The organism is Streptomyces sp. C36 (assembly GCF_040932295.1).
Classification (GTDB): domain Bacteria; phylum Actinomycetota; class Actinomycetes; order Streptomycetales; family Streptomycetaceae; genus Streptomyces; species Streptomyces triculaminicus.
Window position 1 is genome coordinate 112,072 of the sequence record NZ_JBFQGI010000004.1, and the last position, 113,089, is coordinate 225,160.

103 protein-coding genes, 4 tRNA genes, 1 other RNA gene and 1 pseudogene (2 of these 109 running past the window's edge) are annotated in these 113,089 nt (G+C 72.3%); 47 read left to right on the forward strand and 62 right to left on the reverse strand.

Annotation, left to right across the window (positions count from 1 at the left end):
• Positions 1–240, reverse strand: partial view of a ParB/RepB/Spo0J family partition protein gene (locus AB4K12_RS13985; RefSeq protein WP_368434537.1) — the 5' end (the start) only. 735 nt of this gene lie to the left of the window's left edge; 240 of the gene's 975 nt are visible here — the first part of the coding sequence; its start codon is at positions 238–240; its stop codon lies beyond the left edge, outside the window.
• Positions 241–530: 290 nt separating this feature from the next.
• Here AB4K12_RS13985 and AB4K12_RS13990 point away from each other — a divergent pair, with 290 nt between their 5' ends.
• From AB4K12_RS13990 to AB4K12_RS14005, 4 genes are all read left to right on the forward strand, one after another.
• Positions 531–1,031, forward strand: coding sequence for a DUF5987 family protein (locus tag AB4K12_RS13990; RefSeq protein WP_307842942.1), 501 nt, complete (start codon positions 531–533; stop codon positions 1,029–1,031).
• Positions 1,028–2,674, forward strand: coding sequence for an FAD-dependent oxidoreductase (locus AB4K12_RS13995; protein ID WP_368434538.1), 1,647 nt, complete (start codon positions 1,028–1,030; stop codon positions 2,672–2,674). The genes AB4K12_RS13990 and AB4K12_RS13995 overlap by 4 nt, the downstream gene beginning before the upstream one ends.
• Positions 2,671–3,681, forward strand: a complete 1,011-nt coding sequence (locus tag AB4K12_RS14000; protein ID WP_368434539.1) for a hypothetical protein — start codon at positions 2,671–2,673, stop codon at positions 3,679–3,681. The genes AB4K12_RS13995 and AB4K12_RS14000 overlap by 4 nt, the downstream gene beginning before the upstream one ends.
• Positions 3,682–3,778: 97 nt before the next feature.
• The gene (locus AB4K12_RS14005; protein ID WP_368434540.1) at positions 3,779–4,588 is read left to right on the forward strand and encodes a TIGR03084 family metal-binding protein; all 810 of its coding nucleotides are present in this window, start codon (positions 3,779–3,781) and stop codon (positions 4,586–4,588) included.
• 108 nt (positions 4,589–4,696) lie between these two features.
• On the opposite strand, the gene AB4K12_RS14010 is transcribed toward AB4K12_RS14005, so the two are convergent.
• Positions 4,697–5,641, reverse strand: a complete 945-nt coding sequence (locus AB4K12_RS14010; protein ID WP_368434541.1) for a ParB/RepB/Spo0J family partition protein — start codon at positions 5,639–5,641, stop codon at positions 4,697–4,699.
• Positions 5,642–5,800: 159 nt separating this feature from the next.
• On the opposite strand from AB4K12_RS14010, the gene AB4K12_RS14015 reads away from it, so the two are divergent.
• The 3 genes from AB4K12_RS14015 to AB4K12_RS14025 all read left to right on the forward strand — a co-directional run bounded on the left by AB4K12_RS14015 (position 5,801) and on the right by AB4K12_RS14025 (position 9,580).
• Positions 5,801–7,108: an MFS transporter gene (locus tag AB4K12_RS14015; protein WP_368434542.1), complete on the forward strand. Its 1,308-nt coding sequence runs from the start codon at positions 5,801–5,803 to the stop codon at positions 7,106–7,108.
• 65 nt (positions 7,109–7,173) lie between these two features.
• Positions 7,174–8,523, forward strand: a complete 1,350-nt coding sequence (locus tag AB4K12_RS14020) for a hypothetical protein (RefSeq protein WP_368434543.1) — start codon at positions 7,174–7,176, stop codon at positions 8,521–8,523.
• A 13-nt stretch (positions 8,524–8,536) separates the two neighbouring features.
• On the forward strand, positions 8,537–9,580 hold the full coding sequence (locus AB4K12_RS14025) for a UDP-N-acetylmuramate dehydrogenase (protein ID WP_368434544.1): 1,044 nt from the start codon (positions 8,537–8,539) through the stop codon (positions 9,578–9,580).
• A gap of 81 nt (positions 9,581–9,661) precedes the next feature.
• Here AB4K12_RS14025 and AB4K12_RS14030 read toward each other — a convergent pair.
• The 10 genes from AB4K12_RS14030 to bldG all read right to left on the reverse strand — a co-directional run bounded on the left by AB4K12_RS14030 (position 9,662) and on the right by bldG (position 26,441).
• A tRNA-Thr gene (locus AB4K12_RS14030) sits at positions 9,662–9,735 on the reverse strand.
• Between the two features lie 99 nt (positions 9,736–9,834).
• Positions 9,835–11,436 carry an alpha/beta hydrolase gene (locus tag AB4K12_RS14035; protein ID WP_368434545.1) on the reverse strand — a complete coding sequence of 534 codons (1,602 nt, stop codon included), beginning with the start codon at positions 11,434–11,436 and terminating at the stop codon, positions 9,835–9,837.
• Positions 11,437–11,656: 220 nt separating this feature from the next.
• Entirely contained in the window at positions 11,657–12,877 is a 1,221-nt protein-coding gene (locus AB4K12_RS14040) for a DNA polymerase III subunit delta' (RefSeq protein ID WP_368434546.1), read from the reverse strand.
• Between the two features lie 111 nt (positions 12,878–12,988).
• Positions 12,989–16,705 (reverse strand): dTMP kinase, encoded by a 3,717-nt coding sequence (tmk, locus tag AB4K12_RS14045; RefSeq protein ID WP_368434547.1) that lies wholly within the window; start codon positions 16,703–16,705, stop codon positions 12,989–12,991.
• A 230-nt stretch (positions 16,706–16,935) separates the two neighbouring features.
• Entirely contained in the window at positions 16,936–19,782 is a 2,847-nt protein-coding gene (gene topA / locus AB4K12_RS14050; protein ID WP_368434548.1) for a type I DNA topoisomerase, read from the reverse strand.
• A gap of 284 nt (positions 19,783–20,066) precedes the next feature.
• The gene (locus AB4K12_RS14055) at positions 20,067–21,605 is read right to left on the reverse strand and encodes a methyltransferase (protein WP_368434549.1); all 1,539 of its coding nucleotides are present in this window, start codon (positions 21,603–21,605) and stop codon (positions 20,067–20,069) included.
• A gap of 221 nt (positions 21,606–21,826) precedes the next feature.
• Positions 21,827–22,402: a small secreted protein gene (locus tag AB4K12_RS14060; RefSeq protein WP_362255212.1), complete on the reverse strand. Its 576-nt coding sequence runs from the start codon at positions 22,400–22,402 to the stop codon at positions 21,827–21,829.
• 195 nt (positions 22,403–22,597) lie between these two features.
• The gene (locus AB4K12_RS14065; RefSeq protein WP_368434550.1) at positions 22,598–24,991 is read right to left on the reverse strand and encodes a sodium-translocating pyrophosphatase; all 2,394 of its coding nucleotides are present in this window, start codon (positions 24,989–24,991) and stop codon (positions 22,598–22,600) included.
• A gap of 457 nt (positions 24,992–25,448) precedes the next feature.
• Entirely contained in the window at positions 25,449–25,898 is a 450-nt protein-coding gene (locus AB4K12_RS14070) for an ATP-binding protein (RefSeq protein ID WP_368434551.1), read from the reverse strand.
• A 201-nt stretch (positions 25,899–26,099) separates the two neighbouring features.
• The gene (gene bldG, locus AB4K12_RS14075; protein ID WP_086565946.1) at positions 26,100–26,441 is read right to left on the reverse strand and encodes an anti-sigma factor antagonist BldG; all 342 of its coding nucleotides are present in this window, start codon (positions 26,439–26,441) and stop codon (positions 26,100–26,102) included.
• A gap of 54 nt (positions 26,442–26,495) precedes the next feature.
• Between bldG and AB4K12_RS14080 the strand changes: the two genes are divergently transcribed.
• Positions 26,496–29,054 (forward strand): DEAD/DEAH box helicase, encoded by a 2,559-nt coding sequence (locus AB4K12_RS14080; RefSeq protein ID WP_368434552.1) that lies wholly within the window; start codon positions 26,496–26,498, stop codon positions 29,052–29,054.
• Between the two features lie 4 nt (positions 29,055–29,058).
• Here AB4K12_RS14080 and AB4K12_RS14085 read toward each other — a convergent pair whose 3' ends face one another.
• The 7 genes from AB4K12_RS14085 to ssd all read right to left on the reverse strand — a co-directional run bounded on the left by AB4K12_RS14085 (position 29,059) and on the right by ssd (position 34,119).
• The gene (locus AB4K12_RS14085; RefSeq protein WP_368434553.1) at positions 29,059–29,370 is read right to left on the reverse strand and encodes an Rv3654c family TadE-like protein; all 312 of its coding nucleotides are present in this window, start codon (positions 29,368–29,370) and stop codon (positions 29,059–29,061) included.
• A 7-nt stretch (positions 29,371–29,377) separates the two neighbouring features.
• Positions 29,378–29,758 (reverse strand): TadE family type IV pilus minor pilin, encoded by a 381-nt coding sequence (locus tag AB4K12_RS14090; RefSeq protein ID WP_368434554.1) that lies wholly within the window; start codon positions 29,756–29,758, stop codon positions 29,378–29,380.
• Positions 29,745–30,011, reverse strand: coding sequence for a DUF4244 domain-containing protein (locus tag AB4K12_RS14095; RefSeq protein ID WP_368434875.1), 267 nt, complete (start codon positions 30,009–30,011; stop codon positions 29,745–29,747). The genes AB4K12_RS14090 and AB4K12_RS14095 overlap by 14 nt, the downstream gene beginning before the upstream one ends.
• A gap of 115 nt (positions 30,012–30,126) precedes the next feature.
• Positions 30,127–30,708 (reverse strand): type II secretion system F family protein, encoded by a 582-nt coding sequence (locus tag AB4K12_RS14100; RefSeq protein WP_368434876.1) that lies wholly within the window; start codon positions 30,706–30,708, stop codon positions 30,127–30,129.
• Between the two features lie 257 nt (positions 30,709–30,965).
• A complete protein-coding gene (locus AB4K12_RS14105; RefSeq protein WP_368434555.1) occupies positions 30,966–31,895 on the reverse strand; it encodes a type II secretion system F family protein in 930 nt (309 codons plus the stop codon).
• Positions 31,892–33,049 carry a TadA family conjugal transfer-associated ATPase gene (locus AB4K12_RS14110; protein WP_368434556.1) on the reverse strand — a complete coding sequence of 386 codons (1,158 nt, stop codon included), beginning with the start codon at positions 33,047–33,049 and terminating at the stop codon, positions 31,892–31,894. Before AB4K12_RS14110 ends, AB4K12_RS14105 begins: the two co-directional genes overlap by 4 nt.
• The gene (gene ssd / locus AB4K12_RS14115) at positions 33,046–34,119 is read right to left on the reverse strand and encodes a septum site-determining protein Ssd (protein ID WP_368434877.1); all 1,074 of its coding nucleotides are present in this window, start codon (positions 34,117–34,119) and stop codon (positions 33,046–33,048) included. Before ssd ends, AB4K12_RS14110 begins: the two co-directional genes overlap by 4 nt.
• A 487-nt stretch (positions 34,120–34,606) precedes the next feature.
• On the opposite strand from ssd, the gene AB4K12_RS14120 reads away from it, so the two are divergent.
• The gene (locus AB4K12_RS14120) at positions 34,607–35,506 is read left to right on the forward strand and encodes an HAD family hydrolase (RefSeq protein ID WP_368434557.1); all 900 of its coding nucleotides are present in this window, start codon (positions 34,607–34,609) and stop codon (positions 35,504–35,506) included.
• Between the two features lie 279 nt (positions 35,507–35,785).
• Here the strand turns inward: AB4K12_RS14120 and AB4K12_RS14125 are convergent, their stop codons facing one another.
• Positions 35,786–36,607, reverse strand: a complete 822-nt coding sequence (locus AB4K12_RS14125) for an oxidoreductase (protein WP_368434558.1) — start codon at positions 36,605–36,607, stop codon at positions 35,786–35,788.
• Positions 36,608–36,708: 101 nt separating this feature from the next.
• Here AB4K12_RS14125 and AB4K12_RS14130 point away from each other — a divergent pair, with 101 nt between their 5' ends.
• The 7 genes from AB4K12_RS14130 (at position 36,709) to AB4K12_RS14160 (ending at position 45,667) form a co-directional block, all read left to right on the forward strand.
• The gene (locus tag AB4K12_RS14130) at positions 36,709–37,701 is read left to right on the forward strand and encodes an ATP-binding protein (RefSeq protein WP_368434560.1); all 993 of its coding nucleotides are present in this window, start codon (positions 36,709–36,711) and stop codon (positions 37,699–37,701) included.
• Positions 37,702–37,886: 185 nt separating this feature from the next.
• Entirely contained in the window at positions 37,887–39,983 is a 2,097-nt protein-coding gene (locus tag AB4K12_RS14135; protein ID WP_368434561.1) for a carbonic anhydrase, read from the forward strand.
• Between the two features lie 197 nt (positions 39,984–40,180).
• Positions 40,181–42,148 carry an acetate--CoA ligase gene (gene acs, locus AB4K12_RS14140; RefSeq protein WP_086565956.1) on the forward strand — a complete coding sequence of 656 codons (1,968 nt, stop codon included), beginning with the start codon at positions 40,181–40,183 and terminating at the stop codon, positions 42,146–42,148.
• A gap of 209 nt (positions 42,149–42,357) precedes the next feature.
• Entirely contained in the window at positions 42,358–43,755 is a 1,398-nt protein-coding gene (nhaA, locus tag AB4K12_RS14145) for a Na+/H+ antiporter NhaA (protein WP_368434562.1), read from the forward strand.
• A 46-nt stretch (positions 43,756–43,801) separates the two neighbouring features.
• Complete coding sequence (locus AB4K12_RS14150; RefSeq protein WP_368434563.1) at positions 43,802–44,260, forward strand: phage holin family protein; 459 nt, start codon at positions 43,802–43,804, stop codon at positions 44,258–44,260.
• Entirely contained in the window at positions 44,257–45,264 is a 1,008-nt protein-coding gene (locus AB4K12_RS14155) for an alpha/beta fold hydrolase (RefSeq protein ID WP_086565959.1), read from the forward strand. The genes AB4K12_RS14150 and AB4K12_RS14155 overlap by 4 nt, the downstream gene beginning before the upstream one ends.
• A gap of 196 nt (positions 45,265–45,460) precedes the next feature.
• Positions 45,461–45,667 carry a hypothetical protein gene (locus tag AB4K12_RS14160; protein WP_086565960.1) on the forward strand — a complete coding sequence of 69 codons (207 nt, stop codon included), beginning with the start codon at positions 45,461–45,463 and terminating at the stop codon, positions 45,665–45,667.
• Positions 45,668–45,727: 60 nt separating this feature from the next.
• On the opposite strand, the gene AB4K12_RS14165 is transcribed toward AB4K12_RS14160, so the two are convergent.
• The 3 genes from AB4K12_RS14165 to nth all read right to left on the reverse strand — a co-directional run bounded on the left by AB4K12_RS14165 (position 45,728) and on the right by nth (position 48,667).
• A complete protein-coding gene (locus AB4K12_RS14165) occupies positions 45,728–46,927 on the reverse strand; it encodes a MarP family serine protease (RefSeq protein WP_368434564.1) in 1,200 nt (399 codons plus the stop codon).
• A 49-nt stretch (positions 46,928–46,976) separates the two neighbouring features.
• Positions 46,977–47,705 carry a CoA pyrophosphatase gene (locus tag AB4K12_RS14170; protein ID WP_368434566.1) on the reverse strand — a complete coding sequence of 243 codons (729 nt, stop codon included), beginning with the start codon at positions 47,703–47,705 and terminating at the stop codon, positions 46,977–46,979.
• 110 nt (positions 47,706–47,815) lie between these two features.
• Positions 47,816–48,667 carry an endonuclease III gene (gene nth / locus AB4K12_RS14175; protein ID WP_368434567.1) on the reverse strand — a complete coding sequence of 284 codons (852 nt, stop codon included), beginning with the start codon at positions 48,665–48,667 and terminating at the stop codon, positions 47,816–47,818.
• 226 nt (positions 48,668–48,893) lie between these two features.
• On the opposite strand from nth, the gene AB4K12_RS14180 reads away from it, so the two are divergent.
• Positions 48,894–49,568 (forward strand): Crp/Fnr family transcriptional regulator, encoded by a 675-nt coding sequence (locus tag AB4K12_RS14180; RefSeq protein ID WP_004939715.1) that lies wholly within the window; start codon positions 48,894–48,896, stop codon positions 49,566–49,568.
• A gap of 139 nt (positions 49,569–49,707) precedes the next feature.
• Here AB4K12_RS14180 and AB4K12_RS14185 read toward each other — a convergent pair whose 3' ends face one another.
• The 4 genes from AB4K12_RS14185 to AB4K12_RS14200 all read right to left on the reverse strand — a co-directional run bounded on the left by AB4K12_RS14185 (position 49,708) and on the right by AB4K12_RS14200 (position 52,260).
• Entirely contained in the window at positions 49,708–50,538 is an 831-nt protein-coding gene (locus tag AB4K12_RS14185) for an MBL fold metallo-hydrolase (RefSeq protein ID WP_368434568.1), read from the reverse strand.
• Positions 50,535–51,533 carry an NUDIX hydrolase gene (locus AB4K12_RS14190; RefSeq protein WP_368434569.1) on the reverse strand — a complete coding sequence of 333 codons (999 nt, stop codon included), beginning with the start codon at positions 51,531–51,533 and terminating at the stop codon, positions 50,535–50,537. The genes AB4K12_RS14185 and AB4K12_RS14190 overlap by 4 nt, the downstream gene beginning before the upstream one ends.
• A gap of 107 nt (positions 51,534–51,640) precedes the next feature.
• Positions 51,641–52,105, reverse strand: a complete 465-nt coding sequence (locus tag AB4K12_RS14195; RefSeq protein ID WP_086565965.1) for a RidA family protein — start codon at positions 52,103–52,105, stop codon at positions 51,641–51,643.
• Positions 52,102–52,260: a DUF4177 domain-containing protein gene (locus AB4K12_RS14200; protein ID WP_019992579.1), complete on the reverse strand. Its 159-nt coding sequence runs from the start codon at positions 52,258–52,260 to the stop codon at positions 52,102–52,104. The genes AB4K12_RS14195 and AB4K12_RS14200 overlap by 4 nt, the downstream gene beginning before the upstream one ends.
• A gap of 71 nt (positions 52,261–52,331) precedes the next feature.
• Here AB4K12_RS14200 and AB4K12_RS14205 point away from each other — a divergent pair, with 71 nt between their 5' ends.
• Positions 52,332–53,345, forward strand: a complete 1,014-nt coding sequence (locus tag AB4K12_RS14205; protein ID WP_368434570.1) for an ArsA family ATPase — start codon at positions 52,332–52,334, stop codon at positions 53,343–53,345.
• On the forward strand, positions 53,342–54,811 hold the full coding sequence (locus tag AB4K12_RS14210; RefSeq protein WP_368434571.1) for an ArsA family ATPase: 1,470 nt from the start codon (positions 53,342–53,344) through the stop codon (positions 54,809–54,811). The genes AB4K12_RS14205 and AB4K12_RS14210 overlap by 4 nt, the downstream gene beginning before the upstream one ends.
• 150 nt (positions 54,812–54,961) lie before the next feature.
• Here the strand turns inward: AB4K12_RS14210 and AB4K12_RS14215 are convergent, their stop codons facing one another.
• Positions 54,962–55,297, reverse strand: a complete 336-nt coding sequence (locus AB4K12_RS14215; RefSeq protein WP_189455966.1) for a WhiB family transcriptional regulator — start codon at positions 55,295–55,297, stop codon at positions 54,962–54,964.
• Between the two features lie 385 nt (positions 55,298–55,682).
• Here AB4K12_RS14215 and AB4K12_RS14220 point away from each other — a divergent pair, with 385 nt between their 5' ends.
• Entirely contained in the window at positions 55,683–57,950 is a 2,268-nt protein-coding gene (locus AB4K12_RS14220) for a transglycosylase domain-containing protein (RefSeq protein WP_368434572.1), read from the forward strand.
• Between the two features lie 214 nt (positions 57,951–58,164).
• On the opposite strand, the gene AB4K12_RS14225 is transcribed toward AB4K12_RS14220, so the two are convergent.
• Positions 58,165–58,629, reverse strand: a complete 465-nt coding sequence (locus AB4K12_RS14225; protein WP_086565970.1) for a GatB/YqeY domain-containing protein — start codon at positions 58,627–58,629, stop codon at positions 58,165–58,167.
• A gap of 142 nt (positions 58,630–58,771) precedes the next feature.
• Between AB4K12_RS14225 and AB4K12_RS14230 the strand changes: the two genes are divergently transcribed.
• The 5 genes from AB4K12_RS14230 (at position 58,772) to AB4K12_RS14250 (ending at position 63,082) form a co-directional block, all read left to right on the forward strand.
• Positions 58,772–59,698 carry a metallophosphoesterase gene (locus tag AB4K12_RS14230; protein ID WP_086565971.1) on the forward strand — a complete coding sequence of 309 codons (927 nt, stop codon included), beginning with the start codon at positions 58,772–58,774 and terminating at the stop codon, positions 59,696–59,698.
• Positions 59,699–59,744: 46 nt separating this feature from the next.
• The gene (locus AB4K12_RS14235; RefSeq protein WP_368434574.1) at positions 59,745–60,539 is read left to right on the forward strand and encodes a Pr6Pr family membrane protein; all 795 of its coding nucleotides are present in this window, start codon (positions 59,745–59,747) and stop codon (positions 60,537–60,539) included.
• 47 nt (positions 60,540–60,586) lie between these two features.
• Positions 60,587–60,660, forward strand: a tRNA-Pro gene (locus tag AB4K12_RS14240).
• 330 nt (positions 60,661–60,990) lie between these two features.
• Positions 60,991–61,959 carry a DMT family transporter gene (locus tag AB4K12_RS14245; protein WP_368434575.1) on the forward strand — a complete coding sequence of 323 codons (969 nt, stop codon included), beginning with the start codon at positions 60,991–60,993 and terminating at the stop codon, positions 61,957–61,959.
• 37 nt (positions 61,960–61,996) lie between these two features.
• Complete coding sequence (locus AB4K12_RS14250) at positions 61,997–63,082, forward strand: aspartate kinase (protein WP_368434576.1); 1,086 nt, start codon at positions 61,997–61,999, stop codon at positions 63,080–63,082.
• 9 nt (positions 63,083–63,091) lie between these two features.
• Here AB4K12_RS14250 and AB4K12_RS14255 read toward each other — a convergent pair whose 3' ends face one another.
• Complete coding sequence (locus AB4K12_RS14255) at positions 63,092–64,000, reverse strand: LysR family transcriptional regulator (protein WP_368434577.1); 909 nt, start codon at positions 63,998–64,000, stop codon at positions 63,092–63,094.
• 294 nt (positions 64,001–64,294) lie between these two features.
• Here AB4K12_RS14255 and AB4K12_RS14260 point away from each other — a divergent pair, with 294 nt between their 5' ends.
• Positions 64,295–66,157, forward strand: a complete 1,863-nt coding sequence (locus AB4K12_RS14260; RefSeq protein ID WP_368434579.1) for a prolyl oligopeptidase family serine peptidase — start codon at positions 64,295–64,297, stop codon at positions 66,155–66,157.
• Here the strand turns inward: AB4K12_RS14260 and AB4K12_RS14265 are convergent.
• The 9 genes from AB4K12_RS14265 to AB4K12_RS14305 form a co-directional block, all read right to left on the reverse strand.
• Positions 66,072–66,923, reverse strand: coding sequence for an SURF1 family protein (locus AB4K12_RS14265; RefSeq protein ID WP_368434580.1), 852 nt, complete (start codon positions 66,921–66,923; stop codon positions 66,072–66,074). The genes AB4K12_RS14260 and AB4K12_RS14265 overlap by 86 nt on opposite strands.
• A 154-nt stretch (positions 66,924–67,077) precedes the next feature.
• Positions 67,078–68,355 (reverse strand): hypothetical protein, encoded by a 1,278-nt coding sequence (locus tag AB4K12_RS14270; protein ID WP_368434581.1) that lies wholly within the window; start codon positions 68,353–68,355, stop codon positions 67,078–67,080.
• The gene (locus AB4K12_RS14275) at positions 68,352–68,951 is read right to left on the reverse strand and encodes a SigE family RNA polymerase sigma factor (protein ID WP_368434582.1); all 600 of its coding nucleotides are present in this window, start codon (positions 68,949–68,951) and stop codon (positions 68,352–68,354) included. Before AB4K12_RS14275 ends, AB4K12_RS14270 begins: the two co-directional genes overlap by 4 nt.
• Before the next feature lie 424 nt (positions 68,952–69,375).
• Positions 69,376–70,515, reverse strand: coding sequence for an aspartate-semialdehyde dehydrogenase (locus AB4K12_RS14280; RefSeq protein WP_368434583.1), 1,140 nt, complete (start codon positions 70,513–70,515; stop codon positions 69,376–69,378).
• Positions 70,512–71,780 (reverse strand): aspartate kinase, encoded by a 1,269-nt coding sequence (locus tag AB4K12_RS14285; RefSeq protein ID WP_368434584.1) that lies wholly within the window; start codon positions 71,778–71,780, stop codon positions 70,512–70,514. Before AB4K12_RS14285 ends, AB4K12_RS14280 begins: the two co-directional genes overlap by 4 nt.
• A 111-nt stretch (positions 71,781–71,891) precedes the next feature.
• Positions 71,892–72,440 (reverse strand): Uma2 family endonuclease, encoded by a 549-nt coding sequence (locus AB4K12_RS14290; protein WP_368434878.1) that lies wholly within the window; start codon positions 72,438–72,440, stop codon positions 71,892–71,894.
• A gap of 14 nt (positions 72,441–72,454) precedes the next feature.
• Positions 72,455–73,429 carry a hypothetical protein gene (locus AB4K12_RS14295; protein WP_368434585.1) on the reverse strand — a complete coding sequence of 325 codons (975 nt, stop codon included), beginning with the start codon at positions 73,427–73,429 and terminating at the stop codon, positions 72,455–72,457.
• 176 nt (positions 73,430–73,605) lie between these two features.
• Positions 73,606–73,890, reverse strand: coding sequence for a DUF397 domain-containing protein (locus tag AB4K12_RS14300; protein WP_368434879.1), 285 nt, complete (start codon positions 73,888–73,890; stop codon positions 73,606–73,608).
• A 14-nt stretch (positions 73,891–73,904) separates the two neighbouring features.
• Positions 73,905–74,726, reverse strand: coding sequence for a helix-turn-helix domain-containing protein (locus AB4K12_RS14305; protein ID WP_368434586.1), 822 nt, complete (start codon positions 74,724–74,726; stop codon positions 73,905–73,907).
• Between the two features lie 181 nt (positions 74,727–74,907).
• Between AB4K12_RS14305 and AB4K12_RS14310 the strand changes: the two genes are divergently transcribed.
• Positions 74,908–75,102, forward strand: a complete 195-nt coding sequence (locus AB4K12_RS14310; protein WP_368434587.1) for a hypothetical protein — start codon at positions 74,908–74,910, stop codon at positions 75,100–75,102.
• Positions 75,103–75,180: 78 nt separating this feature from the next.
• On the opposite strand, the gene AB4K12_RS14315 is transcribed toward AB4K12_RS14310, so the two are convergent.
• From AB4K12_RS14315 to ffs, 5 genes are all read right to left on the reverse strand, one after another.
• Entirely contained in the window at positions 75,181–75,849 is a 669-nt protein-coding gene (locus AB4K12_RS14315; protein ID WP_368434588.1) for a DUF5063 domain-containing protein, read from the reverse strand.
• Positions 75,842–76,441: a recombination mediator RecR gene (gene recR / locus AB4K12_RS14320; protein ID WP_368434589.1), complete on the reverse strand. Its 600-nt coding sequence runs from the start codon at positions 76,439–76,441 to the stop codon at positions 75,842–75,844. The genes AB4K12_RS14315 and recR overlap by 8 nt, the downstream gene beginning before the upstream one ends.
• Before the next feature lie 54 nt (positions 76,442–76,495).
• The gene (locus AB4K12_RS14325) at positions 76,496–76,834 is read right to left on the reverse strand and encodes a YbaB/EbfC family nucleoid-associated protein (protein WP_086572948.1); all 339 of its coding nucleotides are present in this window, start codon (positions 76,832–76,834) and stop codon (positions 76,496–76,498) included.
• A gap of 143 nt (positions 76,835–76,977) precedes the next feature.
• Complete coding sequence (locus AB4K12_RS14330; protein WP_368434590.1) at positions 76,978–79,158, reverse strand: DNA polymerase III subunit gamma and tau; 2,181 nt, start codon at positions 79,156–79,158, stop codon at positions 76,978–76,980.
• 86 nt (positions 79,159–79,244) lie between these two features.
• An RNA gene (gene ffs, locus AB4K12_RS14335) (signal recognition particle sRNA small type) lies at positions 79,245–79,339 on the reverse strand.
• Between the two features lie 110 nt (positions 79,340–79,449).
• On the opposite strand from ffs, the gene AB4K12_RS14340 reads away from it, so the two are divergent.
• Positions 79,450–79,537 (forward strand) — tRNA-Ser (locus tag AB4K12_RS14340).
• Positions 79,538–79,717: 180 nt separating this feature from the next.
• Here AB4K12_RS14340 and AB4K12_RS14345 read toward each other — a convergent pair.
• The gene (locus tag AB4K12_RS14345) at positions 79,718–80,383 is read right to left on the reverse strand and encodes a hypothetical protein (RefSeq protein ID WP_368434591.1); all 666 of its coding nucleotides are present in this window, start codon (positions 80,381–80,383) and stop codon (positions 79,718–79,720) included.
• 107 nt (positions 80,384–80,490) lie between these two features.
• Between AB4K12_RS14345 and AB4K12_RS14350 the strand changes: the two genes are divergently transcribed.
• Complete coding sequence (locus AB4K12_RS14350) at positions 80,491–81,117, forward strand: TetR/AcrR family transcriptional regulator (protein ID WP_368434592.1); 627 nt, start codon at positions 80,491–80,493, stop codon at positions 81,115–81,117.
• Positions 81,118–81,157: 40 nt separating this feature from the next.
• On the opposite strand, the gene AB4K12_RS14355 is transcribed toward AB4K12_RS14350, so the two are convergent.
• Positions 81,158–82,480: an MFS transporter gene (locus AB4K12_RS14355; RefSeq protein WP_368434593.1), complete on the reverse strand. Its 1,323-nt coding sequence runs from the start codon at positions 82,478–82,480 to the stop codon at positions 81,158–81,160.
• A complete protein-coding gene (locus AB4K12_RS14360; RefSeq protein ID WP_368434594.1) occupies positions 82,477–83,715 on the reverse strand; it encodes an aminotransferase class V-fold PLP-dependent enzyme in 1,239 nt (412 codons plus the stop codon). Before AB4K12_RS14360 ends, AB4K12_RS14355 begins: the two co-directional genes overlap by 4 nt.
• On the opposite strand from AB4K12_RS14360, the gene AB4K12_RS14365 reads away from it, so the two are divergent.
• From AB4K12_RS14365 to AB4K12_RS14375, 3 genes are all read left to right on the forward strand, one after another.
• Positions 83,714–85,135, forward strand: a complete 1,422-nt coding sequence (locus AB4K12_RS14365; protein WP_368434595.1) for a PLP-dependent aminotransferase family protein — start codon at positions 83,714–83,716, stop codon at positions 85,133–85,135. The two genes, AB4K12_RS14360 and AB4K12_RS14365, sit on opposite strands and share 2 nt — an antisense overlap.
• Before the next feature lie 271 nt (positions 85,136–85,406).
• Positions 85,407–85,700: a heavy-metal-associated domain-containing protein gene (locus tag AB4K12_RS14370; protein WP_368434596.1), complete on the forward strand. Its 294-nt coding sequence runs from the start codon at positions 85,407–85,409 to the stop codon at positions 85,698–85,700.
• A gap of 115 nt (positions 85,701–85,815) precedes the next feature.
• Positions 85,816–88,095 (forward strand): heavy metal translocating P-type ATPase, encoded by a 2,280-nt coding sequence (locus AB4K12_RS14375; protein WP_368434597.1) that lies wholly within the window; start codon positions 85,816–85,818, stop codon positions 88,093–88,095.
• 170 nt (positions 88,096–88,265) lie between these two features.
• On the opposite strand, the gene AB4K12_RS14380 is transcribed toward AB4K12_RS14375, so the two are convergent.
• The 3 genes from AB4K12_RS14380 to AB4K12_RS14390 all read right to left on the reverse strand — a co-directional run bounded on the left by AB4K12_RS14380 (position 88,266) and on the right by AB4K12_RS14390 (position 91,234).
• A complete protein-coding gene (locus tag AB4K12_RS14380; protein ID WP_368434598.1) occupies positions 88,266–88,943 on the reverse strand; it encodes a response regulator in 678 nt (225 codons plus the stop codon).
• Positions 88,940–90,184 carry a sensor histidine kinase gene (locus tag AB4K12_RS14385; protein WP_368434599.1) on the reverse strand — a complete coding sequence of 415 codons (1,245 nt, stop codon included), beginning with the start codon at positions 90,182–90,184 and terminating at the stop codon, positions 88,940–88,942. The genes AB4K12_RS14380 and AB4K12_RS14385 overlap by 4 nt, the downstream gene beginning before the upstream one ends.
• Positions 90,185–90,271: 87 nt before the next feature.
• Positions 90,272–91,234: a beta-ketoacyl-ACP synthase III gene (locus AB4K12_RS14390; RefSeq protein ID WP_368434600.1), complete on the reverse strand. Its 963-nt coding sequence runs from the start codon at positions 91,232–91,234 to the stop codon at positions 90,272–90,274.
• 129 nt (positions 91,235–91,363) lie between these two features.
• On the opposite strand from AB4K12_RS14390, the gene AB4K12_RS14395 reads away from it, so the two are divergent.
• On the forward strand, positions 91,364–92,029 hold the full coding sequence (locus AB4K12_RS14395) for a TetR/AcrR family transcriptional regulator (protein WP_368434601.1): 666 nt from the start codon (positions 91,364–91,366) through the stop codon (positions 92,027–92,029).
• Here AB4K12_RS14395 and AB4K12_RS14400 read toward each other — a convergent pair.
• The 10 genes from AB4K12_RS14400 to ribA all read right to left on the reverse strand — a co-directional run bounded on the left by AB4K12_RS14400 (position 92,024) and on the right by ribA (position 101,608).
• Positions 92,024–92,512, reverse strand: a complete 489-nt coding sequence (locus AB4K12_RS14400; protein ID WP_368434602.1) for a DUF6083 domain-containing protein — start codon at positions 92,510–92,512, stop codon at positions 92,024–92,026. The genes AB4K12_RS14395 and AB4K12_RS14400 overlap by 6 nt on opposite strands.
• A gap of 206 nt (positions 92,513–92,718) precedes the next feature.
• Complete coding sequence (locus AB4K12_RS14405; protein WP_368434603.1) at positions 92,719–94,002, reverse strand: MFS transporter; 1,284 nt, start codon at positions 94,000–94,002, stop codon at positions 92,719–92,721.
• Positions 94,003–94,062: 60 nt separating this feature from the next.
• Positions 94,063–94,734, reverse strand: coding sequence for a cyclopropane-fatty-acyl-phospholipid synthase family protein (locus AB4K12_RS14410; protein WP_368434604.1), 672 nt, complete (start codon positions 94,732–94,734; stop codon positions 94,063–94,065).
• Positions 94,731–95,363 (reverse strand): serine O-acetyltransferase EpsC, encoded by a 633-nt coding sequence (gene epsC, locus AB4K12_RS14415; protein WP_368434605.1) that lies wholly within the window; start codon positions 95,361–95,363, stop codon positions 94,731–94,733. The genes AB4K12_RS14410 and epsC overlap by 4 nt, the downstream gene beginning before the upstream one ends.
• Positions 95,360–95,950 carry an NADPH-dependent FMN reductase gene (locus tag AB4K12_RS14420; protein ID WP_368434606.1) on the reverse strand — a complete coding sequence of 197 codons (591 nt, stop codon included), beginning with the start codon at positions 95,948–95,950 and terminating at the stop codon, positions 95,360–95,362. The genes epsC and AB4K12_RS14420 overlap by 4 nt, the downstream gene beginning before the upstream one ends.
• On the reverse strand, positions 95,950–97,233 hold the full coding sequence (locus AB4K12_RS14425; RefSeq protein WP_368434607.1) for an ATP-grasp domain-containing protein: 1,284 nt from the start codon (positions 97,231–97,233) through the stop codon (positions 95,950–95,952). The genes AB4K12_RS14420 and AB4K12_RS14425 overlap by 1 nt, the downstream gene beginning before the upstream one ends.
• Before the next feature lies 1 nt (position 97,234).
• Positions 97,235–98,320, reverse strand: a complete 1,086-nt coding sequence (locus AB4K12_RS14430; protein WP_368434608.1) for a pyridoxal-phosphate dependent enzyme — start codon at positions 98,318–98,320, stop codon at positions 97,235–97,237.
• A complete protein-coding gene (locus AB4K12_RS14435; protein WP_368434609.1) occupies positions 98,317–99,318 on the reverse strand; it encodes a formylglycine-generating enzyme family protein in 1,002 nt (333 codons plus the stop codon). Before AB4K12_RS14435 ends, AB4K12_RS14430 begins: the two co-directional genes overlap by 4 nt.
• Entirely contained in the window at positions 99,315–101,000 is a 1,686-nt protein-coding gene (locus AB4K12_RS14440) for a WD40 repeat domain-containing protein (protein WP_368434610.1), read from the reverse strand. The genes AB4K12_RS14435 and AB4K12_RS14440 overlap by 4 nt, the downstream gene beginning before the upstream one ends.
• Entirely contained in the window at positions 100,997–101,608 is a 612-nt protein-coding gene (gene ribA, locus AB4K12_RS14445) for a GTP cyclohydrolase II (protein ID WP_086570875.1), read from the reverse strand. Before ribA ends, AB4K12_RS14440 begins: the two co-directional genes overlap by 4 nt.
• Before the next feature lie 380 nt (positions 101,609–101,988).
• On the opposite strand from ribA, the pseudogene AB4K12_RS14450 reads away from it, so the two are divergent.
• The 5 genes and pseudogenes from AB4K12_RS14450 to AB4K12_RS14470 form a co-directional block, all read left to right on the forward strand.
• Positions 101,989–103,121 (forward strand): annotated as a pseudogene (locus AB4K12_RS14450) (dihydrofolate reductase family protein); the annotation flags it as partial.
• 172 nt (positions 103,122–103,293) lie between these two features.
• Complete coding sequence (locus AB4K12_RS14455; RefSeq protein ID WP_368434611.1) at positions 103,294–103,917, forward strand: HhH-GPD-type base excision DNA repair protein; 624 nt, start codon at positions 103,294–103,296, stop codon at positions 103,915–103,917.
• 52 nt (positions 103,918–103,969) lie between these two features.
• Positions 103,970–104,179 carry a DUF5988 family protein gene (locus AB4K12_RS14460; protein ID WP_086574706.1) on the forward strand — a complete coding sequence of 70 codons (210 nt, stop codon included), beginning with the start codon at positions 103,970–103,972 and terminating at the stop codon, positions 104,177–104,179.
• A gap of 359 nt (positions 104,180–104,538) precedes the next feature.
• Positions 104,539–104,835 carry a type II toxin-antitoxin system VapB family antitoxin gene (locus tag AB4K12_RS14465; RefSeq protein ID WP_004929488.1) on the forward strand — a complete coding sequence of 99 codons (297 nt, stop codon included), beginning with the start codon at positions 104,539–104,541 and terminating at the stop codon, positions 104,833–104,835.
• 138 nt (positions 104,836–104,973) lie between these two features.
• On the forward strand, positions 104,974–105,633 hold the full coding sequence (locus AB4K12_RS14470) for a LytR C-terminal domain-containing protein (protein ID WP_368434612.1): 660 nt from the start codon (positions 104,974–104,976) through the stop codon (positions 105,631–105,633).
• 99 nt (positions 105,634–105,732) lie between these two features.
• Here AB4K12_RS14470 and upp read toward each other — a convergent pair whose 3' ends face one another.
• The gene (gene upp / locus AB4K12_RS14475) at positions 105,733–106,368 is read right to left on the reverse strand and encodes a uracil phosphoribosyltransferase (protein ID WP_086566486.1); all 636 of its coding nucleotides are present in this window, start codon (positions 106,366–106,368) and stop codon (positions 105,733–105,735) included.
• Between the two features lie 158 nt (positions 106,369–106,526).
• Here upp and AB4K12_RS14480 point away from each other — a divergent pair, with 158 nt between their 5' ends.
• The 6 genes from AB4K12_RS14480 (at position 106,527) to gap (ending at position 110,462) form a co-directional block, all read left to right on the forward strand.
• Positions 106,527–106,766 carry a hypothetical protein gene (locus AB4K12_RS14480; RefSeq protein WP_086566489.1) on the forward strand — a complete coding sequence of 80 codons (240 nt, stop codon included), beginning with the start codon at positions 106,527–106,529 and terminating at the stop codon, positions 106,764–106,766.
• A 222-nt stretch (positions 106,767–106,988) separates the two neighbouring features.
• Positions 106,989–107,516, forward strand: a complete 528-nt coding sequence (locus tag AB4K12_RS14485) for a hypothetical protein (RefSeq protein WP_368434613.1) — start codon at positions 106,989–106,991, stop codon at positions 107,514–107,516.
• Positions 107,517–107,549: 33 nt separating this feature from the next.
• A complete protein-coding gene (gene tadA, locus AB4K12_RS14490; protein ID WP_368434614.1) occupies positions 107,550–108,071 on the forward strand; it encodes a tRNA adenosine(34) deaminase TadA in 522 nt (173 codons plus the stop codon).
• Positions 108,072–108,163: 92 nt separating this feature from the next.
• Positions 108,164–108,253, forward strand: a tRNA-Ser gene (locus AB4K12_RS14495).
• 224 nt (positions 108,254–108,477) lie between these two features.
• Positions 108,478–109,218: a BTAD domain-containing putative transcriptional regulator gene (locus tag AB4K12_RS14500; RefSeq protein WP_368434880.1), complete on the forward strand. Its 741-nt coding sequence runs from the start codon at positions 108,478–108,480 to the stop codon at positions 109,216–109,218.
• A 230-nt stretch (positions 109,219–109,448) separates the two neighbouring features.
• Positions 109,449–110,462, forward strand: a complete 1,014-nt coding sequence (gene gap, locus AB4K12_RS14505) for a type I glyceraldehyde-3-phosphate dehydrogenase (protein ID WP_368434615.1) — start codon at positions 109,449–109,451, stop codon at positions 110,460–110,462.
• 85 nt (positions 110,463–110,547) lie between these two features.
• On the opposite strand, the gene AB4K12_RS14510 is transcribed toward gap, so the two are convergent.
• A complete protein-coding gene (locus tag AB4K12_RS14510; protein WP_368434616.1) occupies positions 110,548–111,123 on the reverse strand; it encodes a TetR/AcrR family transcriptional regulator in 576 nt (191 codons plus the stop codon).
• A 273-nt stretch (positions 111,124–111,396) separates the two neighbouring features.
• On the opposite strand from AB4K12_RS14510, the gene AB4K12_RS14515 reads away from it, so the two are divergent.
• From AB4K12_RS14515 to AB4K12_RS14525, 3 genes are all read left to right on the forward strand, one after another.
• Complete coding sequence (locus AB4K12_RS14515; protein WP_368434617.1) at positions 111,397–112,407, forward strand: TauD/TfdA family dioxygenase; 1,011 nt, start codon at positions 111,397–111,399, stop codon at positions 112,405–112,407.
• Between the two features lie 141 nt (positions 112,408–112,548).
• Positions 112,549–112,938, forward strand: a complete 390-nt coding sequence (locus AB4K12_RS14520) for a cupin domain-containing protein (protein WP_362255039.1) — start codon at positions 112,549–112,551, stop codon at positions 112,936–112,938.
• Between the two features lie 145 nt (positions 112,939–113,083).
• A protein-coding gene (locus AB4K12_RS14525) for an MFS transporter (RefSeq protein WP_368434618.1) crosses the window boundary here: on the forward strand, positions 113,084–113,089 show its start. 1,266 nt of this gene lie beyond the right edge of the window; only the first 6 of its 1,272 coding nucleotides appear in the window; the start codon lies at positions 113,084–113,086; the stop codon falls past the right edge of the window.

The window sequence follows — 113,089 nt, forward strand, 5'->3', positions numbered from 1 at the left end:
GAAGAACGTGGCCGCGATCTCGGAGCGGCCGTTCAGTTCGGCGGCCCGTATCCGGTGCATTCCGTCGATGACCCGCAGGTTCGTCCGGTGGACGAGGATCGGCGGTAATTCCGATTCCTTCTCCGCCAGCTGGCGCGCGTGTTCCTCGTCCAGTCCGTCCAGCCGCGGCGAATCCGCGGGAAGGAGGTTGTCGATTCGCACCGCATAGGCGTAGCGCACACCGACGTCGGCTCTTTCCATACTGTCCCCCGTGGTTCGTTCTTGCCTCGCATGATCGGTTCCTCGAGCGGGCCGTACTTCACGGTGGAGCGGACCGGGCAGGCGCACGCGACGGCGACCCGGCCTTGATCGGTCAGAGCCTACCGGCTGGCCGGTTTTTGGCAAGAATTTCAAACGGGTTTGCACCGAGGGAATTCGGAACGATTCCTTCCGAACTCGCCGGTAACCTGGGCGCGCCCGCGCCCCCAGCCTATTACCGGCACACCGAAAGCCATATCCACGCAGTGGAGGCGGAGTTGAGTGACCGGAAGATACCGGACGAGCAGCACACGGCGCGGACGCTCGAGGCGTACGCGGACACCATCCTCGACGGCGCGGCCGCGGCCGGCGCCCTGGAGCTCCTGCGCTGGGACGCCACCGGCATCTCCCAGGACCTGGACGAACTCGCGCGGCTGCTCGACGAGCACGCCCGGTCCCACGCCGACGAGCACGCCCTGCCGCCCGACGGCACGTCACCGGCCTTCGAGGCGCTTCCGCCCGGCCACCGCGCGGCCCTCGTCCGGCGGCTGACCGCGCCCGGCCACCCCGAGCGCGAATTCTGGGTGCTGCTCGCGCTGTTCTGCAACATGGCCTTCGACTCGGCCGCCCACCTGCACACCGCCGAGGCGATCGCCGCCGGCCATCCGGGCCTCGCCGTCATGGGCATGCGCCGGCCCGACCCCGACGGCCTGTGGCGCTACCCCGACCACTCCTACGGACGGCCGCTGGCGCGCCTGCACCCCGACACGACACCCTCAGGGAGCCCGGCATGAGCAGCACCGAACGCACCGACGTCCTCGTCGTCGGCAGCGGCTTCGGCGGCGCGATCGCCGCCTACCACCTCGCCGCGGGCGGCGCCTCGGTCACCGTCCTCGAGCGCGGGCCGTGGCTGGAGGGCGCCGACTTCGAGCAGGACTACAAGCTCGGCTCCTCCTACACCCGCGCCTTCGACTTCGTCGTCGGCGACGGCATGAGCGTGCTCGGCGGCAACTGCGTCGGCGGCGGCAGCGTCGTCTACTTCGCGGCGATGCCCCGCGCCCCCCGGTTCGTCTTCGACCGGCAGGGCAGCATCGGCCGGCGCATGTGGCCGGCGGCGATCAGCCGCGACACCCTGGACCCCTGGTACGACCGGGTCGCCGAGGCCATGCCCGTCACCCGCCAGGACTGGAACGACGTCACCTACGCGGGCGGGCTGTGGGCGGCCGCCTGCCACCACGCCGGCCGCACCGCCAACCCCCTGCCCGTGGCCATCGACGGCGACAAGTGCGTCAACTGCAACTGGATGATGGCCGGCTGCCGCTTCGACGCCAAGCGGTCGCTGCTCTTCAACTACCTGCCCGCCGCCCTCGCCCACGGGGCCGAGATCCGGCCGCTGCACGAGGTGCAGTACCTCTCGAGGACCGACGACGGCGGCTTCCGCGCCCACTACACGCTCATCGACGCGGAGGACTACCGCGTCCACGGCGAGAGCGGCACCATCGACGCCAAGCTCGTCGTACTGGCGGCCGGGGCCGGAGCCACCCCCGTCATCCTCCAGCGCAGCGAGGCCGCCCTCGGCGCCATGCCCCGGGCCGTCGGCCGCTACTTCTCCGGCAACGGCGAACGCCTCAACACCGCCGTCCTCGACGAGGCCAAGGTCGCCGAGGTCCTCGGCCTCACCCGCCCCGACGGCACGGCGTACGAGGCCAACCACATCGGCCGGGGCCCCACCGCCGCCAGCTGGGACCGCCTCGACGGCTCGCTGCCGGAGTTCTCCCGCTACTCGCTCGAACAGCTCTACTTCCCGCCCGGCCTCGGCACCATCCTCGCCCAGACCGCCGGCGCCGACGGGCCCGTATGGTTCGGCCCGGAGAAGCGGAAGATGCTCGAGCGCTGGCGCTCCTGGCTGACGATCTTCACGATGAGCGAGGACGACAACGAGGGCGTCTTCGGCCCGCCCCCGGCCACCGGCAACGCCCACCGCATCTCGCAGCAGATGCTCGGCCGCGGCTCGCTGCGGTACGTACCGACCGAGAACACCCTGCGCGGCTGGGCCAGTTCCGACGCCGAGGTGAAGGAGATCCTGGAGAAGGACGGGCTCGCCACCGTCCTGCCGTGGACCAACGACGTCGTCGGCGCCTACACCGTCCACCCACTCGCCTCCTGCCGCATCGGCGACGACCCCGCCACCTCGGCCCTCGACGACCGCCACGAACTGCGCGGCCACCCCGGGATCTTCGTCACCGACGGCTCGGCCGTGCCCGGCGCCCTGACCGTCAACCCCGCCATGACCATCGCCGCGCTCGCCGAACGCGCCGTGCCGGGCATCGTGCGCGCCGCCCGTGAGCGGGGCGTCGAGGTCGACTACGGAGCCCCGGCGCCCGACGGCTCGACGGCCGGGCGGCGCGGCGTGCTGCCCGTGGTCTCCGCACGATGACCGCGGCCACCACGGCGAGAACGCTCGTCCGCACGGCGCTGCGCGGCTCGCTGGCACAGATCCGGCACGTACGGGCGGTGCCGCCGGGCGCCGCCCGGGGCATGGTCGCCGCCGTGTACGCCGCCTCCGAGCGGGAGTTCGGGCTGCTCGCGCCGCCGCTGGCCCTGCACTCCCCCGCGCCCGAGTCCCTCGCCGCCTGCTGGCTGATGCTCCGCGAGACCCTCCTCGCCGACGGCCGGGTGAGCCGCGCCGCCAAGGAGGCGGTCGCCACCGGCGTCTCGCGGGACAACTCCTGCCCCTACTGCGTCGACGTGCACCGGGCCCAGGTGCGCACGCTGCCACCGGACGACGCCGCCGGGCGCCTGTCGACCTGGGCCCGGCGCGGCGGGCCGCGCCCGTTCCCGGACGAGGACGCGCCGGAGGTCATCGGCGTGGCGGTGACCTTCCACTACCTCAACCGCATGGTCAACCTCTTCCTGCGCGACTCGCCCGTACCGCCGCTCGCCCCCGCCGCCCTGCGCGGCGGAATGCTGCGGGCCGTCAGCCGCGTCACGCGCCCGCCGGCACCCGGCGCCCCCGCGCCCGGCGACTCGCTGGGGCTGCTGCCCGCCGCACCCCTGCCGCCCGACCTGGCCTGGGCGGCGGGACGGCCCGCCGTCGCGGGCGCCTTCGCCCGGGCCGCCGCGGCCGCCGACGCCGCGGGCGACCGCTCGGTGCCGGAGCCCGTACGCCGGCTGGTCCACGACGCCCTGGCCGACGCGGCCGACGGGCCGCCGGACCGCCCCGGCCCCCTCCGGGCCGAGGCCGCGGCGGACGGCCTGCCGCCGACACTGCGCCCGGCGGGCCGGCTGGCCCTGCTGACCGCGCTGGCCTCCTACCGGGCGGGCCCGGAGGCCGTCGCCGCCTTCCGGGCCTGCCGCCCCGGCGACCGGCCGCTGATCGAACTCACCTCGTGGGCCGCGTTCACGGCGGCCCGGCGGGCCGGCGCCCGGCTCGCCCTCCGATGACCGAAGTCGACCGAAGACCGATGAAGTTCGCCGACGTTCGCCGAAGTCCGCTGAAGTCCGCCGAAGTCCGCTGAAGCTCGCTGAAGGGAATCCGCACATGGACAACGTCCAGGACGTACTGAAGGACCTGACCGCCGCCATCGACGACCTCGACCGGCTCGTGGCCGGCCTCGACGACGAGAAGTGGCGCGCGCAGACACCGGCGCCCGGCTGGTCCGTGGCCGACCAGATCGCCCACCTGACCTTCATCTTCGACGCGGCCGGCACGGCGGCGAGCGACCCGGAGGCCTTCAAGGCGATGGCCGCCGGCGCGGCGCGCGACTTCGACGGCGCGGTGAACGCGGCCCTCCAGCCGTACCGCGCCCTGACCCGCGAGCAGGTGCTGGCCCGCTGGCGGAGCTCGGCCGAGGCGTCGGTCGCGGCCCTGGCGGCGGTGCCCGCCGGGCAGGTGGTGCCGTGGCTGGTCAACCCGCTCCCGCCGGCCGTGCTGGCCTGCGCCGGGCACATGGAGGTCTTCGCGCACGGCCAGGACATCGCCGACGCGGTCGGCGTCCGCCCCGAGCCCACCGACCGGCTCCGCCACCTCGCCGGATTCATCGCCCTCACCCGGGACTTCGGCTATCTCTCCCGGGGCCTGACACCCCCGAGCGAGCCCTTCCGCTTCGAGCTGACCGCGCCCTCCGGCACCCGCTGGGAGTTCGGCCCCGCCGACGCCGCACAGAAGATCAGCGGCCCCGCCCTGGACCTCTGCCTGCTGGCGACCCGGCGCCGGCACCCCGACGACCTCGCCCTCGTCGCCACGGGCGACGAGGCGGCCCGCTGGCTGCCCATGGCCCAGTGCTATCGCGGCCCGTCCGGCGAGGGACGCAGGCCCGGGCAGTTCGCCGGTACGGACGCCACGTCCTGAGACACCCCTCGGGGCCCGGACCGGTGGGGGTCGGTCCGGGCCCCGGCTTGGGGAGCGGCTGAGGCCCCGGTTCCCGGAGCGGCTGAGGCCCCGGCTTCGGGAACCGCTTCAGGAACGGCTGAGTTCGCCCCGCGCCGCCGAGCGCCGCTCCGTACCCCGCTGCTCGATGTCGCGGGCGAATTTCAGCCACTGCTCGGCGCAGCGTCGCGCCGCCTGGGCCACGTCGGCCGTGCGGTGCGGCGGCACGCTCTCGGCGAGCCAGCGCAGCTTCTCGCTGTCCAGGGAGCGGAAGCTCAGCAGCCGCAGCAGGGTCCGGCCGGACTCGGAGAAGCGCAGCGAGGGGTCGCGGCGCATGGCGGAGCCGCTGTCGAAGGGCATCGGCACCTCATCGCCCGTACTGCCCTCCGCGGCGCGCAACTTCGCCGGCACCGGGTCCTCGCCGTGGCGCAGCCGCTCGCGCACGTCCCGTGCGGTGGCCACGGCCACCCCCGCCACCTGGGCGATCTCCCGCAGGGACGCCCCGGGCCGGTCGGTGATGTACTGCACGGCGCGCCGGCGCCCGTCCGCCGCGTTGAGCGGGCGGACCCGCCCGTCGCGTCCCGTCCGCGCGTTCAGGCCCTTGTCGCGGCCTATGGAGCGCCGCCGCTGGGCGACGACGCTGGCAGAGACGCCGGTGAGCGCGGCGATGCGCCGGTCCGACCAGTGCGGGTGGCTGACGAGGATGCGCGCGGCGGCGGCCGTACGGTCCTCGTGGGTGAGCGGCATGCCCTGCGTGGTGTTCAGCCGGACGGCGAGGACGAACGCGTCCTCCGGCGTCCCGTCGACGAACCGCACCTCTATCCGCGCGTCGCCGCGGCGCTGGGCGGCGCGATGGCGGTGCACGCCGTCGACGATGCGCATCGTGGGCCGGTGCACCACGATCGGCGGCAGGGCGCCGCCGGACTCGGCCAGCATCCGGGTGTGCCGGACGTTCTCGCCGGCGAGGCGCGGGGAGTCGGCCGGCAGCAGCGTCCCCACGGGCACGAACTCGGTTCTCGCCAATACATCGGACATGGCTTCAACTCCCCCGTGCGCGTCCTGACTGGTGATCCCACTCCAGCGCACCTGAGATCCTTTCTGAAGGCGTGGCGGCGGTCAGTTCGGTCAGCTTGGTCAGGTCGGGGCTGACCGGCGGAGTGCGCGGCGCGTGCGCGGAGGGGAGGAGCGGGGCCGGTGGCTGGATCCGGGGGACGTACGCGCTGGGCGATCGGAGGGCTGATCGCCGGCGGCATCCTGGTCAACTTCGTCGACCGGACCGCCCTGTCCGTCGCGAGCTCCTCCATCGCCGCCGACTTCGGGCTCGACCTCGCCCAGCTGGGCATCGTCCTGTCCGCGTTCACCTGGTCGTACTGCCTGGTGCAGCTGCCCGCCGGCCTCCTCGTCGACATGCTGGGCATCTCCCGGCTCACCCGTATCGCCTCCCTGCTGTGGTCGGTCGCCGGCCTGCTGACCGCGATCGCCGGCGGGCTGGGGGCGGTGATCGCGGCCCGGCTGCTGCTGGGAGTGGCGGAGGGACCCTCGATGGTCGGCGCCTCGAAGGCGACCGCGGCCTGGTTCCCCGTGGGCGAGCGCGGCATGGCGACGGCGCTCTTCGACGGCGCGACCAAGCTGGCCAACATGGTGGCCTTCCCGGTGCTCGCGTTCGTGATGAGCGAATGGGGCTGGCGGGCGGGCTTCCTGTTCACCTCGGTGCTCAGCCTGCTGTTCACGGTGGTGTGGTGGATCGGCTACCGCGATCCGTCCGAGCACCCCCTGCTGGGCGCGGCCGAGCGGGAGTTCATCCTCCGGGGCGGGGCGCGGGACGCCGACCGGCCCCGGGCCGGAGGGCTGCGCCGGGCGCTGGGCTCCCGCCGGGTCTGGGCCCTCTCGCTCGGCTTCGCCTGCTACGGCTACACGATCAACATCGTGCTCACCTGGATGCCGGAGTTCTTCCAACGGCAGTTTCACGTCAAGCTGCTGGCCTCCGGCCTCTACTCGATGGTCCCCTGGGCCGTCGCCACCGTGGCGGAACTGCTGCTCGGCGGCTGGCTGGTCGACCACCTGATACGGAGCGGCCGCGACCCGTGGGCCGTCCGCCGAGGGGTGCTCGTCGCGGGCCTGGCCTGCGGCGCGACGATCGGCGGGGCCGGAACGGCCGGCTCCCCGGGCATGGCCGTCGCCTGGATGTCCCTCTCGCTCGCGGGCCTGGCCGTGGCCGCCCCCGTGGCCTGGAGCCTGCCCGGCCTGCTCGCCCCGGAGGGCGCGGTGGGAGCCGTCAGCGGGCTGATGAACTTCGCCAACACCGCCGCCACCGCGTGCGGCGTGCTCCTCACCGGCTGGCTGGCGCAGACGACCGGCTCGTTCCACGCCCCCTTCCTCTTCGCGGACGGCATGCTGGCGGCAGGGGTGGTCCTCTACTGGCTCGTGCTGCGGCCACGTCCGGTCGCCGGTTCGCACGCTTCGCACGATGAGTCACCATCTGTGGCTGCCGTCACAGATTGACCACACGGGTAAGGGGAATGCCTGGTTACGTTCACAAGCGTCCGCGAAGGGCGGGGGAGCGAGCGATGGAAGCCGACGGCACCTCCGTGCTCGCCTCCTGCCTGCAGCTCCTCGCCTGGGCCCCCGAACAGCTGGCCCGCGAGATCAACAGGAAGTGCGGCCCCGGCACCATCAGCGCCAAGGCGCCCTACAACTGGCTCAAGGGCGCCCTGCCCCGGCGCCGGCTCCCCCACGTCGTCGCCACGATCCTCTCCGAGCGCCTCGGCGAGCACATCACCGTCGACGCGCTGTGGCCCGAGCACTTCCCCCCGTCCGCCCGCCAGACCCGCCCCTCGCTCGTCCCGGACCCGCGCGGGCCCGCCACCCCCGGCACACCGGACCCGGCCCCCGAACCCCCCTTGCCGGACCCGCTTCCCGCCGCCGTCGACTGGCTGCTCGGCGACGAGAACGCACCGCCCGCACGCACGCGCGGAGCCGAGATACCCGTCGAGGCGCTGGACATGCTCACCGCCCGCATACGCCAGCTCCGACTCCTGGACGACAGCTCCCACGGCGGGCTGGTGATGGACTGGGCGCTGCAGGACCTGCGGTGGGCCCGCAAGATGGCCGCCGACTACGCCTACCCCGCCTCCACCGGCATCCGCCTGCACGGCATCATCGCCGAACTCGCCCAGCTCGCCGGCTGGCTCGCCGCCGACCTCGGCCTGGAACGGCGCAGCCGCTCCTGCTTCCTGACCGCCCTGGACGCCGCGCGCACCGCCGGCGACCGCTCCCTGGCCGCCTACGTCATCTCCTGCATGAGCTACCGCGCCGCCTGGTCGGGCCGGGGCGAGGAGGCGCTGCGGCTGATCCGCATCGCCCGCAAGGGCTCGGCCGGCGAGGAACCCGGCATCACCCAGGCCCTGCTCGCCACCCGCCAGGCCAGGGCGCACGCCGGCCTCGGCGACGAGACGGGCTGCCGACGGGCCCTGGAGGAGGCCGCCGAACTCTCCCAGGCCGGCGGCCCGCCCGCCGACGCCCCCTGGGCGTACTGGCTCTCCCCCGCCGTCATGGTGGCCGACGCCGGCCGCGCCTGGCTGGAGATCGGACGCCCCCGGCAGGCCGAGTGGCACCTCCAGCACGGCATCGAACTGCTCGGCGACAGCCAGCCCCGCAACCGGCTGCTGCACTGCGCCTCCCTGGCCGAGGCCCGGCTCGCCCGCGGCGAGGTCGACGGCGCCGCGGAGGCCGCCGGGGACGCCCTGGATCTCACCGACACCGTCACCTCGCTGCGCGCCACCGCCCGGCTGTCCGAACTGCGCGGACGCTTCCTGCGCTTCGACAGCGCGGCGGCCCGGACGATCGTGCAGCGGACCGACGACCTCCTGAGGGCGGACCGGCCCCAGGAGGAGGACAGCCCTCGCGCGGCCAGTTAGGCAGAAGGAATCCATGCACGTCACCCACGCGTTACCGCTCGCCTCGATGACGACCCTGGGCATCGGAGGCCCGGCCTCCGTCGTCGCCGAGCTGCACGACCCGGCGGACTTCCCCGACTTCGCCGCCCTCGCGGCCACCCGCCCCGGCCCGCCGGTCACCCTCGGCGAGGGCAGCAACGTCCTGGCCGCCGACGCCGGTTGCACCCCCACCGTCCTGCGGATGGCCACCAAGGGCGTACGCGTCGCCGGCGCCGCCCCGGACGACGGCCTGCTCCTCGAGGTCCAGGGCGGGCACCCGCTCGGCGACCTGGTCGCCCTCACCATCGCCGAAGGCCTGACCGGCATGGAGATGCTCACCGGCATCCCCGGCACCACGGGCGCCACCCCGGTCCAGAACGTCGGCGCCTACGGCCAGGAGGTCGCCGACACCCTGCGCCACGTCACCGCCTGGGACTGGCAGCAGGGCCGCCGGGTCACCCTCGACGCCGCCGCCTGCCGCCTCGGCCACCGCACCAGCCTCTTCAAACACACCCGCCGCTGGACCCTGCTCACCCTGACCTTCGCCCTGCGCCGGTCCGCCCTGAGCGCCCCCGTCTCCTACGGCGCCGTCGCCGCCGAACTCGGCGTCCCCCGCGGCACCCGCGTCCCCCTCGCCGAAGCCGCCCGCGCCGTCCTGACCGTCCGCCGGGGCAAGGGCATGGTCCTCGACCCCGACGCCCCCGACCGCCGCTCGGTCGGCAGCGTCTTCCTCAGCCCCGAGGTCACCCCCGCCCAGGCCACCGCCCTCCGCGCCCACGGAGCCCCCGTCAACCGCTTCCCCGACGGCTCCACCCGCGTCAGCGCCGGCTGGCTCATCCAGCACTCCGGCTTCACCCTCGGCACCCCCCTCGCCCAGGGCGTCCGCGTCTCCACCCTCCACCCCACCCTCGTCGCCGACGAAGGCGCCACCGCCACCGCCTTCGCCCAGGCCGTCACCCACGTCCGCACCCACGTCCTCCACCACACGGGCGTCCGCCTGACCTCGGAGATCGACTACCTGGGCGACTGGACGGAGTGAACGACTGGACGGAGTGAACGACTGGACGGAGTGAACGACAAAAGAAGCCCTGGATCACGGAGTGATCCAGGGCTTCGTCTGAGCCGCCTTCGGGATTCGAACCCGAGACCTACGCATTACGAGTGCGTTGCTCTGGCCAACTGAGCTAAGGCGGCAAGCTGCCGGAAACCGAGCTCGGCATCAGCAGCGCGGCCAAGTCTACACAGGTTCCGGGGGTGCTCCGTACACGGCGGCCGGGGAGGGGAGATCGCAGGTCAGGAGCATGTGCGGGAGGCGGGGGGCGCGGTGGCGGTGAGGAGGTAGGCGTTGACGGCGGAGTCGACGCAGGAGCTGCCGCGGGTGTAGGCGGTGTGGCCGTCGCCGTCGTACGTCAACAGGCGGCCGGAGGAGAGCTGGGAGGCGAGGGCGCGGGCCCAGGGGTAGGGGGTGGCGGGGTCGCGGGTGGTGCCCACGACGAGGATGGGGGCGGCGCCCGCGGCGGTGATGCGGTGGGGGGTGCCGGTGGCCTGCGTCGGCCAGTACGCGCAGGTCAGAGCGGCCCAGGCGAAGCTGGTGCCGAGGGCGGGGGACGCCTTCTCGAAGTCGGGGAGGGCCCGCAGGACGCCCGCCGGGCCGTTGAAGGCGGGGGGCAGGTCGAGGCAGTTCACGGCGGAGTTGGCGGGCATGAGGTTGCTGTAGGCGCCGTGCTCGTCGCGCTCGTAGTAGGCGTCGGACAGGCGCAGCAGGAGGGCGCCGTCGCCGTGCTGGGCGTCGCGCAGGGCCTTGCGCAGCAGCGGCCAGGACGCCTCGTCGTACATGGCGGAGATCACACCCGTGGTGGCCAGGCTCTCGGTCAGCTCGCGGGGTTTGCCGGTGGGAAGGGGGTGGCGGTCGAGCTGGTCGAAGAAGGACCTGAGCCGGACCGCGGCGACCTCCGTGCGGCCGCCCGAGGCGAGGGGGCAGTCGTCGCGCTGGGCGCAGTCCTGCGAGAAGGAGGCGAAGGCGGTCTGGAAGCCGGCGTTCTGGTCGCGGTTGATCCGTTCCTGGTCGAGCGAGGGGTCCAGCGCGCCGTCGAGGACGAGCCGGCCGACGCGGGAGGGGTAGAGCCCGGCGTAGGTGGCGCCGAGGAACGTGCCGTAGGAGGCGCCGACGTAGTGCAGCTTCTCGTCACCGAGGGCGGCGCGGAAGATGTCCATGTCGCGGGCGGCCTCGACGGTCGAGACGTGCCGCAGGAGCCGGCCGGAGCGGGCCGCGCAGCCGGCCGCGAACTTTTTGTACGCGGCGACCAGTTCGCGGACCTCGGAGGAGTCGTCCGGGGTCTGGTCGACCTGGGCGTAGTCGTCCATCTCCTCGTCGGACAGGCACCGGACCGGCTCGCTCCCCGCCACCCCGCGCGGGTCCATGGCCACCATGTCGTACCGGGCGCGGACGGGCGCGGGGTAGCCGGCGGCCGCGTACCCACGGAGGAAGTCGATCGCGGAGCCGCCCGGTCCGCCGGGGTTGACCATGAGCGAGCCGAGGTGCTTGCCGGGGCCGGTGGCCTTCTTGCGGGAGACCGCGAGCCTGACGTCCCCGGCCTTCGGCTCGGCGTAGTCCAGGGGTGCGCGCAGCGTGGCGCATTCGAAGCCGGAACCTCCCTTGCCGGCGCAGGGGCGCCAGACCGGCTTCTGGGCGTAGTACGGGCGCAGGGCGGCGGGCAGCGCGACGGGCAGGGGTTCCAGCGGGGGCGCCGGCGCGTCGGCCGCCGCGTCCCGCGCTCTGCCGGATCCCGCCGCGCTCGCGCCCGGCACCGCGCTTCCCGCGACGGCTGCCGAGATCAGCAGGGCCGCGGTCGCGACGAGCGTGCCGGAGGTACGGAGCAGGCGGCTGGTGTCCATCGGCTGGTCCCTCACGGGTGGGAGGCAGGCGGCATCTCGCACATGACGCGCATCACGCACCACATGCGGGCTTTACGGAGCGTATCCGGACGGATACCCGCCTTGGCCAGCCTTACCGGCCACTAGTCCTCATACGAGTGAGGAATCACCCAACCTGCGGTCTGCCCCACCCCGCTCGTATTACTCACGCACCCACGCGCCCCCTCGCCCTTCCGGGGCCTCAGCCCGCTCTGAGCGCCACCGCCATCGCCTCGACGGCCAGCAGGGGAGCCACGTTCCGGTCGAGGGCCCGGCGGCAGGCGACGATCGCCTCGATGCGGCGCAGCGTGGCCTCCGGCCGGGAGCCGGCGGCGATCCGCTCCAGGGTGTCGCGGGCGTCGGTGTTGGCGAGCTCGACGCGCGAGCCGAGCTGTATCGCCAGCACGTCGCGGTAGAAGCCGGTCAGGTCGGTCAGGGCCAGGTCGAGGCTGTCGCGCTGGGTACGGGTCGCCCGGCGCTTCTGGCGGTCCTGGAGCTCCTTCATCGCGCCGGCCGTGCCGCGCGGCAGCCGGCCGCCGGTGCCCGCCGCGGCGCCGAGCGCCGCGCGCAGCTCCTCGGTCTCCTTGGTGTCGACCTCCTCCGCGACCTGCTTGGCGTCCTCGGCGGCGGCGTCGATCAGCTCCTGGGCGGCCTTGAGGGCACCGCCCATGTCGGCGACCCGCAGCGGCATCTTGAGCACCGCGGCGCGCCGGGCACGGGCCCGCTCGTCGGTGGCGAGCCGGCGGGCCCGGCCGATGTGGCCCTGGGTGGCCCGGGCAGCCTGGGCCGCCAGCTCCGGCTCGATGCCGTCCCGGCGCACGAGGATGTCCGCCACGGCGCCAGCGGGCGGCGTACGCAGCGTCAGGGAGCGGCAGCGGGAGCGGATCGTCGGCAGCACGTCCTCCAGGGAGGGCGCGCACAGCAGCCACACCGTGCGCGGTGCGGGCTCCTCCACGGCCTTGAGCAGGACGTTGCCGGCGCCTTCGGTGAGCCGGTCCGCGTCCTCCAGGACGATCACCTGCCAGCGGCCGCCGGCGGGCGACAGCTGGGCGCGCCGGACCAGCTCGCGGGTCTCCTTGACGCCGATCGAGAGCACGTCCGTACGGACGACCTCGACGTCCGCGTGCGTGCCCACCAGCGAGGTGTGGCAGCCGTCGCAGAAACCGCAGCCGGGTCCGCCGTACGCGCGGTCCGGGCTGACGCACTGCAGCGCCGCCGCGAAGGCCCGGGCGGCGGTGGCCCGCCCAGAACCGGGCGGGCCGGTGAACAGCCACGCGTGCGTCATCTTCGACGCGCCCTCGGGGCCTGCCCCGGGCCCGCCGGGAGCGGCCTCCGCCGTGACGAGCGCGTCGGCGTCGCGCGCGGCAGCGGCGAGCTGCTCGATCACCCGGTCCTGGCCGACCAGGTCGTCCCACACCGCCATGGCTGTCCTCCGCGCTGTCCGTCCTGCGGTTACCCATTGTGGGACACGCCACTGACACAGCGGACCGTCGGCGAGGGCCGCCCGGTGCACGAGGACGTGGTCCGCGCCGCCCTAGGGGGTGTCGCGCTCGTCGCCCTTCGCCCGCTTCTTCCGGCGTCCGAGGAGGTCGTCCGCCAGGGTGGGGGCCTCGTCGTCCGCCCATTCGGGCCGACGGCGCGCCTTGCGCACCGGCCGGTCCGTACCGTCGTCGTCGGCGACGGGCGGCAGCTCACGGGTGGGCTCGGACCCGTCCCGCGCCCCCGGCCGCGCCTCGGCGCCGGCCTCGCCACCGTCGCCGTCCTCGGGCCGGAACAGCCAGTTCGGCACCCGGTCCGCCGGATTCTCCGGCCGGGCGGCCGGTACGGGCGGGGCGGCCGGCTTCGGCAGGACCGTCGTCTCCTCCGACTCCGAGCCGACGGCGTCCGCCGGGGGCTCGACGCCCCACGTGACGCGCTGGATCACCGGATTGCCGGTGATCACCGGCGGCAGCACGGTCGTCTCGTCCTCGGCGGCGGCCACCGGCGGCAGCACCGCCGTCTCGTCCTCGGTGTCCCGGACGGGCGGCAGGACCGCCGTCTCGTCCTCCGCGCCCTTAGCACCCTTGGCAGGCTTGGCGCCCTGGGCGCCACGCGATCCGCCGGACCGGCGCGGGGCCGGCGTCTCGACGGTGGGGGCGTCCCCCGCGTTCTCCACGTGCCGCGCGTTCTCCGCGCCGCCGACGGCGTCATGCGCACTCGCCGTCTTGCGGAGCGCCGCGGTCCCGACGACCGGCGGGCGCACCGCCGAACGCCCGTCCTCGGACGCCCGCGGAGCGGGCGTCTCACCGGCCGGGGCGGACGGCTTCGCCGTCCACGCCCCCCGGGGGTCGGCCGCACGGGGCGCCGGAGCACCGCCGTCCCGCGCCTCCGGCGCCTCCGGCTTCCGCAGGGACGGCCGCTCGACCGTAGGTGCCTCCGCCGCGTCCCGCGCCCCGGTCGCGCCCGGCACCGGCGTCTCCACGGTCGGCGCGTCCGCACCGCCCTGAGAGCCACCGCCCTGAGAGCCGCCGTCGCCGCGCCCGTCCGGCTTGCGCAGCGAAGGCCGCTCGACCGTCGGCGCCTCGTCCGCACCCGCCACAGCAGCACCAGCACCAGCGCCGGCACCGGCACCAGCCGCGAGAACCTCGGCCGCCGCAGCGGCCTCAGCAGCCTCCGCGGCCGCGGCGGCCTCCGCCGCGATCCGCGCCCGCTCGGCCCTCAGCAGGGCCTCCTCCGCCTTGCGCTGCTTCTCCAGGCGCCGCTCCTCGGCCTCGGCGCGCAGCCGGGCCTCCTCGGCCGCCTGCTTGCGCAGCCGCTCCTGCTCGGCGGCGCGGGCGCGCTCCTCCGCCTCGCGACGCTCGCGCTCCTCCTCGGCCTTCCGGCGGGCCTCCTCGGCGCGCTGCCGGGCCTCCTCCGCCTGGCGTTCCTCCTCGCGGCGCCGGGCCTCCTCGGCCTCGCGCAGCTTGCGGGCCTCCTCCTCGGCGCGCAGCCGGGCCAGCTGCTCCAGGCGCTCGCGCTCCAGGCGTGCCTCCTCGGCCTTGCGCGCGGCCTCTTCCTCGGCCTTGCGCCGGGCCTCCTCCTCGGCGGCCTTGCGGGCCGCCTCGCGGGCCTCGATCTCGGCCTGGGAGAGGGGCAGCGTCTGGTCGAGCCGGTGGCGTACGACCTTGGTGATGGCCTCGGGCTCCTGGCCGGCGTCCACGACCAGGTACCGCGCCGGGTCGGCGGCGGCCAGCGTCAGGAAGCCGGTGCGGACGCGCTGGTGGAACTCCGCCGGCTCGGACTCCAGCCGGTCGGGTGCCTCGGTGAAGCGTTCGCGCGCGGTCTCCGGCGAGACGTCCAGCAGCACGGTCAGGTTCGGTACGAGCCCGTCGGTGGCCCAGCGCGAGATGCGGGCGATCTCGGTCGGCGACAGGTCGCGTCCGGCGCCCTGGTAGGCGACCGAGGAGTCGATGTAGCGGTCCGTGATGACGATCGCGCCGCGCTCGAGGGCGGGGCGTACGACCGAGGCGACGTGCTCGGCGCGGTCGGCCGCGTACAGCAGGGCCTCCGCGCGGTCGGACAGCCCGGCCGACGCGACGTCCAGCAGGATGGCGCGCAGCCGCTTGCCGATGGGCGTGGCGCCCGGCTCGCGGGTGACGACGACCTCGTGGCCCTTGGCGCGGATCCACTCCGCGACCGCCCGTACCTGCGTGGACTTGCCGGCGCCGTCGCCGCCCTCGAAGGCGATGAAGAAGCCCTGGGTGCTGACGCCCTCGGCCGGGTCGCCGCCCCGCAGGGAGTCCAGCAGGTCCTTGTGGAACGGCACCCCGTGCCGGTCGTCCGTCTTGCCCAGCACGAGCGCGCCGACGGGCAGGAGCAGCGCGCCGACGAGCATCAGCGTGAAGGCCGCCCCGCCGTGCGCGAAGACGAAGTTGCCGCTCTCGACCCGGTGCGGGCCGACGAGGGCGGCGAAGACGGGCGCCACGACCGCGCCCAGCGCGATGCTGACGCGGACGACGGCGTGCAGGTGCTCGGTGGTGCGGGCGCGGCGGTTCTCCTCGGTCTCCTGGTCGAGCAGGGCGTGCCCGGTGTTGGCGACGATGCCCGCGCCGACGCCCGCCAGCAGGACGAGCAGCAGCACGGTCGTCGGGTCGGGGACCAGGCCGGCGGCCAGCAGCGCCAGGCCGGTCAGCGCGAGCGACAGCGCCAGCAGGCGGCGCCGGGAGAAGCCGGGGAGGACCTTGCGCGCGCCGCGGATGCCGGCGACCGGCCCGCCGGTGAGCGCGAGGACCAGCAGCCCGAAGCCGACGGGGCCGCCGCCGAGCTCGCCGGCCTGCAGCACCGCGACGCCGACGGCCGCGGCGATCGCGCCCGCGACGGCCGCGCAGGCCAGGACGAGGACGGGGATCGCGCCCGTACGGCCCGTGTCGGGCGTGCCCTGGGCGGTCTTGGGGCGGCGCATCCCCTCGAGCGGGGAGCGCACGCGGGGCGCCTGGGCGCCCTCGCGGACGCCGGGCAGCGGCAGGAGGTAAAGGATCACGCCCGAGACCGCGAAGAGCGCGGCCGCCAGGTACGCGCCGAGGGCGGGCTGGTGGCTGTGGAACCACTCGATGCCGGCGCCGCCCAGCAGGTTGCCGAAGAGCGTGATCGCGACGAGCACGGCCGCGGCGAGGGGCAGCGCGACGAAGGTCGTACGGAGCGTCAGGCGCCGCAGGGCCTCGTAGTGGTCGGGCAGCGGGCGTACGGCGTCGCCCTCCGGCGGCGCGTTGGGCATCAGCGCCGGGACGGCGCCGTCCTTGGCCACGGTCCACACGCGTTCGGCGACGCCGACGACGAAGGCCGTCACGAGCAGCAGGGCGAGCGACTTGTCCTCGGTGAGGTCGATCCAGGTCGGCGCGAGGCCGAGCAGCACCAGGCGCAGCCCGTCCGCCCCGATCATGGTCCAGCGGCGGTCCAGCGGACCGGCGGGCGCGAAGAGCGCGGACAGCGGCCCCAGCAGGACCGCGCCGAAGAGGAGCGTCGCGAACAGCCGCACGGCGATGACCGCGGCGACGGCCAGGGCGGCACCCCGGTACCCGCCGCCGAACGAGCCCGCCACCAGGGCCGCCTGCAGCGACAGCAGCAGCAGGACCAGAACGGCGAGGGCGTCGCCGACGCCTCCGCTGAACTGGGCGCTCCACAGTCGCCTGAGCGGACGGAAGCGCAGCAGGGCCCGTACGGCACGCTCGCGGGAGTCCGCCGCCAGTGCTCCAGATGTGGGGGTTTCCCCTGTTGGCTGCTCGGCTCGCGTCATCCTGCCAGCCTATCCGGAGTGCCCGAATGCTGAACCTTGCGCCGAACGCGTGAACGAACATACGTGCGGGCGCATACGGCCCGTGGACCGGCCGAAAGGCCGCGCGGCGACGGGCCGCACGACGAAGGGCGGAACACCGAAAGGCGGAACGACGAAGGACGGAACGACGAAGGGCGGCGAACCGGAATCCGGCCCACCGCCCTCTCGAATGCCTACATGACGGCGCCCGACTACTCGCCGTCCGCCGCCTTCGCCGCGGCGGCGGTGGTCTTCTTCGCCGCCGTCTTCTTCGTGGCGGCGGTCTTCTTTGTCGCCGTCGTCTTCTTGGCGGCCGTCTTCTTCGCGGCGGTCTTCTTCGCCGGAGCCTTCTTGGCCGTCGTCGTCTTCTTCGCCGCGGCCTTCTTGGCGGTCTTCTTCGCCGGACCCTTCGCGCGCTTCTCCGCCAGCAGCTCGTAACCGCGCTCCGGCGTGATCGTCTCGACGTCGTCGTCGCGGCGCAGGGTCGCGTTCGTCTCGCCGTCGGTGACGTACGGGCCGAAGCGGCCGTCCTTGACCACGACCGGACGCTCGCTGACCGGGTCGGTGCCCAGCTCCTTCAGCGGCGGCTTGGCGGCGGCCCGCCCGCGCTGCTTGGGCTGCGCGTAGATGGCGAGGGCCTCCTCCAGCGTGATGCTGAAGAGCTGGTCCTCGCTCTCGAGCGAGCGCGAGTCCGTGCCCTTCTTCAGGTACGGGCCGTAGCGGCCGTTCTGCGCGGTGATCTCCACGCCCTCGGCGTCGGCGCCGACGACGCGCGGCAGCGACATCAGTCTCAGCGCGTCCTCGAGCGTCACCGTGTCGAGGGACATCGACTTGAAGAGCGAGGCCGTCCGGGGCTTGACCGCGTTCTTGCCGGTCTTCGGGGTGCCCTCGGGGAGGATCTCGGTGACGTACGGGCCGTAACGGCCGTCCTTGGCGATGATCTCGTGGCCGGTCTCCGGGTCCTTGCCCAGCTCGAACTCGCCGCTCGGCTTGGCGAACAGCTCCTCCGCGTACTCCACCGTCAGCTCGTCGGGCGCGAGGTCGGCGGGCACGTCGGCGCGCTGGTGGCCCTCCGCGTCCTTCTCGCCGCGCTCGACGTACGGGCCGTAGCGGCCGACGCGCAGCACGATGCCGTCGCCGACGGGGAAGGAGGACACCTCGCGGGCGTCGATCGCACCGAGGTCGGTGACGAGCTCCTTCAGGCCGCCGAGGTGATCGCCGTCGCCGTTGCCGGCGTCGGCGGCGCCGCCCTCGGGGCCCTCGCCGAAGTAGAAGCGGCGCAGCCACGGCACGGCCTGGGCCTCACCGCGGGCGATGCGGTCGAGGTCCTCCTCCATGGAGGCGGTGAAGTCGTAGTCGACGAGCCGGCCGAAGTGCTTCTCCAGCAGGTTGACGACGGCGAAGCTCAGGAAGGACGGGACGAGCGCCGTGCCCTTCTTGAAGACGTAGCCGCGGTCGAGGATCGTGCCGATGATCGACGCGTACGTCGACGGGCGGCCGATCTCGCGCTCCTCGAGCTCCTTGACCAGGGAGGCCTCGGTGTAGCGGGCCGGGGGCTTGGTGGCGTGGCCGTCGGCGGTGATCTCCTCGGCCGCCAGCGGGTCGCCCTCGGTGACCTGCGGCAGCCGGCGCTCGCGGTCGTCGAGCTCGGCGTTGGGGTCGTCGGCACCCTCGACGTAGGCCTTCATGAAGCCGTGGAAGGTGATGGTCTTGCCGGACGCGCTGAACTCGGCGTCGCGCCCGTCGGAGGACCGGCCACCGATCTTGACGGTGACGGAGTTGCCGGTCGCGTCCTTCATCTGGGAGGCGACGGTCCGCTTCCAGATGAGCTCGTAGAGCCGGAACTGATCACCGGTCAGGCCGGTCTCGGCGGGAGTGCGGAAACGATCACCCGAAGGACGGATCGCCTCGTGCGCCTCCTGCGCGTTCTTGACCTTGCCGGCGTACGTGCGCGGCTTCTCGGGCAGGTAGTCGGCTCCGTAGAGCTGCGTCACCTGGGTACGGGCGGCGTTCACCGCCGTGTCGGACAGCGTCGTGGAGTCCGTACGCATATAGGTGATGAAGCCGTTCTCGTACAGCTTCTGGGCCACCTGCATGGTCGCCTTGGCGCCGAAGCCCAGCTTGCGCGAGGCCTCCTGCTGCAGCGTCGTCGTGCGGAAGGGGGCGTACGGCGAACGGCGGTACGGCTTGGACTCGACGGAGCGTACCGCGAAGGACGCGTCGGCGAGGGCGGCGGCCAGCGCGCGGGCGTTCGCCTCGTCCAGGTGGAGCACCGGGGCGCCGTCCTTGAGCCGCCCGGTCGAGCCGAAGTCGCGGCCCTGCGCGACGCGCCGGCCGTCGACCGCGCTCAGGCGGGCGGAGAGGGTGCCGGGCTCGCCCGCGTCGCCCGCCCGGCCGGTGCCGAAGACGCCGGTCAGGTCCCAGTACTCGGCGGAGCGGAAGGCGATGCGCTCGCGCTCCCGCTCGACGACGAGGCGGGTGGCGACGGACTGCACGCGGCCGGCCGACAGCCGCGGCATGACCTTCTTCCACAGGACCGGCGAGACCTCGTAGCCGTAGAGGCGGTCGAGGATGCGGCGGGTCTCCTGGGCGTCGACGAGCTTCTTGTTCAGCTCGCGCGGGCTGGCGACGGCGGCCTGGATGGCGTCCTTGGTGATCTCGTGGAAGACCATCCGGCGGACCGGGACCTTGGGCTTGAGGACTTCCTGCAGGTGCCAGGCGATGGCCTCGCCCTCGCGGTCCTCATCGGTGGCGAGGAAGAGCTCGTCGGAGTCGGCCAGCAGCTCCTTGAGCTTCTTGACCTGATCCTTCTTGTCGCTGTTGACCACATAGATGGGCTGGAAGTCCGCGTCGACGTTCACGCCGAGGCGGGCCCAGGGCTCGCCCTTGTACTTGGCCGGGACCTCGGCGGCCCCGTTCGGCAGGTCACGGATGTGCCCGACGCTCGCCTCGACGACGTATCCGGGGCCGAGGTAGCCCTTGATCGTCTTCGCCTTGGCAGGCGACTCGACGATGACGAGTCGGCGGCCGCCCTGTGCGGTCTCGCTGGTCGGGGACAACTTCGCTCTTCTTCCGGTCGGCACTCGGTGTGGGCGTTTCTGTGGGCGTTACGTGACGCTGCGGAGTGTGACGGTACATCCCGCCCCCGTGTCAAACGGAAAAAGCCCGCAACGCCACTCGAACGGTAACCCGACAAGCGTCCTGTCTGCCGCCCGGACCGTCACACCACCGTGGGTGGGACCGTGGGTAAGGCGGACACCACCCGGCCGGACCGGGGGAAGGAAAAGGTGACGCGAACACGACCCCTCCTTCCCCCCTTCTCATCAGTCGGCCGAAGGGCCTCTCAGCCGGTCACCGGCGTGATGAAGCCCTGGCCGACGAGCATCCGGACGGACTCCGGCGTGCGGTCGCGCAGCAGCACGGGGTCCTCCCCGATCAGCTGGGCGATCGCGTCCAGGATCCGTCCCGCGCTGAGAGAGCCGTCACACACGCCGGCGAACCCGGCACCCACCGTGTCGACCTTGGTCGCCCGCCGCATGCCCCTGTTCTGCCGCAGCACCACGTGCTCGGGGTCCTCGGCCCCCGGCAGCCCGACCTGCTCCTGCACGACCTCGTCGGCCAGCCGGTAGTGCGCGGCCAGCAGCGCGGCGTCGTCGTGGGTGCGCAGGAAGTCCTGCCGCTCGAAATGCGCCCTTACGGTCTCGCCCAGCGGCTGCTCGACCGGGTGCGGCCACTCCTCGGTGATCACGGAGGGGCGGTCGGAACCCGTCTTGCGCAGCGTGATCCAGCCAAATCCGACGCCCTTGGTCTTACGGGCCTCGAACTCCTCCAGCCACGCGTCATAGCGGGACGCGTACTCCTCGGGGGTGGTGCGGTGATCGCCGGCGTCGCGCAGCCACAGCTCGGCGTACTGCGCGACGTCCTGCACCTCCCGCTGGACGATCCAGGCGTCGCAGCCGTTCGGCACCCAGGACGCGAGCCGCTCCCGCCAGTCCTCGCCGCTCACGTGCTGCCAATTGGCCAGCAGCTGGCAGTAGCCGCCGTCGTTGAGCCGGTCGGCCGCCTGGCCCACCAGCGTGCGGCACAGGTCGTCGCCGCCCATGCCGCCGTCGCGGTAGGTCAGCCGGGCGCCGGGGGAGATGACGAAGGGCGGGTTCGAGACGATCAGGTCGAAGGTCTCGCCCGCGACCGGCTCGAAGAGCGAACCCTGGCGCAGGTCGGCCTCCGGTGCGCCGGACAGTGCGAGCGTGAGCCGCGCGAAGTGCAGCGCGCGCGGGTTGAGGTCCGTGGCGGTGACCCGCCCGGCGTGCTGGGCGGCGTGCAGGGCCTGGATGCCGGAGCCGGTGCCGAGGTCGAGGGCGCTCGACACGGGCGTACGGACGGTGAGCCCGGCGAGCGTCGTGGACGCGCCGCCCACCCCGAGGACCAGCTCCGAGCGGTCCACGCCGGCGGGGCCCGCCGTTCCCTGGGCGATCCCGCCCGCGCCGCCGACGGCGCAGCCCAGATCGGAGACGATCCACCAGTCCTCGCCGTCGGGGCCGCCGTACGGGCGTACGTCCACGCTCGCCCGCACCTGGCCCTCGTCCCGCGCGTCGCGCAGCAGCCAGCCGTCGGCGAGGCAGTCCTCCACCGGCAGCGCGGCGGCGGCCTGCCCGTAGGCGACCGGGCGCTGCAGCAGGAAGAGCCGGACCAGGGTCTCCAGCGGGCCGTCGCCGCGCGTGGCGCGCAGGGCGGGGACGGTCTCGCTGCGTGCGAGCGCGGCGTAGGCGGGGGCGCCGAGCAGCTCGAGGAGACCGTCGGCGGTGAAGGCGGCGGTCAGCAGGGCGTCGCGCAGCCGGGCGGTGCGCGTGGGATCGGCGGCGGGGAGGTGCGTGGTACTCACGGGACCATTGTCGGGTCGCCACCGGTAAATGGCGAAAGCCCGGCGCGGCGCGGGCGGGCGCGGCGCCGGGCGGAGCCAACTGAATGGCGACCCGGGTCACTTCTCACCGGTCAGGTCATGCCGTCACGCCGTCACGCCGCGCTTCGCGTCATGCCGTCACGCCGGGCCGTGGCTCCGGGCCGTAGCTCCGGACCGTCACGCGTGGCTGTCGCCCCGGGCCGTCACTTCTTGGTCGGCGTCGGCGTGACCGACGACTTCTGGCAGCCCGGCTGCTTCGCCATGGCCTTGCCGACGTCACCGGACTGCAGCTTCTTGAGCGCATCGTCGCTGCGGCTGCTGAGCTTGCCGATGTCCGTGGCGATGCTCTTGAGGCCCTCGGCGAACTTGGCCTTGTCCTTGGTGTCCAGCGCGTCCATGCGCTTCTTCAGCCCGGTGTAGGCCGCGGAGAGGTCGTTGAGCGCCTTGACCGCGTTCTTCTGGCTGGTCTCGCCGTCCTTGACCGGGGGCGCGCCCGCGCGGTCGACGGACGTGCCGAGCGCCTTGTAGGCGTCGGCGTTGGCCTGGAAGGCGGTCGAGTCGGTCTGCTGGATCTTCTTCGAGTCCTCCTCGTTCTGGACGTTGGCGATCGAGGAGTTGGCCTCCTGGATCTTCTTCACCTGAGGCTGCATCTGGTCGCAGACGTTCTTCGCCCAGTCGTCGAGCTTCTTCTTGCTGTCGTCGCCGCCACCGCCGCAGCCCGTCAGCGCCAGGACAAGTGCCGCCCCGCCGGACAGTGCAGCCACAAGCTTCTTGTTCACCGGATTGGTCCCTTCAATGGCTCTCGGCCCCGGAACTTACACGGCCGGGCGGCACGGGCCGGGAGCCGAGCACACCATACGTCCGCTTTTCGATCCATTTGCACCAAGAACGGCGTGGCATTCGCCGCACCTGGCGACCGGTACCGACGGGACGTACGGCGCGCCACGGCTGTCACATTCCGGACTGAGGAGCCGTCAGGAGACCACCGCCGGATCGACCGGCTTGGCCGCGGGCTCGGCCTCCCCGTCATCGCCGTCCACGGCCACACCGCGCCGCTTGGAGACATAGACCGCGCCCACGATCACCGCGATCGCCAGCGCCGCCACCGCGATCCGCAGCCCCCGGTTCGCGTCCGCCCCGTAACTGAACTTCACCACCGCCGGCGCGATGAGCAGCGCCACCAGGTTCATCACCTTCAGCAGCGGGTTGATCGCGGGACCGGCGGTGTCCTTGAACGGGTCGCCGACCGTGTCGCCGATGACCGTCGCCGCGTGCGCCTCGCTCCCCTTGCCGCCGTGATGCCCGTCCTCCACCAGCTTCTTGGCGTTGTCCCAGGCGCCACCGGAGTTGGCGAGGAAGACGGCCATCAGCGTGCCGGTGCCGATCGCGCCCGCCAGATACGAACCGAGCGCGCCGACGCCGAGCGAGAAGCCCACCGCGATGGGCGCCATGACCGCCAGCAGACCGGGCGTGGCCAGCTCGCGCAGCGCGTCCTTGGTGCAGATGTCCACCACCCGCCCGTACTCGGGCTTCTCGCTGTAGTCCATGATCCCGGGGTGCTCGCGGAACTGCCGTCGCACCTCGTAGACCACCGCGCCCGCCGACCGCGACACCGCGTTGATGGCCAGGCCCGAGAAGAGGAAGACGACGGCCGCGCCGAGCACCAGCCCGACGAGGTTGTTCGGCTGCGAGATGTCCAGGCTCAGCCCCATCTCGCCCGCCTTGGCGTGCACGTCGTCGACGGCGGTGGCGATCGCGTCGCGGTACGAGCCGAAGAGCGCGGACGCGGCCAGGACGGCCGTGGCGATGGCGATGCCCTTGGTGATCGCCTTGGTGGTGTTGCCGACGGCGTCGAGGTCGGTGAGCACCCGCGCGCCCGCGCCCTCGACGTCACCGGACATCTCGGCGATGCCCTGCGCGTTGTCGGAGACCGGGCCGAAGGTGTCCATCGCGACGATGACCCCGACCGTGGTCAGCAGGCCCGTCCCGGCCAGCGCCACCGCGAACAGCGCCAGCATGATGGACGTGCCGCCCAGCAGGAACGCCCCGTACACGCCGAGGGCGATCAGCACCGCCGAGTAGACCGCCGACTCCAGGCCGAGCGAGATGCCGGAGAGCACGACCGTCGCGGGACCGGTGAGGGAGGTCTTGCCGACGTCCCGTACGGGCCGCCGGCTGGTCTCGGTGAAGTAGCCGGTCAGCTGCTGGATGAGCGCCGCGAGAACGATGCCGATCGCCACGGCCACCAGCGCGAGCACCCGCGGGTCGCCGTCGTGGCCGGCGATGTCGGCGTCCTCGACGCCGGTCAAGTCCGCGTAGCTGGAGGGCAGATACGCGAACACCGCCACCGCCACCAGGACGAGGGAGATGACGGCCGAGATGAAGAAGCCCCGGTTGATCGCGGTCATTCCGCTGCGGTCGCTGCGCCGCGGCGCCACCGCGAAGACGCCGATCATCGCGGTCAGCACGCCGATGGCGGGCACGAGCAGCGGAAAGGCCAGACCCGCGTCGCCGAACGCCGCCTTGCCGAGGATCAGCGCGGCCACGAGCGTGACGGCGTACGACTCGAAGAGATCGGCCGCCATGCCCGCGCAGTCGCCGACGTTGTCGCCCACGTTGTCCGCGATGGTCGCGGCATTGCGCGGGTCATCCTCCGGAATGCCCTGTTCCACCTTGCCGACGAGGTCGGCGCCGACGTCGGCCGCCTTGGTGAAGATGCCGCCCCCGACCCGCATGAACATCGCCAGCAGCGCCGCGCCGAACCCGAAGCCCTCCAGCACCTTGGGCGCGTCCGCCGCGTACACGAGCACGACGCAGGAGGCGCCCAGCAGGCCGAGGCCGACGGTGAACATCCCGACGACACCACCCGTACGGAACGCGATCTTCATGGCCCTGTGCGCGACCTCCGTCAGGTCCTTCTCGGGCTCGCCCTCGGCCGGCGTCGCCTCCCGGGCCGCCGCGGCCACCCGCACATTGCTGCGCACCGCCAGCCACATGCCGATATAGCCGGTGGCCGCCGAGAACAACGCGCCGATCAGGAAGAAGACCGAACGCCCGAAGCGCTGCGACCAGTTGTCCGCCGGAAGCAGCATGAGCAGAAAGAACACGACCACGGCGAACACGCCGAGCGTGCGCAACTGCCGGGCGAGATACGCGTTCGCGCCCTCCTGCACCGCCGCGGCGATTCTCTTCATGCCGTCGGTTCCCTCGCCTGCCGAGAGCACCTGTCGCACCAGTACCACGGCCACCGCCAGTGCCGCGATCGCGACTGCCGCGATCACCATCACCAGCGTGCGATTGCCGTCGGTCAGCTCGACCGCGAGATTCTGAGTGAAGTCCACCTGTCGAGGGGTAAGGGGCCCCGCCATTCGTCCTCCCTGACGTTTGGCACATGGGCGTGCGGCCGCGGCGCGACACAGGGACAACCGCGGGAACAGCCGCCACGCTCAGGCGTCCTGAGCTCAAGATGGACGGATTGTAGGGAGCATGGCGAGATCAAAACAGAGCGCGGGAACCGGAATGAGACTGCGCGCCTACGGACCCCCGAAACGATCCACCGGCCCTTCGCCGGTGTCGTGCCGGTCCTTCGTCGGTCTTTCGCCGGTCTTTCGCCGGTCTTTCACCGATGATCTGAAGATGCCCGGCAGATCATCGGCAGGTGATCCGGCGATTCGATGATCTCCCCGTGAAGATCCGGAACTCGGCGGAGCCCACGACCGGAATTCCGCGGGCACGATCGAGAATCAGCCAGGTGTTTTCACCCGGGCCGACGACGGGATTACGCCGGTTGGGACGGGGGACCTACAGCGGAAGGCGGCCCGCGGGCTACGGCGTCACGGACGCCGGGGTCGTCGGCCAGCTCATCCGGATCAGACCGCCGTCCGCGCCCGCCGACACCTCGACGTCGTCGACCAGACCGCTGATCACGGCCAGGCCCATGTCGTCCTCGCCGTCACCACCGGCGTCGTCCGCCCCCGGCTCGGTCCCGGCGGAACCCGGGGTGGCCACGGCAACGGAGATCGCATGCGGGGCGTCGTCGGCGACCTCGATGGAGAACTTCTTCTCGTCCTCGGTCAGCACCACCCGTACCGGGCTGGGGATCTCCTGGCTGACATGCAGGCCGACGGCGCGCGAACACGCCTCCCCGACGGCCAGCCGGACCTCGTCCAGCACCGCCTCGTCAACCCCGGCCCGGCGCGCCACCGCGGCCGCCACCAGCCTGGCCGTCCGGACATGCTCGGGAAGGGCACTGAAGAGAAGTTCGACGGTGGCCATGCCATCCCCCTCGGTGGAACGTGCCCTCTTTCCCTCTTCCGGAAGAGGGCGGACTCGCAGAGGGGCCGGACCCTCGGGCCCAGGACCCCCCGGCGTGGCTCTGTCGTCGGGCGTCCGCCGCCGGCCGGTCCTCCCGGCCGCCGGGTCCGCCCGGCCGTCTTGTCCAGTCGCGACGTGTGCGGTCGCGTCTGCCTGGTCGGTCTAGTCGGTCGCCTGCACCGCGTCCTCGACCGAGGTGTGGATCGGGAACACCTTGGTCAGACCGGTGATACGGAAAATCTTGAGAATGCGCTCCTGGTTGCAGACCAGCCGCAGCGAGCCCTCGTGGGCCCGTACCCGCTTCAGTCCGCCGACCAGAACGCCGAGCCCGGTGGAGTCGAGGAAGTCGACACCCTCCATGTCCACGACGAGGTGGTAGTTGCCGTCGTTGACCAGCTCGACCAGCTGCTCACGCAGCTTGGGCGCGGTGTACACATCAATCTCGCCACCGACCCGGACAACCGTACGGTCGCCTACGGTCTCGGTTGACAGGGACAGGTCCACGGATCCTCCAGCACCTTGCATCGAGCGGTCGCCCCCCATGGATCGGCAGCCGCGATGGCATTCAATCACTTACCGGCAGGCGTGCACGACGCCTTGGCGCCATTGTCCGTCACTCCAGTGACACACTCGATGTCGATGGCCAACGATCAACTCCCGCCGGAGGCGGGCGTACATCCCGCTCCCCGGACGGTCCTCGACCGACTCGCCGCCGGGCCGAGCCGGGCTGCACGCATCACTCATACGGAGCACTTGCCCCCGCGTCCCGGACGTCATGCCCCCTGGCCCGAGAAGATCCGGCCGGAAGTGATCGAGGCCATCCGGGCGGCGGGCATCGAGCGGCCGTGGGCCCATCAGGCGCTCACCGCCGAGCACGCGCTGCGCGGCGAGTCCGTCGTCGTGGCCACCGGCACCGCCTCCGGCAAGTCCCTCGCCTACCTCGCGCCGGTGCTGAGCACCCTCCTGGACGGCTCCGAGGCCCCCAACGGCCGCGGTGCCACCGCCCTGTACCTCGCCCCCACCAAGGCCCTGGCCGCCGACCAGCGCCGCGCCGTGCGCGCTCTGGCCGCCCCCCTGGGCAAAGGCGTCCGGCCCGCCGTCTACGACGGCGACACGCCCGTGGAAGAACGCGAATGGGTGCGTCAGTACGCCAATTACGCGCTCACCAACCCCGACATGCTCCACCGCTCGATCCTGCCCGCCCACCCCCGATGGGCCTCCTTCCTGCGCGCCCTGCGCTACGTCGTCGTCGACGAGTGCCACACCTACCGCGGCGTCTTCGGCTCCCACGTCGCCCAGGTGCTGCGCCGGCTCCGGCGCGTCTGCGCCCGCTACGGCTCCTCCCCCGTCTTCCTCCTCGCCTCCGCCACCGCCTCCGACCCCGCCACCGCCGCGAGCCGCCTCACCGGCCTGCCGGTCACCGGCATCACCGAGGACGCCTCTCCGCGCGGCGAGCTCGTCTTCGCCCTCTGGGAGCCCCCGCTCACCGAGCTCCACGGCGAGCGCGGCGCCCCCGTCCGCCGTACCGCCACCGCCGAGACCGCCGACCTCCTCACCGACCTGACCGTCCAGGGCGTGCGCACCGTGGCCTTCGTACGCTCCCGGCGCGGCGCCGAGCTCATCGCCCTGATCGCCCAGGAACGCCTGGCCGCGGTCGACCGCTCCCTCCCCTCCCGCGTCGCCGCCTACCGCGGCGGCTACCTCCCCGAGGAGCGCCGGGCCCTCGAGCACTCCCTGCACACCGGCGAGCTCCTGGGCCTCGCCGCCACCTCCGCCCTCGAACTCGGCGTCGACGTCGCCGGCCTCGACGCCGTCCTCCTGTCCGGCTACCCCGGCACCCGCGCCTCCCTGTGGCAGCAGGCCGGCCGCGCGGGCCGTACGGGCCGGGGCGCGCTCGCCGTCCTCATCGCCCGCGACGACCCCCTGGACACCTACCTCGTCCACCACCCCGAGGCGCTGTTCCGCCGACCGGTGGAATCCACCGTCCTCGACCCGGACAACCCCTACGTCCTCGCCCCCCATCTGTGCGCCGCGGCCGAGGAACTGCCGCTCACCGAATCCGACCTGTCACTGTTCGGCCCCGAGGCCATGGTCGTGATCTCCCAGCTCGAGGCCCGCCGGCTGCTCCGCCGCCGGGCCGCCGCCTGGCACTGGACCCGCCGCGAGCGCGCCGCCGACCTCGCCGACATCCGTGGCGGCGGCGGAAGGCCCGTCCAGGTCGTGGAGGAGGGCACGGGCCGGCTGCTGGGCACCGTGGACGCGGCCGCCGCCCACAGCACCGTCCACGAAGGCGCCGTCCACCTCCACCAGGGCCGCACGTACCTCGTGCGCCACCTCGACCTGGACGAGGCCGTCGCCCTCGTCGAGCAGGCCGATCCGCCCTATTCGACGACCGCCCGCGACACCACCGCCATCTCCGTCCTCGAGACCACCACCGAGATCCCCTGGGGAGACGCGCGGCTGTGCTTCGGCTCCGTCGAGGTCACCAACCAGGTCGTCTCCTTCCTCCGCCGCAAACTCATCACCGGCGAGGTCCTCGGCGAGTCCAAGCTGGACCTGCCGGCCCGCACCCTGCGCACCCGCGCCGTGTGGTGGACGGTCACCGAGGACCAGCTCGACGCCGCCCGCATCACCCCCGAGGCCCTCGGCGGGGCCCTGCACGCCGCCGAACACGCCTCCATCGGCATGCTCCCCCTCTTCGCCACCTGCGACCGCTGGGACATCGGCGGCGTCTCCGTGCCCCTGCACCCCGACACCCTCCTGCCGACGGTCTTCGTCTACGACGGCCAGCCCGGCGGCGCCGGCTTCGCCGAGCGCGCCTTCCACACGGCCGCCCGCTGGCTCGGCGCCACCCGAGAGGCGATCGCCTCCTGCGAGTGCGACACCGGCTGCCCCTCCTGCATCCAGTCCCCCAAGTGCGGCAACGGCAACGACCCGCTCGACAAGAGGGCGGCGATCCGGCTCCTGAGCCACCTCCTCGCCGGCGCCCCCGCCCCGGAGGGCCCGGAGGACGCCGGGGGCCCGGAAGGCGGCCTCGAAGGCGGCCTCGAGGCCCCTGACGCTCCCAAAGGTCCCGAAGGCCCCGAGAGTCCCGGAGGGACCCCCGGGAGGGGCTGAGGGGCTAGCCGGGCGGCCCCGCGCGCGAGCGCACCCGTACGGAGTAAGGACCTGCTCGCGCCTCCGCCGCCACTTCCGCGAACTCGCCCTTCACCCTGCAGCGCACCACCCGCGCCGTCTGCGCCGCGGCGACCTCACGAGCCAGAGCGCAGGCCGCGCTCTGGCCGAGGAGAGCGTGATCCGCCGCGGCCAGCACCGCCAGGTCCGCCGCGCCGCCCGCGCGGTGCCGGGCCGCCACGGCCTGGCCCAGGGCCAGGACCGCGGCGAACACCACGCAGAACGCCGTCGCGACGACCGCCACCCACACCGACGCCATGCCCCGATCACCCCACCGTGTCCTCCGCAAGGGCCACCGCCTCCCCGCTCAGTGGCACCGCCAGCGGCCCCGGACCGTCCGCATCCGCCCGAACGCGCACCCGCACCAGGTCCCCCTCGCGCCCCAGCGAGATCCGCGCCCCGCGCGGAGCAGCCGACCGGGCCGCGGCGACGGCCGCCGACGGCGGATCCGAGCGGGCCGCCGCCCGCGCCCCCGCCCGGGCCGCGTCCACACACTGGATCTGCGCGGCCGACGCCATCACACCCCAGAGCAGAGCCAGGGCGAAGAACGTCAGCACGGGCAACGCCAGAGCGGCCTCGGCGGTCACATACCCCGCGTCTGCGGCGGCTGCCGTGCCTGCCGCGCCTCCCGCGTCAGAACGTCGCATGGAGGGCCTTCACGATCAGCTGCTGCAGTGCCGCGCTCACCGGCCCGCTGGTGACCACCTTGTAGAGAACCGCCGCCAGCGCACACGCGGCGAGCGTCCCCACCGCGTACTCCGCGGTCGTCATCCCGTCCTCGCCGGCACCCCGCAGCCGGTCCCGGCACCGCGACCACCACGTCGCCGCCTCGGAGACCCTCGCCGACGCCGTCATCGGTGCTTTCGCCGTCGTCGCCTGCATCGCTTTTGTGCCCGTCATCGTCGTCATGGCTGATCCCCCTACTCGCCGCGAGGTTCTCGCCTCGCGCATCGTCACTTTCGTTGTCCGACCGCCGCCTTGGCGGCATCGCACCGTTCCTCAATCGCACCGTTCCTCACCGGCTCCGCATCAGCCCGCCGGCCAGCCCGATCACCACGGGAACCACCCCGACCGTCAGGAACGCGGGGAGGAAGCAAAGCCCCAGCGGCGCCGTCGCCAGGACGCCCGCGCGCCGCGCCCGTATCCCCGCCGCCCGCGCCTGCGCCGCGCGCAGCTGCGCGGCCAGCCGCGACATGGGCTCCACCGCCGGAACTCCCGTGGCCTGAGCCCGCTCCAGGCAGCGGGCGGTTCCTCCTGCCCCAGGGAGGCCGCCGAGCCGGCCCCAGGCCACACCCGGCTCTCCGCCGAGGCGCACTTCCGCCGCGGCCTGGGCCAGCCGCTCCCCCACAGGGCCGCCGAGCGATCCCCCGACCGCCTCGGCGGCCTCCCGCGGGCCCGCACCCGCGGCGAGGCAGGCGGCCAGCAGATCCGCTGCGAGGGGCAGTTGTCGCTCCACCTCCTCCACGGACACCTCGCCATGGGCACTGTCCGCTCTCCTGCGCCACCACCGGATCCCGTAAGCAGCCACGAGGCCCGCCACGCACCAGGTGATTCCTCCTACGAGCCCGACGAGGACGAGGCCGACGCCTCCCAACACCGCCAAGGGCCGCCCTCCCCTGGCCGCCAGGGCCTGCCGTGCCCGCCGCCGCCACGGGTTCGCCGCCGGCGGACCCGGCGCGCCACCCGTCGGCCCCACCGACCGTGCAGCGCCCGCCATCCCGCGCATATCGAGCAGCAGTGCCCCTCGCCGCCGGACGGATCTCCTGCCGCGGGCCCCCTTCCCCAGCACCGTCACGGCCGACGCCGACATGACCACCAGAACCACTGCCCACAGGCTGTGGACAACTTCCGAACTCACTTCCGCCCCCTTCCCGGGCCTTCGGCCGCTCGTACGATCCGCCGCGTCCAAGCGATTCCCGCGCACTCGAGCAGCCCGCCGAGAGCCAGACAGCCCAGTCCGCCCGGGGTGTGCAGCAGCACCCGCAGCGGCTCAGCCCCCAGCGCACTGCCCATCAGCAGGGCCAGCACCGGCAGCAGGGCGAGCATCACGGCCGTCGACCGCGTGCCGGCCAACTGCGCCCGTAATTCGTCCCGCTGGTCGCGCTCTGCCCCAAGGGCTGCCGCGACCCGCTCCAGTCCGGCGGCGAGCCCCGCTCCGCCGTCGACCGCGACCCGCCAGCACGCGGCCACTCCGTTGAGCCCCTCCGCGCCTTCCTGCAGCCCTGCTCGCCGCAGCGCTTTCGGCACGTCTCCCCCGAACCTCGCGGCCGCCGGCACCGCCGACCAGCCCGGGCCCAGGTCCCGTCCGGTCAACCCCGCGACCGCCTCGCCCGGTTGCCGCCCCGCTCGCAGCTCGCCCGCGACGGTGCCGCACATCTCGATGACGGCCGTCTCACGCCGCTCGCGCTCCCGGTCCCGTAGCCGCGCGGCAAGCAGCCGCCGTACCAGTGGCACGGCCAGCGCCGCCGCCATGGGCGGCAGCGGGGAATCGCCCAGGAATCCGACCGCGCAGCCGACCGGGAGGCAGGCCCACTCGCGCCTGTCCCGGGCCATCCGCCGCAGCCGGGCGCCCCATTCGGCGACCCGTGGTGGCACCGGCGCCCACGCTCCGCTCCCGACGGCCGTCTCTCCCCCGGCCAACAGCAGCCTGGCCCGGCGCAACTCCGCTCCCGGGCGGGCCCCCAGCCCCACGATCACCGCCCCGCACAGCAGCAATGCCACGCCGCTCCACGGCATCGCCTGCGACGCCGTCATGGCGGCGGACATGCGCACCTCGCCGGTCATGGCCCGCCCCTTCCGCGTCGGCACAGCGCCGCCAGCCGGCCCCACCCGGGCGCCTGCTCGAAGCCGCCCGCGCTTCGGACGGCGGCGGGGACCGTCGTCACGAACCCCGCACGGTCGCGGTCCAGTACGTGCACTTCCGCGACCCGCCGCCGGCCGCCGTGATCGCGTACGAGGTGGATCACCACCGACAAGGCGGCCGCCAACTGGCTGTGCAGCGCGGCCCGGTCCAGCCCGGCCGTCGATCCCAGCGCTTCCAGCCGGGCCGGGACGTCCGAGGCCGCGTTGGCGTGCACCGTGCCGCAGCCGCCCTCGTGACCGGTGTTGAGCGCCGCCAGCAGATCGGTCACCTCGGGGCCGCGCACCTCCCCGACCACGAGCCGGTCGGGGCGCATGCGCAGGGCCTGGCGGACCAGGTCCCGCAGGGTGACCAGGCCGGTGCCCTCCTGGTTCGCGGGCCGGGTCTCCAGCCGCACCACGTGCGGGTGGTCGGGGCGCAGCTCGGCGGAGTCCTCGGCGAGCACGATCCGCTCGTCCGGCGCGACCAGTCCCAGCAGGCTGGACAGCAGTGTGGTCTTGCCCGAGCCCGTACCGCCGCTGATGAGGAATGACAGACGGGCCTCGAGCACGGCTCGCAGCAGCCGCTCCCCGCCGGCCGGCACCGTCCCCGCGGCCACCAGCTCCTCCAGCGCGAAGGCCCTGGGGCGTACGACCCGCAGCGAGAGGCAGGTGGATCCCACGGCCACCGGCGGCAGCACGGCGTGCAGGCGCGTGCCGTCGGGGAGCCGGGCGTCCACCCAGGGCCGGGCGTCGTCCAGCCTGCGTCCGGCGATCGAGGCGAGCCGCTGGGCCAGCCTGCGCACCGCCGCCGGGTCGGGGAAGGACACCTGGGTGCGCTCCAGGCCCGACCCGCGGTCCACCCACACCTGGTCGGGGGCGGTGACCAGCACATCGGTGACGTCGGGCTCGGCGAGCAGGGGCTCCAGCGGTCCGGTGCCGACCAGCTCCGAGCGCAACCGGGCGGCCACGCCGAGCACTTCGGCGTCCCCCATCAGCCGCCCTTCGGAACGCAGCGCCTCCGCGACCCGTGCGGGCGTCGGCTCGGCGCCACTCTCGGCCAGTCGCAGGCGCACCGCCTCCAGCAACGCGCCGCTCATACCGGCATCCCTCCGCCCTCGGTGAGTGCCTGCGCCCAGAATTCGGCGCTGAAGCGGGCCAGCGGGCCGCGCTCGGCGCTGCCGGGTGGCCGGCCGGCGTTCAGCGCGTCCGCGAGGCCTGGCTCCGGGGGCAGTTCACCGGCCAACGGCAGGCTCAGGAGGCGTGCGATCTCCTCGCCCGGCAGCCCGGATCCGAACGGTCCGCGCACCACCGCGCGGAGGTCGCCCAGGATCATCCGCAGCACGGAGGCCACCCGGTGTGCCGCCGCGACGGCCCGCAGCTCGGCGGGCACCACCAGCAGGCCCATGTCGAGCTGCCCGAGGGCCTCCAGCGCCGTGTCGTCCAGCCTGCGCGGCAGATCCACGACCACCACTCCTCCGCGCCGGCGCGCGGCGGCCAGGACGGCCCGCATCGCGTCGGGCGGGACGGCCGCGCAGTCGCCGCGGTCCCAGCTGAGGACGCGCAGGGAGTGCAGCTCGGGCAGGGCCTCTTCCAGCGCCCGGGCGGCCACCCGGCCGCGCGAGTCGGCGAAGGCGGGCCAGCGCAGCCCTTCGGCTCGCTCCCCGCCGAGCAGGACGTCGAGGCCGCCTCCCAGCGGATCGCCGTCGATCAGCATGGTCCGCCGGCCGGCGCGGGCGGCTCCGACGGCCAGGGCGCAGGCCAGCGTGCTCGCCCCGGCGCCGCCCCGGCCGCCGATCACGCCGACCGTGAGCGCGGGGCGCCCCACGCCCTCGACCGCGTCGGCGATGCGGTCGACCAGCCAGCTCTCGCCGTCGGGCAGCAGCGCGACGTTCTGGGCGCCGATGCCGACGGCCCGCCGCCAGACGCCGGAGTCGTCGAGGTCCGTACCGACGAGCACGACGCCTTCCCTGCGGGCGACGCCGCCCAGCCCCGTCGAGCAGTCGTCGCCCACCAGGATCAGCGGGGCGTTCTCCCAACCGCCCGTGCGCGGGGGCGCCCCGTGGGCGACCTCGGGCACGGCCCCCGCCGCCGCGCACAGCCGCAGCAGATCGTCGAGCAGCTCCTCGTCCGCCGTGACGATCAGCGGCCTGCCCTGGCGCAGGTCCATGGCGGCCGGACAATCGGATGTGTTGGATCCGGTCACGGTCTCCTCCCCTCTCACTACGCGCTCTCGCATCCGCGGGCATCGCGGAACACGCGGGGAATCACCGTGCAGCGAACTGGGAAATCGTGTGGATCTTGGTCAAAAACTGTGGACAACTCAACGGATGTGAATATCCCGCTCACCTATACCGGTGACTTCCGGAGAGCAGCCTGTTGATTACCCTGCGTAACAGGTATGAAGGAAGCGTCGGTCGCGCCCGTCGAGGCGTACGGAGAGGGGGAGGGCCCGATGGCGATGGCGAAAACGCATCCGGACATGCGACGACCCCCGCCGGGGGGGAGAGCGGGGGTCGTCCCCACGGCCGACTCGGGGGGGGAGGAGTCGGACCGGGTTAGACACGGTCGCGAACGATCCGTGACTTCCATGGTGTACCCGAGAGCCTTCTCAGGCAAACCCACACGCCTCAGCTTACGCCGAATGGAGGGCGCCTATGCTCGGCGACGTGGAAAACCACTCCTTGCCTCGGACTGCCGCGTTCTTTGATCTGGACAAGACAGTCATTGCGAAGTCGAGCACGCTCACCTTCAGCAAGTCCTTCTACCAAGGCGGCCTGATCAACAGGCGCGCCGTGTTGCGCACCGCCTATGCGCAGTTCGTCTTCCTGGCCGGCGGCGCCGATCACGACCAGATGGAGCGGATGCGCGAGTATCTGTCGGCGCTCTGCCGCGGCTGGAATGTCCAGCAGGTCCGCGAGATCGTCGCCGAGACCCTCCACCAGCTCATCGACCCGATCATTTACGACGAGGCCGCGTCCCTCATCGAAGAGCACCACACCGCCGGGCGCGACGTGGTGATCGTCAGCACCTCCGGCGCGGAGGTCGTGGAGCCGATCGGCGCCCTGCTGGGCGCGGACCGGGTGGTCGCCACCCGAATGGTCGTAAAGGAGGGCGTTTTCACCGGGGAGGTCGAGTACTACGCCTATGGCCCCACCAAAGCGGAGGCCATCAGGGAGCTCGCCGCCTCGGAGGGATACGACCTGGCGCGCTGCTACGCCTACAGCGATTCGGTGACCGACATCCCGATGCTGGAATCGGTGGGTCATCCGCACGCCGTCAATCCGGACCGTGGGCTGCGCCGCGAGGCCGTAGCCCGCGACTGGCCGATTCTTTCCTTCAGTCGACCCGTGCGGCTCAAACAGCGCGTGTCCTCGCTGTCGATGCCCTCGCGCCCCGCGCTGGTGGCAGCCGCCGCGGTCGGTGCGGCAGCCGCGACGGCGGGCCTGGTCTGGTTCGCCAGCCGCCGACGCGCGCCCGCACCCGCCTTGGTTGGTTTTGCCCCCAAAAACAAAGAAGTGCGGCTTGGACTTCCGCTTCTGTCGAGACAGGAGTAGAAAGGACTTAACGGCCCGCGAGACCAGGGACATCCGGGAGGACGCCCTTCACGCACCAAGGCCCCACGGACCGCGCATGAAAGTCGGGCACCCACGCGACGCCGACCCGTCGATTACGGGCCAGCCGCACCAGGTGACGGGCGAAGTACCCGACCTGATGGGCAAATATCGTGCACGCATGGTAACCCGGCGGACGTGCCAGCGGCGGTACCAGAGCAGTACAGGTACCGCCGCAACCCATGTCCGCACCCGTGCGCCTTTCCGGCACCGGACGTGCGATCAGGCCGCGCCGCGCTGGAGCGCCTCACAGACGGCCGTGCTCTCCCGCACACCGAGCTCGACGGCGCGGCCGCAGTGCGCGATCCAGGCCGCCAACCCGTCGGGCGTACCGGACGCATAGCCCTCCAGCGCCGCCATGTAGGCCTGCGACCCCAGCTCCGCGTGCCCGACCTCGGCCGGGCAGATCGACTTCGGGTCCAACCCGCTGCCCACCAGCACGATCCGCTCGGCCGCCCGGGCGACCAGGCCGTTGTACGAGCCGAACGGACGCAGCGCGAGCAGCTCGCCGTGCACCACGGCGGCCGTCACCAGCGCGGGCGCCTGGCTTCCCGCGAGCAGCAGGCCGGCCAGACCCTCGAGCCGGCCCGACATCTCGTCGGCGTCCGGCAGCGGCAAACGGAGCAGCGGCTCGTCGACCGTCTCACCGGCCAGCCGCGGCCTGCCGATCGCGTCGTCCGGGCCGCCGCCCCCGGCGGCCACGAGATGCAGCCGGGCCAGGACCCTCAGCGGCGACTGCCGCCACACGCTCAGCAACTGGCCGGCCTCGGCGGTCAGTCGCAACGCCGCGCCCACCGTGCGCGGCTCACCCTCCCCGCCGAAGTCGGTGCGGCGACGCACCTCTTCGAGCGCCCAGTCCGCGCCGGACAGCGCGGCCGAGCCCCGCGCGCCCCGCAGGGCGGCCTCGGAGGTGATCTCATTGCTGCGGCGACGCATCACCCGGTGGCCGTACACCCGGTCGACCGCCTTGCGTACGGAGTCCACGGAGTCGGCGACGCCCGGGAGCGAGCCCAGGACGGCGAGCGGATCAGCTGTCGTACTCATGGGTAAGACACTACGCACTTCGCCCTGACACCCCTCGAAAGAGTGGTCCTCTTCACTCACCGCACTCACTCAGGGCACCTCCGCACCTACTCTTGGTGAACATGAAGATCGCTTTCGTAGGGAAGGGCGGCAGCGGCAAGACCACGCTGTCCTCTTTGTTCATCCGCCACCTCGCCGCCGAGCAGGTCCCGGTCATCGCCGTGGACGCGGACATCAACCAGCATCTGGGCGCCGCGCTGGGGCTCGACGAGGCGGAGAGCGCCGCCCTGCCCGCGATGGGGGCGCGGCTGCCCTTGATCAAGGACTATCTGCGCGGCTCGAACCCGCGCATCACCTCGGCCGACACCATGATCAAGACGACGCCTCCCGGCGAGGGCTCCCGGCTGCTGCGCCTCCGCGAGGACAACCCGGTCTACGAGGCGTGCGCCCGCACGGTACGGCTGGACGACGAGGCGGCCGTACGACTGATGGTGACCGGCCCGTTCAACGACTCCGACCTGGGCGTCGCCTGCTACCACTCGAAGGTCGGCGCGGTCGAGCTGTGCCTGAACCACCTCGTCGACGGCCCGGGCGAGTACGTGGTCGTCGACATGACGGCGGGCAGCGACTCCTTCGCCTCCGGCATGTTCACCCGCTTCGACATGACCTATCTGATCGCCGAGCCCACCCGTAAGGGCGTCTCCGTCTACCGCCAGTACAAGGAGTACGCCCGGGACTTCGGCGTCGGGCTGAAGGTCGTCGGCAACAAGGTCCAGGGCCCCGACGATCTCGACTTCCTGCGCGCCGAGGTGGGCGACGACCTGCTGACGGTCTTCGGCCACTCCGACTGGGTACGCGCCATGGAGAAGGGCCGCCCTCCCCGCTTCGAGCTCCTGGAGGAGGCCAACCGGCAGGCTCTGGGGACCCTGCGCGCCACGGCGGACCGGTCGTACGAGCGGCGCGACTGGCAGCGGTACACCCGCCAGATGGTGCACTTCCACCTCAAGAACGCGGAGCGCTGGGGCAACGCGAAGACGGGCGCGGACCTGGCGGCGCAGGTGGACCCCGCCTTCGTGCTCGACGAACGGCTCCTGGCCGCCCCTCAGCCCGCCTGACGCCCGGAACCACCGCGGCCGGCGGCTTCACGACCTACGCCGGAAACGGGCCAAACAGATAAAAGTACATAGTCACCCAATAGAGGGAAGCTTCCGCCTGCCCCTCGGTCATTTCTTTACTCTCTATTACGATTCGTTTACTGAGAGTTGAGAAACACCCGCCATCGCCGACACGAGGACGGGAAATGATCACGCGCGCTCGGCGGGATGTGTCCGCCTCCGTCTCCCTCTTTCTGGCCGCCGTCCCCCTCTCCCTGGGAATCGCGCTCGCCTGCGGCGCACCGTTGTGGGCGGGGCCGGTCGCGGTGGCGGTGGGCGGCCTCGCGGCCGGGGCGTTCGGGGGAGCGTCGCTTCGCGCGAGCGGCGCGGCCACGGGGCTGATCGTGGTGACGGCCGAGTTGGTCCAGCGCCATGGCTGGCGGGCCATGTGCGCGATCACCGTGCTCGCCGGCGCGGCCCAACTCGTCCTGGGCGCGGTGCGAATGGCCCGCCCCTCGCTCATGGAGCGCGCTCTGTCGGCGATCGGTCCGCCTATCGTGCGGGGCCTGCTCGCCGCGACCGGTGTCACGATCGTGCTCGGACGGCTGCCCGCGGTGCTGGGCAGCCGACCCAACGAGTCGGCCCTGGGGAATCTGGCGGCTCTGCCCGCCGACATGATGCGTGCGCACCTGCCGACGCTGCTGGTGGGCGCGGCCACCGTGGCGGTGCTGGTCGCCTGGCCCCGGCTGCCCGCACCGGCCGCTCGCTGGGCCCGGCCGGTCCCCGCGGCGTTCGCCGCCCTGGCCGTCGCCACGGCAACGGGTCTCCTTGTCGACGTCGCCCGCGTCACCGCTTCCCCCTGGGCGCTGACAGCGCTTCCCGCTCTGCCGGACGAGCCGGCCCTGGGGCTCCTCGGCGCCGTGGTGATGGTCGCGCTCGTCGCGAGCGCGGAGACGCCGGGCCTTTCGGCGCGGGCCTTCGCCGGACAGGGCGTGGCGAATGTGGTGTCCGGGCTGCTGGGCGGGCTTCCGGTGGCGGGCGGCGCGATTCACCCTTGGCGTCACGCCCAGCCGAGCGCCGAGGACGGGAGCCCGGCAGGGGACGCGAGCCGGGACCGGGCGCCGTCCTCGGCCGAGGACGGGCCGCCGGGGAGCGCACAGAAGACGGCAGGAGATGCGGGAGGAGAAGAGGGCTCCCGCGCGGCGACGGTTCTGTACGGCGTCTGGGCGCTGCTGTGCGCCGCCCTGTTCACCGCCGCGTTCGCGTGGATCCCGGCGGTCGCCCTGGCGGTTCTGATCACGGCGGTCGGTGTGCGGATGGTGCGCTTCGCGCACCTTCGGCACGCGCGACGGCAAGGCGACTTCGCGGTGTACGCGGCCACGTTGGGGGCCGTGGTGCTGTTCGGCGTTCTGCAGGGGGTCATTGTGGGCATCTCGGTCACCGCGCTTCTCGCCCTGAGGCTGCGCTGGGCAGGCTTTCGCAGCCGGTACGGACAGGCGGTGGCGGATGCCGTCGACGCCCACAGGTGTCTCCCCTGGACGCCTTGGCGCCAGCATGACTGCACCCGTCCCGCCGACGCCGAGACGGACACGGCGGAGATCGGTGGCGAGCGACAACTGCTCGGCGGGGTGAGCGCCTTCCAGCGCAACACCGCCCCGCTCGTCCGCGACGAGCTGGCTCGGCTCGCCCGCGAGGGCCAGCGCCCCAGCCAGCTCTTTCTGACCTGCGCCGACTCCCGGCTGGTGACCAGCATGATCACCTCCAGCGGCCCCGGAGACCTCTTCACCGTGCGCAACGTCGGCAATCTGATGCCCCCGCCCGGCAGCGACGCCAGTTGCGACTCGGTGGCGGCGGCCGTGGAGTACGCGGTCGAGGTGCTGAAGGTGGGCAGCATCACCGTCTGCGGCCACTCCGGATGCGGGGCGATGCAGGCGCTGCTGGACCTCGCCGCCTCGCCTGCCGGGCACGGGCTTCCGGTGGGCGGCCAGACCCCGCTCACCCGCTGGCTGCGGCACGGCCGTCCGAGCCTGGCCCGTATGCAGCGGATCGGACGACTGGGGCGCGGGGAGGTGGCGCTGGCCGAGCGGCTGGTGGCGGACGACGTGGAGCGGCTGGCGCTCGTCAACGTGATGCAACAGCTCGACCACCTGATGGCCCATGCCTGTGTCGCCCGACGGGTGGCGGAAGGATCGCTTCAGCTGCATGGGATGTACTTCCACGTCGGGGAGGCGCAGGCCTACGTCCTCGACCGGCGCTCCCGCACCTTCACCGCCGTCCGGCCCGAAGTCCTGGACGCGGCGTGATCCCCTCCCCCGCCCCCTCCCCCGCCCGCGCGCCCGTCACGGTGCGCCCGTAGCACCGGGCGCACCACACCCTCTGACCTCGGGCGATCACCGAGCAAAGGTCTAAACCAGTTTTTACCCACACCCCTTGTCAGGGTGTGCCCCGGGCTGATGAGCTATGGCCGGGAGCAACGAGCCCCCTGGGAAAGGGAGATGTCGTGAGCAACGAAAGCCTGGCCAACCTCCTGAAGGAGGAGCGCCGCTTCGCGCCGCCTGCGGGCCTGGCCGCCCGGGCCAACGTCACCGCGGAGGCGTACGAGCAGGCGGCGGCGGATCGGCTGGGCTTCTGGGCCGCGCAGGCCCGCCGCCTGAGCTGGGAGACCGAGCCCACCGAGACCCTCGACTGGTCGAACCCGCCGTTCGCGAAGTGGTTCGCCGACGGCAAGCTGAACGTGGCCTACAACTGCGTCGACCGCCATGTGGAGAACGGCCTGGGCGACCGTGTGGCCCTGCACTTCGAGGGCGAGCCGGGCGACACCCGCTCGATCACGTACGCCGAGCTCCAGAGCGAGGTCTCCAAGGCCGCCAACGCCCTGATCGAGCTGGGCGTGCGGGCCGGCGACCGGGTCGCCATCTACCTGCCGATGATCCCCGAAGCGGTCATCTCGATGCTGGCCTGCGCCCGCATCGGCGCTCCTCACTCACTCGTCTTCGGCGGCTTCTCCGCCGACGCCCTGGCGACCCGCGTCCACGACGCCGACGCCCGCGTCGTCATCACCGCCGACGGGGGCTACCGCCGCGGCAAGGCCTCCGCGCTCAAGCCCGCCGTCGACGAGGCCCTCACCCGCCCCGGCACCGAGAACGTCCGCAGCGTGCTCGTCGTCCGCCGCACGGGCCAGGAGGACATCGCCTGGACCGAGGGCCGCGACGTGTGGTGGCACGACCTCGTCGAGCGGCAGTCCGACCGGCACACCCCCGAGGCGTTCGACGCCGAGCACCCGCTGTTCATCCTCTACACCTCGGGCACCACGGGTAAGCCGAAGGGCATCCTGCACACCACCGGCGGCTACCTCACCCAGACCTCGTACACCCACCACGCCGTCTTCGACCTCAAGCCGGAGACCGATGTCTTCTGGTGCACCGCCGACGTCGGCTGGGTGACCGGCCACTCGTACATCGTCTACGGACCGCTGAGCAACGCCGCCACCCAGGTGCTCTACGAGGGCACGCCCGACAGCCCGCACCAGGGCCGTTGGTGGGAGATCGTGCAGAAGTACGGCGTCACGATCCTCTACACCGCTCCCACCGCGATCCGCGCGGCCATGAAGTGGGGCGACGACATCCCCGCCAAGTTCGACCTGTCCAGCCTGCGCATCCTCGGCTCGGTCGGTGAGCCCATCAACCCCGAGGCCTGGATCTGGTACCGCAAGCACATCGGCGCCGACGCCACCCCCGTGGTCGACACCTGGTGGCAGACCGAGACCGGGGCGATGATGATCAGCCCGCTGCCGGGGGTGACCGAGACCAAGCCCGGTTCGGCACAGGTGCCGCTGCCCGGCATCGCCGCCACCGTCGTGGACGACCACGGCGAGGAGGTGCCCGACGGCTCCGGCGGCTACCTCGTCCTGACCGAGCCGTGGCCGTCCATGCTCCGCACGATCTGGGGCGACGACCAGCGCTACATCGACACCTACTGGTCCCGCTTCGAGAACACCTACTTCGCCGGCGACGGCGCCAAGAAGGACGAGGACGGCGACATCTGGCTGCTCGGCCGCGTGGACGACGTCATGCTCGTCTCCGGCCACAACATCTCCACCACCGAGGTCGAGTCCGCCCTCGTCTCCCACCCCAAGGTGGCCGAGGCGGCGGTCGTCGGCGCGACGGACCCGCAGACCACCCAGGCGATCTGCGCGTTCGTCATCCTGCGCAGCGGCGTGGACGCCGACGCCGAAGGCCTCACCGAGGAGCTGCGCGCCCATGTGGCCAAGCAGCTCGGCCCGATCGCCAAGCCCAAGCGGGTCCTGCCGGTCGCCGAGCTGCCCAAGACCCGCTCCGGCAAGATCATGCGCCGCCTGTTGCGCGATGTGGCCGAAAACCGCGCCCTCGGCGACGTGACCACGCTGACCGACTCCTCGGTCATGGACCTGATCCAGGCCAAGCTCCCCGCCGCCCCCAGCGAGGACTGACCTTCACGGTCACCACGGCCGCCACGGCCCGCGTGAACGAAGGGCACCCGGCAACGCGCCGGGTGCCCTTCACCCATTCCGGCTAAAGTAAGTACTTGCCGCGTCAATATCGCGACAAGAATCAAAGGCGCGCCGGGAAGTCTGGTCGGCACACAACACACGTGTACCCACGTGTTTCAGTCGACGCCGACCCCAGGAGGTCCACCACCGTGGCCGCGCCCAAGAACCGCCGCTCCGTCTTCCTCGGCAGGCTTCCGCTGCCCGAACGGAACCACCTCGCGGAGGCGCTGCGTACCGAGACCGTCGGCGGTGTGCTGCTGCTCGTCGCCGCCGTCGCCGCGCTGATCTGGGCGAACACCCCCCTGCGCGACAGCTACGAGGCCGTGCGCTCCTTCCACGTCGGACCCGCCGCCATCGGCCTGGACCTCTCCCTGCAGCACTGGGCCGCCGACGGTCTGCTCGCCGTCTTCTTCTTCGTCGCCGGCATCGAGCTCAAGCGCGAGCTGGTCGCCGGTGAGCTGCGCGATCCCAAGGCCGCGATCCTCCCGGTCGTCGCCGCGCTCTGCGGCATGGCCGCCCCGGCCCTCGTCTATTTCACCGTCGCCTCCAGCGGCGGCGGCTCGCTCGCCGGCTGGGCCGTGCCCACCGCCACCGACATCGCCTTCGCCCTCGGCGTGCTCGCCGTCATCGGCACCGCCCTGCCCTCGGCGCTGCGCGCGTTCCTGCTGACCCTCGCGGTCGTCGACGACCTCTTCGCGATCCTGATCATCGCGGTGTTCTTCACCTCGCGGCTGAACTTCGCCGCCCTCGGCTTCGCCGTGCTGGGCCTGGTGGTCTTCTGGCTGCTGCTGCGCAAGGGGGTGCGCGGCTGGTACGTCTACATACCGCTGGCCTTCGTCAACTGGGCCCTGATGTACAACAGCGGCGTCCACGCGACGATCGCGGGCGTCGCCATGGGGCTCATGCTGCGCTGCACCCGGCGCGACGCCGAGGAGCACTCCCCCGGCGAGCACATCGAGCACATCGTGCGCCCCCTGTCGGCGGGCCTGGCGGTGCCGCTGTTCGCACTGCTCTCGGCGGGCGTGGCCGTCACCGGCGGCGTGCTGGCGGACGTCTTCACCCGGCCGGAGACGCTGGGCGTCGTCCTGGGCCTGGTCCTGGGCAAGGCGGTGGGGGTCTTCGGCGGCACCTGGGCGGCGGCCCGCTTCACCAGGGCGGAGCTCAACCCGGACCTGAAGTGGCCGGACGTCCTGGCCGTCGCCTCGCTGGCCGGCATCGGCTTCACGGTGTCCCTGCTGATCGGCGAGCTCGCGTTCGGCGACGACGCGCTCCTGGTCGCGGAGATCAAGGCCGCCGTGCTCGTGGGCTCCCTGATCGCGGCGATTCTCGCGTCCGTACTCCTCAAACTGCGCGACAACAAGTACAAGAAGCTGTGCGCGGAAGAGGACCGCGACGACGACGAGGACGGCATCCCGGACATCTACGAGCAGGACAATCCCGAGTTCCACCTGCGCATGGCCGCCCTGTACGAGGCGAAGGCGGCCACGCACCGCAAACTGGCACAAGTCGCCTCGGAGCGCACCACCCTGGGCGACGGTCCGGCATGATCTGAGAGTCTTTACGCCCGAGCTGATGACGATGAGGGAGCAGCCGATGAGCGCAGCCGACGACGGCGCGAACCGCAGCCTCGGCCAGCTGGTGGCGGCGGCCACCACGGAGCTGTCCGCGCTGGTGCACGACGAGATCGCGCTGGCCAAGGCCGAGCTGCGACAGGACGCCCGCCGACTGGGCATCGGCGGCGGTGCCATCACCGCCGCGGGTGTCCTGGCGCTCTTCTCCCTGCCGGTGCTGAGCTTCGCGGCGGCATACGGGATCCACAACCTCGGCCTCGGGCTCGCCTGGTCGTTCCTGATCGTCGGTGGCGCCTACCTGCTGCTCGCGGCGCTGCTCGGGCTGATGGCCGTGGCCAAGTTCAAGAAGATCAAGAAGCCCGAGAAGAGCATCGCCTCGGCCAAGGAGACGGCGGCGGTGCTCGGCACCGTCAAGCCGCACCCGCGTCCCCTGACCGACACCAGCCCGGCGGACGTATCTGTGACACGCTCGTCCGTATGACGGTGCCCGATACCTCCGCAGCGCCCGCGTCCCCCGACCCCGACCGGCCCGAGGTCCCCTCGGCGCCGCCCGCACCGGGCGGGTCGGGGACCTCGCCCACCGCGGTCGTACGACCGGACGGCCCCTGGACGCACCGGGAGGTCGCGGCGAACGGGGCCAGGTTCCACATCGCCGAGATGGGCGAGGGGCCGCTGGTGCTGCTGCTGCACGGCTTTCCGCAGTTCTGGTGGACGTGGCGGCATCAGATGCCGGCGCTCGCGGAGGCCGGGTTCCGGGCGGTGGCGATGGACCTGCGAGGGGTGGGCGGCAGCGACCGTACGCCCCGGGGCTACGACCCCGCCAACCTCGCCCTCGACATCACGGGCGTGATCCGTTCCCTCGGCGAGCCGGACGCCGCGCTGGTCGGGCACGACCTGGGCGGCTACCTCGCCTGGACCGCCGCCGTGATGCGGCCCAAGCTGGTGCGTCGGCTGGCGGTGTCCTCGATGCCGCACCCGCGCCGCTGGCGCTCCGCCATGCTCGCCGACGTCAAGCAGAGCACCGCGAGCTCCCACATCTGGGGCTTCCAGCGGCCGTGGCTGCCCGAACGCCGGCTGGTCGCGGACGACGCGGCGCTGGTGGGGCGGCTGATCCGGGACTGGTCCGGCCCGAGGCTGCCGGACGACGAGTCCGTCGACGTCTACCGACGGGCGATGACGATCCCCTCCACGGCGCACTGCTCCATCGAGCCGTACCGCTGGATGGTGCGGTCCATGGCCCGCCCGGACGGCATGCAGTTCAACCGCCGTATGAAGCGGCCGGTGCGGGTGCCGACGCTGCACCTGCACGGCTCCCTCGATCCGGTGATGCGCACGCGCAGCGCCGCGGGCTCCGGCGAATACGTCGAGGCGCCCTACCGCTGGCGGCTCTTCGACGGCCTCGGGCACTTCCCGCACGAGGAGGACCCCGTCGCCTTCTCGGCGGAGCTGGTCAGCTGGCTGAAGGACCCCGAGCCCGACCGGTAGGCGGTTCCGGGCGGCGGCCGGGCATGTCAGGGACGTCAGGCACCCCCGGACGACCCCGCATGGCCCTACACGCGGGTGATGTACCGATGAACGGACAGGAACGTTCGTTCACCGAACGGCCAATTGCCTCGCGCATAGGCCAATTGCCGGGCCCACGGGCGATTACCGACCTTTGGGCCCGGGCAGAGCTTTTGGTATGGGCTGGACGCACGACTACCGTGACGTGACCGACGTGACTCAGGAGCGCGGCGATGCCGACGCCGCCGTGGCGGTGACGGATACGCCGGGACGGGGCGATCACCGTCCGGGGGCCGAGCCGGACCCCCGGATCGGCATCCCGCGGATCATCCACCGGCGCGCCCGATGGGTGTCGGCGCGGCTGCGGCATCCCCGCAGCCGCTGACGCCGAGGCCGTCACGACCGCCACAGGCGGCGTGAGGCCGCTGATCGCCCCGGGACGGGCTCAGAGAGCGCAGCCCTGGGTGTCGGCCCGGGTCGTGGCGGTACGGCCGTAGAGGGCATCCCCACGCACCTCGTCGGCCGTCAGGGCGTACCCCGTGTCGGGATCGTCCAGGGACTTGGCGAAGACCACGCCGTAGACCTCGCCGTCCGGCGTGAGGAGCGGGCCGCCGGAGTTGCCCTGCCGCACGGTGGCGTAGAGGGAGTACACATCGCGGCGGACGTTGCCGCGGTGGTAGATGTCCGGGCCCTTGGCCTGGACCCGGCTGCGGACGCGGGCGGCGCGCACGTCGTACGAGCCGTTCTCGGGGAAGCCGGCGACGATGGCGCTCTTGCCGCTCTGCGCGTCGGACCCCGCGAACGGCAGGGCGGGCGCGTCCAGGGCGGGCACGTCGAGCACGGCGATGTCGCGCCTCCAGTCGTAGAGGACGACCCTGGCGTCGTAGAGCTTCCCCTGGCCGCCGATCTGCACGGTCGGCTCGTCCACCCCGCCGACGACGTGGGCGTTGGTCATCACCCGGTTGGGCGCGAAGACGAAGCCGGTGCCCTCCAGGACCTTGCCGCAGCCGGGGGCGCTGCCGACGACCTTGACGATGCTGCGCTGGGCGGCCACGGACACGGGGCTGTTCGCGAGCGCGGGGTCGGGCGCGGGCACCGACGTGATGGGCTCGGTGGAGAACGGCGCGAAGACCTGCGGGAAGCCGTTCTGCGCGAGGACGGTGCTGAAGTCCGCGAACCAGGTGTTGGCCTGCGACGGAATCACCCGGGCGACGCCGAGCAGCACCTTGGAGCCGCGCACCTCCCGGCCCAGCGTCGGCAGGGTCGTACCGGCGAGCGCGGAGCCGATCAGCCAGGCCACCAGCAGCATCGCGACGACGTTGACGAGCGCGCCGCCCGTGGCGTCGAGGGCGCGCGCCGGGGACCAGGTGATGTGGCGGCGGAGCTTGTTACCGAGGTGGGTGGTGGCGGCCTGGCCCACGGAGGCGCAGACGATGATGATGACGACGGCGAGGATGGCCGCGATCGTGCCGGGCTCGGCGTCGCCGGTGGTGGCGGCCCAGATCACGGGCAGCGCGTAGACGGCGGCGAGGCCGCCGCCCAGAAAGCCGATGACCGAGAGCACGCCGACGACGAAGCCCTGGCGGTAGCCGATGACCGCGAACCACACGGCGGCGATCATCAGCACGATGTCCAGCACGTTCACCGAAAGATGCCTCGCATTGCAGTCGTCGTGGCCTCGCGGGGCCACCGTCTCATGCCGGTCGGGGGCGCCAGTCCAGCGGGACCTCCCGCTCGCGGTCCCAGGGCCGCTCCCATCCCGAGTAGTGCAGGATGCGGTCGATCACCCCCGCGGTGAACCCCCACACCAGCGCCGGGCCCACCTTGAAGGCGGCGCCCCGCTGGCCGCTGGGGTGCACGGTCGTCGCCCGCTTCGCCGGGTCGGTGAGCTCGGTGACGGGCACGGTGAACACCCGGGCCGTCTCCTGCGCGGAGACGGGCGCGACCGGACTGGGCTTGCGCCACCAGCCGAGCACCGGCGTCACCACGAAGCCGCTCACGGGGATGTAGAGCCGGGGCAGCACGCCGAAGACCTGGACGCCGGACGGGTCGAGCCCGGTCTCCTCCTCGGCCTCGCGCAGCGCCGCCCGCACCGGGCCGTCACCCTCCGGGTCGCCGTCCTCCGGATCGAGGGCGCCGCCGGGGAAGGAGGGCTGCCCGGCGTGCGAGCGCAGCGTGCCGGCCCGCTCGAGGAGCAGCAGCTCGGGGCCGAGGTCGCCCTCGCCGAAGAGGACGAGCACGGCGGACTGGCGGCCGCCCGACTCCGGCGGCAGGAAGCGGCTGAGCTGCTGCGGCTCGATGGTCCGCGCGGCCCGCGCGACCGGCTCCAGCCACTCGGGCAGCCCGTCCGAGGAGATCACGATCTCCCCGGCCTGCTCCGCCCTCTCCGCCCTCTCGGCCTGACCGCCGTACGTCCTCGTCATCCGTATCCCCTGGCCTTCCCCGGCGGCTTCCCCGGCTGTCGTACGGTCCTGCGGCGTGCGGTCCCGCGGTGTGCGGTGTTCCGGCGTGCGGTCGTCCGGCGTGCCCTCGCTCACTCGGCTCCCAGAGGACGAGCGGGCAGGCCCGGGTAGTCCGGCGGGGGCTTGAGCCGCTGTCCCGGCCGACCGCCCATCTCGTACTTGAGCAGCTTCTTCGCCTTCTCCGGGTCCGTCTCGCCCTCGCCGTAGGACGGGCAGAGCGGGGCGATCGGGCAGGCACCGCAGGCGGGCCGGCGGGAGTGGCAGACGCGCCGGCCGTGGAAGATCACGCGGTGCGAGAGCATCGTCCACTCGCTCTTCGGGAAGAGCGAGCAGACCTCCGCCTCGACCTTCTCCGCGTCCTCCGCCTCGGTCCACTTCCAGCGCCGGACCAGCCGGCCGAAGTGCGTGTCGACCGTTATGCCCGGCACGCCGAACGCGTTGCCCAGCACGACGTTGGCGGTCTTGCGGCCGACTCCGGGAAGGGTGACCAGGTCCGCCAGGCGGCCGGGCACCTCGCCGTCGAAGCGGTCCCGCAGGGCGGTGGAAAGGCCGATCAGGGACTTCGCCTTGGCACGGAAGAAGCCGGTCGGCCGGATCAGCTGCTCCAGCTTCTCCGGGTCGGCGGCCGCCATGTCCTCGGGAGTGGGGTAGGCGGCGAAGAGGGCGGGGGTGGTCTGGTTGACCCTCAGGTCCGTGGTCTGGGCGGAGAGGACCGTGGCGACGAGGAGCTGGAACGGATTGTCGAAATCCAGCTCGGGATGTGCGTACGGATAGACCTCGGCGAGCTCGCGATTGATCCGGCGGGCGCGCCGGACGAGGGCGGTCCGCGACTCGGACTTCGCCGGGGATTTTTTCGTTTTCGCCGCTTTTGCTCTCTTCGTTTCGGCGCGTTCGCCCACAGCGGAATTACCGGTCGACGTCACCCTCCCGGCCCCCTTGCCCTCTGCTCTCACCGGCGTATTGGACACCCGGCCAGACTAAAGCCCAGCACTGACATCCGCCCCGACCGCAGGAAAACCACAGCCCAATCGGACCCCTGCCGTAGGGCTCCGGGCGACGATGCGCCACACTTGTGTTTGATCACACAGTTTTACCGACGGGCATCATGGGGACCACGGTCCTCTGTGCATGTCGACAAGGAGAGAACTCGTGGACGACGTTCTGCGGCGCGCCCCGCTTTTCGCGGCGCTCGATGACGAGCAGGCCGCTGAGCTGCGCGCCTCCATGGGCGAGGTCACCCTCGCGAGGGGCGACGCCCTGTTCCACGAAGGCGACCCGGGCGACCGCCTCTACGTGGTGACCGAGGGCAAGGTGAAGCTCCACCGCACCTCCCCCGACGGCCGCGAGAACATGCTGGCGGTCCTCGGCCCCGGCGAGCTCATCGGCGAGCTGTCCCTCTTCGACCCCGGGCCGCGCACCGCCACCGCCACCGCGCTCACCGAGGTCAAGCTGCTCGGCCTGGGCCACGGCGACCTCCAGCCCTGGCTCAACGCGCGCCCCGAGGTGGCCACCGCCCTGCTGCGCGCCGTCGCCCGCCGGCTGCGCCGCACCAACGACTCGATGTCGGACCTCGTCTTCTCCGACGTGCCCGGCCGTGTCGCCAAGGCCCTGCTGGACCTGTCCCGCCGCTTCGGCGTCCAGTCCGAAGAGGGCATCCACGTGGTGCACGACCTCACCCAGGAGGAGCTGGCCCAGCTCGTCGGCGCCTCCCGGGAGACCGTCAACAAGGCGCTCGCCGACTTCGCCGGCCGCGGCTGGCTCCGCCTGGAGGCCCGCGCCGTGATCCTGCTCGACGTGGAGCGCCTCGCGAAGCGCTCGCGCTGACCCGGCTGACCCACGCGAAGGGCCCCGCCACGCGCCACCACGGCGCACGGCGGGGCCCTTCGCCGTTTCCGCCCGGACTCGGGCTCGGGCTCCGGCCCGGACCGCGATTCGGATCAGGGACCCGGCCCCGGACCCGGACTCAGATCAGGCCGCGCTCCTCCAGGTAGTCCAGCTGGGCCCGCACCGACAGCTCGGCGGCCGGCCACAGCGACCGGTCGACGTCCGCGTAGACGGCCGCCACGACGTCCTCAGGTGTGCGGTCGCCGTTCTCGACGGCCGTCTCGACCTGGGCCAGCCGCTTGGCGCGGTGGGCGAGGTAGTACTCGATGACGCCCTTGGCGTCGTCCAGGACCGGACCGTGGCCCGGCAGCAGCACCTCCACGCCCTCGTCGACCGCGAGCACGCGCAGTCGGCGCAGCGAGTCGAGGTAGTCGCCGAGCCGGCCGTCGGGGTGGGCGACGACCGTCGTACCGCGCCCGAGGACCGTGTCGCCGGTGAGCAGCGAGCCCTCGGCCGGCAGGTGGAAGCACAGGGAGTCGGCGGTGTGGCCGGGCGTGGCGATGACGTGCAGCTCCAGGCCGCCGGTGGTCACCACGTCGCCGACGCCGAGCCCCTCGCCGCCCAGCCGCAGTGCGGGGTCCAGCGCGCGTACGCGCGTACCCGTCAGCTCGGCGAAGCGGGCGGCGCCGTCGGAGTGGTCGGGGTGGCCATGAGTGAGGAGCGTCAGGGCGACACGCCTGCCCGCCGCTTCGGCCGTGGCGACGACGTTGGCCAGGTGGGCCTCGTCCAGCGGTCCGGGGTCGACGACGACCGCGAGGTCGGATCCGGGCTCGGCGAGGATCCAGGTGTTGGTGCCGTCGAGCGACATGGCGGACGGGTTGGGGGCGAGCACGCAGGTGGCGCGGGCGGTCGCCGGTCCGCCGGGGGCGCCCGGGCGCGGCTGCCCGGGCAGGTCGGTGGTGTTCGTCATGCGTCGGCTCCCGCGGGTCCTGAGGAGTTTGCGTCTGCTTCTTCTGCTGCTGATTCGGATTCTTCGGCTGGTGCTTCTTCGGCTGCTGCTTCTTCGACGGCTGCCGACTCCGACTCCTCGGCTGCTGCTTCCGGCGCCCGCGAGGCGATGTGCTTGGTGAACTCCTCGTGCCCCGGCCAGCTCAGCACGATCTCTTCCCCGACGAGCCGGGCCTGTGCGAGGACGGGCGTGAGATCCCGCTCACCCGAAGCGGCCAGGACCTCGCCGACCGTCGCGTACGGGACGAGGGAGCGCAGCGTGGAGATGGTCGGCGGCATCATGAGCAGCTCGCCGCGGTCGTACCCCGCGGCCGCCTCGGCGGGCGCGGCCCACACGGTGCGGTCGGCCTCCGTGGAGGCGTTGCGGGTGCGCTGGCCCTCGGGGAGAGCGGCCACGAAGAACCAGGTGTCGTAGCGGCGCGGCTCGAACCCGGGGGTGATCCAGCGGGCCCAGGCGCCCAGCAGGTCGCTGCGCAGCAGCAGGCCGCGGCGGTCGAGGAAGTCGGCGAACGACAGCTCACGGCTGACGAGCGCGGCCCGGTCGGCCTCCCACTCCTCACCCGTGGTGTCGGCGACGACCGTGTCCGGGGTCGGCCCGGCCAGCAGGACGCCCGCCTCCTCGAAGGTCTCGCGGACGGCCGCGCAGACGATGGCCTGGGCGCTCGCGGCGTCGGTGCCCAGCCGCGCGGCCCACTCGGTGCGCGGCGGGCCGGCCCAGGGGACGTCGCGTTCGTCGCGCGGGTCCACCGAACCGCCCGGATACGCGTACGCGCCCCCACCGAAAGCCATGGAGGCGCGTCTGCGCAGCATGTGGACGGCGACGCCGCCCGGGGCGGCGCGCAGCAGAAGGACGGTGGCGGCGCGGCGGGGCGCCACGGGCCGGAGCTCGCCGCGGGCGAGCGCTCTGATCCGGTCCGGCCACTCCGGCGGGTACCACTGGCCGTTCGCAGTCGACATGGCCGGATGCTATGCGCTCACGCGCGGATGTTCGAGAGCACCGGGCCGCGACCGCTCGCCCCGGGCCGCCTCCGGACGACGTCCGGGCGGCCCAGGAGCAGGGGCGGTCAGTCCCGCACTTCCACCATGATCTCGACCTCGACGGGCGCGTCCAGCGGCAGGACCGCCACGCCCACGGCCGAGCGGGCGTGCACGCCCTTGTCGCCCAGCACCTCGCCCAGCAGCTCGCTGGCGCCGTTGAGGACGCCCGGCTGGCCGGTGAAGTCCGGGGCGGAGGCGACGAAGCCCACGACCTTCACGACCCGCTCGATCCGGTCCAGGTCACCGATGACGGACTTCACGGCGGCCAGGGCGTTGAGCGCGCAGATCCGGGCCAGTTCCTTGGCCGTCTCCGGGCTGACCTCGGCGCCGACCTTGCCGGTCTCCGAGATGGAGCCCTTGACCATGGGGAGCTGGCCCGCGGTGTACACGTACGAACCGCTCCGCACGGCCGGCTGGTAGGCGGCCAGCGGCGGCACGACCTCCGGCAGCGTCAGCCCGAGCCCGGCGAGCTTGGTCTCGACGGCACTCACGGCTTTTCCCGCTTGAGGTAGGCCACCAGCTGCTCGGGGTTGTTCGGCCCCGGGACGACCTGGACGAGCTCCCAGCCGTCCTCGCCCCAGGTGTCCAGAATCTGCTTGGTCGCGTGCACCAGAAGCGGCACGGTCGCGTATTCCCACTTGGTCATGGCCTGACTGTAATGCCTTCCACCGACAGCCTCGTGCGTAGGCCGCGCGGGGACTGGTTAGGCTCCAAATCATGAGCAGGCTCCATGTCGTCAGCGGCAAGGGCGGTACCGGCAAGACCACGGTCGCCGCGGCCCTAGCGCTTGCCCTCGCCGCCGAGGGCAAACGCGCTCTGCTGGTCGAGGTCGAAGGCCGGCAGGGCATCGCGCAGCTCTTCGAGACCGAGGCGCTGCCCTACGAGGAACGGAAGATCGCCGTCGCTCCGGGAGGCGGCGAGGTGTACGCGCTCGCCATCGACGCCGAACGGGCGCTCCTGGACTACCTCCAGATGTTCTACAAGCTCGGCAGCGCCGGGCGGGCGCTGAAGAAGCTGGGCGCCATCGACTTCGCGACCACCATCGCACCCGGCCTGCGGGACGTCCTGCTGACCGGCAAGGCGTGCGAGGCGGTGCGCAGGAAGGACCGCACGGGTCGCTTCACCTACGACTACGTCGTCATGGACGCGCCCCCCACCGGGCGCCTCACCCGCTTCCTCAACGTCAACGACGAGGTGGCCGGGCTCGCCAGGATCGGGCCGATCCACAATCAGGCGCAGGCCGTCATGCGGGTGCTCAAGTCGCCGGAGACGGCGGTGCACTTCGTGACGCTGCTGGAGGAGATGCCGGTCCAGGAGACGGCGGACGGCATCGCCGAGCTGCGCGCCGCCGGGCTTCCCGTCGGCGGGGTCGTCATCAACATGGTGCGACCCGAGATACTCGACGAGGCGGCCGTCGAAGCCGCCGGGAACGGCCGGCGCGGGGACGTCGTGCACGCCCTGGCACACGCCCTGGAGCGCACCACCCCGGGCGGCGCACGGCGCACGGGCCTCGCTGAGCAGCTCGTCGATCCCCTGCTGGAGCAGGCGCTCGAGCACACCGAGCGGCTCGCGCTCGAGCACCAGGGGCGCGCCGAGGTGGCCCGCTTCGGCCTGCCCACGTACGAACTGCGGCTGCTCGGCGACGGCGTGGACCTCGCGGGGCTCTACCGCATGGCCCGCGAACTGCGGAAGCAGTTCACCGAGCGATCAGAGCAAGGAGTGTCCGCGTGACCCTCGATCAGGCTGTGGAACCGCTCGACATAGACCCGATCCTCGACAATCCCCGGACCCGCATCGTGGTGTGCTGCGGCTCCGGCGGCGTCGGCAAGACCACGACCGCGGCGGCCCTGGGCGTACGGGCCGCGGAGCGCGGCCGGAAGGTCGTCGTCCTGACCATCGACCCGGCGCGCCGCCTGGCGCAGTCGATGGGCATCGACGAGCTCGACAACGTACCCCGCCGGGTGCCCGGCATCGACGGCTCCGCCGGTGGCGAGCTGCACGCCATGATGCTCGACATGAAGCGGACCTTCGACGAGATCGTCGAGGCGCACGCCGACAAGGAGCGCGCCCGGGCGATCCTGGAGAACCCCTTCTACCAGTCCCTGTCGGCCGGCTTCGCCGGCACGCAGGAGTACATGGCCATGGAGAAGCTCGGCCAGCTCCGCGCCCGCGACGAGTGGGACCTGATCGTCGTGGACACCCCGCCGAGCCGCTCCGCGCTGGACTTCCTGGACGCCCCGGTCCGGCTGGGCTCCTTCCTGGACGGAAAGTTCATCAAGGTGCTGATGGCACCGGCGAAGATCGGCGGACGGGCCGGGATGAAGTTCCTGGGCGTCGGCATGTCCGTGATGAGCGGGCCGTTGAACAAACTGATGGGGGCCCAGCTCCTGCGTGACGTACAGACCTTCGTCGCCGCGATGGACACCATGTTCGGCGGCTTCCGTACCCGCGCCGACGCCACCTACCGCCTGCTGCAGGCGCCGGGTACGGCCTTCCTGGTCGTCGCCGCGCCCGAGCGGGACGCCCTGCGGGAGGCCGCCTACTTCGTGGAGCGGCTGGCGGCGGAGCGGATGCCCCTGGCCGGGCTCGTACTGAACCGGGTGCACGGCAGCGGGGCGGCCCGGCTCACGGCGGAGCGGGCGCTGGCGGCCGCGGAGGCGCTGACGAGCGGAACATCCGAATACACAGAAAATCTTGACGGCTCCGGCATTGTGGATCGTGGCAGCGGGCAGGCTGGCTCACGTACCGCTGACGACCCTGGCATCGTCACTCCCACGGACACGTCCTCTCCCGAGAGCGGCTTCCCCCAGCCCGCGTCCTCAGGAGCGACGGCCTCGGACGCCACAGCGGAATCGGCGGAAACCTCCGCACGGCTCGCCGCCGGGCTGCTGCGGCTGCACGCCGAGCGCATGCGTGTGCTCGCGCGCGAGCAGCGCACGCGCGATCGCTTCACCGCCCTGCACCCCGAGGTCCCGGTGGCGGAAGTGGCCGCACTGCCCGGCGATGTGCACGACCTGGCCGGGCTGCGGGCGATCGGCGACCGTCTCGCCGTACAGGCGGACGGCCGCGCCGAAGAAACGCACGGCCCCGCGGAAGGGCACGACCGTACGGAAGAGCAGGACCGTACGGAAGAGCGCGGCCGCACGGAAGAAGCCGACGCGACGAACCCGGAACCGAGGGTGTCTCCGTCGGTATGACCCACGACGGCGTCGGCCTGACCCACAACGGCGGACCCGACGACTCCGGGGCCTGGCAGGGGAACTGACGGCGCGCCGGTCACCGGCCGGTGCGTCCACGGCGTCCACGCGCCGCGTGGACGGCCGTCAGCGGGCCCTGGGGGCCCGCGGCTAGCCCACCGCGGCGTACTCGTCGTACTCCGGCTCGCCGAGCGGCAGGATGCCCGCACCGCGCTCGTACTCCGTCCGCGCGGTCTCCAGGAGCCTGCGCCAGGACGTGACCGTCGGCCTGCGCCGCAGGAGCGCCCGGCGCTCACGCTCGGTCATGCCGCCCCACACGCCGAACTCGACGCGGTTGTCGAGAGCGTCCGCGAGGCACTCGGTGCGCACCGGGCAGCCGGTGCAGACCGCTTTGGCCCTGTTCTGTGCTGCGCCCTGAACGAAAAGTTCGTCCGGATCGGTCGTGCGGCAGGCGGCCTGCGCACTCCAGTCGGTTACCCAGCCCATGCTGGCGCCGTCCTCTCCCGAATCGAGGCTCCCCCACGGCGGCAGCGGCATATTCACCGTTGCCAGTTGAGGACGTTACGGAAGGCGGACAGGGGGCAACACCCCCTTCGGGCCCAATCTTGAATGGCCCGAACGGACTATGCGTACGCGGCAGATCACCCAACGGAGTGAGCGGACGACATCAAGGACCAACCCCATCAAAGTGGGGCGATTCGCCCGAGCCGCGGTGGGCAGGCGATGACACAGACGGCAATACGGACACACCTCATCACCCACAAGAGTGAGGTCAGAGGTGATGCGGGAGGGCATCGCAGTGACTGGCGTGAAACAGCGTAGGCGAACACACCTGCGTCTGTCCGCCGAATGAGAACGTAGGCTTCGCCTCATGGCTACGAAGCGCTCCGGCAGGGGTCCCACGGCGACCCAGCAGGCCGCGAAATTCCTTGGCGTCAGCGTGCTCTCGGGAGTAGTGCTGGCGGGTCTCGCCCTGCCGGGCATCGGTGCGTTCGGCCTGGTGGCCAAGGGGACGGTGGAGGGATTCGACGAGATCCCCGCCAACCTCAAGACGCCGCCGCTCAGCCAGCGCACCACCATCCTCGACTCGGAGGGCGGCGAGATAGCCAAGGTCTACTCCCGCGACCGCACCGTGGTGCCGCTGAACGAGATCTCGCCGTACATCCGGAAGGCGATCGTCGCGATCGAGGACTCGCGCTTCTACGAGCACGGCGCCGTCGATCTCAAGGGCGTGCTCCGCGCGGTCAACAAGAACGCCCAGTCCGGCGGCGTCTCGGAAGGCGCCTCCACCCTCACCCAGCAGTACGTCAAGAACGTCTTCGTCGAGGAGGCCGGCGACGACCCCGACAAGGTCGCCGTGGCCACGCAGCAGACCATCGGCCGCAAGGTCAAGGAGCTGAAGTTCGCGATCCAGGTCGAGAAGGAGCTCGGCAAGGAGCGCATCCTCAACAACTATCTGAACATCACCTTCTTCGGGCAGCAGGCCTACGGCGTCGAGGCCGCCTCCCAGCGCTACTTCAGCAAGCACGCCAAGGACCTCACCCTCGGCGAGTCCGCGCTGCTGGCCGGCATCGTCCAGTCGCCCAGCCGCTACAACCCCGTGCTGGCCCCCAAGGAGGCCACCAAGCGGCGCAACACCGTGCTGGCGCGCATGGCGGAGCTGAAGAACATCACGCCCGCCGAGGCCGCCGCCGAGCAGGCCAAGCCGATCAAGCTGAACGTCAGCCGGCCCAAGAGCGGCTGCATCACCGCCGTCGACGGCGCGGGCTTCTTCTGCGACTACGTGCGCGAGACCTTCCTCAACGACCCGGTCTTCGGCAAGACCAAGGAGGCCCGCGCCAAGCGGTGGAACGAGGGCGGCATGACCATCCGCACCACCCTCGACCCGCAGACGCAGAAGTCCGTCCAGAAGTCGATCACCGGTCACGTCAACCAGGACGACAAGGTGGCCACCGCCATCTCGATCGTCCAGCCCGGCAGCGGCAAGGTGCTCGGCATGGGCCAGTCGCGCCCGTACGGCTTCGGCCAGTACCAGACGCAGATCAACCTCTCGGCCGACAAGGCGATGGGCGGCTCCACCTACGGCTTCCAGGTCGGCTCGACGTTCAAGCCGATCGTCGCCGCGGCCGCCCTCGAGGAGGGCGTGTCGCCGTACAAGACGTACTCCTCCCCGTTCCGGATGCCGTATCCGGAGGAGGTCGAGACGTGCGGCAAGCCGTGGAAGAACAGCATCGGCGAGACGGTCAACAACGAGAACCGCAGCGAGAACGGCCCCTACGGCATGAAGGAGGCCATCGCGAAGTCGGTCAACACCTACTTCGTCCAGATGGTCGGTGACATCGGCCTCTGCCCGGTGGTCAAGATGGCGGAGAAGATGGGCGTGAAGCCCGCCGCCGGCGGCAAGCTCGACCAGCTGCCCGCGCTGACCCTCGGCGGTTCGGACGGCATGTCCCCGCTCACCATGGCCGCCGCCTACGCGACGTTCGCCAACCGGGGCACCTACTGCACCCCCGTCCTCGTCGAGTCGGCCACCGGCCCCGACGGCAAGAAGCTGCGCGTCCCCAAGACCAAGTGCTCGCGGGCGATGTCCGAGCAGACCGCCGACACCGTCAACACCCTGCTGCAGGGCGTCGTCGAGGACGGCACGGGCAAGGAGGCCGGTCTCAGCGGCCGCGACAGCGCGGGCAAGACCGGTACGACCGACGAGCGGCGGGCGGCCTGGTTCGTCGGCTACACCCCGAACCTGGCCGGCGCGGTCTGGGTCGGCGGCCCCGGCGACAAGGTCGAGATGGAGGGCATCACCATCGGCGGCGTCTACCACGACAAGGTCTACGGCGCCGACACCCCCGGTCCCATCTGGCGCGACGCCATGACCGGCGCCCTGGACGGCCGGGACGCCCCGTCCTTCGACACCATCCCGATCGCGGGCGCCGACAAGGGCTCCGACAAGGGATCCGGCGACAAGCCCGGCAACGGCCGCGGCCAGCGCAAGCCCGGCACCGCCAAGCCCGGCGGTGGCAAGCCGGGAACGAACAAGCCCGGCAACGCCAAGCCCGGCAACAAGCCGGACGACGCCCCCGCCCCGCAGCTGCCCAACGGGATCTCCATCCCCGGCATCACCAGCAGAAGCGAGCAGTAGGGGTAGCGAGCAGGAGAGGCTCACGGCCTCCCGCAGGCGACCGAAGCAAGGAAGACGAAGGGGCGCCCGGACCACGACGGTCCGGGCGCCCCTTTCGCGTACGCGCGCGTGCGCGTCGCTTTCCCTGCATACAGTGCCGTTGCGTACGGTGCCCTGCTTACGGCACCGGGCGTACGGTGCCCTGCTTACGGCGCCGGGCGTACGGTGCCCGCGATCAGCCCGCGAGCAGGCGCTTCACCGCGGCGGCCACGCGACCGCCCTCGGCGCGGCCCGACACCTTCGGGTTCACGATCTTCATGACCGCTCCCATGGCCTTCGGCCCCTCGGCACCACCGGCCCGGGCCTCGGCCACCGCCTCGGAGACGATGGCGTCGAGCTCCTCGTCCGACAGCTGCTTCGGCAGGTACTCGGCGAGCACCTCGCCCTCGGCCCGCTCGCGCTCCGCGGAGTCGGCACGGCCACCCTTGTCGAACGCCTCCGCGGCCTCGCGGCGCTTCTTGGCCTCGCGGGTGATGACCTTGAGCACCTCGTCGTCCGAGAGCTCACGAGCGGCCTTGCCCGCCGTCTCCTCGTAACCGATGGCGGAGAGAGTGAGGCGAAGGGTGGAGGAGCGCAGTTCGTCGCGCGCCTTGATGGCGGTCGTGAGGTCGTCCTTGAGCTTGGACTTCAGCGTGGTCATGCCGCAATCTTCGCATCCCGGCCCGGTGCGCGCCCCGTATTAACCGCCGGGCGCCCGGCGCGGACGCCCGGCGCGGACGTAACTCCCGCCCCCTCCCCGGCCCGTGACGGCGCACCCCGGCCGGTCTGCGACGATGGGCGGCATGCGTGCGCGATACGGAGTACCCCTGGGAATCACGGCCGTCGGCGCGGCGGGCCTCGCCTATGCCGCCGGCTTCGAAGTCCGTTCCTTCCGGCTGCGACGGGTCACCGTCCCCGTGCTGCCGCCCGGCATGCGGCCGTTGCGGGTGCTCCAGGTCTCCGACATCCACATGGTCGGCGGGCAGCGCAAGAAGCAACGCTGGCTGCAGTCGCTGGCCGGGCTCCGCCCGGACTTCGTCATCAACACCGGCGACAACCTCTCCGACCCCGAGGGAGTGCCCGAGACGCTGGACGCGCTCGGCCCCCTGATGCGCTTCCCCGGCGCGTACGTCTTCGGCTCCAACGACTACTACGGGCCCAAGCTGCGCAACCCCGCCCGCTACCTGATCGAGAAGGCCACCAAGCGGCACGGCCTCAACGGCAACAAGCCCGTCGTCGGCGCGATCCACAACCCGTGGGAAGAGCTGCGCGACGGCTTCGACGCCGCGGGCTGGGTCAACCTCACCAACGCGCGCGGCTCGCTCAAGATCGACGGGATCGAGATCGCCCTCACCGGCCTCGACGACCCGCACATCAAGCGCGACCGCTACGCCCACGTCACCGGCGGCCCCCGCCCGGACGCCGACTTCTCGCTCGCCGTCGTGCACGCGCCCTACCTGCGGGTCCTGGACGCCTTCACCGCCGACCGCTACCCGCTGATCCTCGCCGGGCACACCCACGGCGGCCAGCTGTGCATCCCCTTCTACGGCGCACTGGTCACCAACTGCGACATCGACACCGACCGGGTGAAGGGCCTGTCCACCCACCGCGCGGGCGGCCACCGGTCCTACCTCCACGTCTCCGCGGGCTGCGGCACCAACCGCTACACCCCCGTCCGCTTCGCCTGCCCCCCCGAGGCCACCCTCCTCACCCTCGTCGCCCGCGACTGACCTCCGGGCCTCCGGGCTCCCCAGGGCCCGCACGTACGGTGGGGGGATGACCGACCCGGCTTCCCCCACCACCACCCCGCGGCCCGGCCTGCCCGAGGCACCGGACGCCCCGGCGACGGCCCCGCCACCGGCGGCGGCCCAGGCGCCCACGGCGGCCCCCACGGGCCGCCGCCCCTTCGCCGCGGCCTGGCGCGCGCTCGTGGCCCTGGCGGCGCTCACCGGCGTCGCCCTGGACACGATCGAGTCCGACGACCTGGGCCGGCTCTTCGGCTACTTCACGGTCCAGTCCAACCTCCTGCTGGCGATCGCCTGCGCCTGGTCCGCCCACCGCGCCTGGACGGGCCGTCCGGCCCTCTCCCCGCGGATCACGGGCGGCGCGCTGCTCTACATCTCGATCACGGGCCTGGTGTTCCACTTCGTCCTGTCGAACGACTCCAGCGGCTTCGCCATGACCAGCGAGCGCACCCCTCTCGAGTCGGTCGCCAACCATCTCCTGCACACCGTGACCCCGCTCGCGGCCGCCCTCGACTGGCTCGTGCTCACCGCCCCGGGCGGCTTCCTCCTGCGCCACGCCGGGCAGTGGCTGGCCTATCCCTTCCTCTACCTCCCCTTCGCCCTGATCCGCGGCGCTCTCCTCGACCCGGGCACCGAGGGCCGCTACCCGTACCCGTTCCTGGACGTCGATCTCCACGGCTACGCCGGCATCCTCGGCAACGCCGTCGTCTTCGGCCTGGCCTTCTACACGCTGGCCCTCGTGCTCGTCCTCCTCGACCGCGTACGCCCCCATCCGCACCGCTCCCGGAATCGGATTTCGCCTCCTGGCTCCGGTCCGCTAAAGTAGACCTCGTTGCGCCGGGGACCTGCGAAAAACAGGGAAACGACGCACATCGGGGTGTAGCGCAGCTTGGCAGCGCGCTTCGTTCGGGACGAAGAGGTCGTGGGTTCAAATCCCGCCACCCCGACTTCGTAGTGACATCAGGGCCGGTCTCCTTCACGGGAGACCGGCCCTGATGCGTTATGCGGGACGATCACCCTGCCGTCGCCGCCTCGCATCCCCGCGACCCGCGCCCATCGGCTGAGCCGATGGGGACCATCGGGACAGCGCCCCAGTGGACCGTGGACGGGGATTGTCGCCCGTCCGTAGATTCCCTGCTGTCGGACCTACCGGCGGCCGGCCTGCATTACGCCTTCCTTCTGCACCGGCCGCTCGCCCGCTCGTCACCCTCTCTCTCCCCCCCCACGTCCGTCCCCCGGACGCCCTCTCTCCACCCCCACACAGAAGGGGCTATGTCATGTCCACATCACCCACGCCGTCTCAACAGGAGACGAAGGGAGCGATCGAGCTCACGTTCGCCATGGTGCTCTCCGGAACCATCGGCATCTTCGTCGTCGAGTCCGGCGCCTCGCCCTTCAACGTCGTCTTGTTCCGCTGCGTCTTCGGCGCCCTGGCCATCGGCCTCTACTGCCTCGTCCGCGGCTTCTTCAAGAACCACGGCTTCACCCCCAAGAAGCTCGGCCTGGCCGCGCTGGGCGGCGTCTTCATCGTCTTCAACTGGGCGTTCCTCTTCGAGTCCTACGAGACGACGTCCATCTCCGTGGCCACCGTCGTCTACCACACTCAGCCCTTCTACGTGGTGCTGCTGGGCGCCCTGCTCTTCAAGGACCGCCTCACCGCCGACAAGCTGGGCTGGCTGGCCGTCGCCTTCGCCGGACTCGTGCTCGTGGCCGGGGTGTCCCTCTCCGACCTCCGCAGCGGCAGCGCCTACCTCACCGGCCTCGGCTACGCCCTGCTGGCCGCGCTCTTCTACGGCTTCTCCACCGTCATCACCAAGCGCGTGACCGGTGTGCGCCCCCACCTCGTGGCCCTGGTCCAGGTCCTCCTGGGCATACCGCTCCTGCTGCCCTTCGCCGACTTCGGCAAGGCCTCGAACCTGGGCGGCGACGGCTGGGCGTGGCTGGCCGGCCTGGGCCTGATCCACACCTGCCTGATGTACGTCCTGATGTACTCCGCCTACCAGAAGCTGCCCACCGCGAAGATCGCCGTGCTGGCGTTCGTCTACCCGGTCGTGGCCATGGTGTGCGACTGGGCCGTCTACGGCCACCACGTCAGCCTTCTGCAGGCTCTGGGCATCCCGCTGATCGTCGCGGCCAGCCTGGGCAACAACCTCGGCTGGCGCATCCTGCCCCGCCGCTCCACCGCCCCGGCCCCCGCCGCGCTCCGCGTCCCCCGTAGGACCACCACCGCCGGAAACAACCGATGAGTCTCGCCACCGGTGCCGCGATCGCACGGGGCACGCTGTGACCGCCCCGGCCGCCGTCCTGAAGTTCGGCGGAGCCGGCTTCCGCTCCCCCGAGTCGTACAACGAGCTGGCGGACGCCCTGGCCCGGCGCGTGGACGCCGAAGGCCCCCTGGTCGTGGTCGTGAGCGCCATGACCGGCGAGACGGAGGAGCTGCGGCGGCGGCTGCACGAGGTGGACCCCTACCCGGCGGAGGCCACCACCGCGGGCCTGCTCACCATGGCCGACACCATCAGCGCCCACCTGCTGACGGCGGCCCTGCACCGCGCCGGCCGCCGGGCCACCGTCCTGGCCGGACACCAGCTGGGGATCGTCACCGACAGCACGTACATGTGGGCGCGGGTCAAGGAGAACGACCCGGGACCGGTGCTGCGGGCGCTCGCCGACCACGACGTGGTCGTCCTGCCCGGCGGCCAGGCAGTCGACGAGCACGGTCGCCCCACCTGGCTGGGCAAGAACAGCTCGGACCTGACGGCGCTGCTCGTCGCGGCGCCGACCGGCGCCCAACGGTGCGAGATCCACTCCGACGTCGACGGCATCCACAGCGCCGACCCCGATGTCGTCGAAGGCACCCGGCTGCTGCCGCGCGTCTCGTACGACACCGCGGCCACACTGTCCCTGTACGGGGCGAAGGTGCCGCACCGCAGGGCGGTGCACCTGGCCAAGAAGCACGGCATCGCCATCGTGTGCCGGCTCGGCAAGGCGCCCTTCACGACCGGAACGGTGATCGACGGCGAGGGCGGCCCCGTGTCGGGCGTCATCGTCAACAAGCGGTCGGTCGTCCTCGACCACAGGACCGCCGCCGCGGCCGACCACGCCCACAGCGTCTACCACGCCGAGGGCATCGACTCCGTACGGCTGGAGAGCGGCCCATACGTCGCCGTCATCGGCGGCTACCCGAACCTCGATCGGCTGCATCGGCTGCACCGGCGGCACGACCTGCCGCCTGCCCGTCCCGTCGGCATCCCGGTGACCGAACTGAGCGGCTCCAGCGTCACCACCCACATCGCCGAGGACGAGACCGCGGCGGAACACCTCGCGCGGAAGCTCCACGAAACGCTCGCTGATCCGTCATGGCCGGCATGAGGTGCGGTGTCAGGCGGACACCGGCTGCCGCTTCTCCTCGGCCATGGTCCGCATCGCCTCGTCGATGAACAGCCGCAGTTCGCGCGAGAGGCGTTTGCCCTGCCGCCACGCCAGCTGCGTGTACACGGTGAACGGCACCTCCCACGGCAGGATCACCAGCTCGCCCGCGCGGACCGCGTCGACCACCGTCATCTCCGGCAGCAGGCACACGCCCAGGCCGGCGGCGGCACCCCGCTTGATCGCCTCGATCGTGCCGAACTCCAGGAACCCGACCGGATTCCCGTCCCCCACGCTCAGCTCGGCCTCGAACAGATCCCGGTACGCGCATCCCGCCTCCGTGGCCAGGACCCGCACCTGCCGCAGCGACTCGGTCGTCACCCGCTGCTCGGTGGCGAGCGGGTGCGACGGCGACGCGACGAGCACCAGCCGTTCCTGGGCCAGCACCGCCGTCTCCAACCCCTGGTGCTCGGTGGTCGGTTCCATGAGGAACCCCAGGTCGTACAGTCCGTGCCGGAGTGCCTGGCAGGTCTCGGCGCACAGACTCGGGCGCAGGGACAACTGCACGCGCGGATAGCGATGGTGAAAGAGCTCGAGCAGCGGTGGCATGCGGTAGGAGGTGATGCTCTCCATGGTGCCGATCAACAGCGTGCCCGCCGGTTCGCGCAGCCCCGCCACGTCGACGCGCGCCTCTTCGGCCAGCGCCAGGATCTGTTCCGCGTACGGCAGCAGCCGGACACCCGCGTCCGTGAGCTGGATCTTTCCCCCGAGCCGGTCGAAGAGCTGCGTCTGCAACGAGCTCTCGAGTGCTTTGATCTGGCCGGTCACGCTGGACTGCGCGTAGCTGAGCTCCGCAGCAGCTCTGGTGAAGCTCATGACGGCGGCGACCTTCTGAAAGGTCGCCAGGTGCCGCAACTCCACTCCCCACCCCCGTTGTCCTATTCACTTGTCACGCGAAAGACCACTGACTGAATGACTGACTGAGATCGTGCTCCTGCGGCCGCCTCATGGGCACCGCCGATCCGGAAAACGAATGGTCAAATGGCGATATGGCACCACAAATCAACCTGTGATCTTGATCATGCTCGGCCCGGTTGCTTGCCGGGCCCTCCCGCTCACCCTGAGGGGTGAGCGAGTTACGCACAACCGGCCAGTAATCCACAGCCCGCGGCTCCTTCCCCCACCGAGTCGGCCCCTCGGCGCAGAATGGGGGACATGACTGAGAGCAACGGGGCCCTGCGGGGCGATGCGGGTGTGCCCGACTGGGAGAAGCGCTTCCGGGCGCCGCGGGTGGGGCTGCCGAAGTGGGCGAAGGACGCCCCCGACCGGTCGTTGTTCACCTCCAACGTGACGGGCACCTTCGAGCTGTACGCCTGGGACCGGGCCACGGGCGAGCAGCGGCAGGTCACCGACCGGCCGAACGGCACGACCGGCGGAGCGCTCTCCCCGGACGGCGAATGGATCTGGTGGTTCGCCGACACCGACGGCGACGAGTTCGGCACCTGGGTACGTCAGCCGTTCCACGGCGGACCGGACGAACCCGCCACCCCCGGGCTCGAGCCCTCCTACCCCGACGGGCTGGCCCTCGGCCGCGACGGCACCGCCGTGGTCGGCCGCTCCACCGACAAGGGCGGCTCCACCGTCCACGTCGTACGCCCCGGCGGCGAACCGGTCGAGGTCTACCGCCACCAGCAGTCGGCCGGCGTCGGCGCCTTCTCCCACGACGGCTCGCTGATCGCCATCGAGCACACCGAGCACGGCGACGCCATGCACTCCGCGATCCGGGTCGTCCGCACGGACGGCACCACCGTCGGGGAGCTCGACGACACCCGCGGCGGCACGCAGGAGCTGGGCCTGGCCGTCATGGGCTTCGCGCCCGTCGACGGCGACTCCCGGCTGCTCGTCGGCCACCAGCGGCACGGCCGCTGGGAGCCGATGCTGTGGGATCCGGTCACGGGCGAGGAAACGCCGCTGGCCGTCGACCTGCCCGGCGACCTGGACGCCGACTGGTTCCCCGACGGCGGCGCGCTGCTGATCGACCACAGCTACCGGGCGCGCAGCGAACTGTGGCGGTACGAACTGGCCGACGGCGGGCTGACCCGCCTCGACACCCCGCAGGGCACGGTCTCCGGAGCCCTGCCCCGGCCGGACGGCACCGTGGAGTTCCTGTGGTCCTCGGCCGCCAAGCCCCCGGTGGTGCGCTCCACCACGGGCCACGTCGTCCTGACCGCCCCGACGGCACCCGCCGCGGCCCACGGCATAGCCCATGCGCCCGACTCGGTGCCGGTCACCGACGCCTGGGTCGAAGGACCGGGCGGCACCATCCACGCGCTGGTGCAGAAGCCCGCGGGCGAAGGACCGTTCCCCACGGTCTTCGACATCCACGGCGGACCGACCTGGCACGACAGCGACACCTTCGCCGCCGGACCGGCGGCATGGGTCGACCACGGCTTCGCGGTCATACGCGTCAACTACCGCGGCTCCACGGGGTACGGGCGTGCCTGGACCGACGCGCTCAAGCACCGCGTCGGGCTCATCGAGCTGGAGGACATCGGCGCGGTGCGCGAGTGGGCCGTGGCCTCCGGGCTCGCCGACCCCGAGCGCCTGGTGCTGGCCGGCGGCTCCTGGGGCGGCTACCTGACTCTGCTGGGCCTGGGCACCCAGCCCGGCGCCTGGGCGGTGGGCCTGGCCGCGGTGCCGGTCGCGGACTACGTGACGGCCTACCACGACGAGATGGAGGCACTGAAGGCCCTGGACCGCACGCTGCTGGGCGGCACCCCCGAGGAGGTCCCGGACCGCTACGCCGCCTCGTCACCTCTGACGTACGTCGACGAGGTCCGCGCCCCGGTGTACATCTCCGCCGGCCTGAACGACCCGCGCTGCCCGATACGCCAGGTCGAGAACTACGTGGAGCGGCTGGAGGGGCGCGGCCACCCCCACGAGGTGTACCGCTACGACGCGGGGCACGGCTCGCTGGTGGTGGAGGAGCGGATCAAGCAGCTCCGGCAGGAGATCGCTTTTGCCGAGCGTCATCTGGGCCACCGGAACCGTCAAGGCTCCCTGGCTCCTCGGGGGTGATGCCGAGCGCCAGATCGCGGGCCGCCTCGGCCTCACGACGGAACAGCCGGAACCACATGAACAGGACGAAGCCGGCGAAGACGAACCACTCACCGGTGTAGCCGAGGTTCTGGAAGGCCTTGAGGTCGAGGCCGCTGTTCGGGGCGGCGGCCGGAGGCACCGCGGTCAGGGGGCCCGACGCCTTGGACACGGTGATCCACGCGTCGTACACCTCGTACGGCACGAGGTTGACCAGCGAGGCGGCGCTGATCACGCCGAGCTGGCCGTCGGGCACCCCGCCGGAGGTCCGTACGCCCTTGGACGACGGGCTCTCCGATGCCTGCAGGGCACCGGTCACGGTGACCTCACCGGACGGCGGTGCCGGGACCTTGGAGGTGTCGGCCCGGGAGCGGGCGTCGCCCGGCAGCCAGCCGCGGACGACGGGCAGCGCCTTGCCACCGTCGGTGCGCAGCAGGCTCAGGACGTAGAAGCCCTCGCGGCCGTCGAGGTCACGGTCGGGTACGAGCAGTTGGTGCGCGGCGTCATAGCGGCCGCCGGCGGTGGCCTGGCGCCCCGAGGTCTCGGTGCTCACCGGCAGCAGGTCCCGCAGGGGGGCGGCGTCCGCCGTCCGGGCCTGGTCGGCCTGGGTCTGCTGATCGCGATGCGAGTCGACGCGCGTCTCGAAACGGCCGAGCTGCCAGCTGCCCATGAACAGGCACACAGGGATGGCCAGCACGGCGAAAACGTTGATCCCCCACCACCGGGGAGTCAGCAGGAACCGATACACACCACCACGGTACGGGCACGGAGCCGGACGCCGTCCCCCGGGGCGGGCAGGGGGCGGGGCGGGGAGCGGTGGGCCGAGTGCGCGCGGGGGGCGGGAGGGGGAGGGGCGGGGCGGAGGGGGGAGGCCCCCCTGGATCACCGGGTCGCCTGCTCGTCTACGCCGCCGGGGTCGTGGCGAGGGGGCCCGTGCGGTAGACGGTGCCGGCGCACGCTTCGGGGATGGTGGCGTCGGCGGCCTTGGGTTCGCCCGCGTCGGGGGTGTGGCTCAGGGTGACGCTCGCCGGGGGTGCCTGGGTGGCGGCGGCGTTGGCGCTCTCCCGCGTCTGCTGGTTCTCCACTACGGCGGGGTGGCCGGTGCCGGGGGCCGTGGACGGCGTGGGTGGCGCGCTGGGGGTGGGGCGGCTGGGGCGGGCGCAGCCGCTGGAGCCTCCGTCGGCGGCCGGGATCCAGGCGAACTGGATCTCGTAGGCCTGGCCGGGCTGGAGGATCACCTGGCTGGGTTCGGTGGCGGGGTCGGGCAGGCCGACGGCCGCGTCGCCCGGTGTGTGGTCCACCACGGAGACGCGCGAGCTCTCGGCGCCGCCCTGCGCGTGCACGGCGACCTCGCCGGCTGCGGTCACGGCGCAGACCGTTCCCGAGACGTTGACGACGCGGAAGGCTCCGTAGACCCGGCCGTCCTTGTCGGCGGTGCCGACGGTGCCGATGCCCTTGCCGAGCTGGTTGCGGTCGCAGGTGGGCGAGGACGCGGCCAGGGTCGGTGCGGGGGCGGTCGGCGTGCTGCCGGCGGTGCCGGTGGGGCCGGCGGTGCTGCCGTCCTTCTTGCCCCGCTCGGCCTTCTCCTTCTTGTCGTCCTTGTGCTCGTCCGGGCCGGAGCTGCTTCCCTGCTGGTCGCCGTCCTTGCCGGTGGTGCCGCGTGTGCCGCTCGCGTAGTCGTCGTGGGAGCGCTGGCGGCTGCTGGCGGCGTTGGTGGACCGCTCGTCGGCGGTGCCGCCGGTCGTCGCGACGTGGATGAGGACGGGCAGGGCCGTGGCGCCGAGGATCACCGCGGCCGCGGCGCCCACGACGGCCTGCCGCTTGCGGGTACGCCGGGCCGGCACGGCGCGCCGGAGGTGTTCCAGCGCGTCCGGGGAGGGTTCGAGGTCGCCGACCGCGCCCTGCAGCAGCCGCCGGAGCGCCTGCTCATCGACGCCGGCGCCGCTGCCGGCGCCGCTTCCAGTACCGATGCCGGAACCGATGCCGACGGCCGCGCCCATGTCCGTACCGCCGCCGCTGCCGGCGACGCTGCCGCCACCGCTGCCGTCGTCCAGGCCGTCGGCGTCGTCGCCCGGCAGCCGGTGCCCGAAGCCGCGACCGTAATCGGCTCCGGTTCCGGCTCCGGTTCCGGCTCCGTAGTCGGGTTCCCGGTCGCCGTGATCGTGGTGCTGGTGGCTCATACCGGCGCCTCCATGGCGACCCGGAGCGCCGCGATCCCCCGCGAGCCGTATGCCTTCACCGAGCCCAGCGAGAGGCCCAGGGTCTCGGCGACCTGGGCCTCGGTCATGTCGGCGAAGTAGCGGAGGACGAGGACCTCACGCTGGCGGCGCTGCAGTCCACGCATCGCTTTGATCAATTGGTCGCGCTCCAGCTGTTCGTACGCACCCTCCTCCGCGCTCGCCATGTCGGGCATCGGCTTGGAGAGCAGCTTCAGACCGAGAATGCGGCGGCGGAGCGCGGAACGGGACAGATTGACCACAGTCTGCCGCAGATAGGCGAGGGTCTTCTCCGGCTCGCGGACGCGGCCGCGTGCGGAGTGCACACGGATGAACGCTTCCTGGACGACGTCCTCGCAGGAGGCGGTGTCGTCGAGAAGCAGGGCGGCGAGGCCGAGCAGCGACCGGTAGTGGGCCCGGTAGGTCTCGGTGAGGTGGTCGACGGTGGTGCCCGCTGCCATCGCCTCGTCAGCGTCCCCGGGCCGCGAGGACGCCTGGGCGGGGAGCTGGGGCGGTATCTGCGTGGGGCGGGGGGCCGACCAGGGGGCTATCACCGGCATACCGCCCGTTGAGCCGACACGCGGGCGTGCCGGGGCGCTGCCGCGCCTCGGGACGGTTGCGATGCTGATGACCTCTGCCACGCCTGTTGGACACGCTTCCCCCCGTCAGGGTTGTACGCGCGAGGCATGACGTCCGGCGCGACGTCGGACGCGTCGCCGGACGCGGTGGCCGGCGACCGGTCTGCCGACACGCCTCCTGACCATGCGTCACATGCCCTCATGCGTACCAACTCTTCCTCACATGCGCCTTTTGATACCGCCGCGAGAGGCGGCAACAAAGACGCTCCCCGCCTCAGCTGCGGTTGCAGTGGGCGGGGAGCGAATCGTCGAACAGTTCGTCTGCCCAGTTCAAGAGGTCCGTACCAGTAAGTTGATCACAAGCGGCACGCCGATGATCACAGGACCTTCACACATCCCCCAAGTATTACGGAGTGGTCAGCTCCGCCGCCACGGATTCCGCGATCTGGGCGGTGTTGAGGGCGGCGCCCTTGCGCAGGTTGTCGCCGCAGACGAAGAGTTCGAGCGCCCTGGGGTCGTCCAGCGAGCGCCGTACGCGCCCCACCCACGTCGGGTCCGTGCCCACCGCGTCGGCGGGCGTGGGGAACTCCCCGTCCGCCGGGCTGTCGCACAGCACCACTCCCGGCGCGTTCGCCAGGATCTCGTGGGCCCGCTCGACGGTCACCTCGTTCTCGAAGCGCGCGTGCACGCTCAGCGAGTGCGTCGTGATGACGGGTACCCGCACGCAGGTCGCGCTCACCCGCAGGTCCGGCAGCCCCAGGATCTTGCGCGCCTCGGCGCGGACCTTCAGCTCCTCCGAGGACCAGCCGTCCGCCATCAGCGACCCGGCCCACGGCACCACGTTCAGCGCCACCGGCGCGGGGAAGGGCCCCATCGCGTCGCCGACCGCCCGCCGCACGTCGCCGGGCTGGGTGCCCAGCTCGGTGCCCGCCACGGCGGTCAGCTGCGCGCGCAGCGCGTCCACGCCGGCCTTGCCCGCGCCGGAGACCGCCTGGTACGAGGCGACGACGAGCTCGCTCAGCCCGAACTCGGCGTGCAGCGCGCCCACCGCGACGATCATCGACAGCGTGGTGCAGTTCGGGTTCGCGACGATGCCGCGCGGACGTACCCGCGCCGCGTGCGCGTTCACTTCGGGCACCACCAGCGGAACGTCCGGGTCCATCCGGAACGCCGCCGAATTGTCCACGACCACCGCGCCCTTGGCCGCCGCGATCGGCGCCCAGCGCGCGGAGATGTCGTCCGGTACGTCGAACATCGCGACGTCGACGCCCTCGAGCGCCTCCTCGCTCAGCGCGACGACCTCGGTCTCCTCGCCCCGGACGGTCAGCTTCCGCCCCGCGGAGCGCGCGGACGCGACGAGGCGGATCTCGCCCCAGACGTCCGCGCGCTGGGAGAGGATCTCCAGCAGGACCGTGCCCACCGCGCCGGTCGCACCGACGACGGCGAGCGTGGGCCTGGCACTACGGGCCGAGGCCCTGCGCGCCTCGGCGGCACGGGCGTCGTCCGCGGTCGTACGTCCGACGCCCATACCGCCGACGGCCGTCATCGGCCGGTGCCTCCGTAGACGACGGCCTCGCTGTCGCTGTCCAGGCCGAACGCCGTGTGGACGGCCCGCACGGCCTCGTTCACGTCGTCGGCGCGCGTGACGACCGAGATGCGGATCTCGGAGGTCGAGATCAGCTCGATGTTCACGCCGGCGTTGGACAGGGCCTCGAAGAACGTCGCCGTGACACCGGGGTTGGTCTTCATACCGGCGCCGACCAGCGAGATCTTGGCGATCTGGTCGTCGTAGCGCAGCGAGTCGAAGCCCACGCGGGCCTTCGTCTTCTCCAGCGCCTCGATCGCCTTGCGGCCCTCGGTCTTCGGCAGCGTGAAGGAGATGTCCGTCAGGCCCGTGGAGGCCGCCGAGACGTTCTGCACGATCATGTCGATGTTGATCTCGGCGTCGGAGATCGCCCGGAAGATCGTCGCGGCCTCGCCCGGCTTGTCCGGCACCCCGACGACCGTGACCTTCGCCTCGGACGTGTCGTGCGCGACACCCGAGATGATCGCCTGCTCCATCGGCTGGTCCCCTTGCGGTTCGTTGCTGACCCAGGTGCCGCGCAGTCCGGAGAAGGACGAGCGGACGTGGATCGGGATGTTGTAACGACGTGCGTACTCGACGCAGCGGTGCAGCAGCACCTTCGAGCCGGACGCTGCCAGCTCGAGCATGTCCTCGAACGAGATCCAATCGATCTTGCGGGCCTTCTTCACGACCCGCGGGTCGGCGGTGAAGACACCGTCGACATCGGTGTAGATCTCGCACACCTCGGCTTCCAGCGCGGCCGCGAGAGCGACGGCGGTGGTGTCGCTGCCGCCCCGACCCAGGGTGGTGATGTCCTTCTTGTCCTGGGACACACCCTGGAAGCCGGCCACGATCGCGATGTTGCCCGCATCCACGGACTGCTGGATGCGGCCCGGCGTGACGTCGATGATGCGCGCTTTGTTGTGGACCGAGTCGGTGATGACTCCGGCCTGGCTGCCGGTGAACGACTGCGCCTCGTGACCGAGGTTTTTGATCGCCATCGCCAGCAGGGCCATGGAGATCCGCTCTCCGGCGGTCAGCAGCATGTCGAACTCACGCCCGGCAGGAATCGGGGAAACCTGCGCGGCGAGATCGATCAACTCGTCCGTCGTGTCGCCCATCGCGGAAACCACGACGACCACCTGGTGGCCGTTCTTCTTGGCTTCCACGACTCGCTTGGCGACCCGCTTGATGCCTTCGGCATCGGCAACGGAGGAGCCTCCGTACTTCTGCACGACAAGGCCCACGTGCGCTCCTCGCAGCTATACGTAATGCGTAATGCGGTCGGGTCCGAGTCTAACGAGCAGCCGGAACCGGCCACGCCGGTATCACATGGTGAGATTTCCGGCCGTGGGCGGTCAGTCCGCGTAATCCTTCAGCTTCTCGGTCTTCAGGACGATGCCGACGGGGTCGGGGAGCTCGACGCGGGCACCGAAGGGGCGTGTGGTGATGCTGCGGTACTCGCCGTCCTCCGGTTCCTCGTGGACGGTGACGGCACGACGCCCACGGTCGACGAGGAGATAGAGCGGGATGCCCGCGGCCGCGTACACGTCGGGCTTCTCCACCCGGTCGCGGTGGTCCGTGTCCGGATCGTTAGAGGTGATCTCGACCGTCATCAGTACGCCGCTGGGGTCCGACCACTCGCCATGGCCGACGAAATGCTCCTCAGGCGCGAAGGCGCCGTCCGGTCGCGCCCGCCCCGTACGGCGGGTCCCCACTTGCAGCCCGCGCCCGGGGTAGAGCGCGAAGCCCGGCCGCTGCCGCATGCACTGCTCCACCAGCCACACGGCGATCTCACCGTGATTACCGTCCGGCGCCGGCTTGACCTCAAGCTTGCCGTTGATGAACTCGAGCCATACGCTCTCCGGCTCCTTGTGGGCGAGTTCCTCGAAGTCCTCTACGGGCATCTGGGGCCGGGCGGTCACGTACGGCCCCTACGGGCCTGGCGGGCGGCGACCCGGAGGCCGTCCACGTGGCGCCGGACCTCGTCGGGCGACAGGCGGTTCCATTCCTCGCTCCGGTCCCCCCAGGGGTCCTCGGGGAGGAACGTGTCAGTCACGTCCGGGACCCTCGCGCACGTCGCGCACGAGTAATCGCCCAGCACCGTGCTGAGGTCCACCCCGCCGCAGTCTCCGCACGGCGAGAAACTCAGGGTGGGGGGCCGACGTGAAACGGAGCGGTCGTCGTACGCCGCGATCAAGCGCGTGGGAATCGGGGGCATCTTTTTCTCCAGTCGTGTGCGAATGAACCCGGCCGGGCTGAAGATCACCGGCGGCAGCCCGGCCGTCACCGATGCCGTCATCTGTTCGACCGTCGTGTCACGTGCCAGCCACTGCTCGACGAGCGGCTCGAGCTCCGCGCACTCGGCGGCGGAGAGCGTCAGCCGGGGGTCGGCGTGGCGGAGCGCGACCAGCGCCCCGTACGCGCGGGAGCGGCGCGGCGCGGGGGCCGCACGGACGGGCTCGGGTTCCGGCTCGGTTTCCGGCTCGGGGGCGCGCTCCGCGGGCAACTCCTCGCGCTCGAACCGATTCCACCACTCCTGCGAGCGAGCGGTCCGCGAGAAGAACGTCCGGGTCACCCGGCGCACCCCGGTTTTCGTCACCTTGGACACGTGGCGGATGAACACGTGACCGGCCTCGCGCAGGTACCGCAGCGCTGAGCCGCACGCCTGCTGGCCGTAGTCCGGCAGGACCTTGGCCAGCGTCTTCGCGCCCATCGCGGCGCCTTCGGGCAGCCGGTCGAGGAACGCGGCGATGGCCGCCTCGCGCTTGGGCAGATGTGCGAAGTCGTCGGCGGTGGGCGGGGGCTGGTCCGGCGCGTTGCGCTTGCCGAAGCCGGGATTGGCCATGGGGTGTGCGGGGGCGGGCAGGACGGCACTAGGGTTGGCAGTAGCCACGGATCGACTGCTTTCGATCTCGGAGGTCAGACCCCGGTCTGGTGTTGCGAGCACCGGCCGGGGTTGTTTGTTGCTCGCACGCTAGGGCGTCCGTACGCCGCGTCGCAACCCGATCACGAAAAGTCACCGCGCTTGTGGTAAAGGGGACTTGGGGGTGGGTGGGTGGGAGATAGCTCCTACCGACCATTCCTTGAAAGCAGGGCTCGGGTCTCGGAGCTCGGGGCGTACCTCAGAAATGCCGCCCAGGCGGCGGGGGTTACGTCGAGTCTCGGAGCTCGGGGGTCGAGCTTCGAGTCACGTATGTGGACGGTGTGGGGGCAGGTGGCGACTTCGACGCAGTCACCGCCTTCATCGCCGCTATAGCTGGACTTCCGCCAGGCGAAGGCGACTTCAATGCACGCGTCGCCTTGGTCACTGCTGTAGCTGGACTTGAACCAGCCCAGACCTTCACTGCCCGGTATTCGGGGTTCGTTGTTCACAGCTCTCCCAGCATCTTCTCCATCACGCTCACCGAGTCCTCGGGAGTGAGCGCCTGTGATCGCAGAATCGCATAGCGCATGTTCAGGACTGAGACTTCCTTGGGACCCGTGTGCAGCACGCTGCCCATCTGCCCCTCGAAGTAGACGAGCCTCTGCTGCTCCTGCGTCTCCAGCACGTACATCGAGCCTGCAAGCCCGGCATGGGTCTCGCGCTTCGTCGGCATGACCTGGAAATCGACGTTGCGCCTTTCGGCGAGCTGCAACAGGTGCCGTAGCTGTCCGTGAATGGCTTCCTTGCCGCCGATCGGCCGCTCCAGAACGGCCTGCTCGATCACGGCGCTGACCACCGGGATCGGACTCCGGTCCAGCAGCCGCTGGCGTTCCATGCGAGCGGCCACCCGTTCCTCGATCTGCTCCTCGTCGAGGATCGGTCGGCTGCTCCGGAACACCGCTCGCGCGTAGCTTTCCGTCTGGAACAGGCCGGGAATCACGCGACTCTCGTAGATCCCGAGCTGGGCGCACTCCGCCTCGTACTGCGCGTACTCCTCGAACCAATCCGGGAACCGGCTCTGCACAATATGAGTCGCCGCATCCCGCAACAGCCCGCCCGCATCACACAACAGCTCAGCAGCATCGACGAGTTGGAGCGACGGCCTCCGCCGCCCCTGCTCCACCGACTTCACCAACTCCACCGAGTACCCGGCCTCCTGGGCCAGCCCCTCCCGGCTCACCCCCGCACGCTTGCGCCAGCCCATCAGCTGACTGCCGAACATCCGCATGGTCGCCGACCGGGTCTCCGCTTGCCTGTCGCCCGACATGTTTCTCCCCTCCCGGCCTTCCCCGTCGGCCGCGCCTCACACGCAGGTTAGACACGATCACGCATCGTGTTCGCCGTAAAGCACGGAATCACCCGCGATCCGGGCGTGTGCGTCCGCACGCCGTCGCGCGTTCCGTGCCGGACACCAACACTGGAAGGAGGGCCGGCCCAGGGAGGCAGCGATGATCTTCGATCACAAGGCCGAGGTGGACATGCGCCTGTATTCGGAGAAGAAGGCGGCGGAACTGGCGCAGAAGCGCCGTGAGGAGGCCGAAGAGGCCCGGTCCCGGGCCGATGGCAAGGCCGCCGAGGCGACGGAAGCGGAAGCTGAGGCGGCTGAGGCGGACGCCGAGGCCGACGGCGGCGAAACGCGGTAATTCGCCCGGCGGACCGCAGGGGCTCATGGGCTCAGGATCCCTGAGCCCATGAGCCCCTGCGGCCTCACAACCTCCGGTTCAGGACTCCAGGGGGGCCCGGCTCCGCAGGCCCAGCGGGCCGCCGATCTCGGCCGCCATGACCCGCCCGGCCTCCTCGGCCAGCTGCTCGTCGGCCACCGCGTCCGTGTCGAGCCCGTCGAGCTCGTCCAGCGGCTGGTCGAGCCGTACGTGCGCGACGAGGGACTGCAGGGCGCGCAGGCAGCCCGAGGCGGTGGGGCCCCAGTTGGAGAGGTAGGAGAACTGCCACCACCACAGGGCCTCGCTCACGCGGCCGTCGCGGTAGTGGGCCATGCCGTGCCGCAGGTCGGTGATGATGTCGGCGAGGTCGTCGGAGATGCGCGACGCGACGGGCGCGCTGCGCGGCACGTAGGGGTCGAAGACCTCGGAGTAGACGTCCACCGGGTCGAGCATGGCCGCGAACCGCTCGCGCAGTTCGTCGACGTCCGGCTCGGGGCCGACGTCCGGCTCGTAGCGCTCGTCGGGGAGGAAGTCCTCGTGCGCGCCCAGCCTGCCGCCGGTGAGGAGGAGCTGCGAGACCTCCAGCAGCAGGAAGGGAACCGCGCTGTCGGGCTCGTCGCCGCGTGACACCTCGGCGACGGCCACGATGAAGCTCTCGATCGAGTCGGCGACCGAAACGACGAAGTCGTCGGGATCGCGCTTGGAGTCGTGCAGCGTTGCGTCAGACATCGAGCAGTCTTCTCCCTTCGAAGGCACGCCCGAGCGTGACCTCGTCGGCATATTCAAGATCCCCACCCACGGGCAGACCACTGGCCAGCCGTGTGACCTTCATCCCCATGGGCTTCACCATGCGCGCGAGGTACGTGGCCGTGGCCTCGCCCTCGAGGTTGGGGTCGGTGGCCAGGATCAGCTCGGTGACCGTGCCGTCCGCGAGCCGCGCGAGCAGCTCGCGGATGCGCAGGTCGTCCGGGCCGACGCCTTCGATGGGGCTGATCGCCCCGCCGAGTACGTGGTAGCGGCCGCGGAACTCCCGCGTCCGCTCGATCGCGACGACGTCCTTGGACTCCTCGACGACGCAGATGACGGAGGGGTCGCGGCGCGGGTCCTGGCAGACCCGGCACCGCTCCTCCTGCGCCACGTTGCCGCACACCGCGCAGAAGCGGACCTTCGCCTTGACCTCGGTCAGCGCGTGCGCGAGCCGGCGGACGTCGGCCGGCTCCGCCTGGAGGATGTGGAAGGCGATCCGCTGGGCGCTCTTGGGACCGACACCGGGCAGCCTGCCCAGCTCGTCGATCAGGTCCTGGACCACGCCTTCATACACGGATCAGGTTCTCCTTCTGCGATTTTCCGTACGAGCGTACGTACGGGTGTGGGGTCAGAACGGCAGGCCGGGGATGCCGCCGCCGAGGCCCTGGGCGAGCGGGCCGAGCTTCTGCTCCTGCATCTGCTGGGCGCTCGCGGTGGCGTCGCGCACGGCGGCGAGGACGAGGTCAGCGAGGGTCTCGGTGTCCTCGGGGTCCACGGCCTTGGGGTCGATGACCAGGCCCTGGAGCTCGCCGGCACCGGTGACGGTGGCCTTCACCAGGCCGCCGCCGGCCGATCCCTCGACGAGCGTGTTCGCCAGCTGCTCCTGGGCCGCGGCGAGATCCTGCTGCATCTTCTGGGCCTGCTTGAGCAGCTGCTGCATGTTGGGCTGGCCACCACCGGGGATCACGGGTTCGCTCCTGGCTGTAGACGACTGAATGCTTCGGTAGCCCGAGCCTACGTGCTCACCGCGCCGCGCGCCCTACGCCGTGGGAAGGAGACGGGAGGGACGCGGGAAACGCCCGGAAACACAGGCTCCGGGCGGCCCGCGCCTCACTCGTTGGCGATCTCCTCGATGACCGTCGCGCCCAGTTCGCGCACGATCAGGTCGTGGCCGCTCAGCGCGCTGTCGACGAGGTCCGGGTCGTCCTCGGCGGGCATGTCGTCCTCGATCGCGACGGACGGCGGCTCCGGCTCCCGGTACGGCGCGGCGGGCGCCGCGGGCGCGCCGGGAGGGGCCTGGCGGTACTCCTGCGCGGGGGCGGGGGCGGCCGGGGCGGCGGCCTGCTGGGGGGGCGCCGCCGGCGCGGCGGCCGGGGCGTAGGCCTGGGGTCGCTCCTGCGCCGGGGGGCGGGCGTAGGAGGTCGCGCCGCCGCCGAATCCGCCGCCGGCCGGGGCGGCACCCGCGCCGCCGGAGGGGTCGACGAGCAGCTCGGTCTTCCAGTGCAGGCCGAGGTCGCCGAGGGCCTGCCGCAGGACGTCCTCGCTGCCGCCGTTGGCGAAGCTGTCGCGCGCTCCGGCGTTGGAGAAGCCGACCTGGAGCGTGGTGCCGTCGCAGCCGGCGACCTGGGCGTTCTGGCTCAGCAGGATCCACGTGAAACGGCGGCGGTTCTTGACCGCCTCCAGGATGTTAGGCCAGAGCTGGCGGGCCTGGGTGGCGTCGCCGTGGGGCTGGGGGGCGCCACCGCCGGCCGGGGCGGCGGACGCGGGGGCGGCGGGGGCCGCGGCGGTCTGCGGGGCCGTGGCGGCGGTTGGCCAGGCGCCGGCCTTCGGCGCGGCTACGGGCGCGGGCGCGGACGGGGTCGCGGCGGAGGGCCAGGCTCCTACGGTCGGGGCCGGCGCGGCAGCGGGGGCCGGGGTGGGGGCCTGCTGGGGCTGCTGGGGCTGCGGCGGCTGTACGTGCGCGGGGGCCGGGGCCGCCGGGGCGGGCGGGGCCATGGGGGCGGCGGCAGCGGCCGGGCCGCCGACGGCGGCGCGGGCCGCGGCGGGCCCGGAGAGCCCGGCAGCGGCCGGAGCGTGCGCCTCCGGCCCCGGGACGTACCCGACGGGGGCACCGCCGGGGGGCGCGGCCACGATGCCGCCCCGCTCGAGCCGGTCGAGGCGGGCCCGTACCGAACGCTCGTCGTCGAAGGCGGCCGGGAGCAGCACCCGGGCGCAGATCAGCTCCAGCTGCAGCCGCGGCGAGGTGGCGCCGCGCATCTCGGTCAGGCCTTCGTTGACGATGTCGGCGGCCCGGCTGAGCTCTCCGGCGCCGAAGACGGACGCCTGGGCCTGCATGCGCTCCACGACGTCCACGGGGGCGTCGATGAGGCCCTTCTCGGCGGCGTCCGGCACCGCGGCGAGGATCACGAGGTCCCGCAGCCGCTCGAGAAGGTCGGCGACGAACCGGCGGGGGTCGTTGCCACCCTCGATCACGCGGTCGACGACCTCGAAGGCGGCGCCGCCGTCGCCCGAGGCGAAGGCGTCGACGACGGCGTCGAGCAGCGAGCCCTCCGTGTAGCCGAGGAGGGACGTCGCCATGGCGTATGTCACACCGTCCTCGGCGGCGCCGGCCAGCAGCTGGTCCATGACGGACATCGAGTCACGCACGGATCCGGCGCCGGCGCGCACGACGAGCGGCAGCACGCCGTCCTCGACGGGGATGGCCTCGCGCCCACAGACCTCGCCCAGGTACTCACGCAGGGTGCCCGGCGGGACGAGCCGGAAGGGGTAGTGGTGGGTGCGCGAGCGGATCGTCCCGATGACCTTCTCGGGCTCCGTGGTGGCGAAGATGAACTTCAGGTGCTCCGGCGGCTCCTCGACCACCTTCAGCAGGGCGTTGAAGCCCGCCGAGGTGACCATGTGGGCCTCGTCGATGATGTAGATCTTGTACCGGCTGCTGGCCGGGCCGAAGAAGGCCTTCTCGCGCAGCTCGCGCGCGTCGTCGACGCCACCGTGGGAGGCGGCGTCGATCTCGATCACATCGATGGACCCGCGGCCGTTGCGCGCCAGGTCGAGGCAGGACTGGCACTCCCCGCACGGCGTGGGCGTCGGCCCCTGCTCGCAGTTCAGGCAGCGCGCCAGGATGCGGGCGCTGGTCGTCTTTCCACAGCCGCGCGGCCCGCTGAACAGGTACGCGTGATTGACCCTGTTGTTGCGCAGCGCCTGCTGCAACGGGGTGGTGACATGCTCCTGCCCGATGACCTCGGTGAAGGACTCGGGACGGTAGCGGCGGTAGAGCGCGAGGGACGACACACCTACGACGATATCGGGCCCCACTGACAAGTGGCCTCGCTCACAGTTTCCAGGGCCCCACGGCCCCCGGTCCGCCCCCGGAAAACACAAGGGCCCCTCACGCACCCGCCAGAGCCCACTTACCCTTGCTGCCTTCCGGCCCTGGGGGAGTTGGGTGAGATAGCGCCACGTGAGGGGCTTACCCCCACCCTAGCCGATCCCGGGGGGTGCGCGGGCCCGCTCACCCCTTCCGAGACCCCCGTTCCGGATCAGGTTCGCGAGCACCCCTTCGAGTCTTGTATTGTTTGCCCCGGAGGATTCGCCTAGTGGCCTAGGGCGCACGCTTGGAAAGCGTGTTGGGGGCAACCCCTCACGAGTTCGAATCTCGTATCCTCCGCCAGTGCCTCACCGGGCACGACTCGAAGGGCCCCACCGCTTGCGGTGGGGCCCTTCGACGTTTCTCAGCCCTCGTTGTCCTGGTTTTCGTCCACAAGGGACCCAGTCCGGGACGCTCGGCAGCATCAGCACCGTTCCGGCAGCGTGACGTGCGTCACGAAGCCGGCCACCGGAATGCGGCAGGTCAGGCCGCGCGCCCTACCGGGCGGAACGGTCGGCGGCGGGCCGCCCACGCCACCGCCGCGAGGGCGAAGCCATAGACGGACACCAGCCCGTGGCCGTTCTCCTGGGCGAGCCACATCGCCAGGCCGAGCGCCGGGACGCCGGCCGCCAGGGCGATCTCCTTGGGGAGGCGGGTGCGGCTGAGGAAGGCGAGGGCGAGGGTGGCGCCGAGGAAGTAGGTGGCGCCGGAGCTGCCGGCGAAGTTGCGGGGGTCGGTGCTGGGGCCGTCGCCGAAGCCGAGCAGGGTGTCGATCCGGCCGGGCAGAAGGATGCCGGCGAGGAAGAAGCCGAGGGTGAGCGGGCCACCCCAGTACCACTGGGCGAGCGCGGCGACGGCGGCGAGGGTGACGAGATTCCACAGGCCGCCGAAGAGGCCGCCGTTCTGCATGAACACCGAGGTGAACTCGCGCCACCAGCCGGACTTGGCGGGGTCGGCGTCCAGCGCGTCCATGGCGCCGGACCAGACCAGCTGGAGCAGGACGCCGCCGACGGCGAGCGCGGTCAGGGCGACCGCCACCCACGGGACAGGCCGCCCGCGCAGGGTGTCGCGGCCGACCGCGCCGAGCCCGCAGTTCAGCATCATGACCATCAGCGCGGCCGTGGTCACGTTGAACAGGATCGCCCCCATGCCTGCCCCTCCCCCGGTTGCGGCGTTTCAAACGCCGTTCGAAAACCTGATGGCGCAAAGCTAGCACAGGTTTCGAACAGCGTTTGAAATCGTTGTACGGTGGCTCCATGAAGCTCACCAAGGAGCGCATCGTCGACGCGGGCATGGCCGTCTTCGCCGAGGTCGGCTACCAGAACCTGTCGATGCGCCAGGTCGCCGACCGCCTCGACGCCCACGCGGGCAGCCTCTACTACCACGTGCGCGGCAAGGACGAGTTGCTCGCCCTGATGGCCGACCGGGTCTGCCGCCGGGCGTACGACGACGGCACCGAAGCCCTGGCCGCCCTTCCGCCCGCCGCCACCTGGCAGGACCGCATCGGGTCCCAGGCCGCCGCCCTGCGCAGGAGCATCAAACAGCACCCCGGCGGTGCCCAACTCCTCGCCGAGAGCCCCGGCATGCTCAGCACCGGCGCCCTCTCCCTGATGGAACGCCTGCTGCGCACCCTCCTCGACGCCGGCCTGCCCGCCGACCACTGCGGCATCGCCGCGGACACCCTGCTCAGCCACGTCACCGGCTTCGTGCTCCAGGAGCAGAACCAGCCGGCGGCGCCGCCGCCCGTCACCGCCGAGCTCCACGCCGAACTGTGCGAGCGGTTCCCCCTGGTCATGGGCCCGGTGATCCCGCGCCTGAGCCAGGACGAGAAGTTCACCCGGAGCGTGCGCCTGCTCTGCATCGGATTCGCCGCGCTCTCCTAGCCGTCGACCTCCCTCCTTGTCGGCCGGCAGCCTGCCCGTGTCAGCCGGCGGCCTGCCCGTCCGCTGCCGCCGTGACGGGTTCGTCCGGTGCCGACGGCAGGCTGCGCAGTCGGCTCACCGGCGACAGGACAAGCGCGATCAGCACGGCGGCGGAGCCGATCGCCGCCACGGTCAGTGCCCCCCGGGCGCCGATCCGGCCGGACAGCAGGCCCGCGAACAGGCCGCCGAGTGCGCCGCCCCCGAACAGCAGGGTGCGGAACACCGCCGTCATCCGGCCCATCATCGACTGCGGGGTACTGGCCTGGCGCAGGCTGACGATGATCACGCCGGCGACGCCGAGTCCGAGGTAGGTGATGAAGAAGGAGAGGACGAACATGCCCACCATCACCGGCCGCGGGCCGGCGGCCAGGACGATCAGCGTCGGACCGATGAGGAGTGCCGCCTGGGCGACGAGGTAGACGAGGCCGAGCCGGAAGTGCCGGATGACCTTGCGGGAGATCGCCGCGCCGATCAGACCGCCCACGGAGGCGGTGGCGAAGATGCCGCCGAGGGTCGTCGAGCCCAGGTGCAGGTCGCGTGTTCCGTACAGCAGGAACATCGTCCATACGGTGATCATGGAGAAGTTGCAGCAGAACCCGATCAGGGCCAGCGACCGCAGGACCGGGTTCCTCAGCACCCACCGCAAGCCGTCCCGCAGTTCGGTCGGCAGGTGCCGTCGTGCGACCGGCGGATCAGGGCGGGGCTCGGGCGTGCGGATGAGCAGGAGCGAGATCAGGGACGCCAGATAGGAGAAGGCGTCGACGATCAGCGCCACCGGCGCGGTGAGGGCACCGACCAGGACGCCCGCGAGTCCTGGCCCTGCCACGTCGGCCGCCGATGAGCTCACCCCCATCTTGGCGCCGGCCTCCACATAGTGCCTGGGGTCGCGCACGAGAGTGGGTACGTACGACATCCAGCTCACGTCGAACAGCACCGATGCGACGCCGACGGCGCAGGCGATCACCAGCAGCGAGCCCATGCTGAGCGCATCCGCCCAGTACAGGACGGGGACGAGGGCCAGCAGGATCATCCGGACGAGGTTGGCGCCGAGCATGATCCGCCGCCGTCGGGCCCGGTCCGCCCACACCCCGAAGACCAGGGCGAGCCCGAGGTACGGGACGAGCTGCAGGAAACGCAGGACACCGACCTGCTCGTCGGTGGCGTGGAAGGCGCTGATGGCGGTCAGTGGCAGAGCGAGGTTCGTGACCTGGGTGCCCAGGAGCGAGAGGGACTCGCCGAGCCAGAACCTGAGGAAGTCGCCGTTGCGCCAGAGGCTCTCCGTGGACGTGGACGACTCCTCGGTGCGCGTCCGCGTGGCGGTCATCGCCGTCCCCGGCCGGCGAGGTCCGCGACCGCGTCCGCGACGTGGTCCACCTCCTCCTCGGTGTTGTAGTAGTGCGGCGACAGGCGCAGACACCAGTCGACGTCCTTGTCCCCGAAGTCGAGCTGTGCGAACTCGCGGAAGCTGAGCGCCGAGTTGATGCCGCGGTCGTCCATGGCCGCCTTGAACGGCTGCGGCTGCCAGCCCTCCACTTCGAAGGTGACGAGCGCGGCGAGGCGCGGGCCGCGGTCGAGCACGCGCACCCCGGGTACGGTTTCGAGCCGGTCGCGCAGCCGGGCCGCGAGCGCCGGGGTGCGCCGCTCGACGGCTTCGATGCCGACCGTGCGGGCATAGCGCGTCGCGGCGGCGCTGCCGAGCACTGTGGCGTACGGGAACTCCCACTCCTCGAACCGGGCCGCCGTCGCCACGGGCTCGTAGCCGCCCGGCTCGGTCCAGCGGGCGCCGTGCATGTCGATGAACAACGGTTCGTAGCCCGCGCGCAGGACGCGATCGGACACATACAGGAATCCGGAGCCGCGCGGGCCGCGGAGGAACTTGCGGCAGGTGGCGGTGAGGAGGTCGCAGCCGATCTCCTCCACGTCGATGACGAACTGACCCACCGACTGGCAGGCGTCGACCAGGTAGAGCAGGTCCAGCTCCCGGCAGTGGCGACCGATCTCGGCGACGGGCGAGACCAGGCCGGAGTTGGTGGGGACATGGGTGGCGGACACCAGGCGGGGGCGGTGGGTCCGCATCAGCGCGGCCATCGCCTCCACATCGACCCCGCCCCCGGGTGCGTCGGGCGCATGGACGACGCGTACGCCGAATCGCTTGCGCAGGGACAGGAAGGCGATCTGGTTGGAGACGAAGTCGTCACGGGTGGTGAGGATGACGTCGTCGGCCTCGAACGGGATCGACGACAGGGCGTTGGCGTAGGCGTGGGTGGCGCTGCCCGCGAAGGCGATGTTGTCGGGCGTGGTGTTGATGAGCGCGGCGATCTCTGTGTAGAACTCGCGGACCCCTGCGGCCTGAGCGGCCGACGCCTCGTAACCACCGATCCGTGCCTCGAGGTTCAGATGGCCGACCATCGCGTCGAGGACCGGGGCCGCCAGCAGGCCGCAGCCCGCGTTGTTGAAGTGGATGACCCGCCGGCACCCCGGGGTGTCGGCCCGCAGGGCGGCGATGTCCAGCTGAAGTGCTTCCGGAGCAGAGCCAGTAGCGCTATTCTTGTCATTCATGAATGACGGTAGCACTTCTGGTGAGTTGGCCGACAGTCTCCGTGCGCTGATCTCCCGCCTCTCACCCGGCGACCGGCTGCCGAGCAGCCGGGAGTTGATCAAGGAGTACCGGGTCGGCCCGGCAACCGTGGCCCGGGCCATCGCCGCACTGGCCGCGGAGGGCGCGGTGGTGACCCGGCCGGGCAGCGGGACCTACGTGGCGCAGCGCACCCGGCTCCGCGACGAGGTCTCCGACACCGGCACCGACTGGCAGACGGTCGCCCTCACCGACCGCGCCGTCGACACCCACCTGATCGTCGACCCGCTCGGCCCGCCACCGGCGGGGACGATCACGATGGACGGCGGCTACGTGCACCGCTCGCTTCAGCCCACCCGGGCCCTGAGCGCGGCGCTCGCGCGGGCGGCACGCCGTCCGGACGCCTGGGACCGCGCCCCGGCCGGCGGCCTGACGGCGCTGCGGACCGTGTTCGCCCGGATCGTCGGGGGGAGCGTGGGGCCGGAAGACGTCCTGGTCACCGCCGGCGGGCAGAGCGCCCTGTCGATCGCGTTCCGGGCCGTCGCCGGGCCCGGCAGCCCGGTTCTGGTGGAGTCCCCGACCTATCCCCGGGCCCTGGCCGCCGCCCGCGCCGCGGGGCTGCGGCCCGTCCCGGTACCGCTCGACGCCGACGGCCTGCGGCCGGACATGCTGGCCGACGCGTTCGCGATGACCGGCGCACGGCTGCTGTACTGCCAGCCGACGTTCCAGAACCCGACCGGCACCGTGCTGGCGCCCGAGCGGCGCCAGCAGATCCTCGATGTGGCCCGCGCCTCGGGCGCGTTCGTGATCGAGGACGACTTCGCGCGGCACCTGGGACACGGCGGCGCCGTGCCGCGGCCGCTGGTCGCCGACGACCGCGACGGCACGGTCGTCCACATCACCTCGCTCACCAAGCCCGCCGCACCGAGCCTGCGGATCGGGGCGCTCGTGGCCCGCGGACCGGTCATGGAGCGCATGCGGGCGGTGCGCCTGGTCGACGACTTCTTCGTCACGCGCCCGCTCCAGGAAGCCGCGCTGGAAGTGCTCAGTTCCCCGTCCTGGGACCGGCACGTCCGCTCTCTCGGTACGGCGCTGCGCGGACGGTGCGCCGTACTCACCGCCGCCATCACCCGGGAGATCCCGGGCGCGACCCTGGCCGGGCCGCCGACCGGAGGGCTGCACCTGTGGGTTCGCCTGCCGGCGGGCGTGGACGACACCGTCCTCACCGGCGCCGCCCGGCAACGCGGCGTGGCCGTGAGCGCGGGAAGTCGCTACTTCGCCACCGAGCCGCCGGCGGCTCACCTGCGCATCGGGTTCGCCGCGACCGCCGATCACGCCGAGCTGGCCGAGGGGGCTCGTCGACTGGGAGCCGCGCTCACCGACCTTGGCCCAAGGAACGGGTGAGGCGCACAGCGACGCACAGCGACGCACAACGGCGCACAGCAGCGCACAGCGGTCGGCCCTGCGCGCCGGCCGACGCGAACGGCGGGGGCGGCACACGATGTGCCGCCCCCGTCGGCGTGCAGTGTCAACGCATCGGCACAGCCGCACACCCCCCTTCCCATATACCCCTGGGGGGTATATCTTTCTGTTCGTGGGAAGGCGCCGCCCGACACCGTCGCCGGCCTCTCCCCCACCCGCAAGGCACCGCACCAGCGTCCCGAAGGAAGCAGCCATGACCTCCCAGACGAGCCCCACCTCCTGCTGCACCCCGGCCGGCACCTGCGGCACCGCCGCCCGGGCCGACGTCCAGGGCGGCATCACCACGGTCTACAAGGTGACCGGCATGACCTGCGGCCACTGCGAGGGCGCGATCTCGCAGGAGGTCTCCGCGATACCCGGCGTGACGTCCGTGAAGGCCGTGGCCGCCACCGGCCTGCTGACCATCACGTCCACCGGCGCGCCGGACGACGAGGCCGTCCGCGCCGCCGTCGACGAGGCGGGCTACGAGCTCGCCGGCCGCGCCTGAGACACTCGATACCCCTCCCCCGTATTTCCCCCGCATTTCCCCGTATTTCGATGCCGGGCCGCGACGCTCCACTGATATGGACGCCGCGCGGTCCGGCCCTCCCCAGGAGTACGCGATGACCAGCACGGCCCCCGAGAAGACGGTGACGCCCGCCCTGCGCGCCGCCGAAGTCGAGCTCTCCATAGGCGGCATGACGTGCGCCTCGTGCGCCGCCCGCATCGAGAAGAAGCTCAACCGGATGGACGGCGTCACGGCGACGGTCAACTTCGCGACCGAGAAGGCCAAGGTCGCCTACGGGCCGGGTGTGGAGGTCGCCGAGCTGATCGCCACCGTCGAGAAGACCGGCTACACCGCTCAGGAACCGCCCAAGGCGACCGCCCGCGCGGAAGCGGAGACGCCGCAGGGGCAGGAGCCCGGCCACGGTGGCGGAGAAGTCGGCGCGCTGCGGCAGCGGCTGCTGGTCTCGCTGGTGCTCGCGGTGCCGGTCGTGCTGATGGCGATGGTGCCGTCGCTGCAGTTCGACAACTGGCAGTGGCTGTCCCTGACACTGGCCGCGCCGGTCGTGGTGTGGGGCGCGCTGCCGTTCCACCGGGCGGCGTGGACCAACGCCCGGCACGGGGCGGCGACGATGGACACGCTGGTGTCGATCGGTACGCTCGCGGCCCTCGGCTGGTCGCTGTGGGCCCTGTTCTTCGGCCACGCCGGCATGCCGGGCATGCGGCACGGCTTCGACTTCTCGGTCTCGCGGGCGGACGGCTCGTCCTCCATCTACCTGGAGGCCGCCGCCGGCGTCACCGCCTTCATCCTTGCCGGGCGTTACCTGGAGGCCAAGTCCAAGCGCAAGGCCGGCGCGGCCCTGCGGGCGCTGCTGGAGCTGGGCGCCAAGGACGTGGCCGTCCTGCGCGACGGGCGCGAGGTGCGCATCCCGACCGCCGAGCTGATGGCCGGCGACCGGTTCGTCGTACGGCCCGGCGAGAAGATCGCCACCGACGGCACGGTGGTCGAGGGCAGTTCGGCCGTCGACGCCTCGATGCTCACCGGCGAGTCCGTCCCCGTCGACGTGACCGTGGGCGACGCCGTCACCGGCGCCACCGTCAACGCCTCCGGCCGTCTGGTCGTCGAGGCCACCCGGGTCGGCTCGGACACCCAGCTGTCCCGCATGGCCAAGCTGGTCGAGGACGCCCAGAACGGCAAGGCCGCCGTCCAGCGCCTGGCCGACCGCATCTCCGGCGTCTTCGTCCCCGTCGTCCTTCTCATCGCCCTCGGCACCCTGCTCACCTGGCTCGCGGTCACCGGTGACGCCACCGCCGCCTTCACCGCCGCCGTCGCCGTACTGATCATCGCCTGCCCGTGCGCCCTGGGACTCGCCACCCCGACCGCCCTCATGGTCGGCACCGGCCGCGGCGCCCAGCTGGGCATCCTCATCAAGGGCCCCGAGGTCCTGGAGTCCACGCGCCGCGTCGACACCGTCGTCCTGGACAAGACCGGCACCGTCACCACCGGCAGGATGGCCCTGCACGAGGTCGTCACCGCCCCCGGCGTGACCGAGCAGGAGCTGCTGCGGCTGGCCGGCGCGCTGGAGCACGCCTCCGAGCACCCCATCGCCCGCGCCATCGCCGAGGGCGCCACCGCTCGCACCGGCGTCCTGCCCGTTCCCGAGAGCTTCGAGAACATCGCCGGCCTCGGCGTCCAGGGCGTCGTCGACGGACACGCCGTCCTCGTCGGCCGCGAGAAGCTGCTGGCCGAGTGGATCATTGAACTGCCGGTCGAACTCGCCGCGGCGAAGGCCGCCGCGGAGGCCGAGGGCCGCACCGCCGTGGCCGTGGCCTGGGACGGCGAGGCCCGGGGCGTCCTCACCGTCGCCGACGCCATCAAGGACACCAGCGGCCGCGCCGTCGCCGAACTGCGCCGCCTCGGGCTGACCCCCGTCCTGCTGACCGGCGACAACAAGGCCGTCGCCGAGGCCGTCGCCCGCGAGGTGGGCATCGACGAGGTCATCGCCGAGGTCCTCCCCCAGGACAAGGTCGACGTCGTCAAGCGCCTCCAGGCCGAGGGTCGTACCGTCGCCATGGTCGGCGACGGCGTCAACGACGCGGCCGCCCTCGCCACCGCCGACCTCGGCCTGGCCATGGGTACCGGCACCGACGCGGCCATCGAGGCCGGCGACCTCACCCTCGTCCGCGGCGACCTGCTCGTGGCGGCGGACGCCATCCGGCTCTCCCGCCGCACCCTCGGCACCATCAAGGGCAACCTCTTCTGGGCCTTCGGCTACAACATCGCCGCCCTTCCCCTCGCGGCGGCCGGCCTGCTCAACCCGATGATCGCCGGTGCGGCCATGGCCTTCTCCTCCGTCTTCGTCGTCACCAACAGCCTCCGGCTCCGCCGCTTCCGGTAAGGAGTCCGGGCAGGCCCGGCCGGCGGCCGTATCCGGGAATCCCCCGGATACGGCCGCCGGCCTTTACCCGGTTTCAGGCTCCGGTTTCAGGCCCCGGTTTCAGGCCCCGACGTCAGGCCCTGGTGTCAGGCCCCGGTGCCAGGCCCCGATGTCAGGCCCCGGCGTCAGGCTCACGCCGGGCGGGCCGGGACATGGCCGCCGCCCGCGGTGACGTAGCCGTATTCGTAGGCGAGGATCACGGCCTGGGTGCGGTTGCGGGCGGAGAGCTTGGCCAGGAGGTTGCTCACGTGGGTCTTGACCGTCTCCAGGCTGACGACGAGTGCGTGGGCGATGTCCGGGTTGGACAGGCCGCCCGCCATGAGGCGGAGGATCTCCAGTTCCCGGTGGGTGAGGGGCGGGGTGCCGCGCGGGGGGCCGGGGAGCGGGGTGGGGCGGGCGGCGGCGAGGTTGCGGACGGCGTCGGGGAAGAGGAGGGAGTCGGTGGTGGCGACGACGCGGATGGCGTGGGCGATCTGCTCCGAGGGGGAGCGTTTGAGGACGAAGCCGGCGGCGCCGGCGCGGAGGGCGTCGTAGACGTACTCGTCGTTCTCGAAGGTCGTGATCACCACCACCTTCGGCGGGTCGGGGAAGTCTGCCTGCAGGCGGCGAGTGGCCTCGATGCCGTCGATTTTGGGCATGCGCACGTCCATCAGCACGACATCGGGGCGGAGTTCGGCGGCGAGGGCCAGGGCCTGCTCGCCGTCGGCGGCCTCGCCGACGACGCGGAGGCCCTCTCTGGCCGAGAGAAGGGTTCGCAGGCCGGTGCGGGTGAGTTCCTCGTCGTCGGCGATGAGCACGGTCACGGTCATGCCGCCGACCGTAGGGGGATGCGGGCGGTGAGCAGCCAGCCGGTGCCCTCGGGGTCCGGCCCGGCGCAGACCTCGCCCCGCAGGAGCTGGACGCGCTCCACGACGCCGTCGACGCCCTGCCCGTGGCGGGAGCGCCGCGCGAGGCGGGCGCGGCCGGTGACCGCGTTGGCGATCTCCAGCTCCAGGCGGGCCGCCGTGACCGTCACCCGCAGGCCGATCCGGGACCGGTCGCCGTGCCGCAGGGCGTTGGTCAGGCCTTCCTGGACGATCCGGTACGCCTCGCGGGAGACGGTGGCCGGTACGGCCGCCAGGTCGCCCTCGATGGCGGCGCGTACGTCCGTACCGGTGTGCCGGACGCGGTCCACCAGCGCCGGGAGATCGGCGAGGGCGTACGGCGGGGCGGTCGGGGCGCGTTCCTGGCGGAGGATGCCGAGAACGTGGTCGAGGTCGTCCATGGCGGCCCGGGAGGCCTCCTCGAGGCCGGTCAGGGCGCGGCGGGCGGCGGCCGGGTCGGTGTCCATCAGCTCTCTCGCCACCGCCGCCTGGATGGTGGAGGAGGTAAGCGTGTGACCGATCGAGTCGTGCAACTCCTGTGCCAGGCGGTTGCGGTGCGTCAGGTGACGCATCTGCGTCTCGAGCGCGGCGAGGCGTTCGTCGGGGCGGTGGCCCAGCAGGACGGGCGCGAGGAGCCGCAGGAGCGCTGTCGTGGCGGCGGCGGTGCAGCAGGCCAGGGCGAGGAGCGCGGCAGCCGCCGGCAGCGTCCACGCCCCGCGCACCCCGCCGGCCACGTCGACGGGCACGAGCAGGGTGATCCGCTCGCCGCCCTTCAGCCAGACGGCGACCAGGGGGACGGCTACGACCAGCGCGAAGGCCGTCACGGCCGCCGTCACGCATCCGGCCAGCGCGTGCAGCACCAGCCAGGCCGCCGTACGCGTCCGGTGCGGCACGCGTGCGTGCTCCGCCGCCGCGACCGGGGCCGGAAGGGCCGTGCCGAGCAGGCGGTTGGCCAGGCGTACGCAGGCGTGGCGGGCGGGGCGCGGGCAGCCGGCGGCCGCCGTGAGCGCCGCCCAGGCGGCCAGGAGCACCGTGGTGCGCACCGGCCCCGGCCAGTCCCGCGGGGTCGCGGCGGTGACGAGCGTCGCCACGGGAAGGGTCAGGAGACCGGTGGCCGCGCCGAGCAGCGCGTACAGCCAGCCTCGGTAGGTGTCCGCGCGCGAAAGCGGACGTATCAGCGTGAGCACATCGGCAGTCTCGCAGCGGCCTCGCGCCCGGCACCTCCCCCGCACGAGCCAGATCACGAGCGGGGCCGGGACCAGGGCCCGGCTTCGTCAGGGGCAGGTGACGACCTGGCCCGCCCAGGACAGGCCGCCGCCGAAGGCCAGCAGCAGCACCGGGCCGCCCTGCGGCAGTTGGCCGCTCCCGGTCAGCTTGGACAGGGCGAGGGGCACGGACGCGGCGGAGGTGTTGCCGGAGTCGACGACGTCCTTGGCGATCAGGACGTGTTCCGGCAGGTCGAGATGGCGCGTCAGGGCCTCGATGATGCGGAGGTTGGCCTGGTGGGTCACCACGCCGGCGAGATCGGCCGGGGTGATGCCGGCGCGGCGGCACGCCTCGCGGGCGATGGCCGGGAGTTCGCCGGTGGCCCAGCGGAAGACGGTCTGGCCTTCCTGGGCGAAGCGCGGGTGCCAGTCGCCGGCCAGGCGGACGGCGTCGGAGCGCGTGGGGTCGGAGCCCCAGACGACGGGACCTATGCCGTCCCGCTCTCCGCCGATCCCGTCGCCGCTGACGCTGATGACGGCGGCGCCCGCGCCGTCGCCCAGCAGGACGCAGGTGCCGCGGTCGCTCCAGTCGGTGACGGCCGACATCTTCTCGGCACCGATGACCAGGGCGTGGCGGGCCGCACCGGCGCGCAGGGAGTGGTCGGCGGCGGCGAGGGCGGTGCAGAAGCCGGCGCAGCCGTTGTTCAGGTCGTAGGCCACAGCGGCGGGGATGCCGAGGCGGCCGGCGACCTGGGCGGCGGTCGAGGGGCAGCGGTCGACGGCGGTGCAGGTCGCCACGGTGACCAGGCCGATGTCGCGGGGTTGCAGGCCGGACGCGGCGAGGGCCTCGGCCGCGGCGGCGGCCGCCATGTCGGTGACCGTTTCGGTGTCGGCGGCGATGCGGCGGGTGGCGATGCCGGTCCGCCGGCGGATCCATGCGTCGCTGGTGTCGACCATGCCCGCCAGGTCGTCGTTGGTCAGGACGCGCGACGGTTGGTAGTGGCCCAGGGCGGTGATACGGGATCCCGGCACGGCTGATCTCCTCGGCTCGGTGGCGGCAGGGCGGAGTGCGGCGCGGGCGGTGCGCCGCATGCGGTGCCGGGGAATATAGCAACCGATCGGTCGGAAGCTAAATGGGAGCCGGGTGGCTAGGATGACGGCATGAGCCCACGCAAGTCCGCCGCCGAAGCCCGCAGGACGCGGGAGCGGATCGTCGAACGCGGCGTCGCGATCGCCTCGGTCGAAGGGCTGGAGGGGCTGACGATCGGGCGCCTCGCGACCGACCTGGGCATGAGCAAGGCCGGCATCCTCGGCCACTTCGGCACCAAGGAGACCCTCCAGCTCGCCACGCTCGACGAGGCGTCGGCGGTCTTCCTGCGCGTGGTCTGGCAGCCCGCCGCGCACGAGACTCCGGGCCTGCCGCGACTACGGGCCGTCTGCGAGGCCTGGATCACCTACCTCGAGCACGAACGCGAGATCTTCCCCGGCGGCTGCCTCTTCACGACCGCCTCCGTGGAGTTCGACGCCCGCGGCGGCCGCGTACGGGACGCGGTGGCCCGCCTCCACCGGCTGTGGCGGCGCCGGCTCGTGGGCGAGCTGCGGCTCGCCGTCACGGCGGGCGACCTGCCGCCCGGCACCGACCCCGAGCAGGTCGCGTACGAGCTCGTCGGCCTCTACCTGGCGCTGAACCAGGCCATCCAGCTCTTCGCCGACCCACTCGCCCCCGACCGCACCCGGCGCGCGCTCGACCGCCTCCTCGCCCAAGCCTGCCCCCCGGCCGCCCCGGCCGCCCCGGCCGCCCCGACGGCCGCCGCCGCACCCTCATAACGCCGCCCGCCGGGCATTGCGGTGCCACAGCGCGAGCAGCGGCGGCGAGTCGTACGGAGCCGGGCGCGCCGGGCACACGTCGGCATGGCCGACCCGGCACCGGTCGGACGGGGCGGCGGCCGCCCCGAGGCGGACGGCCGTGCCGTCACCCGCGATCCGCCAGCGTCTGCCGGCCGGAACGGCGGCCACCGGCCATTCGCCCGCCTGGATCAGGATCCAGCGGCCCCCCGCGGTGCGATGCCACGCGGCGCGTCCGCCACAGGCCCGGCACACCGCTCCGCCCCCGCCCCACGGACCCGGCACGACCGGGTCCGGACGACTCGCGAGCCCCAGCGCGTCGGCCGTGGCCCCCAGCACCTCGCCCACGAGCACCGGCTCCCGGCTGCGCCGCCCGGCGCCGACCCGCTCGCACGGCACGCAGAGCGCCGTGCCCCGGCCGACGACCCACCTGGCGTACGGACCGTCGCACGCTTCGCAGACCATGCCCCACCCCCTCCGTCGGGATCCCTCGCCGGGATCCCCAAGATCCGTCGTAGTGAGCCGACTTCACGGAAAGCGTCGCACCCGCCACTGACAATCGGGCGGGAGTGCGAGGTCACGGCGCCTTTCACGGGCTTCGCCGAGCCGGCGCGCAACGCCCTTCGCCAGGGCGGAGGTTCACCGAGGGCGCCCCGGGCGCCGCGGCTGACTCACGGCGTGGCGGGGCGCGGACCGCGGCGCGTCAGGGCGAGGGCGAATACCGCGGCGGCCAGGGTCGCCACCGCGCCGCAGGCGAGGATGCCGGACCTGGCGCCGTAGTGTTCGACGACCCAGCCGACCACGGGGCCGCCGATCGGGGTGCCGCCCGTGTAGACGAGCATGTACAGGCCCATGACGCGGCCGCGCATCGCGGGGTCGGTCGCCAGTTGCACCAGCGAATTGGCCATGGTGCTGAAGACGACGCTGAGCAGGCCGACGAGCACCAGCACGAGGCCGAACACCCACAGCCGGGGGGCCAGCGAGCTCGCCATCTCCAGGGCGCCGAAGCCGGCCGCGGTGGCGACGAGGAGCCAGGGCCGGCCGCTGCGCCGACGGGCCGACAGCAGGGCGCCGCCGAGGGCGCCGACGCCGACCGCGGTGGTCAGCCAGCCGTATTCCTTCGCGCCGCCGTGGAAGACGTTGTAGGTGAAGCCCGACAGCAGGGTCGGGAAGTTGAAGCCGAAGGTGCAGACGAATCCCACGAGCAGGATGGGCCACAGCAGTTTCGGGTGTTCCCGGACATGGCGCAGACCCGCCCGGATCTGCCCCTTCTCGCGCGGCTGCGGGCGGGAGGGGAGCAGGTCGGCGGTGCGTACGGCCAGCAGGGAGACGATCACGGCGACGTACGACAGCGCGTTGACCGCGAAGGCCCAGCCGCTGCCGATCACCGCGATCAGCGGGCCGGCGGCCGCCGGGCCGAGCAGCCGGGCGCTCTGGAAGTTCACCGCGCCCAGGCTGACGGCGTTGCCCACCCGCTCCGGGCCGACCATTTCCACGACGAACGTCTGGATCGCGGGATTGGTGAAGGTGTTCATCAGGCCGAGCAGGAACGCGAAGCCGTAGACGTGGGCGACCGTGACGGCGTCGGTCAGCGTCAGCACCGCCAGCAGCGCGGCGAACACGCCCATCGCGCTCTGGGTGGTGAGCAGGATCCGGCGCTTGGGGTAGCGGTCGGCGACCACCCCGCCGAAGAGGCCGAAGAGCAGCACGGGAAGGAACTGCAGGGCGGTGGTGACGCCGACCGCGAACGTGCTGCCGGTCAGGTCGAACACCAGCCAGTCCTGGGCGACGAACTGCATCCATGTGCCGGAGTTGGAAAGGAACTGCCCGATGAAGAAGAGGCGGTAGTTCCGCACCCGCAGGGAGGCGAACATCCCGCCGCCCGCGGCCTTTCCGGACGCGGCGGCCGGGGCGTCGGACGTGGCGGTACCGCGACCCTTCGGCGCATCAGGCACATCAGGCGCATCAGGTGGACCAGACGAATCAGGTGAAGCATTCATGCGTTGTGCCAGCCCTCAGACATCGATACGCCGGGCCAGCACCAGCAGATAGGCGAGCCCCGGAAGTTCCCTGCGCACCAGGCGCGTCGCCGTCACCGCGAAACCGGCGCCGGACAGCAGCTCGGCCGCCTCGCGCTCGTTGAACCAGCGCGACAGACGGCCGTCGTCGGCGCGGTTCAGGACGCCTTCGTCGAGCTCCTCGGCGGTGGTGAACAGGCTGATGGCCAGCGTTCCGCCGGGGCGCAGGCGGCGGCGTACGCCCGCGAGGTACGCGGGGTAGTCGGCGGGGTCCTGGTGGTGGAGGACGCCGTTGTCGACCGCGGCGTCGAAGCCGGTGTGGCCGTCGAGTTCGGTGAAGTTCCCGACCGCGAACTCGACCTGTCCGGCCCAGCGTTCGGCGAGGTCGTCCCAGTCGGGAAGGCGCACCAGGTCGACGACGGTGACCCGGTGTCCCGCGGCGAGGAGCGCCTCGGCGTCCCGGCCGCGGCCCGCGCCGATGTCGATCACGCGGCTGCCCGGCGCGAGCCCGTCGGTGAGCATCGGCACCAGCAGCCGCATGGCGGGTTCCTCGCTCCAGGAGTCCGCGCCGTCCTCGTAGCGCCGGCTGAAGGACTCCCGCAGGAGCCGGCGGTAGCCGGGGGCCACGGCGGCGTCGCCGCCGGGGGCGTCTGTGCTGCTGCTCGTCACGCGCTTCTCTTCTCCGTTGTCGCTTCGGCTCCCGTCGGCACGACGACGGGTCTCTCCTTCTGCTGGATGTGGCTCTTGGGGGCCCACACCCGGCCCCCGGCCGGCACGTCGCTCGTGACCAGGGAGTGGGCGCCGACCAGGCTGTCGTCGCCGACGCGCACGGGCCCCAGGACGGAGGCGTTGGCGCCGACCACGACGCGGTCGCCGATCGTCGGGTGCCGCCGCTCCCCCGGCGGCCTGCGCCGGTCCCGCCACCAGCCCAGGGCGCCGATGGTGACCTGGTGGTACAGCGTCACGTCGTCGCCGATGACGGCGTCCTCGCCGATCACGACGGCCGCGCCGTGGTCGATGAACAGCCGCCGCCCCACCTGGGCGCCGGGGTGGATGTCGACGCCGCCGGAGAGGAACCGTCCGACCAGCGACAGCACCCTGGCGGTCACCCGGTGACCGCGCCGGTAGAGGCCGGAGGCGATCCGGTGCAGCCACAGCGCCGGCAGGTGCGGGGCGAGCAGGGCCTCGCCCCGGCCGCGGACGGCCGGGTCGCGCTCGACGACGACGCGCAGGTCCTCGCGCATGCGGCGGACCGTGCGAGCGGCCGTACGGCCCGGCTCGCGGGCGGCGGCGCTCACGCGACAGCCCCCTCGGTCCCCGCTGTGCCCTTGCGCATGGCCCGGGTGAAGGCGGCCAGCTGGTCCGCCATGCCGGCGCACCGGTCGTGGAGGGGGCCGCTCGCGTCGAGCGCGGGCCGCCCGTCGGCGCCCGGGGCGAAGTCTGCGGCGACCGTGCTGACCTGGGCAGGTACGGGCCAGCCGCCCAGCGCCTTGACCACCTGGCGCAGTTGCTCGCAGGCGCCGGCGCTGCCGCGCGGCCCGCCGGCGTTGGCGGCCAGGCCGACGGCCTTGCCGTCGAAGGCGTCGTACGGCAGCAGGTCCAGGGCGTTCTTCAGCAGCCCCGAGTAGCCCGCGTGGTACACGGGCGTGCCGAGCAGCACGGCGTCGCAGTCGCGCGCCGCCGCCACGAACTCGCGCGCGGCGGGCACGGGATGGGGCTCGCCGCTCCAGTAGTGCTCGGGGTGGCTGTGCGGGAGTTCCCGCTCGGCCAGGTCGGCCAGGGTGATCGTGAAGCCGCGCCGTTCCAGGAGGGCGGCGATGTGCAGCACCAGCGCCCTGGTGTGGGAGTGCGGGCTGGGGCTGCCGACGACACACAGGGCGCGCATCACGCCACCACCCCCTCCGGCACCTCGGAATCCCGCCCCTCGGACTCGGGCGTCACGCGCACCTCCACCCGGTCGTGCGCCGCCTCGGCGGCCGCCCGGGCCTGAGGCGCGGTGGCGCCCGTGGTGATGAGGAAGCCGAGCCGGTCGAAGTTGTCCCGGGCGGGCCGCACCCGCCGGCCGGGGCGGGCGTGCAGCATGACCTCGGCGACGCCGGGGCCGCGCCGGGCGGCGTCGGTGCCGATGCCGGCGAGCACGCCGGCGGCCGGGGCGGTCAGGGCGCGGATGCAACCCACGCCGTGCGCCGCGGAGGGTCGGGGGCTGCCGCCCAGGGCGAGGTCGATGACGTCGTGGTAGACGTTCCGGCCGAGGACGTGATTCATCATCGTGGGCACGTAGCCGCCGATGAGCCGCCCGTTGATCTCGATGATCGCCGGTCCTTCGGGGCCCAGCACCACCTCGGTGTGGGTGTGCCCCCGCCGCACGCCGGCGGCGTCCAGCGCCCGGGCGCAGACGTCCACGACGGCGTCCCGTACGTCGTCCGGGAGTTCGGCGGGGAAGCAGCCGCCCAGTTCCACGGGGTAGGGCGGCGGGCTGAGCATCTTGTCCACGCAGCCGTACGGGTGGTGGACGCCGTCGACGGTGAGCATCTCGCAGCTGACCACGGGGCCGGGGACGTAGCGCTCCAGCAGCACCACGCCGATGCCGGTGATGCCGCGGCCGTAGACGCGGGTGGCGAGGACGGCCCCGGCGAGCTCGGCGACCTCGCCGGGGGTCTCGGCCACGCCGACGCGGACGGAGCCGAAGCCGTCGGCCGGCTTGACCACCACCGGGTAGCCCAGCTCCTCGGCGGCCGCCACGGCCTCCTCGGCGGTCAGCGCCTGGCGGAACGCGGGCTGGGGCACCCCGGCGCGGTCGAGGAGGAGCCGCACCTCGTGCTTGTTGCGCAGCCGCTTCGTCGTCTCCGGCGTCTCGAAGGGCAGGCCGAGGGCGTGGGCGGCCTCCGCGATGGCGGGGAGGTGGCCCTCGCTGAGGGCGAGCAGGCCGTGCACGGGGTGTGCGCGATGGAGCCGCTCGAGCTCCTCGCGCAGGCTGCCGGGGTCGGCGGTGCTGATCCCGGTACGGATCCGGGTGGGCGTCCGTACGGCCTCCTCGCCGCCCTCGGCGGCGAGGTAGGGGTCCAGGGACTCGGCGACGAAGGTCACCTCGTGGCCGAGCGCGACGGCCTCCTGAACGATCTTGAAGCCGGCGGTGGGGGTGGTCTCGACGAGCACCAGATGCGCCATGTCACTCACCCCTGCCTATCCGCTCCCACTCCTCGGGCGTTCCGGCGTCGGGAAGCACGGTGACGACCGTGGCGGACGGCGGCAGCGTCGCCGCGACCGCCCTGGCCGTCAGCCAGTTGGCGGCGGCCGAGCTGCCGATGCGGACGCCGGTGAGGCCGTGGAACTCCGCCATGCCCTCGAGGGCGCGGGGGTAGGAGACGGTCCGGTGCTCGATCTCGTCGTCGTGCAGCGTGACGAAGGGCTGCCGGATGCCGTGCCCCATGCCGCCGGAACCGCCGTACTTCGGCAGCCCGTTGGGCGGCCGGTCGCTGCCGTAGGGCAGCTCCTCGGGGGTGACGCCCACGGCCCGCACCCCGGGGAAGGCGCCGCGCAGGGCGCGCAGGACGCCCACGAGCGTTCCGCCGGTGCCGATGGAGGCCACCCAGGCGTCCGCCCGGGGCGCGCCCGGGAGTTCGCCCAGCTGTCGGACGATCTCCGCGCCGGTGGTGCGTTCCTGCAGCAGGAGGTTGGCGGTGTTGCGGTGCTGGTAGAGCAGCGTCCAGCCGCTGTCCGCGGCGGCGATGTCCAGCGCGGTGCGGACGACGTCGAGGAAGCCGCGCTCCTTGTCGACGAGGTCGACCTGGGCGCCGCGCTCGGCGAGGACGTCCAGGAGGCTGCGCGGACTGGCCGAGGACAGTACGAAGCGCGCGGTGACGCCCAGCTCCGCGCAGAGGTGGGACAGGGCCTTGGCGAGGTTGCCGCCGGAGTACTCCAGGACGCGCAGTTCCTCGAGCGGGCGGTCGCCGTGCCGGTGCAGGGCGCTGCCCAGCAGGGCGTAGGCGACCCGGTCCTTGATGGAGCCGACGGGGTTCTCCCACTCGCACTTGGCGAGTACGGTCGCGCCGCCGTCCGGGCCGGGCACCTCGATCAGCGGGGTGTTCCCCAGGCGGGCGGCGAAGCGTCCGTACGCCGGGTGGCGCCGCTCCAGGGCCGCGTAGTCCACGGCGTCCACGGGCTGTGCGCCGTCCCCGGTCCGGCCGTCGAGGGAGAAGGGCGCCTCGAGGGCCTCCGGACCGGAGGTGGCGGTGGGGCCGGGGGTGGGGGTCATGGTGTCTCCGCGAGTCGGAAGCCCATGGCGTAGATGGGCTTGCGGTACCAGCCGTGGCGGCGCCGGCAGCGGGCCAGGTCCCCGAAGCGGGTGAAGCTGCCGCCGCGGGCGATGCGGTAGGGGCCCTCGGCGACCAGCAGGTCGTCGTCGATCCGCTCGCCGCCGGGGTAGGGCCCGTAGGCGTCGGCGACGTACTCCTCGACGTTGCCCGCCATGTCGTCGTTGCCGAAGGGGGCCCGGCCGCCGGGGTAGACGCCGACCGGGGTGGTGGTCAGCGGTCCCCGCTCCACGGTGTTGGACAGCTCGGGGCGGAACTCCTCGCCCCAGGGGTAGGCGCGGCCGTCGCCGCCGGAGGCCGCGTACTCCCACTCGGCCTCGGTGGGCAGCCGGAAGGCGCGGCCGGTGCGCTCGGAGAGCCACTGGGCGTAGGCGTCCGCCGCCTGCGGGGGCACGGTCCACACCGGATGGTTGGCGAGATGCTCCGGGTAGGCGCCGAACTGCCAGGAGGTGGGCAGCCAGTGGGTGCCGGTCTCCTCCGCGAAGAGCCGGTACTCGGCGTTGGTGACGGGGTAGCGGGCGATGCGGAAGGCCGCGATGTCCGCCTCGTACCGGGGGGTCTCCTTCGCGATCCACTCGGGCAGGACGCCGACGTGGCGCCAGGCCGCGGTCACGGGCTCGACGTGCTCCTTGGCGAGGCCGAGGAGGATCCGGCCGGCCGGGACGTCGGTCATGGCCGGGTCGAGGGGGCGGATGCGGGGGTCACCGAGCAGGGCCAGCAGGGTGCCGGCCGCGTAGCGCTCGGCGAACGGCCGCCCGGGGGACTCGGCGGCGGCCGCCAGCTCGTCGGGGCCGAGGCCGGCCAGCGCCCGGTGGGCGCCGGCGAGCGCGGCCCGGTCGAGCCGGGAGACGAAGGAACGGGGAAGTCCCATCGCCTCCCGGTCGTCCAGGGTGTTGGGGTTGGCCGTCAGCGTGGCCGGGGGTGTCTCCTGGGTCCTCACGCCTGCCCCGGGGTGATGCGGTGGACGTCGCCGTCGTAGGAGCTGGCGAGGAAGCGGCGCTCGGCGGCGTCGTAGTGCAGGGACGAGATGCCGGCCGTGGTCGGGCGCAGCACGGTGGTCCAGGCGGCGGCCTCGCGGTCGTAGACGGCGACGAGGCCGTTGTAGGCGCCGGTGGCGATGAAGCGGCCGTCCGTGGAGGCGCTCACGCTCTTGATCGAGTGGTCGTGCGGGGTGTCCAGCACCTCGGCCTCGGTGCCGGTCCAGATCCGCAGCTTCAGGTCGCGGCTGATGCTCGCGAACTCGCCGTCGGCGAAGCCCACGCAGCCGTTGGCGATGCGGTCGTGGGCCTCGGAGACGCGCGCGACCTCGGTGAGCGTGCTGGTCGAGAACCACGCGGCCTCGGCGTCGGCGCACACGGAGAAGATGACGTCACCGGCGACGGCGACGCCCTTGACCGCGTTGGAGTGCAGCGGCAGCGTCGCCTCGTGGCGGAACTCGCCCGCCTCGGTCAGCGAGAAGACCAGGCCCTCGCCGGTGTACGTGCCGACGACCACGTGCGGGCGGCCGTCGCGGACGAACGCCGCGCCGCAGTTGAGCGGGGAGCGGTGCTGGTGGAGGACGTCGCCGGTGAAGGCGTCGAAGACGGTGCCCATCTGGCCGCCGGTGACGACGCGGTCGCCCACGGGGGTCAGGAAGTTGCACAGGCTGCCGGTGCGGGCGCGCTCGGCGCCGTCCTGCCACAGGATGCCGGCGTCGCCGATGGTCAGGGTGGTGTCCTGGTGCGTGATGACGGCGTTGGCGCCCTGGGTCGGCTCCACGCCCCGCAGGTCCCACTTCTCGTCCTCGATGCGGTACGTGGCGTAGGACGAGCCGAAGGTGGCGAAGACGAGCGTGGTGTCGTCGAGGAAGGCGCAGGAGCGCGGCCAGACGTCGCTGGGCAGCGAGGAGGAGGCCACGGGGGCGAGCCCGGCGGCGGTGTCCCACACGCGCAGGGTGCGGTCGTAGCTGAGGCTCACCAGCAGTTCGCGGGCGCCGTTGTAGACCAGGCGCTTGATGCCGGCGTCGTGGGCGGGGCGGGTGCCGGTGCCGTCGGCGGTGACGATGACGATCTCGCCGTCGTCGTTGCCGGCGTAGACCGTGCCGTTCGAGGCCAGGGCCACGGTGTCGGTCTCCACGCCGCCCAGGTCGATGTCGGCGACCATGGAGCCGGACGCCAGGGACCAGCGCTTGATGGTGCCGTCGTCGCTGGAGGAGACGATCTCGTCGTCACCGGCCCAGACGACGGAGATGACGTCGGCGGTGTGGCCCTCGAACGTGGTGCGCAGGGCGCCGTCGAAGCCGTAGACCCGCACCCTGTGGTCGCGCGAGGCGGTGGCGATCAGGGGCTGCGAGGGGTGGAAGACCGACATCTCCACGTCGTCCTCGTGGTCCGCGAGGACGGCGAGGAGCTTGAGGTCGGGCAGCGACCACAGCCGCGCGGTGTAGTCGCTGGAGGAGGTGACGAGGAATTTGCCGTCGGGGCTGAACGTCACCTGGTTGGCCAGGTGGTCGTGCTGGCTGCGGGCGAGGGGTCGCTTGTCCGCGGCGTTCCACAGGATGACCTGGTTGTCGTAGCCGGCCGTGGCCACGTAGGTGTCGGGCAGCGCGGCGATGCCGCTGATGGGCCCGCGATGGCGGATCACAGGGTCACCCTTCCAAGATCAATGGCGTGGTTCGTTTCGGAGACCTTGGCCTCCAGGTACCGGTAATTGCTGGGATTCACATGCGCGCCGGTGGAAATGCTGTCCCGTACCCGGATGCCGAGCGCGGTGAGCTGCGCGGCCTTGTCCGGGTTGTTGGAGAGCAGGTCGATTTCCTCGGCATTCACACAACGCAGCATCTGGGCGGCCGAGAGGTAATTCCGCTCATCGGCACCACGGCCCAGCCGGATATTCGCCTGGTACGTATCGTATCCCTCGTCCTGCAAACGATAGGCGTCGAGTTTGTTGTACAGACCGATTCCGCGTCCTTCTTGACGCAAATACAGCAGGTAGCCGCCGCGCTCGTGGATACGGGCGAGCGCCTCGCGGAGCTGCGGGCCGCAGTCGCACCGGAGCGACCCCAGGGCATCGCCGGTCAGGCACTCGGAGTGCAGCCGCACCAGGGGCACGCCGGAATCGGCGTCGCCCAGCCGGATCGCGAGGTGCTCCTGCCCGTCGGTCAGGCCTTCGAAGGTGATGATTTCCGATTCCACCGGCGCCTCGAGCCCGATATCCAGCGGAACCCGGGTGCTGCTGCGAACGGCGACCAGAGCGGAGGCCGGATACTCCTGGTCTCTTTCGCTGACCTTATTCACTGTCAGTCTCCCACTAATCGCACAGGTCCGACCACCTCAAACCCCGGTGTACACGGCGGGGTTATGTAGGCATGATCACCATAGGTGGCTTAACCAATTGACTATGCAATTTGTGACCTGCATCACAGGACCGGAGCAACTATGGCTGATTCCCATTGCGTTTCCCGCCGCCCACGACCGTCCGCACCCGCCCGGCCGTGGGCCGGAAGAACCGATTCGCCTGCTTCCCCGGGGTCGCACACATGAACATTCAGTCGCAGTCCGACGAGATCAAGCCAGCCCCGGCTACGCGCCCGTACGGCCGCCCGCACGTGCTATTGAGCGTCGCGGTCTCCATGGACGGCTACATCGACGACGCCTCGCCGGAGCGGCTGATGCTCTCCGGGCCCGAGGACCTGGACCGGGTGGACGGGGTCCGCGCCGCGTCGGACGCCATCCTCGTCGGCGGCGGAACGCTGCGCGCCGACAACCCCCGGCTCCTCGTCAACAGCCCCCGGCGGCGCGCCGACCGGCTGGCCTCGGGCCGGCCCGAGTACCCCCTGAAGGTCGCGGTCACCGCCGGCGGCGACCTGGACCCGGAGCTGAGGTTCTGGCACTGCGGGGGCGCCAAGGTCGTCTACACCACGGACGCGGGCGCCGTGCGGGCCCGCGAGCGGCTCGGCGGCCTCGCCGACGTGGTGGACCTCGGCCCCGGCCTGGACTTCGGCGCCCTGCTCGACGACCTCGCGGCACGCGGCGTCCGGCGGCTGATGGTCGAGGGCGGCGGCGGCATCCACACCCGCTTCCTCGCCCAGGACCTGGCCGACGAGCTCCACCTCGCCCTCGCCCCCCAGCTGGTCGGCCAGCCGGCCGCCCCCCGCTTCCTGGGCCCCGCCGACTACCCCGGCGGCCCCGCCCGGCGCCTGATCCTGCTCGGCGCCGAACCCGTCGGCGACATCGTGCTGCTGCGCTACGCGACCAAGGAGACCCCCGCATGACCACCGGCCCTGACGACCACGGCACCCCACCCGGCCCCGCCGCCTCCGGCGACCGCCGCGCGAGCGACCGCCACGTGAACGACCGCCGCGCGAGCGACCGCGCCTGGCTCGAACTCGCCATCGAACTGGCCCGCGACTGCCCGCCGTCCACCACCGCCTACTCCGTCGGCGCCGTGATCGTCGCGGCCGACGGCACGGAGCTCGCCCGCGGCCACAGCCGCGAGGACCATCCCCTCTCGCACGCCGAGGAGGCCGCCCTCGCCAAGCTCTCCCCCGACGACCCCCGGCTGGCCGGCGCCACCCTCTACAGCTCTCTCGAGCCCTGCTCCACGCGCGCCTCGCGCCCCCGCGCCTGCACCCACCTCGTGCTCGGCGCCGGCATCCCGCGCGTCGTGCTCGCCTGGCGCGAGCCCGCGCTGTTCGTCGCCGACTGCACAGGCGTCGAACTGCTCGAACAGGCCGGCGTCGAGGTCGTCGAGCTCCCCGAACTCGCCGACGCCGCACGGGCGGTCAACGCCCACCTGGCCGTCTGACGGAGAACGGGGCGACCGCCCGGCCACCGTCCCGCGCCGACACGCCCGGCCACCGTCCCGCGCCGCGCGCCGACACGCCCGGCCGGGACGGCGGCGTGCGGCGCGGGCGGCCCCAAGGGACCATCGGCACATGGACCCCACGGACCACCCTCTTCGGCTCGCCCAGCAGCCCGAGGCCGACGCGCTGCTCTCACGCAGCCCGCTGGCCGCCCTGACCGGGATGCTGCTGGACCAGCAGATCCCCATGGAGTGGGCGTTCACCGGCCCGTACACCCTCGCCGAGCGCCTGGGCGGGGACGACCTGGACGCCCATGAGATCGCGGCGTACGACCCCGAGGCGTTCGCGGAGCTGTGCGCGCGCAAGCCGGCCGTGCACCGCTACCCCGGCTCCATGGCCAAGCGGGTGCAGCAGCTGTGCCGGTACCTCGTGGAGCACTACGACGGCGACGCGAGCGCGGTCTGGCGCGACGCGCGCACCGGCGACGAACTGCTCGGGCGTCTCACCGCGTTGCCCGGCTACGGCACGCAGAAGGCACAGATCTTCCTGGCGCTGCTGGGCAAGCGGCTGGGGGTGCGGCCGGAGGGATGGCGCGAGGCGGCGGGCGCATACGGGGAGGAGGGCTCGTACCACTCGGTGGCCGACATCACCGGCCCCGAGACGCTGGAGAAGGTGCGCGCCCACAAGCAGGAGGCGAAGCGCGCCGCCAAGGCGGCCAAGGCGGCCAAGGCGGCCAAAACCTCCGAGAAGCGCTGAAGTCGGCGCGTCGCGGGGCCACCGGCGGGCGGGCGCCGCGACACTGTCCCCCATGACCAGCAGCGCCAAAGCTTTCCTCCGAGGTGGCCCCGACGAGCTCCCCGAGCGGATCGTGCCGATCACTCCGCCCGGCACTGAGCTGAAGATCAAATTCCGGGGTGGATACGAGCACTTCAAGAAGAGCACGGGAAAGCACGAGGACACGGTCGAGGGCCGGCTACCCGTCTACGAGTGGTGGGAGCGCACCGAGATCGCCGAATAGGCGCCACCCTCGGCCCGGCCGGAACACCCCACCGTCGACCACCTGTTCGATCGACGAGGGGTCGGATCCGGCCTTCTTTCCGCTCCCCCTCCCGCTCCCCCCTCCGCCCCTTCTTCCGCTCCTCCCCCGGCGGCGCCGCGGGCTCGGACCCACCGCGAGGCCGCGCCGCCGGTTTCCGTCGCACCGATTCGCGGTCCACAGGCTGTGCACAACCTTTGCGCGGCCGCGGATTCCGGACCGGGCGAGAAGAATTGTCGCTCGTTCGGCCCATGCATCACTCCCGGTATGCGGCCGATTGTCACCTTCGCACTCCCGCGCCATGGCTGCGCTCGGAGCCACCGGCCCGGTAGGCTTTCCGTGTGATCTTCAAGCGCATCGGAAACGGGCGGCCGTACCCCGACCACGGCCGGGAGAGCACCCGGCAGTGGGCGGACGTCGCCCCCCGCCCGGTGCGTCTGGACCAGCTGGTGACCACGAAGCAGCAGCTCGACCTCGAGACGCTGCTCGCGGAGGACTCGACGTTCTACGGCGATCTGTTCGCCCACGTCGTGAAGTGGCGCGGCGACCTCTACCTGGAGGACGGGCTGCACCGCGCCGTGCGCGCCGCCCTGCAGCAGCGCCAGGTCCTGCACGCGCGCGTCCTCGAGCTGGACTGACCCCGGCCCGCACCGCCACCCGCTCGGGGGTCCCTGCGGCCGCTCGTACGCACGGCCATTGACCCTTTTGGGTTGGCGTCCGCGCAACCCATTGATCATCTAGTAGGCAGCGGCTCCACCCCGCACTACGCTGCGCCCATGAGCATGCTCACGCCTCCCGGCATGGGTGGTAAGTACCGCATCACGGGCAATCGGTACCCGCATATGCGTCGCCCCCGCAACCGCCGCAGGATCGTGCTCGCCGTGGTCGCCACGGCCGCCGTCCTCGGGCTGGCCGGGTGGGGAACGCTCGAGCTCGTCGACGTCTTCTCCGGAGACCACACGAGGCAGACCCAGGCGGCCGCACGGCAGAAGAAGGGCGCCGGGGACTGCAAGAACGGCGCCGAAGCCCTTCCGGCCGGACGTGCGGCCCCCAGGGAACTGCCCAAGCCCGGCGACATCACCGTCAACGTCCTCAACGCCACCCCGCGCGGCGGCCTCGCCAAGGTCACGGCCGACGAGCTGGAGCGGCGTGGCTTCCGGATCGGCAAGGTCGGCAACGCCGAGGCCGACTACGACAAGAAGGTGCCCGGCATCGGGCTGCTGGTGGGCCCGCAGGCCTCCGTCGAGGGGGCGCTGAAGGTGCTGGGCACCCAGGTGGCCGGCGCCGAGACCAAGGGCGACCAGCGGGAGGGGCAGGACGTCGACCTCGTCCTGGGCGACGCGTACAAGGAGCTGAAGCCCAAGGAGGAGGCCGAGAAGGCGCTGGCCGGGCTGGTGGCGCCGCCTGCGCCGCAGCCGTCCGCCACGAAGTGCTGAGGCGCGTCCGAGGGGTCGGGCACGCCCTGGTGAGGGCGCGTCCGCTCGGGACACGCCCTGGCCCGCCGGTGATACGTCACCCCGGCGGGCCGGACGGGCTCAGCCCGCGGTGCCGTACATCCGGTCGCCGGCGTCGCCGAGGCCCGGGACGATGTAGCCGTTCTCGTTGAGACGCTCGTCCACCGAGGCGGTCACGACGGTCACCGGCGCGCCCTCGAGCTCGCGCTCCATGACCTCGACGCCCTCCGGCGCGGCCAGCAGGCACAGCGCGGTCACGTCGTCGGCGCCACGGGCGATCAGCTCGTTGATCGCGGCGACGAGGGTGCCACCGGTGGCCAGCATCGGGTCCAGGACGTAGACCTGGCGGCCCGAGAGGTCCTCGGGCATCCGCGTCGCGTAGGTCTCCGCCTTGAGGGTCTCCTCGTTGCGGATCATGCCCAGGAAGCCGACCTCGGCCGTCGGCAGCAGACGGACCATGCCGTCGAGCATGCCCAGGCCGGCCCGCAGGATCGGCACCACCAGCGGGCGCGGGTGCGAGAGCCGGACGCCCGTGGTCGCGGTGACCGGGGACTCGATGCTGACCTGCTCGGTGCGCACGTCGCGCGTGGCCTCGTACGCGAGCAGGGTCACCAGCTCGTCGCAGAGACGCCGGAAGGTGGGGGAATCGGTGCGCTTGTCGCGCAGCGTGGTGAGCTTGTGAGCCACCAGGGGGTGGTCGACGACGTGGATCCGCATGACATCGACATTAACCGAGCTTTAACGGCCGGGCGCCCGCCGGGACCGCTTCGACGGTCTGTCGCAGCCCTGGCATCAAACCACCACCAAGGGGGAAAGTGGGCACGTACGCCCGGTCTGTCGCCGGGCGAGGACCTCGGCACGAGGTGGTGCTGCCCATGGCCGGCCATGAAAAACGCGGATCCAGCAGGCCCGATGAGCTCCGGGAACGCCGCGAGCCCCGGGAGCGGACGAGACCGGACGACGCCGGCGAGAGCAGCGAGGACCGCCGGCGCAGACGCGCCCAGTTCCTCCGCGAGCTGAACGAGGCCAAGGAACTGCGCGACCGCGTCCAGCCCCGCCGCGCCCGGGCCGCCCGGATGCGCCAGCAGATGCGGATGCGGACCTTCCGCTGGTAGCGCGTACGGGCGCCGGGAAGGCCGGCGACGCGCCGCGCGTCCGGGTCCGCGCGGACGCCCTCCCGGTCCCGCCCCGGGCCGCGCGTGAGGGACATCTCTTCGGACTGCTGCACGACGCAGCGCGGAAGACCTCTCGCAACGCCCGGCTTTCTGCCACGATTCCGATGGGCGGGGTGGTCCCCGTCCGACCCGGCACCGCCTATGACCAGTGGGAGAGTCACGGTGTACTTCGCCGCATTGCTCGCGCGCACCGACGACGGGTGGGAAGCGAGCGACACAGAACTCGACAACGTGGAGACCCTGTCCGACCTCGCCGACCTGGCCCGGGCGAGCTCGGTGGACGACGACACGGTCCTGGCCCTCATCGAGCAGGAGGACTCCTGGTTCGCCATCGTCCGGGTGGACGGTGAGGACGACCCGCGCGTCTTCGTCTCCAACGCCGCCTTCGCCAAACGCAGCTCGTACGGCGCGATGCTCGTCGACGAACTGACCGGCCGCGAGGAGGACGCCGGGGACGAGCTCGACAGCCTCGACCTGGACGGCACCGAGGACGGCGAGCCCGAGTCCGCCGAGGAGGACGTGGACGCCGCCGCGGCCGCCGGGCCGACCCCGCACGGGCCGCTGGGGGACGACGCGCTCCTGGACGACCTGGGGGTCGGCGCGAAGGAGCTGCGGGCCCTCGACGGGGACGCGCTCAGCACGATCGCCGACGCCCTGGGCTGCACGGAGGTCCTCGAGGCCGTCCGCTGACGGCCCCGGGCCGGCTTCGCCCACACTGGTGCCATGAACGAAGCCGTCCGAGACCAGGGGGGTCCCTCCCGCGCCGCCGAGGCCGCGGGGGGCCCCGACCCCGTACGCGATCCCTGGCGCGCCCCGATGCGGGCCGCCCTCGAGGAGGCCGTACGGGCGCCCGGCACCGGCGACGTGCCGGTGGGCGCCGTGGTGCTGGCTCCGGACGGCTCCGTGATCGGCCGCGGCCGCAACGAGCGCGAGGCGACCGGCGACCCCACCGGCCACGCGGAGGTTCTCGCGATCCGTGAGGCCGCGCGGGCCGTCGGCGAGTGGCGCCTGTCGGGCTGCACGCTGGTCGTCACGCTGGAGCCGTGCACGATGTGCGCGGGGGCGATCGTCCTCTCCCGGGTGGACCGGGTCGTCTACGGCGCCGTCGACGAGAAGGCCGGCGCGGTCGGCTCGCTGTGGGACGTCGTGCGCGACCGCCGCCTCAACCACCGGCCCGAGGTGATCTCCGGCGTCCTCGCCGACGAGTGCGCCGAGCTGCTGACCCGCTTCTTCCGCGACCGCTGAGCCCCCCGGCGCGCGCGGCATGACGAGCGTCACACCCCTCGCGCCCGGATCGGATTTCAGACCACGGCCACCAGTCCGCTAAGCTCTCTCTCGGTAGCGTGTCCGAGCGGCCTAAGGAGCACGCCTCGAAAGCGTGTGTGGGGGCAACTCCACCGTGGGTTCAAATCCCACCGCTACCGCCAGCGGCACCCCTCCGATCGCGTCACCGCGACCGGAGGGGTGTTTTGCGTTTCCGGACGGTACCACCGGGGTGTGAACAAGCCATGATCGCCTTTTCCGGTACGGTCGAAACCGACGGCTCGAGGTCCCTCGCGGGGGGCCACGGGGGGGCCGAGACCGACGGACAAGGACTCTCGTGCAGTTCCGGATACTTGGACACTTCGAAGTCGCGGGCGACAAGGGAACGGTGTGCACACCGCGGGCGCCCAAACAGCGATCACTGCTGGCCTACCTCTGTGTGAACAACGGTCGGTGCCTGTCCGTCGACGAGCTCATCGACTTCCTGTGGCGGGATTCCGCTCCGCCCACGGCACGGGCCGCCCTCCAGGTGTACCTCTCCCAGATACGCCGCCGGCTCGGCGCCTTCGGGTTCGACCCCGCCGACCTCACCAACGTGTATCCGGGCTATGTGCTCCGGCTGGACCGCTACTCCTTCGACCTCAACGAGTTCACCCGGCTCTCGTCCCGTGGGTACGGGCCGCGGAGCGCCGCCGAGCTCGAGCGGGAGGGCGAGGACCTGCGGCAGGCGCTGGCCCTGTGGAGGGGGCCCGCCCTGGGCGACCTGCGCACCGTCCCGGCCCTGGAACGGCTCGGCCGGTCGCTCGACGAGTCCTGGATGGCGTCCTACGAGCGCCGGCTCGAGATACAGCTGCTGCTCGGCAAGGAGCGGACCATACTGAGCGAGCTCTACCGCCTGGCCTTCGACTACCCCGAGCGCGAGAACATCCACGGCTATCTGATGCTGGCGCTCTACCGCAGCGGCCGCACGGCCGAGGCGCTCTCGAAGTACGACGAGCTGCGCGACCGGCTCGTGGAGAAGCTGGGGATGGAACCGGGCGACCGGCTGCGCCGGCTGCACCGGGCGATGCTGCACCGCGAGGCCTGGCTCGAGGAGCCCGTCGACGGAATACTCCCCGCCTCCGCCTGAAGCGCCGATCAGGCGTCACTTATGCCGGACCAAAGGCCGGTCGGCGCGATGGATGCAGAACCCATGCAGTGGGTAAGTGGTGTTGTCGGGGGACCGCCTAGACTCTCCGTAGCGGGCACTGAATTGCAACGGCGCTTTCTCTTACGCCCCGCCGGTCTTCCCTCTGGCGCGCCGTTGCCACGACGCGCGCCTTGGCATCCGTTTGAACCTTGAGAAGGGACTCGGATCACATGACTCTGCGTCTTGCCATCAACGGCTTCGGCCGCATCGGCCGCACCGTCGCCCGCGCAGCACTGCGCCGGAGCGACGTGGAGGTCGTCGCCGTGAACGACCTCAGCGAGCCCGCCCTGCTGGCCCATCTGCTGAAGTACGACTCCGTGCACGGCCGCCTCGACGGAACGGTGGAGGTCGACGGCGACCACCTCGTGGTGGACGGCCGCCGCATCCGCGTGCTCAGCGAGAAGGACCCGGCGAACCTGCCGTGGGGCGAGCTGGACGTCGACGTGGTCGTCGAGTCCACCGGTGTGTTCACGAACGCGAAGGATGCCCAGCGCCACCTGGACGCCGGCGCGCGCCGCGTCCTGATCTCGGCCCCGGCCACCGGCGAGGACCTCACCGTCGTCATGGGCGTCAACTCCGACGCGTACGACGGCAGCCAGCGGATCATCTCCAACGCCTCGTGCACCACGAACTGCGCCGCGATGATGGCCAAGGTCCTCGACGACAGCTTCGGCATCCAGCGCGGCCTGATGAACACGGTCCACGCCTACACCAGCGACCAGCGCATCCAGGACGTCCCGCACAAGGACTACCGTCGCGCGCGGGCCGCGGCCTCCAACATCGTGCCCACGAGCACCGGCGCCGCCCGCGCCATCGGGCTGGTCCTGCCGAAGCTGGCCGGCCGCCTGGACGGCCTGTCGATGCGGGTGCCCGTCATCGACGGCTCCGTGGTCGACCTGACCGTCGAGCTGGACCGCGTGGTCACCGCCGAGGAGGTCAACGAGGCGTTCCGCAAGGCGGCCGAGGGCGAGCTCGCGGACTTCCTGGTCTACACCGAGGACCCGATCGTCTCCTCGGACATCGTCAGCACCCCGGCCTCGTGCACCTTCGACGCCCAGCTGACCATGGTCAGCGACCGCCCCGGCGGCGGCTCGGTGGTCAAGGCCATCGGCTGGTACGACAACGAGTACGGCTTCTCGCACCGCACCCTCGACCTGGCCCTCATGGTCGGCGGCCGGGACTGAGCCTCGACCGGCGCGGCCGCCCCATCCCGCGCGAGGACCGTGGCACCCCACGCCACGGACCGCGCCGGGCGGGCCGCGCCGGCCCTCAGGCCGCCACGGCGGCCGACGGGATCCCCAGCAGGTCCAGCACGCCGCCGACGGCGCGCTCGAAGGGCTCGGCGCTCCCGGCGGCGCGCGCCAGGACGTACCCGCCCTGCAGGACCGCCGCGATCACGGCCGCCGTGCCGCTCGCGTCGAGACCGGCGGGGAACTCGCCGTCGCGCCGGCCCTCCTCCAGCACCTCCTCCAGGCGCCCGCGCAGCCACCGGAAGGCGCCGTCCACCGTCTCGCTCATCCCCGGGTCGCCGACGACCTCCGGGTCCTGCGCCATGCGCCCCACCGGGCAGCCGCGCAGCACTTCTCTTTCCGAGAGCAAATATCCGGTGATGCGCTCGGCGGCGCCGCCCGGGCCCCCGAGCCACGCCTCGGCATCGGCCCTCAGCCCCTCGGCACTGCGCCGCATGGCCGCCAGTGCCAGCTCCGGCTTACCGGAGAAGTGGTGGTACATGCTCCCCTGGCCCGCCCCGGCCCGCTGCTGGATGGCCCGCGGGCTGGTGCCCGTGTACCCCCGTTCCCACAGCAGTTCCCTCGTGCTCTCGATAAGGCGTTCCGCAGTCGACATACGGCGACTATGCGCACGGCCCGAATGCCGCGCAAACCCCGACCGGGCCGTCGCTCCTCCGCCGCGACCGGCCCCGGTCTCCTCCTTTGGTGGTGGTCCGGCCGGTCGTCTCCACTTTTTATGCGGTCGATCCACTCCCCCGGTGGGAGGCGAATACCGGGTTTTCAACCGTAGGGCGATGCCCGGACGGGCCGCGGAACGGACACTTCTCTTGACCACAAGTCTTGGGCACCGGCCACAAGTCATTGCCCTTGGGGAAAGATTGGTGAGGTTATGGAGCCGACCTACGTCCTGTCCGACGCCGAACGCGATGAGCTGTACGGGGTCCTGAACACGGTCGACAAGAGCCCGTACGAGGACTACTCGGCGTTCTCCCGCGCGGTGGGCGACCTGGTGGACCGCGGCGAGGTTCCCGCCTTCTTCACCGAGGTCACCGGCCGCATCCGCCACGACCGCGAGACGGGGGCCGCCGAGGCCCACGTGCTGCGCAACTGCCCGCTCGACGCGGAGATCCCGGTCCTGAACCTGGACGACCCGGTGGCGGACAAGCACGCCAAGAAGAAGACGTTCCTCGGCGAGACCTTCCTCGAGCTGTTCGCCCAGCTCGTGGGCACCCCGCTGCTCTCCTACGGCACCCGCTTCAACGGCAACTTCTTCATCGACGTCGTCGCCATCAACCGCTACAGCGGCATGCAGACCGGCTTCAGCGACAGCGAGCTCGTCTACCACAACGACCGCACCGCGCACCCGGTCCGCGCCGACTTCATCTCGCTGCTGGGCATGCGCAGCCCCGACGGCGACTACATCTACACCGGCTTCGTCGACGGCCGCGACCTGCTCAAGCACCTCTCCGAGGAGCACCAGGAAGTGCTGCGCCAGCCGTACTTCTTCACGCCGTACGACGTCTTCTCGCGTGACAACAACGGCGACCTGACGGTGTCCGAGAAGCACGCGATCCTCGAGAACCACCACAGCTTCCGCTACCTGGACACGAGCACCACCGTGGCCGAGGGTTCGCCGGAGATCGCCAAGGACGCCCTGCTCGAGCTCAAGAACGCGCTGGTCCGCGCGGACAAGACGCGTCACCGCATCCTGACCGGCGACCTGTTCACGTTCGCCAACCAGGACGGTCTCCACAGCCGCGACAAGATGGAGATCAACGACCCGGAGCGCGCCCGCCAGCGCTGGCTGCTGAAGACGTACGCCTTCCGCGACCAGGCCGCCGCCGACCGCCACGCCGACCGTTGGATCGACGGGGTCCAGGGCCGCGTCGGCGACAAGTAAGCCGAACGCACGCCGCGCCCGTACGCCTCCACCCCCCTGACGAGGCGCACGGGGCGCCCGCGCGGAACCCGGGCGTACCGCCTGGGACCGCGCGGCCCTCGCACCATCGCACCATCGCCCCCCCCACAGGAGAAGATCTACATGTCTGCCCAGACCCTGGCCGAGCGCCTGCCCCAGCTCTTCGCGTCCCTGCCCGACGGCCGGTTCGACCTGCAGGAGCTCGAGTTCGAGCCCCTCGTCAGCGACGGCCGCGTCGGCGCGGAGGTCCACCGGCTCTACAGCACGGTGGAGACCGGCGAGAACGGCCCCGCCGCCGCGATCGTGCGCTACCTGCCGGGCGCCCAGGCCCAGCAGCACCGTCACCCCGGCTACGAGCTGATCTACGTCCTCAGCGGCGAGCTGCGCACCGAGGACGGCATCTACCCCGAGAACAGCCTTCTGCTGATGAAGCCGGACAGCGTCCACGCCCCGGCCAGCCCCGAGGGCTGCATCGCCCTCGTGGTCTGGGAGCAGCCGGTCAAGCCCCTCTGACCGAGCGCTCCTCGGGCGGGCGGCCGGTCGTGCCGCCCGCCCGCCACCCCGCCTGTCGGATCCCGGCTTTCGGCCGCCGGCTTCCGGCTTCGGGCCCCGCACGCCCCGCCGATCCCCCCACCTCGCCAGCCTTGAAGGAGTGAGTGTGACA

What these genes read in the sequence shown, in the direction of transcription:
- AB4K12_RS14185 (WP_368434568.1), bottom strand. Translation starts at nt 50,538, where the DNA reads ATGACGAACACCACCGACCTGCCCGGGCAGCCGCGCCCGGGCGCCCCC.
- AB4K12_RS14155 (WP_086565959.1), top strand. Translation starts at nt 44,257, where the DNA reads ATGACGGTGCCCGATACCTCCGCAGCGCCCGCGTCCCCCGACCCCGAC.
- AB4K12_RS14375 (WP_368434597.1), top strand. Translation starts at nt 85,816, where the DNA reads ATGACCAGCACGGCCCCCGAGAAGACGGTGACGCCCGCCCTGCGCGCC.
- AB4K12_RS14215 (WP_189455966.1), bottom strand. Translation starts at nt 55,297, where the DNA reads ATGGGCTGGGTAACCGACTGGAGTGCGCAGGCCGCCTGCCGCACGACC.
- AB4K12_RS14065 (WP_368434550.1), bottom strand. Translation starts at nt 24,991, where the DNA reads ATGGCGGGGCCCCTTACCCCTCGACAGGTGGACTTCACTCAGAATCTC.
- AB4K12_RS14355 (WP_368434593.1), bottom strand. Translation starts at nt 82,480, where the DNA reads ATGACCGCCACGCGGACGCGCACCGAGGAGTCGTCCACGTCCACGGAG.
- AB4K12_RS14080 (WP_368434552.1), top strand. Translation starts at nt 26,496, where the DNA reads ATGGCATTCAATCACTTACCGGCAGGCGTGCACGACGCCTTGGCGCCA.
- AB4K12_RS14470 (WP_368434612.1), top strand. Translation starts at nt 104,974, where the DNA reads ATGAGCATGCTCACGCCTCCCGGCATGGGTGGTAAGTACCGCATCACG.
- AB4K12_RS14345 (WP_368434591.1), bottom strand. Translation starts at nt 80,383, where the DNA reads ATGGGGGCGATCCTGTTCAACGTGACCACGGCCGCGCTGATGGTCATG.
- AB4K12_RS14430 (WP_368434608.1), bottom strand. Translation starts at nt 98,320, where the DNA reads ATGACCCCCACCCCCGGCCCCACCGCCACCTCCGGTCCGGAGGCCCTC.
- AB4K12_RS14000 (WP_368434539.1), top strand. Translation starts at nt 2,671, where the DNA reads ATGACCGCGGCCACCACGGCGAGAACGCTCGTCCGCACGGCGCTGCGC.
- AB4K12_RS14085 (WP_368434553.1), bottom strand. Translation starts at nt 29,370, where the DNA reads ATGGCGTCGGTGTGGGTGGCGGTCGTCGCGACGGCGTTCTGCGTGGTG.
- AB4K12_RS14395 (WP_368434601.1), top strand. Translation starts at nt 91,364, where the DNA reads ATGAGCCCACGCAAGTCCGCCGCCGAAGCCCGCAGGACGCGGGAGCGG.
- AB4K12_RS14315 (WP_368434588.1), bottom strand. Translation starts at nt 75,849, where the DNA reads ATGTCTGACGCAACGCTGCACGACTCCAAGCGCGATCCCGACGACTTC.
- AB4K12_RS14005 (WP_368434540.1), top strand. Translation starts at nt 3,779, where the DNA reads ATGGACAACGTCCAGGACGTACTGAAGGACCTGACCGCCGCCATCGAC.
- AB4K12_RS14235 (WP_368434574.1), top strand. Translation starts at nt 59,745, where the DNA reads ATGACCGACCCGGCTTCCCCCACCACCACCCCGCGGCCCGGCCTGCCC.
- AB4K12_RS14200 (WP_019992579.1), bottom strand. Translation starts at nt 52,260, where the DNA reads ATGACCAAGTGGGAATACGCGACCGTGCCGCTTCTGGTGCACGCGACC.
- AB4K12_RS14515 (WP_368434617.1), top strand. Translation starts at nt 111,397, where the DNA reads ATGGAGCCGACCTACGTCCTGTCCGACGCCGAACGCGATGAGCTGTAC.
- AB4K12_RS14105 (WP_368434555.1), bottom strand. Translation starts at nt 31,895, where the DNA reads ATGACCGGCGAGGTGCGCATGTCCGCCGCCATGACGGCGTCGCAGGCG.
- AB4K12_RS14020 (WP_368434543.1), top strand. Translation starts at nt 7,174, where the DNA reads ATGGAAGCCGACGGCACCTCCGTGCTCGCCTCCTGCCTGCAGCTCCTC.
- AB4K12_RS14205 (WP_368434570.1), top strand. Translation starts at nt 52,332, where the DNA reads ATGAGCAGGCTCCATGTCGTCAGCGGCAAGGGCGGTACCGGCAAGACC.
- AB4K12_RS14135 (WP_368434561.1), top strand. Translation starts at nt 37,887, where the DNA reads ATGATCACGCGCGCTCGGCGGGATGTGTCCGCCTCCGTCTCCCTCTTT.
- AB4K12_RS14125 (WP_368434558.1), bottom strand. Translation starts at nt 36,607, where the DNA reads ATGAGTACGACAGCTGATCCGCTCGCCGTCCTGGGCTCGCTCCCGGGC.
- tadA (WP_368434614.1), top strand. Translation starts at nt 107,550, where the DNA reads ATGAACGAAGCCGTCCGAGACCAGGGGGGTCCCTCCCGCGCCGCCGAG.
- AB4K12_RS14090 (WP_368434554.1), bottom strand. Translation starts at nt 29,758, where the DNA reads ATGCGACGTTCTGACGCGGGAGGCGCGGCAGGCACGGCAGCCGCCGCA.
- AB4K12_RS14380 (WP_368434598.1), bottom strand. Translation starts at nt 88,943, where the DNA reads ATGACCGTGACCGTGCTCATCGCCGACGACGAGGAACTCACCCGCACC.
- AB4K12_RS14455 (WP_368434611.1), top strand. Translation starts at nt 103,294, where the DNA reads ATGGACCCCACGGACCACCCTCTTCGGCTCGCCCAGCAGCCCGAGGCC.
- AB4K12_RS14400 (WP_368434602.1), bottom strand. Translation starts at nt 92,512, where the DNA reads ATGGTCTGCGAAGCGTGCGACGGTCCGTACGCCAGGTGGGTCGTCGGC.
- AB4K12_RS14520 (WP_362255039.1), top strand. Translation starts at nt 112,549, where the DNA reads ATGTCTGCCCAGACCCTGGCCGAGCGCCTGCCCCAGCTCTTCGCGTCC.
- AB4K12_RS14420 (WP_368434606.1), bottom strand. Translation starts at nt 95,950, where the DNA reads ATGCGCGCCCTGTGTGTCGTCGGCAGCCCCAGCCCGCACTCCCACACC.
- AB4K12_RS14230 (WP_086565971.1), top strand. Translation starts at nt 58,772, where the DNA reads ATGCGTGCGCGATACGGAGTACCCCTGGGAATCACGGCCGTCGGCGCG.
- tmk (WP_368434547.1), bottom strand. Translation starts at nt 16,705, where the DNA reads ATGACGCGAGCCGAGCAGCCAACAGGGGAAACCCCCACATCTGGAGCA.
- AB4K12_RS14260 (WP_368434579.1), top strand. Translation starts at nt 64,295, where the DNA reads ATGACTGAGAGCAACGGGGCCCTGCGGGGCGATGCGGGTGTGCCCGAC.
- AB4K12_RS14305 (WP_368434586.1), bottom strand. Translation starts at nt 74,726, where the DNA reads ATGTCGGGCGACAGGCAAGCGGAGACCCGGTCGGCGACCATGCGGATG.
- AB4K12_RS14510 (WP_368434616.1), bottom strand. Translation starts at nt 111,123, where the DNA reads ATGTCGACTGCGGAACGCCTTATCGAGAGCACGAGGGAACTGCTGTGG.
- AB4K12_RS14025 (WP_368434544.1), top strand. Translation starts at nt 8,537, where the DNA reads ATGCACGTCACCCACGCGTTACCGCTCGCCTCGATGACGACCCTGGGC.
- AB4K12_RS14150 (WP_368434563.1), top strand. Translation starts at nt 43,802, where the DNA reads ATGAGCGCAGCCGACGACGGCGCGAACCGCAGCCTCGGCCAGCTGGTG.
- AB4K12_RS14120 (WP_368434557.1), top strand. Translation starts at nt 34,607, where the DNA reads ATGCTCGGCGACGTGGAAAACCACTCCTTGCCTCGGACTGCCGCGTTC.
- AB4K12_RS14035 (WP_368434545.1), bottom strand. Translation starts at nt 11,436, where the DNA reads ATGGACACCAGCCGCCTGCTCCGTACCTCCGGCACGCTCGTCGCGACC.
- AB4K12_RS14190 (WP_368434569.1), bottom strand. Translation starts at nt 51,533, where the DNA reads ATGTCGACTGCGAACGGCCAGTGGTACCCGCCGGAGTGGCCGGACCGG.
- AB4K12_RS14280 (WP_368434583.1), bottom strand. Translation starts at nt 70,515, where the DNA reads ATGACGGCCGTCGGCGGTATGGGCGTCGGACGTACGACCGCGGACGAC.
- AB4K12_RS14460 (WP_086574706.1), top strand. Translation starts at nt 103,970, where the DNA reads ATGACCAGCAGCGCCAAAGCTTTCCTCCGAGGTGGCCCCGACGAGCTC.
- AB4K12_RS14070 (WP_368434551.1), bottom strand. Translation starts at nt 25,898, where the DNA reads ATGGCCACCGTCGAACTTCTCTTCAGTGCCCTTCCCGAGCATGTCCGG.
- AB4K12_RS14270 (WP_368434581.1), bottom strand. Translation starts at nt 68,355, where the DNA reads ATGAGCCACCAGCACCACGATCACGGCGACCGGGAACCCGACTACGGA.
- AB4K12_RS14310 (WP_368434587.1), top strand. Translation starts at nt 74,908, where the DNA reads ATGATCTTCGATCACAAGGCCGAGGTGGACATGCGCCTGTATTCGGAG.
- AB4K12_RS13995 (WP_368434538.1), top strand. Translation starts at nt 1,028, where the DNA reads ATGAGCAGCACCGAACGCACCGACGTCCTCGTCGTCGGCAGCGGCTTC.
- upp (WP_086566486.1), bottom strand. Translation starts at nt 106,368, where the DNA reads ATGCGGATCCACGTCGTCGACCACCCCCTGGTGGCTCACAAGCTCACC.
- AB4K12_RS14095 (WP_368434875.1), bottom strand. Translation starts at nt 30,011, where the DNA reads ATGACGGGCACAAAAGCGATGCAGGCGACGACGGCGAAAGCACCGATG.
- AB4K12_RS14365 (WP_368434595.1), top strand. Translation starts at nt 83,714, where the DNA reads ATGAATGACGGTAGCACTTCTGGTGAGTTGGCCGACAGTCTCCGTGCG.
- AB4K12_RS14275 (WP_368434582.1), bottom strand. Translation starts at nt 68,951, where the DNA reads ATGCCGGTGATAGCCCCCTGGTCGGCCCCCCGCCCCACGCAGATACCG.
- AB4K12_RS14225 (WP_086565970.1), bottom strand. Translation starts at nt 58,629, where the DNA reads ATGACCACGCTGAAGTCCAAGCTCAAGGACGACCTCACGACCGCCATC.
- AB4K12_RS14480 (WP_086566489.1), top strand. Translation starts at nt 106,527, where the DNA reads ATGGCCGGCCATGAAAAACGCGGATCCAGCAGGCCCGATGAGCTCCGG.
- AB4K12_RS14160 (WP_086565960.1), top strand. Translation starts at nt 45,461, where the DNA reads ATGGGCTGGACGCACGACTACCGTGACGTGACCGACGTGACTCAGGAG.
- AB4K12_RS14130 (WP_368434560.1), top strand. Translation starts at nt 36,709, where the DNA reads ATGAAGATCGCTTTCGTAGGGAAGGGCGGCAGCGGCAAGACCACGCTG.
- AB4K12_RS14290 (WP_368434878.1), bottom strand. Translation starts at nt 72,440, where the DNA reads ATGCCCGTAGAGGACTTCGAGGAACTCGCCCACAAGGAGCCGGAGAGC.
- AB4K12_RS14360 (WP_368434594.1), bottom strand. Translation starts at nt 83,715, where the DNA reads ATGAATGACAAGAATAGCGCTACTGGCTCTGCTCCGGAAGCACTTCAG.
- AB4K12_RS14370 (WP_368434596.1), top strand. Translation starts at nt 85,407, where the DNA reads ATGACCTCCCAGACGAGCCCCACCTCCTGCTGCACCCCGGCCGGCACC.
- AB4K12_RS14220 (WP_368434572.1), top strand. Translation starts at nt 55,683, where the DNA reads ATGGCTACGAAGCGCTCCGGCAGGGGTCCCACGGCGACCCAGCAGGCC.
- AB4K12_RS14350 (WP_368434592.1), top strand. Translation starts at nt 80,491, where the DNA reads ATGAAGCTCACCAAGGAGCGCATCGTCGACGCGGGCATGGCCGTCTTC.
- gap (WP_368434615.1), top strand. Translation starts at nt 109,449, where the DNA reads ATGACTCTGCGTCTTGCCATCAACGGCTTCGGCCGCATCGGCCGCACC.
- AB4K12_RS14110 (WP_368434556.1), bottom strand. Translation starts at nt 33,049, where the DNA reads ATGAGCGGCGCGTTGCTGGAGGCGGTGCGCCTGCGACTGGCCGAGAGT.
- AB4K12_RS14245 (WP_368434575.1), top strand. Translation starts at nt 60,991, where the DNA reads ATGTCCACATCACCCACGCCGTCTCAACAGGAGACGAAGGGAGCGATC.
- AB4K12_RS14040 (WP_368434546.1), bottom strand. Translation starts at nt 12,877, where the DNA reads ATGGCGGTGTGGGACGACCTGGTCGGCCAGGACCGGGTGATCGAGCAG.
- AB4K12_RS14425 (WP_368434607.1), bottom strand. Translation starts at nt 97,233, where the DNA reads ATGGCGCATCTGGTGCTCGTCGAGACCACCCCCACCGCCGGCTTCAAG.
- ssd (WP_368434877.1), bottom strand. Translation starts at nt 34,119, where the DNA reads ATGGACCTGCGCCAGGGCAGGCCGCTGATCGTCACGGCGGACGAGGAG.
- AB4K12_RS14010 (WP_368434541.1), bottom strand. Translation starts at nt 5,641, where the DNA reads ATGTCCGATGTATTGGCGAGAACCGAGTTCGTGCCCGTGGGGACGCTG.
- AB4K12_RS14170 (WP_368434566.1), bottom strand. Translation starts at nt 47,705, where the DNA reads ATGACGAGGACGTACGGCGGTCAGGCCGAGAGGGCGGAGAGGGCGGAG.